This window comes from Streptomyces sp. NPDC007901, from assembly GCF_042959465.1.
Classification (GTDB): Bacteria; Actinomycetota; Actinomycetes; order Streptomycetales; family Streptomycetaceae; genus Streptomyces.
Window position 1 is genome coordinate 342128 of the sequence record NZ_JBIBKW010000006.1, and the last position, 112479, is coordinate 454606.

Consider the following 112479-nt stretch of genomic DNA (forward strand, 5'->3'; position numbering starts at 1 on the left):
TTGGCCTCGGCCATGTAGTTGGCGCTGCGGTTGGCGACGGTCTCCCGCCACAGCCGCACGGCGCCGCCTCCGGCGGCCTCGGTCACCCGCCGGTAGAACTCCGCCTGCTGCCGGGCGAGGAACTCGCCGCGGGTCTGCGGGGCGTCGAGGATGGAGCGTACGGCGTCCCGGTTGAAGTAGTAGTAGTACAGGTACTCGTTGGGGATCAGGCCGAGGTCGCGCAGCCACTCCCTGCCGAAGACGACGCCCTCCTCCAGGCCGCCGAGGCGCTCGTCGTCGGCGAGGAGGCGGGGCAGGACGTCCTCGCCGTCGTGCAGCACCCGGCGCATCCAGCCGAGGTGGTTGAGGCCGACGTAGTCGAACTGGGCCCGGGACGGGTCGAGGCCGAGCGTCGTGGCGATACGGCGGCCGAGGCCGGAGGGGGTGTCGCAGATGCCGAGGACACGGTCGCCGAGGACGCTCTGCATCGCCTCGGTGATCATTCCGGCGGGGTTGGTGAAGTTGATGAGGTACGCGTTCGGCGCGAGCCTGCGTACCCGGTGCGCGATGTCGAGCATCACGGGGATGGTGCGCAGGCCGTAGGCGAGACCGCCCGGGCCGGTGGTCTCCTGCCCGAGGACGTTCAGGTCCAGGGCGACCCGCTCGTCGCACATCCGGCCGGCGAGCCCGCCCACCCGGATCGCCGCGAACACGAAGTCGGCGCCTTCCAGGGCGTCGTCGAGCGAGGTGCTGACGGTCACCCTGGGTGCGTCGGGCCGGCCGTCGGCGAACCGGGCGAGGACCTCGGCCATGGACTTGAGGCGGCCGGGATCGGTGTCGTAGAGCCAGACGTCGTCGATGCGGGGGCTGCCCTGGTCGTGCAGCAGGGCCTGGTAGACGTACGGCACGCGGAATCCGCCGCCGCCGAGGACCGTCAACTTCATGCGAGTATCACCTTTCCACCCGCCTCGCGGCAGAGCTGGAGAGTGTCGGGATCGGCACCGCCGGTGGTGATCAGGACGTCGATGTCCGACAGCGGGCACACGCGCAGCGAGCCGGAGCCCGGGAACTTGGTCTCGGCGGCGACCAGGACGACCTTCCCGGCCGTCTCGATCATGGCCTGTTTCAGCGGTGCCTCGACCGCCATGTTGTCCACCACGTGGCCGCTCGGGCGGACCCCGGTGCAGCTGAGGAAGAGCAGGTCGGCGCTGACCTGGCGCAGCGCCTGTTCGGTCAGGGAACCGACCAGGGACTGGTAGTTGCGGCGCAGCACACCGCCCAGCATCACCAGGCGTACGGCCTCGTCGTGACGGAGTTCGTCGAGCACGGCGAGGCTGCTGGTGATGACCGTGACCGGGCGTCCGCGCAGCTTCCGGGCGATGGCCTGGGGGGTGGTGCCGATGTCGAGGACGACCACGCTGTCGTCCTCGACCAGCTTCACGGCCTCTTCCGCGATGGCCTCCTTCATCGCCTGGTCGCGGGTGGCGACCACGTCGAAGGGGACCTCGGCCTCCTCCGGCTCCTGGGCGGTGCCGTCCAGGACGGCGCGCGGGGACATGGCGGCGCCCCCGTAGGTGCGCACCAGCTCGCCGTTGCGGTCGAGCTCGATCAGGTCCCGGCGGATCGTGGACTCGCTGACCTGGAGCCGCTCGGCGAGTTCGCGCACCGAGGCCACCCCGGTGGTGCGCAGGGATTCCACGATCTTCGCGTGTCGATTGCGTGAAGTCACGCAACGACGCTATCACCGAATGACTGACTTCAGTCATGACGGCAGGGAAACTTCCTCGTAACTGACTGACTCTTGTCATTGCGCGGTAGCGGTGCTCATAGTTGAGCACTTCATGAGGCGGCACCTGACGGAGGCGGTATCCGTGCTCGATGTGCTCTTCGCCGGCGAAGTCTTCTGCGACCTCGTATTCGCCGGTATCCCGCACCTGCCCGTCCCCGGCGGCGAGGTGTACGCGGACCGGTTCGCCGTCGTGCCCGGCGGCACCGCGACCCGGAGCGTGGCCGCCGCCCGGCTGGGTCTGTCGACCGGCCTGTGCGCCGTGATCGGCACCGACGTCCTCGGCGCCCACCTCGTGACCGAACTCGCCCGCGAGCAGAACCTGGACCTCGCCTGGCTGCGCCGCGACCCGGCGGTACAGACCCCCGTCACCGTCGCCGCGACCAACGAGCACGAACGCACCTTCATCACCTACGAGGAAGACGGCGCCCGGCGCCCGGAGACCTGGGACGGTGAGCTGCCCGACACCCGCTTCGTCCAGCTCACCATCGGCAGACCGCTGCCCGGCTGGGTCGCCCGGCTGCGCGCCCGCGGCACCCGGGTGGTGGGCGGCGTCGGCTGGGACCCCACCGGCCGCTGGTCGCCCGAGGTGCTCACCCGCCTCGCCGAGGTCGACGTCTTCGTCTGCAACGCCGTCGAGGCCACCAGCTACACCAGGACCGGCACGGTCGAGGAGGCCGTGAAGGTCCTGGACGACCTGGTGGCCGACGTCGTCGTGACCGACGGCCCGCGGGGCGCGGTCGCGGTGGACGGCACCACCGGTGAACTGATCCGGATCCCCGCCCCCCGGGTGCCCGCCGTCGACCCCACCGGCGCCGGCGACGTGTTCACCGCCGCCCTCATCACCGGCCTGAGACACGGCTGGCCGACCGCCACCCGCCTCCGCTTCGCCGGACTGTGCGCCGCCCTGTCCGTGCGCAGCCTGGGCGGCGCGGGCAGCGCCCCCCACCGGGCGTCGGTCGACGCCGTCCTCACCGAGACCTCCGGAATCCCCGGCGACGACGTCGACCGGTTCCGCGCGGCCCTGCGCTGACGCTCGGCCGGACCGCCCACCGAACCTCTGGCACCGCCCGCTCAGCTCCACCAGCACCAGCACCAGCACCAGGAGGACCACTCCATGACCGAGAGAACCCGAGGCCGTTCCGCCCGGCGCGCCGTCGCCGCGACCGCCCTCGCCACCGGCTTGCTGACGGCCGTCGCGGCCTGCTCACCCGGCCCCAGCGGCAACTCGTCGGCCGGCGACGCGAACAAGACCGCGGGCCCCGTGTCCACCGACGTCGCCAAGGCGGGCAAGGTCACTCTCACCGAGTGGGACCAGAACACCGACCCGGGCACCGAGGCCTCCACCGAAGCGCTCAACAAGGCGTTCATGGCGAAGTACCCGAACGTCACGATCAAGCGCGTCTCGCGGTCCTTCTCCGACCTCAAGACGACCCTCAAGCTGGCCCTGTCCTCCGCCAACCCGCCGGACGTCGTCCAGGCCAACCAGGGCTACCCCGACATGGGCGCCTTCGTGAAGGCCGGCCTCCTCCAGCCCGTGGACAGCTACGCCAAGGTCTACGGCTGGGACAGCTCCTTCCCGTCCCAGCTGCTCGACCTCAACCGCTTCTCCTCCGACGGCAAGACCTGGAAGACCGGCAACCTGTACGGCGTCTCCCAGACCGGCGAGATCGTCGGGATCTACTACAACAAGGCCAAGCTCAAGTCCCTCGGCCTGACCGTCCCCACCACCCTCGCCGGCTTCGAGACCGCCCTCGCCAAGGCCAAGTCGTCCGGCCTGCAGCCCATTTCGTACGGTGACGCGGACAAGAGCCCCGGCATCCACATCTTCGGCGTCGTCCAGGCGGCCACCGCCGGCAAGGCCGAGGTCCGCAAGCTCGTCTTCGACGAGGGCGGCGCCAAGTGGACCGACGCCGGCAGCCTGAAGGCCGCGACCACGCTGCGCGGTTGGGCCGACAAGGGCTACCTCGGCTCCGGCTTCAACGGCGAGAGCAAGGACCAGGCGGTCGCGGACTTCGCCGCCGGCAAGTCGCTCTTCCTCGTCGACGGCACCTGGCAGGCCGCCGTACTCGAACCCAGGATGAAGACGAACGTCGGCTTCACCGCGCTCAGCCCCGCCGCCGGACAGCCCCCGCTCACCCAGGGCGGCGAGGGCCTCGCCTGGGCGATGACCTCCAGGTCCAAGCACCCGGACGTGGCCGCCGCGTACATCGACTTCCTCGTGAACAGCAACGGCATGAAGGTCCTCGCCGACAACGGCAACCTGCCCGCGCTGCCGCAGGCCGACTACAAGCCCGCCGCGGGCACCGTCGACGCCGACATCCTCGACGAGTGGAAGGCGGTCAGCGAGAAGGACGGCCTGCTGCCCTACCTCGACTACACCACCCCGACCTTTTACGACACCCTCACCGCCGCCGTCCAGGAACTGACCGCCGGACAGCTCTCGCCCAAAGCCTTCGGGGCGCAACTCCAGTCCGACTACGCCTCGTTCCAGCAGAGTCAGTAAGGCCGTACCCCCCCATGGCTGTCACCGCACCCCGCCCCACGGCACGCGAACGCCGGGCCGACGCCCCCACCGGGCGTCCGGCCCGGCGCCGCGGCCGCGTCCAGTGGAAGGGCTACCTCTACGCCCTCCCCGCCCTGACCGTCCTCACCGTCTTCCTCCTCGTCCCGCTCGGCCAGCTGGTCCAGATCTCCCTCTTCCACTGGGACGGCCTCTCCGCCTCCACCTGGGCCGGCCTCGACAACTACACCGAGATCGCCCGCGACCCGCAGCTGCGCGCCGGCTTCCTGCACTCCCTGGTCCTCATCCTGTTCTTCTCGGTCCTGCCGATCACGCTCGCCCTGATGCTGGCCGCGATCACCACCCGCGCCTCCCGGCTGCGCGGGGTCTCCGTCTTCCGCGCGCTGATCTTCCTGCCCCAGGTCGTCGCCATGGTCGTCACCGCGACCGCCTGGACCGCGATCTACGCCCCCGACGGCGTCCTCAACACCGCCCTGCGCGCGATCGGCCTCGACGCGGTCGCCCGCCCCTGGCTCGGCGACTTCTCCACCGCCCTGCCGTCCGTCGGTCTCATCGGCACCTGGCTGGAGATCGGCCTGTGCCTGGTGCTGTTCATCGCCGGCATCGGCCAGATCCCGGGCGAGCTGTACGAGGCGGCCAAGCTCGACGGGGCGGGCCTCGTACGGGAGTTCTTCGCCGTGACCCTGCCCGGCCTGCGCGGCCAGATCACCGTGGCGCTCACCCTCACCGTGATCGCCGCCCTGAAGACCTTCGACCTGGTGTACGTCGCCACCCACGGCGGCCCCGGCAACGCGACCAGCCTGCCCGCCTTCGAGGTCTACAACCGGGCCTTCGGCACCGGCCAGGTCGGCTCGGCCTGCGCCATCGCCGTCGTCCTGACCGCGGTGATCCTGCTCATCACCTTCCTGATCACCAAGCTCCAGCCCGAGGAGGACGGCGCATGATCTCCACCCGTGAACGGGCGCTCAACTACGTCGTCCTGACCCTCTTCGCCGCGCTCGCCCTGGTCCCGCTGATCGGCGTGGTGGCCTCGGCCCTGACCCCCGCCGCCCAGGCGTCCCCGTCCTTCACCTGGCCGCACCACCTCGACCTCGGCAACTTCACCACCGCCTGGCACCAGGGGCACTTCGCCACCTACCTGGGCTCCAGCGTGCTGGTGGCGGTCTCGGTCGTCGCCCTCACGGCCGTCCTGGCCATCCTCGCGGGCTTCTCCTTCGCCCTCTTCGACTACCCCGGCCGCTCACTCCTCTTCTACGTCACCCTGATCGGCCTGATGGTGCCTCCCGAGGCGTTCGTCATCCCGCTCTACTTCAACCTGCGCGACGCCGGGCTCACCGACTCCTACTGGGCGCTGATCCTGCCGCAGACCGCCCAGTCCCTCGCCTTCGGCGTCTTCTGGATGCGCAACTTCTTCCGCTCGGTACCGGTCAGCATCATCGAGGCGGCCCGGCTGGACGGTGCCTCGGACTGGCGTCTCCTGTGGCGGATCCTCGTCCCCACCAGCCGCCCCGCCCTGCTGACGATGGCGATGCTGGTGTTCATGTGGACCTGGAACGAGTTCCTGCTCCCGCTGGTCATGATCACCGACGAGAACAAGCGCACCGCCCCCCTGGGCCTGGCCTTCTTCCAGAGCGAACACACCACCCAGTACTCCCTCCTGGCCGCCGCCTCGATCATCGTCGCCCTGCCGGTCGTCGCCCTCTACCTCTTCCTGCAACGCCACTTCATCTCCGGCATGCTCTCGGGCGCCGTCAAGGCGTGAGCGCGCCCCGCCGCCTGCCCCGGCGGGGCGCGCCCATGGCCTACTCCGTGCGCAGCGCCGTCGCCGTACGGGCCCTGGCCGCCCAGCCGGCCGGGAGCAGGGCGCCCAGCACGGCGATCGCGACACCGGCCAGCCCGAGCAGCACCAGCTGGGGGGCGTCGTACACATCGAGGATCGACGGCGGCAGGTTCGTGCCCGCCGCGTGACCCATCACCGGCAGCACGAAGCCGTGCAGCGCGAACCCGAGAGGTACCCCGACCAGTCCGCCGAGCACGCCGATTCCGGCCACGGAGGCGAGCACCAGGCTCACGGTCTGCCGCGGCGACATCCCGAGTGCCTTGCAGACGCCCAGGTCGTGGACGCGTTCGCGGGTGTCGAGGACGACGGAGTTGAGCACACCGAGGCCTGCCACGGAGACCAGCATGAGGGTGAGCAGCGCCGCGATCGCGTCCAGGATCAGGATCATGTTCTCCTGCGGCGAGGAGGAGTTGGCCATGGCGTCGCCGCCCAGCGGCTCCACCGCCGCCTGGAGCTTCTCGGCGTAGGCGGCGGGGGAGACGCCCGGCTTCACCTCGATCTGGAAGACCTGGGGCCTGGCCCCGGCGAAACTGGCGAGGTCCGCGTGGACCGACAGGCCGTCGTCCGAGGTGTCGAAGGCCTCGCCGACGATCTTCAGGGTCTCGGTGTCCTTCCCGAGGGTCACCCGGACCGGGTCGCCGGTCCTGGTGCCGGTCCGTTCCAGGAAACCCGTGGGTACGACGGCCTGCCCCGCGCCGGTGAGCCAGTGCCCGGAGATCATCTCGTAGCTGCCGGGACGTGAATCGCCCTGGTAGAGGGTGGCCCGGACCGAGCCGGAGATCCCCGCCACGGTGACGTCGTCCTGGGACATGCCGTAGTACGAAGCGGTGCCGGCCTGCGCCGCGATGGCGGCGCGGATCTTCGCCGGGTCGGCGGACGGAGCAGTGTCGTTCCCGTTCTCGGGGCGCACATGGCGAACCGCGCCCGGGGCGCCGCCCTGGACAGTCGGCCCGCCGGCGACGGCGGTGACATCGGCGCGGTCCTCGGGATCCGAGGCGCTGCCGACCGCGTTCAGGGACGAGGTCAGTCCCACCGCGAAGGTCGCCGCGACCGTGCCGAAGGCCACCGCGAGCAGCATCGCGGCCGTACGCACCGGATGCGCGAAGGGGCCGGCGAGGCCGTAGGTCACCGCCCGCGGCAACGGCAGCCGCCCGGCCGCCCGGTGCGCCCACTGACCCCGCCCGGTGCGCGGTGCCCGGCCGACCGCGATGGCCTCGGCCGTGCGCAGCCGTCCGGCCCGCAGCGCGGGCACCAGCGCCGCGATCCCGACGACCAGCAGCGCGACGGCCGGCACCACGACGTCCACCCACCAGGCCACCGTCAGCGAGGCGGTGCCGTAGGCCCGCCCGGTGTCCGCCAACAGGGGAGCGGCCAGCACGTTGCCCAGCCCGACCCCGAGCGCGATACCGGTGCCGGCCGGGATCAACGCCTGGGCCACATAGGCCCGTACGATCTCGCGCGGGGTGAAGCCGACGGCCTTGAGGATGCCGATCCTGCGCAGGCTGGTGCCGACCGTGCCGCTGACCACACTGCTGATGATGATCACGGACATCACGATGCCGAGCACGCCGAAGGCCACCATGAACGGGATGGTCGCCGCCGCGCCCGCATCGGCGGCGCGCTTGGTGTCCAGGTAGGACCGGGTGCCCGCCAAGGCCCCGGACGGAACGGCGGCGGTGAGCTTCTCGCGGTCGGCGGCGATCTGCGCCTTGGTCCCCGCGGAGTCGAAGCGGTAGAGCATCTGGCTCGTGACCGGTGTGTCCTCCGAGGCCAGCGCGTCGACCTGTCCCGGGGTCGCCCAGGCGTCGGCGGTCTCGCTGACCGACACCGCGAAGCCGACGACCTTCAGGGTCGGGCTGCCGGCGGCATCCGAAACCCTCAGGGTGTCACCGACCTTGAGCGAGGGGCCTTCGAGCGACCCGGAGAGCACGACCTCGCCCTCCCGCGTGGCCCACCGGCCGGACCGCAGGTCCAGGTCGTCCACGTCACCGTGCGGATCGGACCGCCCGACCAGACTCAGCTTCGGCAGATGCCCGCCGTCCCGGTCCACCGGGCTGATGGTCGTCGTCGGAAACGGCCCCGCGCTCGCGGTGACGCCGTCCAGCCGCCGCGTCGCCTTCAGCCGCGCCGCACTCACCTCGGCCGGATCGAACTGCGCGGTGACATGCGCGCCGTGCTGCTTCGCGAAGGCGTGGTCGAAGGGGGCGTTGGAGGCGACGACGAGCGACCCGGCGATCACGGCCGCGGCGACGGCCATCATGGTGGCCACGGCGATCACCACCGTCTGGACCCGGCGCCGGCCGACCCCGGAGCGTACGACCCGGCCGAGCGCGCCGGTACCGAAGAGTCTCATCGGACGGCCTCCGCACGGGAGTCGAGGGAGAGACGGCCGTCGACCAGCCGGATGGTACGGCTCGCGCACGCCGCGGCCAGCGCCATGTCGTGCGTGACCAGCACGACGGTCTGCCCGCCGCGGTGCAGGTCCACCAGCAGCTCCCGTACGTCGTGGCCCGAGGCGGTGTCGAGCGCGCCGGTCGGTTCGTCGGCGAGCAGCAGCGCCGGCCGGTTGACCAACGCCCGGGCGACCGCGACTCGTTGACGCTCACCGCCGGACAGCCGGCCCGGGTAGGCGCGGGCGTGCTTGGCGATGCCCAGCAGTTCCATGAGCTCGCCGGCGCGGGCCGCCGCCTGGCGCCGCGCGGTCCCGGTCAGCTGGGCGGGGAGCTGGATGTTGTCGGCGACGGTGAGGTCGTCGAGCAGGTTGAAGAACTGGAAGACCATGCCGATCCGCTCGCGGCGGAACCGGGCCAGCGCGTGCTCGCTCAGCCCGTCGATCCGCTGCCCGGCCACGGTCACGGCGCCTTCGGTCGGCTTGTCGAGGCCGGCCACCAGGTTCAGCAGCGTGGACTTGCCGCTGCCGGAAGGGCCGGTCACGGCCAGCGCCTCGCCCTGGGCGACGACGAGGTCCAGCGGTCCGAGCGCGGGCGCGCCGGCGCTGTCGTAGCGCTTCGCCACGCCCGCCAGTTCGATCACGTGAGTCATGGGTGTGGTCCGTCCCTTGCGGTCGAGAGGGAGATGGTCTGTACGAGCTGGTTGCGCCGGCCCAGCGAAGGTAGGGCCGTGGCCCGGTGGGGCGCGTCCGCCTCGGCACCGACATCCGGGCCTCCCCGCGAAGGAGCCACCCGCGGCCTCATCCCTGCGAAGTACGCCTGAGAGACGGTGCGTCGACCGCGCAGGGGGACGCGAAGACGGTTCGGGGACCGCACAATGAGCCGGTGGAGACGGAGGACCGGCGAGGCTGGCATCGGCACCTGCGCGAGGCGCTGCGGTCGGAGGCGCGGGACGCCCCGCGGTCGCGGCGGGCGGTACGCGCCGACGTGGTGCTGGCGGTCCTGCTGACCGCCGTCGCGATGGTCGTGGCGTTCCGCTATCCCGGCGACGGGCCGGTCCGGTTCAGCTCGAAGGTCGAGTCCCGGTACGCCGAGCGGACGGTGCCGGTCCCGCGTCCGACAACGCCCCCGGTACCGGATCCGCGGGTCACGGAGAACAGGCCCACCTCCCCGCCCGCGCCGCTCGTCGTGCTGTCCGCGCTGCCGCTGGCGGTCCGGCGCCGGTATCCGCTGGCCACCTTCGCGGTGGTGATGGGCGCGACGCTGGCCATGGTCGACGGCGCCTCCTGGATCAACGTGCTGACCTGCGTCATCGGTGCCTACAGCGCCGTCATGTACAGCCGTCACCGGGCGCAGGCGACGGCCGGGCTGGTCGTCGCCGCCGTGCTGGCCGGCCTCGCGTTCCGGGACACGGATCCGGTGCTGCCAGGGTGGTCGAGCCCGGCGGTCGTGCTGCTGGTCGCCGGGGTGCTGGCCAGCACCGTCCGCTTCTGGCAGCGGCGGCTGGCGGCCAGCCGGGACCGCTACACGCGCCTGCAGCAGGCCCAGGAGGAGAGCATGCGCCGGGCCGTCGAGGAGGAGCGGGCCCGGATCGCCGCCGAACTGCACGACGTCGTGACCCACAATGTGAGCGTGATGGTCATCCAGGCGGGCGCGGCACGCAAGGTGATGGACGCGGCACCGGAGCGGTCGAAGACGGCCCTGCTCGCGGTCGAGGCCGGCGGCCGGGCCGCGATGGCCGAACTACGGCATGTGATGGGCCTGTTGGCCGCCCCGGACACCGGCCGTCGCCCCGACGGTCCCGTCGACCGCCCGGCCGACGGCCTCGAACCGCAGCCCGGCCTCGGCCAACTCGACGACCTGGTCGAGCGGGTACGTGCCGCCGGGACACCGGTCGACGTCACGACGTCACTGCCGCCCGACCCGCTGCCGCCCGGAGTGGACCTCGCGGCCTACCGCGTCGTACAGGAGGCCCTGACCAACACCATCAAGCATGCGCCCGGCGCCGAGGCCTCCGTCACCGTCGGACACACCGGGGACCTGCTGGAGATCGAGGTCACCGACACCGGAGCCGTCCGCGACGCCCCCCGGGCGGACGGCAACGGGCGCGGGCTGATCGGGCTGCGCGAACGGCTCGCGGTCTACGGCGGCGACCTCACGGCCGGTCCGACCCTCGCCGGCGGCTACCGGATCACGGCCCGAGTCCCGTGGCGGACGGCGTGAACCGGCCGGCGCTGCGCGCCGTCATCGCCGACGACCAGGCCCTCGTACGCACCGGTTTCGGAATGATCCTGGCCGCGGACGGCATCGAGGTGACGGCCGAGGCCGCCGACGGGGCCGAGGCGCTCGCCGCGGTCCGGCGCACCCGGCCCGACGTCGTGCTCATGGACATCCGGATGCCACGGATGGATGGCATCGAGGCGACCCGGCGGATCCTCGCCGACGACGGGCCGGACGGTATCAGGGTCATCATCCTGACCACCTACGACCTCGACCACTACGTCTACGACGCGCTCACCGCCGGTGCCAGCGGCTTCCTGCTCAAGGACGTCAGCCCCGAGCATCTCGTCGCCGCCGTCCGCCTGGTGCAGTCCGGCGACGCCCTGCTCGCCCCCGTGATCACCCGTCGGCTGATCGAACGCTTCGCCCAGCGCGAGGCGGACCGGCCGGCCGGCCTTCACCGCGATCTGTCCAGCCTCACTCCACGCGAACTCGAGGTGCTCCGGCTGCTCGCGACGGGACTGAGCAACGCCGAACTCGCCGACCGCCTGCTTCTCAGCCAGACCACGGTCAAGACCCACATCGGCCGCATCCTGTCCAAGCTGAACCTGCGCGACCGCGTCCAGGCCGTCGTCCTCGCGTACGAGACGGGACTCGTCTCCCCGGCGGGCGGGGGCTCCTAGCCGCGCTCCAGCCCGTTCACGCTCCCCGTGCGTGCGGGGAGCGGAGCACGAGCAGGGTGATCTCGCTGGGGGCGAAGACGCGGAACGGCGGGCCCCAGAAGCCGGTGCCGCGGCTGGTGTAGAGGAGGGTGCGGGCGCCGTGGCGGCTGAGGCCGGCCACGACGGGCTGGTCGATGCGGACCAAGTAGTGGAAGGGCCAGATCTGGCCGCCGTGGGTGTGGCCGGAGAGCTGGAGGTCGACCCCGTCCGCTGCCGCCCGGTCGACGAACTTGGGCTGGTGGGCCAGGAGCAGGACGGGCAGGTCGGGGTCGGCGCCGTCCAGGGCTCCGGCGAGGTGGGCGCGGTGCCCGGCCAGGCCGGAGGACTCGGCGGTGACGTCGTCCACGCCGGCGACCACGAGGGTGTCGCCGCCGCGTTCCAGCAGCAGGTGGCGGTTGCGCAGCGGCTCCCAGCCCAGCTCGTCCATCAGGTCGACCCAGCCCTGGGCCTCGCTGTAGTACTCGTGGTTGCCGGTGACGTAGACCCGGGCCCGGGTGGCCCGCACGGTTCCGAGCGGGGCGGCCTGGGCGCGGCGGCGTTCGGCCGTGCCGTCCGCGATGTCGCCGGTGTGGCAGACCAGGTCGGCTTCCAGGGTGTTCACCGTCTCGCACACCCGTGCCGACCAGCGGGCCCGATCGAGTGGGCCGTAGTGGGTGTCGGTGATCAGGGCGACCCGAAGGCCGTCCAACCCGGCACCCAGACGCGGGAGTTCCACGTCGAGTCGGCGCACACGCGGAACCCGGCGGGCCTCGGCGTATCCCCAGGCGAGCAGTACGGCGGTGGTGCCGAGGACGGCCCACGTGACGATGCGGGCCCGGTCCTGGCTCTCGCCCACGCCGGCCACGGTCAGGGCGAGCCGCAGGAGGACGCCGAGCAGCACGGACCAGGTGAACAGAACCCAGCTCGCACCCAGCAGGGTGTCACCGACGATCGCCGCCCCGTCCTGCTGACGCCGGCCGTGACCGCGCACCATCGCGAGCGGCATACCGACGAGACCCAGGACGAACAGGGCGGTGCCGGCCAGCGTGACGGCCGGCGGCCAGTGCTGGCCGGTGTACAGGAGCACCCCGCACGGCACGGCCCACAGCAGCACGGGGGCGATCAGGGGGATGTAGCGCATCAGGCGGGCCAGTCGGCTCCGCCGCGGCGCCTGCGCCTCGCCTTCGGCGGGCCGTGTGCTGCTGGTGTCGGTCACGCTTTCCCTCCCAGACCGGGCTGCCGTCTCGCGCACTGTATCCGGTCGGCCGACAGCCGCAGCTGAAATGAATGGATGATGTAGCCTCATCCATCTGAGTTCAGATCATCGACTCGGGGGCAGATTCGTGAAACTGGAACGATCCCGCGCCGCGCGGTGGGCGACCGGCGCCTGCGCGGCGCTGTCGGTCGTGATCGCGAGCGGCTGCGGCACGAGCGGCGCGGGGAAGAGCGACGACGAGGGCAAGAGACCGCGAACCAAGTTGGTCACCGCACTGAGCCACGTGCAGGACACCCGACTGACGCGAGACTGGATCGAGTTCGGCGACGTGGCCGGGGTCCGCTCCCGCAGCGGCGACGGGTCCGGCGCGCAGCGGGACCCGCTGCTCGGCTACGGCGAGTCCCGACTGGCGGATGCCGCGGCGCTGCTGCCCGGTCTCGCCGGCATCGATCCGTTCGCGGCCCGGTCCGCCCTGTCGGTCGGTCAGGCGCCCGACCCGGTGGGTGTCCTGTACGGATCCTTCGACACGACGTCGATCGGCGCGAAGCTGCGCAAGCTCGGGTACGCGAAGCACGACCTCGCCGGCGGGGAGACGGCCTGGATCATCCGCGACCACCACAAGATCGACGAGAAGGATCCGCTCGCACAACTGGGCATCCCCACCGCGCTGAACGTCGTACGGGTCTCGCCGCGACGCATCGTCTACGGAGGGGCGAGCGCGGACCTCGACCAGGCGCTCACCGGCACCGAGCCGCTGGCCGACAACGAGGCGGTCGGCCGGATCGCGGACTGTCTCGGCGAGGTCGAGGCAGCACGGATCGGCCTCGACCCGGCGACCGCGGAAACGCCGTTGGGCATCGGTGTCCTGGGATCGTCGGGTGGCGATGCCACGGAGGCCGTCTGCATGACGACGGCGAGCCGGGACGCGGCGGAGGCAATCGCGTCGGCCTGGCCCGGCCGGGTGAGATCGACGACCTCCCGCCTGTCCGACGAACCCTGGTCGAAGCTCCTCACCCAGCCGCGCGCCAAGGTCATCGGCGGCCCCTCCCATGTCGTACGACTGACCGCGCGGCCCACCGGTTCGACGCGCGTGCTGTTCGACGCCTGGACGGCCAAGGACCTCGGCCCGCTGCTCACCGGCGCGGAACCCGACCCCGCGACCTCGGCCCGATAGGTTCCCCTCACTCCTTCAGAAGGAAGAGAAGCTCCGTTGCGCATCCGAACAGGGACCATGTCCACGGCGGCGTTGCTGGCCGTGGCCGCCCTGGCCGCCGTCACCGCGTGTTCGTCCGGCGACGGTCCCGCTGTCACCGGCGGCGACAAGAGCACCCCGACCGCCGTCCCCCCGACGGCCACTGTCGGCAAGGGCGCGGCCACCTCGGCCGACGTCACGATCGGCTCCTGTGCGGTCGACGCCGTCACGAAGATCCCCAAGGCCGAACTCACGGTGACCAACCACGGCAGTGACACCGCGACCTACACCATCCAGCTCGAGTTCGTCGACGGCGGCGGGACGAGGGTGGCGGAGGGCGCCGCGATCGCGAACAGTCTGGAGGCGAACCAGCAGGCGAAGGAGACGGCCGACGGGACGGCCCAGGTCACCTCGGACATCACCTGCGAACTCGGCAAGGTCCAGCGCCTCGCCGGCATGTGACCCCCACGGCTCAGTCCGCCGTGACCTCGGCGCGCACCCGCTCGCGGATGTCGCGCACCACGGGGGAGCGGGTGAACGCCCGAGCGACACGCACCAGCCAGGCCGCCTCGTCCTCGACGGTCTCCAGTCGCGCCGAAGGCGTCGGTCCCGCCTGGTCCGGAGCGCCGTCGTACAGCCGTCCGGCCCGTTTGTCCTCCAGCGCCGCGGCGATGACGGCGGCTTCGAGGACCGCCTCGCGGTCGACGGCCGCGAGGCCGGTACCGTCCAGTGCCCGCACGGTCCGGTCGAGGGCTTCCGCCCGCTGGTCGGGCCGTAGCGCCAGGATGCCGTCCCGGATCTCGATGACCCGGCGGTACCGGGCGAACTCCGCCTGACGCAGGGCGGGGCGGCGGGCGGCATCCGGGTCCAGCGCGATCTCGGGCAGCTCGGTATGGAGCGCCGTCCACAGGGGTTCGAGGGCCCGGTGGGTCCGGCGGGCGCGCAGCCGGCGCAGCGGGGCGGTGATCCGCTCGCCCCAGAGGGTGGCGGTGGCGCCGGCGGTGACCAGGACGGCGGTGAGCATGCCGAGGGTCGTGGAGAGGAGGTCCTCACTCAGCCCCTGCCGGCCCGTGGTGATGTTGGCCGCGGCATCGTCGAGAGTCCACAGGGTCCACACCACCGCGGTGGCCGTGGCCAGCGCGGCGAGCCGCAACCCGGTGCGCAGCGGGCCCGGCGGGGTCTGACGCGCGTGCCGGACCAGGGCACGGGCGAGAACGCACAGACTCCAGCAGAGGTAGGCGACGAAGAGCACGTTGTAGGCGGCCAGCACCCGGCCCCGGCCGGGCGCGGCCACGAAGTACGCACCGTCGGCGGTGACGCCGGAGGCGAGGAACAGGCCCAGCGCGGCCGCCTGGACGACGACGGCGGCGCCGATCCGGCGACGGCGCCTCATCGGCACCGGTCCGGCCACGCGCGGATCGAGGGTCAGCGCGACCAGGGCGAGGAAGGTGCCCGCGGCCGCCTTCAGCTCCCAGGTGAGCAGCAGTTCGGCACAGGGCGCGGAAACGAACCGCTCCAGCACGTGCAGCACCGCGGGGGCGTTGAGCGGCATCGCCATTCCGGCGCACAGCGCGAACCCGGCGACGTCCCGGTGCGCCGGATCCGCTCCGCCGCCACGGGTGAGCGTCAGCCGGTGCCCGGCGAACACCAGGAAGACCAGCGCGGCGAGACACGCGGTCAGGTTCTCCACGAGCGCCGCCGGGCGACCGGCCGGTCGGCGATCCGCCGCTCGGGCGGGGCGAACAGGGAACGCATCCGGGCCTCCGCCGATCCGGCCGGCGCGGTCACGCCGGCCGCCGCGCGGTCCTGCTGCGCGGCGCGGTTCAGGAGGAGCGAGGCCACGAGCTCGGCCTCCTCCTCCTGCGGCTCGGTGTAGACGGTACGGCCCAGGACCCGCTGGACCAGTGACGCCGGGAGGTCGGCAGCAGCACCTGCGCCGCCGAGGACGCGGCGGGGGAGGTCTCGTGGTGACCGCACAGCAGATGCGCGACCTCGTGCAGCTGGATGTGCTGCTGGTGCAGGGGCGTGGTGTCCGCGGGACAGAGGATGCGGTCCGTCCGGTCAGTGGTGACGAGCAGTCCGCACGGGAGGTGAGGCCGGGCGGAGACCGGCACCAGCTCGATCGGCCGGCCCCGGGTCCGCGCCCGCATGTCGACGAACCGGGCCGTGTCGAAGGGGGTCGGCAGATCGAGGCCGTCCACCAGGACCCGACACCGTTGCCACAAACGCTTGTCGCCCCGACCGCTCCGCACGCCCCGTCCCTCTTCCCCGTGACCGCCGCGCCGCCACCGTCTCACCGGGCGGTCAGCCGTCGCTGCGGGCGCCGCCCGCGCCTTCCCGCCGGGCCAGGACGTCGATCATGTCGCTGATCGTGTTCACACCCTCGGGCGAGAGGTTCACCGCCCGCAGCGCCACACTCCGGACCCCGGCGTCCCGCAGGGCCCCCAGCAGCTCCAGCTCCCTGGCGATGGCGGCACCCTGGTCGTCGTCGAAGAAGTAGGCGACGGGGACGTCGAAGAACTGGGCGAGCGCTTCGAGATGGCGCTTCGTCGGGTTGTCCCGGCGGCCGGTGCGCAACTGCCACATGTAGGTGGCGGAGAAGCTCTCCCCGGTGGCCTCCCGGCACGCCCGCGCGACCTCCTCGTGGCTGAACTGCTCACGGTTGGGACGCCGTACGATGCGGAACAGCGCGTCGATCTTGTCCGCGAGGGTGGTCGGCGAAGACGCGTCGGCGGTGCTCACGTGCGGCCCCCCTCTGGTCCTGCATCAGCTTCGGTGGATCGATTCCGGGATGCCCGTTCACCCTAGCTTACGCCCGCGGTGACGGTCCTGGTCCGCCGCGTGTGTGCGCGACGACTCTTGGTCACCGCAGCCCTCGCCGTCACTCTCAAGAGTCTGCGCCGCACCGTGACTGCGCCGAAGGGCGACAGCGCCGGGCCGCGTTGGCGCCCGCGTGAAGACCGCCGTGGTCGACTGGGTGGCCGATGTCCCAAGGGGCGGCATTCCCGGGATGTGAGCACCGACACACCCTGACAAGAACCTCATGAATGGCCGGGATCCTTCAGGTGCTTCTCACTCCAAGATCTTTCCGAGTCCGCGTCGTTCGCCCCACATGTTGAGGTCCCCCATGCTCAACTCCCGCTCCACCGCTCACCGAAGCGGACGCCACCGCAAGCCGAAGCAGGCGAGCCCGTCACTTCGCCGAGCGGTCGTGCTCGCGGTGGCCACCCCTGTCGCCGGGATACTGCTCACCGCCCCGTCGGCCTTCGCCGCCGGCAAGGCCGCTCCCAAGACCGGCTCCGCCGGACTCGACCCCGCCGAGCAGCGGATCGCCGCACATCTCAACACTCGCAGACAGGACCCGCGTCTCGGCAGCACGCTCAGCGGTGTCGTCCTCGACGCCACATCGCGCAAAGTCGTCTGGGGACACGACGCGACGACCGCGCTGATGCCCGCGTCCAACACCAAACTCGCCACCGCCACCGCCGCGTTGACCGTTCTCGGCCCCACCTCCCGGTTCACCACCAAGGTGGTCTACGGCGACGGCACGGTCACCCTCGTCGGCGGTGGAGACCGCACCCTGACCACCGGCGACCTCGACGCACTCGCGCAGACGGCCGTCGCGGGACTGCGGCACGCCGGCCGCACCTCGGTGAAGGTCCGCGTCGACGACAGCCTCTTCCCCGAGCCGACGCTCGCCACCGGATGGAACGACGGCTACTACCCCGACTCGATCGCCCCGGTCCGGGCGTTGGTGGTCGACGGGCACCACGTCACGGACACCTCCCTGGACGCGGGAACCGTCTTCGCCCACCTTCTCGCCGAGCGCGGGGTCACCGTCGTCGGTGACGTCACCCGGGGCGCGGCCGGTTCGGGAGACGTCACGGTGGGCCTGCACCGCTCCGACCAGCTGTCCGTCGTCGTGCAGCACATGCTCAAGGTGAGCGACAACGACATCGCCGAGACCCTGTTGCGGATGACCGCGCTGCACGCCGGCCGTCCGGCGACCTTCGAGGACGGGACGGCGGTCGTGCGCCAGGTACTCGCCGGGTACGGCATCTCCCTGGACCACTTCCTGATCCACGACGGCAGCGGGCTCTCCCGGGCCAACCGGATCCCGGCGCGGACCATCGCGGACATCCTTGACCTGGCCGACAGTCCCGCGCATGCGCGAACCCTGAGGTACATCGTGGACGGACTGCCCGTCGCGGGAGAGGCGGGCAGCACGCTCGGCCCGGAATGGGGCCGCTTCGACACGGCGGACTCGCGGTGCGCCGTCGGAAAGGTCAAGGCCAAGACGGGCACCCTCACCGGCGCGATCGCACTGAGCGGGTTCACCAAGGCCGCGGACGGGCGCTGGAAGGTCTTCTCCTTCATCGAGAACAACTCCACCGCCGCCGCGGCCGACACCAAGGACGCCCTGGACGGTCTCGCCGCCACGGTCAACGGCTGCTGGGCGTAACGGCGTCGCCGAAGACGGGAACGGCGCGCTCACCCGGTGTCGGCGGCCTTCAACGGCCGCCGACGAGTACCCGCGACGCCTCTTACCAAACACCAGGGATTCGGGCCGCCCATCCGGGGCACCCGGCCCGCACCGGCCGAGACACCAGACGCGGTCGGCGTCGGCCGACCCGAGCGAGCTGGGCTGCCCCTTCATCCAGGAACTCCCCGAAGAGGGCCGAAGATGAAATTCCTCTACGACGACGAATCCTTCTCCTTCGAGGCACTGCGGGCCGCCGGATACGCCGCCTACGCCGGCGCCGACCTGGGCGAGGTCTTGGTCACCTGCCGGCAGATCCCGGAGGGCGACGAGGAAGCATCGTCGACCCGGTGGGCGGCGACGGCGGCGCGCATCGAACGCATCGGCCGCGACGCGCTGGCCGCCGGTCACCGGGTCAGCGCCCGGGAAGCCCTGCTGCGCGCCTCCAACTACTTCCGCACCGCCGACTTCTACCGCCGCGAGGACCCCGCCGACGACGCCGAGTCGGCCCGGCTGGCCCAGGCCTCCCAGCAGACCTTCGCCGACGCGGCCGCCCTGCTCGACCCTCCGGCGCGCGCCCTGCGCATCGCCTACGAGGACACCACGCTGCCCGGCTACCTGTTCCTCGCCGACGACTCGGGCACCCCGCGCCCGACCCTGCTCTACCACGGCGGCTACGACTCCACCCTGGAGGAGAACTACTTCGCACTGGCCGCCGGCGCGCTGCGGCGCGGCTACCACGTCATCGCCTTCGACGGCCCCGGCCAGGGCAGCACCGTCCGCGAGCAGGGCCTGCACTTCCGCCCGGACTGGGAGGCCGTCGTCACCCCCGTCGTCGACTTCGCCCGCACCGTGCCCGAGGTGGACACCGCACGCCTCGGACTGGCCGGCACGAGCCTCGGCGGCTACCTCGCCTTCCGGCGACTCGGACGGGCCGCCGGCTCGGGGGCCGTCACGCTCCTTCTCGACTGACCCCGGTCGGCGTACGGGGATCAGCTGCGGCCCGTCGCGTCGATGGGGCCATGGTGGGCGTGGATCGGACGGTGTGCCGTGCACACCAGCACGCGGCCGTGCCCACAAGTCCTAGCCCAGGTTCCGCAGCACCTCGGCGATGGTGGCCCGGTAGGTCCGCAGCGCCTGCAGCCCGGCGGCATAGCGATCGCGGTGCCGTGCGATGTCCACGGCCTGCTGCCGCGCCCGTGCAGCGTGCCAGACCTCGGCCGTGCGGTGCCGGAGCTTGCAGGTGACATCCGCGACGGCGGTGGCCCGCTCCCGCTGCGTGTGCCGGGTGTTGCCGTCACTGCTCCGGTGCCAGGCGGGGTCCGTGTACGCCGCGACGGGGTCGGGATAGCGTGTGAATCCCTGATCCGCCACGCAGCGGGACCACACGTCCCAGGCCGCGCGGAGGCGCGGGTCGCGCTTGACCGCCTTGTTGATCGCGACCGCCCGTGTACTTGCGTAGAGCCAGTCCCGCTCGACGTCGATGCCCCGCAGCAGCCGCCGGCTCGCCTCAGCGTTGCAGTCGGGGAAGTCCGCGTATTCGGCATTGGTCATCCTTCGACCCTTCGGCCGGGAGGCCAGGGACTTGGCCGGGTCCCAGCCGTAACCCCAGCGACGGGCCGCGGCGAGATCCAGGTCGCCGTAGTCGGTGCTGACCGCGGTGGCGACGATGGGGTCGCTCGGGTAGCGGGGGTCGAGCGGGAAGTCCCGGTGGCCGTGCTCCGCCATGCACTGCCGGACCAGCAACGCCGTTGCCCGCTGGGACCGCTGGTGGTCCTGCGGTGTGTAGTCGTAGCGGTCGGCCGGCAGGGGGCCGAGGTCGGACGCTGTGCGGATGGTGTACGGGTGTTCCGGACCGGAGACGCAGATCGCCGCCAGCACCGCCACGACACCCAGCCGCCACACCCGCCCCGTCATGCGAGGGATGCTACTAGCGGGCGTCAGTGCCCCGCTGTCCGCCCCCGAGGCCGTTGGAACGTCAAGCGCGTTCAACGTCCTGGCGTCAGCCACCCCTGCCCGGCAACGCAGGCTGCTGCTCATCTGGCACCCACCGGCACAGCGTTCTTCACCCGCCTGCGCGACGCGCGACGCGTGCTCATCGCCGGTGCCGGCGGCGGATTCGACGTGTACGCCGGGCTGCCGCTCGCGCTCGCGTTGCGGTCGGCGGGCAAGGAGGTGCACCTCGCCAACCTGTCCTTCGCCGACCTGTACGGCCTGGACCTCGATGTGTGGGTGGACCAGGACGTCGCGGCCGTCGGGACCCGACATCCTGATGCGCGGCGACGAACACGGTCTCGGCACCCCGGAGGAGGACATGGCGAGCCTGGCCGCCGTGAGCGGGCTCGACGAGGTCCCGCACCGGCTGGTGGCCTGCCTCGGCTTCGGAGTGGACGCGTACCACGGCGTGAACCACTCGCTCGTCCTGGAGAACCTGGCCGCCCTGGACCGGGACGGCGCCTGTCTGGGCGCGTTCTCGCTGCTCGGGCGGCGCGCGAGGGCGCGCTGTATCTCGACGCGGTGGCGCATGCCCAGCGCCACACCGCGAGCCAACCGAGCATCGTGAACGGATCCGTCGCCGCCGCCGTGCGGGGTGACTTCGGCGACGTCCGGTTCACGGAGCGGACCAAGGGCGGCGAGTTGTTCATCAACCCGCTGATGGCCCTGTACTTCTGCGTGGACCTGCCCGGACTGGCCCGCCGCACCCTCTACCTCGGTCTGCTGGAACGGACCTCGCTGATGCGGCAGGTGAGTTCCGTGATCGAGGAGTTCCGCAGCACGCTGCCCCGCCAGCGACCACCACGGGCATTCCCGCACTGAGCCTTCCTCCGGTTCGGTACCGCGGGCGTCATGTCCCGCGACACCTATCGGGTTTCGTCGAGGGCATCCAGGGCCGAGATGATGTCGGCGGGTTCGGCGCGGGCGGTGTAGTCGGTGTCGACGAAGGCCCAGCGGATCACGCCCTCGCGGTCGATGACGTAGGTGGCGGGCACCGGGAGTGTGCGGGGGTGGCCGTCGTTGACGCGCTGGAGGTCGAAGCCGAGTTTGTCGTAGGCGGCGGCGAGGTCGTCGGGGAGGTCGAAGGCGAGGCCGTACTGCTTGGCGGTGTCGGAGCCGAGGTCGCTGAGCACGTCGAAGGCGAGGCCGTGCTTCTCGGTGAGGGTGAGTGACTCGTCGGGGATCTGCGGGGAGACGGCGACCAGGCGGGCGCCGCGCGCGGTGATGTCGGCGTGATGGTGCTGGAGGGCGCGCAGGGCGAGGTTGCAGTACGGGCACCAGGCGCCGCGGTAGAAGGTGAGGACGACAGGGCCCTCGGCGAGCAGGTCGTCCAGGGCCACCGTGACGCCGGTCGCCGAGGGCAGGGTGAACCGCGGGGCGGGCTCGCCGACGGTGCGGGCGCGGCCGGCCTGCCCGGAGTCGGCGAGGTCGACGGCCGCCCGGTCCATGACCTGGCGCATCTCGGCGGGGATGTGCCGGTCACGGGCTTCGTTGAGCGCGCGCAGTTCGGTGGCGAGGTCGGTCATCGGCGTTGCTCCTCATCCGTGGAACGAGCTACTTGAAACGACCGTTTCAAGATAGCGGCCGGTCCTGCCTCGCACCAGGTATCTTGGAACCATTGTTTCAAGTTCGTGGGGTGGCACATGCCTGACATCAAGCACTTCGATCCGGACACGGCGCTGGACACGGCGGTACGGCTGTTCTGGCGGCAGGGCATGGCCACGACCGGGATCCAGGACATCGTCACCGCGACCGGTCTCAACCGCTCCAGCCTGTACGCCACCTTCGGCGGCAAGCAGGAGCTCTACCTCGCCGCGCTGCACCGCTACCGGGAGCAGTGGTCCCGGCCGGCGTTCCGGATGCTCGCCGAGGACAGCCGGGGGCTGCCCGCCGTCGCCGAGTTCTTCGACGCGCTGATCGGGGTCCGGTGCACGGGTGAGCACGCGCGCTGGGGCTGCATGATCTCCAACGCGCAGGCCGGCGCGGAGAACGGCGACCCCGACGTCCGAGCCTTCCTCGATCAGCACCACGAGGAACTGCGGGCAGCCCTGCACGCGGTGCTCGTCGTCGCCGGTGCCGAAGGCCAGCTGGCCCACGGCACCGACCCGGCCACGGCAGCCGACCTGCTGACCCTGCTCGCCTACGGCGTCAACCTGCGCTCCCGCGCGGGCGCCGACGCCACCTCGCTGCGCACGACGGTGACCGCCGCACTGCGGTCACTCGACAGCCGTGCAGCCGAGTAACCCGGTGCCCTTCAACGGCGTGGAAAACCCTTTGCCGGGATTCGCCGCCCGACCCAAGACTGAGGTCATGCTCGGATTCGTCAGGACCGACAACGAAGCCCTCGTCTCATGCTTGGGCGATCCTCAGCGCACCGTTGCGGCATACCGGGAACTGTTGCGACGCGGGGAGAACGCGGTGAGCGCCATCCGCGCCGGCCTGCGTGACGGGAATCCGGCCGTCCGCGAGGGCTGCTGCCGCCTTCTCGACCACCTGGTCGACACCGACTCGATGGACGAACTCGTCCTCATGGCGGACGACTCCGATGCGCGTGTCAGGATCGCCGCCTTCCACGCTCTGGCCTGCGATCGGTGCAAGGGCGACACCTGCGCACCGGGCCCGGACCGGGTCCTCGAACCCGCGCTGCACCACCTGGCGTCAGACCCCGACCCGCACGTCCGGGCCATGGCCGCCGAACTCGTCGGCAAGTTCGTCCACTCCGACACGCGCGCCGTTGCCGCCTTGAGGGCGTCCCACGCCAACGACCCGAGCCCTGCGGTGCGCAAGAAAGCGGGTTGGTACACACCGGGTGGGACCATCTACGAACGGATCCTTCCGTCCGGGACGGCCGTGCGGTGACCGTGGCAGTCGATGATCACGGCGCCATCACTTCCCGGTCCGCGCCCGCCTTCTGCGGCTGGAAGAACACCGCGTCCCGCGTCTCGCGCAAGCTGACGTACACGATCAGGGAGACCGCCGAGCACGCCGTGACGTACCAGTAGAAGCCGGACTCCATGCCCGCGTCCTTGAACCACAGCGCCACGTACTCGGCGGTGCCGCCGAACAGGGCGTTGGCGATGGCGTAGGGCAGGGCCACGCCGAGAGCGCGCACATGGGCCGGGAACATCTCGGCCTTCACCACGCCGCTGATCGAGGTGTAGCCGGTGATGATGACGAGGCCCGTCAGCATGAGCGCCGGCGCCCCGCCGGCGGTCGTGACCTTGCCCAGCGCCGTCATGAGCGGCACGGTCCCGAGGACCGCACCGAGGGCGAAGGCGATGAGCAACGGGCGGCGGCCCACCCGGTCGGAGAGCGCACCGGCCAGTGGCTGGATCAGCATCATGACCGCGATGGCGACGAAGCTGACGAGGGCCGCGTCGGTCCTGCTCAGGCCCGCCGTGTTGGAGAGGTACTTGGTCATGTACGTCGAGTACGTGTAGTCGCACAGTGTGCCGCCCATGCTGAACGCGATGATCAGCACGAACTCCCGCCTGTACTCCAGCAGTCCGCGCAGTGTGCCGCGCCTGTCCGCTGCCGGGCCGTCCGCGCCGGACTCGTCCAGTTCCCCGTACGCCTCGGTCTCCAGCAGGTTGCGGCGCAGCCAGAAGATGCCCGCCGCGCCGATCGCCCCGACGACGAACGGGACGCGCCAGCCCCAGGAGGAGAGCGTCGCCTCGGACATGGTGTGCTGCAGGACGATCTGGAGGGCGAGGCCCACGAGTTGGCCCAGCTTCATCGACACCATCTGGAAACTGGAGAAGAAGCCGCGCCTGCCGGGCGCCGAGGCCTCGGTCAGGTAGGTGGCGCCGGCCGCGTACTCGCCGCCGACCGACAGGCCCTGGAGCAGCCGGGCGATCAGCAGGACCGCGGCGCCGAAGTGGCCGGCCTGGTCGTAGGTCGGGGCGATCGCGATCAGGATGGCGCTCAGCGACATGAGCGTCACGGTGGTGGTCAGCGCCGACTTGCGGCCCTTGCGGTCACCGATCCGGCCGAGCAGCCGGCCGCCGACCGGCCGCATGAAGAAACCGACCGCGAAGATGCCCGCGGTGCGCAGCAGTTGGGCGGTGGCGTTCCCCTCGGGGAAGAACGCCGAGGCGAAGTAGACGGAGAAGGTGGAGTAGACGAACCAGTCGTACCACTCGATCATGTTGCCGACCGAGCCGCCGATCATCGCCCTCCAGGGGCTGCGGGAGGCGGGGGCGTGTCTGTCGTGGCCACGGGGTGTCCTTCCTCGTAGAGCGCGGGAACAGCGGATGACCTGCGGCGATGTGGTATCGCAGGTCGCTGTAGCGTCGCTGGTCCGGCTCGGCGGGCCGAGACCCCGGGGCGCGGAACTAACCCGTCCTTGACGTTCCCGAACATTCCCGCAGCGAGATTGTTCACAGAATCGTCCACAGAATTGGCTGGATACTGGGGCGGTGCACATTCTGCTGGCCGAGGACGACGACGGGGTGGCGGCCGCCCTCGTCGAGGTGCTGTACGACCACGGGCACATCACCCGGCGCGTGCGGCACGGCCGGGACGTGCTGACCTACCACCGCAGCGCCGACCTGCCGCTCCTCGACCTCGGCCTGCCCGATGCCGACGGCCTGGACGTGCTGCGCACGCTGCGGGCGGTGAGTGGCATGTCCGTGGTGATCCTCACCGCGCGCGGCGACGAGCGTTCGGTCGTCCGGGGGCTGCGGCTCGGGGCGGACGACTATCTGGTCAAGCCGGTACGTCTGGCCGAGCTGCCGGCCCGTATCGATGCCGTCACCCGGCGGGCCGCGGCGGCCCCGGACACGCACTCGGCGCGCACGGTGCGGGTCGGTGACGTGGAGGTGGACCTCGACGCGCGCCGGGTCCGGGTCGGTGGGGCGGAGGTCGAGCTGACCGCCAAGGAGTTCGCCGTCCTCGCCGTACTGGCGGGCCGGGCGGGCACGGCGGTCCATCGGCAGCAACTGCTGGACGAGGTGTGGGGCGACATCACCTGGCGCTGGGCGGTCGTCCTCGCGGGCACCACACTGGTGGCGCTGGCGTGCACGGTCCTCGCGCGCGCCGCCACCGACTGGGTGGTGCCCGCTGCGTCGCCTCGACCACGCGGTCGGCCGACTCGCCGCAGGGCTACCGCCGGAGCAGACCCGGGCCGGCGGACCAGCGGAACTGCGCCAACTGGCGGCCGGGTTCAACCGCATGGCGCGTACGGTCACGGCCGCCCTGGAGCAGCAGCGCCGGCTCGTCGCCGACCCGCGCCGTACGGGCCGGTTCCGTCGAGGCCGTGCTCGTCGTGGGCGGTGTCCCCATCCCCGTCCTCTCGGACCTCGACGACTCGCCAGGCCTGCGTTTTCTTCCACTGGCGGGTCTGCTGCCCCGCCTCGGCGGGCGCGTCGGCCTGGCGGGCTCGGGCCTTGCGGAGGTGCGGCTTCCGGCGGGTGCGTACCGGGCGGCGAGCGGTGTCGCCACCGTCGGGGTGTCCAACCTGCTGGTGTGCCGTCCCGACTTGCCCCGCCATGTGGCCGACGCGCTCACCCGGGTACTGGTCCGCCGCGCCACCGCACTCGTCCCCGCCCATGCCGTAGGCGCCCAGTTCCTCGACGTCGGCAGCCTGATCGGCACGGGCGGTATCGCCCTGCATCCTGGCGCGGCCGCGGCGTACCGCTCCCTGCACGGCTGGGCCCGGGCGCGTCCGGTGCTTCTCGTCGAGGACGGCGCGGGCCCCGGCGCCGGCCGAGGGTGGCTCAACGACGCTGGACCGCCCCCGCGGCCGCAATGGCATGTACCGGAGAAGTGTGATGTCCGGGCCGGAGAGGGAATTCGGGAAGTCCTGTGCCGTTGTCCGAACGCACTGCCGAACGGCTTCGCTCGGGTACCGGGCGCCTGACCGGGACTTGTCGGTCAGGCGCCCGGGCTGTTCGGACGGATGCGGCTACCTCTTCGTGACGGACGCCACCCAGTTGATGAAGTTCGTCGTCGAGTCGCCGGTGCGCTCGGCCTGGGTGTGGCCCTGGGCCCAGACGGTGGCGAAGTCGACGTCGCGGATGCCGTAGTTCTTGAGGGCCAGCGCGATGTTGATCTCGGTGGTGTTGGCGGTGTCGCCCTGCATGATGCCGGTGCGGATGCGCCAGTGGCGCGCCGGCGTCGACCGGCGGTAGCCGCCGAAGGCGGGTGAGAGGAAGTACAGGGGGTTGTACGCGTCGGCCCGCCAGGCCATGTCCTTGCCGACGCTGTCCTTCTTGGCGAAGTCGCTGTCGTACGCCGCGGAGCCGTAGCCGGAGTCCCAGTCGGAGTACGTCGCGTACGTCGACTCGTTCACCTTGATGACGTCACGGGTGAGCGGCGCGAAGTGCGCCGGGGCGTTGAGCCCCATCGCGAAGACACCGTTCTCGGTCTGCCCGCGGGAGTACCCGTCGAACGCGCCGACCGGCTTGCTCGCGGCCTTCTGGCTCTTGGCGAAGCCCGGGAGACCGGACACCGTGGCGGTGTTGGTCGTGGCGTCGTAGGTGACCCAGGTGCTGTCGGTGTTGAGGTAGGCGATGTAGTCGTCGACCGTCTCGTACGTGGTGGAGGACCCCGTCTGGCCCGATCCGGGCGGGCCGCCCATCGTGGTGATGGTGTACGGGAAGGTGTTGTCGGACAGGAAGTTGTTCAGCGAAGTGGTGATCACCTCGATCAGGTGGTCGTAGTAGCTGCCGGCCAGGTGGATGCCGCTGTCGGACTCGGTCAGCTGCAGGCGCCTGCCCCGCTCGTCGCGCAGCCCCAGCCGGTTCACGTACCTGGGCCAGGCCCTCGCGAGGTCCGCGGAGTAGGCACTGGTCCAGGTGCCGGACGCGCGCGTGCCGGTCGAGGCGAACTGGCCCATGTTCCACTCGTAGGACAGGTTGGCCTCGTGCAGGCTGGTGATCGGGCACCAGGCCATGACGCCGGCGACCGCGTCGCTGAGGGGGCGGCCGTTGGCGTCCTCCATCGCCGCGCCGATCGTGCGCAGGTAGGGGTGGTACAGGGGGCTGTCGCCGGACGCGCCCGCCACGGTGTCCTGGGCGCCGCCGCCGCTCATGCCGAACAGGACGATGTCGTCCGTGCTGCCGGGCAGGACGCTCCGGTTGTACCGGAGGAAGCGGACCGCGGCCTTGAGGTCGGTCACGCCCCAGGGGGCCGCGTCGGAGCGGGTGCTGGTCGAGGTGTCCCGGCCGCGCAGGCCCGGCCACACGTAGATGTGCCCGGCCTGCAGATACTGCGACACGCTGCTGTAGTTGTACGACGTGGCCGGCTTCTGCGCGGCGTAGCCGGGGGTGTTGACCGGGATCACGATCGGCGCCGTGCGTCCCGAGTAGTCGCCGACGGTGCCCTTCGGGTCGACCGTCGCGGTGTACGTGGTCCCGTCACTGTTCGCCGTGGCCTTCAGGTACGCGCCCGGCACGTAGATCGACAGGCTCTCGATGTCCGTCGCGGCCGGGTTGGTGACGTACACCTTCCCGATCTGGTAATACACGTCGTTGGTCGAGTCGTACGACCAGGCGGTGGAATCGAAGTCCAGCGAGTACGCCGAGGACGCGCTCGACGAGCTGCCCGACGACGACGTGCCGGCGAAGGCCGCGCCTGCCGCGCCCTCGGCGATTCCGAACGCGGCTACGGCCGCGGCGCCTCGGACAACGGCTCTGCGGTTGATGTCCACCCGTGGACCTCCTTGTGCAGCGGGTTACGTGGGTCACAGCCGTACCTGCGCACCGTCTCGTCGACACCGCGGGCGGGTCCGGCTGTGCGGCTCATCCGAGTCCCCGACTGTAGGCAAGGAGCTAGCTCGATTGTTAACAATTTTGATGATAGTTTTGTTAGAAGTCTCTCCCTGGATGCGCGGCATATTGATCAGCACCTGGAACGAAGTCGACTGGGCGGGCTACTGCCTGACCGGCTACGGCCGCACCGTCGAGACGATGCCCTGCAACTCCGCGAAGAACGCCATCGACGGGCACATGCGGTGGCGCGAGATCAACATGGGCTCCGGGAACGGCTGGAAGCTGCAGAACGTCCTCAGCGGCTACTACCTGGACTGGACTGGAACCAGCCGGCCCCGACGCCGGCACGGTCTACCTTCACGACGGCGACGCGGGGAACCCGAACGAGCGCTGGTACTGAGGTTTCGCCGGGCGGCGGCGCGCGTCGCCGCCCGGCTGGGCACGGTCTGCCGCCAGGGAAGGCCTGCCGACTGCAGGATCGGCTTGAACGTCGCGGGATCGGACGTGAGGGACTTGCCGTCGGTGGCCATTTTTGTACAGCGAATCCGCCAGGGACAGCGGCTTGCCGTCGAGCAGCAGAGTCGGGGTCGCACTCAGCCGCAGGGTATGGAAACCCGCCAAGTTCTCCTGGACCAGGCCCTTGTGATCCGAAACGGTTTGGGTTCTGGGCCATTAGTAGTGTGTGAACGATCTGGTGGGGGACGCGCGGCATCTGTCGCCGTCGGCGCAGGAGGCCCTGCGGTTACGGTCGGTGGCGGCGGTGGCGGCGGGTCGGGACCGTGGTGATGTGGCGGCGGTGTTCGGGGTGTCGCTGAAGGCGGTCGACGGGTGGTGGGCGAAATGGCGGGCGGGCGGACGGGACGCGCTGGTCATGCGTCCGCGGGGCAAGCCCGTCGGGGTGCACCAGGTGCTCGGGGAGGCGGAACAGGCCGCGGTGCGTCAGGCGGTCCTGGAACACCGTCCCTGTGACCTGGGGCTGAGCGGGCAGTTGTGGACACGGCGGCTGGTGGGCGGGCTGATCGCGAAGCTGTGCCGGGCACGGCTGACCGAGCCCGGGGTGGGCAAGTACCTCAAGCGGTGGGGACTGTCCTTCCAGCGCCCGGACAAACGGGCCGTCGAGCAGGATCCCGAGGCCGTCGCGCGCTGGCATGCCGAGACCTGGCCGGCGATCCGGGCCAGGGCAAGGGAGGACGGTGGAGAGGTCCTGTTCGCCGACCAGGTCGGTGTCCGCTCCGACCAGGTCACGGGCCGCACCTGGGGTGAGAAGGGCAGGACACCCGTGGTGCGGCGCAGTGGGATCCGGTTCTCCGTGAACGCGATGTCCGCGATCAGCACCAAGGGCCGGATGCACTTCATGGTCTTCACCGAGAGCTTCACCGCCGAGGTGATGTGCCGCCGCCTCCTGGACCGGCTCGCGGGCCACTTCGACCACAAGGTCCACCTCGTGGTCGACGGCCACTCCGCCCACCGCTCACCCCGACGAGCTCGTCAACGCCGATCTCAAGCACAGCCTGCCCAAGCAGCACCGAGCCCGCAACCAGGATGAACTCGCCACCGAGACCCGCCGGTTCTTCCGCAGACGCCAGCGACAGCCACACATCATCCGCGGCTGTTTCGGCGGCCCGCACGTCCGCTACGTGCTCATGGAGAACCCTTTGAGTTTCTGATCAACAGGCTGTTTCGCCTCTCGTGTTGGCCGCTGCCTGCCAGGACAGTCACCTTGCGGAGACGGGGACACTTTTCAGCCGCCTGCAAATTCTGCAACCCGTGGTGCGGAAAATCCATCTAACGATTGCGGGACGAGCTGATTCCGTGGCGGGTGACGACGAGAGGTGCGAGATGGCTGACGGTTCGATTGCCACGAAGGCCGGTGGCCCGCTCACCGGCCTCCCCGTGTGGACCGTCCGACCTCGCCATCCGCGTGAGGAACCCTGGCTCGCGGCGGTCGCGGCGGTCTTCGCATTGGCCCAACTTGCCCTCGTCCGGCCTGGGCTGGGGCTCGGTTGGGACGAGACGGTCTACGTCAGCCAGGTCAGCGGGCACATACCCGCCGCCTTCTTCAGCGCGCCCCGCGCCAGGGGTATCTCGCTCCTGGTCGCCCCGATCGCGTCGTGGTCCGACTCGACCGCGCTCCTCCGGGTGTACCTCGCGGTCCTGTCCGGCCTGGCCCTCTACTTTTCCCTGCGTGTGTGGCGCACCCACGTCACGCCGGCCGTCCTGGCCCTGGCGGGCGCCGTGTTCGCCTCCTTGTGGGTGACGCTGTTCTACGGCCTCCAGGCCATGCCCAACTACTGGGTCGCCGTCGGCGCCCTGGTCTGCGTGGGATGTTTCCTGCGTGCCCGCGCGAACACCCGGGACCGGGCGGCCTGGTGGGGTGTGTGCGCGGGCGCGGCGCTGATGGCGTGGATGCGCCCGATGGACGCCGTCTACGTGGTGCTGCCCCTGCTCGTCCTCGCCCTGCGCCGCCCGCTTCTCCTCGCCGTGCTGGTTGCTGGACTGCTGGTGGGCGCCGGCGAATGGGTGATCGAGGCGTACGTGAGCTACGGCGGGCTTGCGCAACGCCTTTCCGACGCCTCCGGCATCCAGGGCGGTCTCGGCTGGCATCTGGCCGTGGTCGACCAGTTGCGCAGCCTCGGCGGGCGCACACTGTGCCGGCCCTGCACCGGATCGGTTCCCAACCCGGCAGTGACGCTGTGGTGGTTCGCGTTGCCGCTGTTCGCCGCACTCGGCGCGGTGGCAGCCGTCCGGGCCAGGCGCACGCTGCCCGTCCTGCTGCCGCTCGGCTGCGCCGTCACAGCCGCCGTTCCCTATCTCTTCCTCATCGGCTATGCGGCTCCGCGCTTCCTGCTGCCCGCCTACGCCCTGCTCGCCCTGCCCGTCGCCCATGGCCTCGTGCACCTGGTCACGGCCCCGGTCGGCCGGATCGCACGCACCGCCGCCGTCAGCCTGATGGCAGTCGGTCTGGCAGGCCATCTGGCCGTGCAGTACGTCGTCCTGGAACACACCGTGCACAACTCCGGCGCCTCCCGCGCCGACTGGGCGCGCACCGCCGCCGCACTCCACTCGCTCGGCGTACGGCAACCATGCCTGCTCAGCGGATACGAGGCCGTACCGATCGCCTACTACACCGGCTGCGGCTCCGCCCAGACCACCGGCCACGACGCCAGCGCCACCGTGGCCGAACTGACCCGGGCCGCCCGGCATCAGCCTTTCGCCGTCCTCACCCGGCCGGGCGGCCGTCCACCCGCGTACGCCCGCACCTGGCCCGAGCACCGGGCTGGTGCTCTCCAGGTGTACGTGGCTCCCTTCGTACGTCAGGAGGGATGACCGTGAAGATGCCCGGCAGGCGACCTGCCCAGTAGCCACCCGGCCACCTTCACGCCGCCCGGTGCCGGACGCGCTCGGCCGGTCACGGTCACGCGCCGGGCGGCGCACCTCACCACCGGGGACGCGCACGCTCGCTCATTCACGGCATCGCCCGTGACCGCGTGTGGCGGGCTGGGCGCCGACGCGCTGGAGGGTGTCTGCGTGTTCCTCCAGGTCGAGGGCGATGTCGCCGAGTTCGTTCGAGGCACGGCCCAGGGCGAGCCAGACCTCCGCGGGGAGCGCGCCGCGCTCTGCCTGGTCCTTGGCGAGCACGCTGCCGGTGGCGACGAGATGGGTGACGCCGCCGAGGATTCCGTTGTCCGGGTCGAGCACGCGGGCGATGACCTGCGCGGCCTGGGGCGGGGGAAGCTGCGAGAGGTGGTCGGTGAGCTGGCCGAGCTGCCGGGTGATCTCGTCGGCCAGTCGCACCGGGTAGGGGACGGGGTGGGACATGCTTCTCCGAGTCGGTGGACGGTCAGGGGTGGCGCTGTCCGACGCGCTGTGTCTCGGCGAGGACGGCCTCCGGACGGCCGTCGGCCAGCGGGGAGGTGCGGTCGGGGCCGGTCGGGATGCAGGAGCGCAGATAGCGGCGGAAGAGGGCCGTGGCGAGCCGGGGCTTGAGCCGGGTGCTGATCGGTGGGGGTGTGCGGATTGCTACGGGTTTCTCCGGGTCAGGGGCGGTGAGGTGGGCATTCCCGGCGCGGTGCCGGGCCCGTCCAGGAGCCTTACGAAGTGCGGCGGGCCGACGCTGCAGGCAAGAGGGGGAGCCGATTGGTCGTCAGGGCCTTGATGCAGATCTCGACGTCCGTGCCGTATCCGTCGGCCAGGTTGGCCATGCGGTTCTCCGGGGTCAGCGGCGGAGTGATTCCGCGGGCCGGGCCCGGGCCGCCGCCGGTGGTGAGGCAGTGGCCGGCCGATGCGCAGAGCGTGCGGCGTGGTTGCGGGCGTGGAGGATGGCGCGCGCGGCCTCGCTCATGGAGGTGGCGGTGCTCCCGAGCCGTGAGAGGGGATCGGGCTCCCCGGCGGGCGCGGTCTCCTGGAAGTCGCCGACGGCGATCCAGGCGCGGACGACGACTTCTCTGGCGAGGGGCAGCAGCCCGTGAACGGGGGCAGCGATCTCGGTGAGGACCTCGGCCAGCTCGTTGCCGGTGGTGGCGGTAGCGGCTCGCTCAGCGAGCCCCGCCAGGTACCGCAGGGCGGCCTCACGCTCACCGCCCGGTGCGACCAGCATGTTCAGCGCGGGGTCGAGGTGGACGCTGTGCCCGGCGGCGAGCAGAGCGTGCGAGGCGGCGGTCGCCTTCAGGCGCTGCTGCTCGACGGGCAGGCCGTGCGGTAGCCGGTGATAGTCCCCGCGCGGTCCGGGGGCGGAGAGGAAGTCGCCGGTTCGCTGGAGGATGTTCGCGGCCTGCTCGGTGCCGCCGATGGCCACGACCAGGTCGGTGCGGGGGTCCTTGGTGATGGTGACGTATTCCAGCACCCGGAAGTCGGGCTCCTCGAAGGTCATCGAGTCCGGGCGGCCGACGGACGGGCTGGGCTTGGACGGCGATCCACCGGCAGCCATGTTCCTTGCCGGGGATCTCGATGCCGGCGGCCCGTGCGAGCCGGTGAGCGACCTCGGCCCACTCTGGTCCGGTCAGCTCCCGGTCGTCGGGGTGAAGGCGGACATCGAGGTGCAGGATCGCCCGCCGGTCGTCGTCGGGGCTGGCGGCGAACGGATGCTCCAGGTAGGGGTCTTCGAGGTGCTCGGCCCACTGGGCGGACGTCCAGGTGTTCTGCTCGTCGTCCAGGGTGAAGTAATCCAGGCCGGGCCAGTGGGCGACGATCGTGTGCTCCGTCAGGCCCTCGTTCGGTGAGACTGGGCGACCCAGCGCTTCTTCGAGCGGGTGGTGGGATCGGTGGGTCCGCTTGTGCAGGCGGGGGATCACCGGCCGTTCCGGATGTCGGCGATGTGCACGAGCTGGCCCAGGGCGGTGGTGGTGTACCAGCCGCAGTCGATCAGCTCGTTGCGGTCGGCGAACCGCGACAGGAGCGTCTCCTCCATGGCCCGCAGGTGGATCAGGCAGTCAGGGCAGCGGCGTGAGAGATGCACGAGGTAGCGGGGGTGGGCGGTGACGTAGGACTGGGCGCCGCCGGTCGCATCCCGCAGCCGCCACCCGTTCTCGTCGGTCAGGGTGTGCCAGGACGGGGCGACGATGCGCATGGCGTCGCCCCACAGTTCGCCGCCTGCCACCCCTTTCAGGACGACGACGGTGTCACCGGCCTGGAGGTGGGCGTGGGTGATGTCCCTGTCGGGGGTGAGCGGGTCGGGCGTCGAGGCGAACGCCGAGGTGGGCGGGGGCTGGGACATGAGTTCCTTCCGCGCGATTGCTGGCGGGGTGGGAGCATCAATAGTCCGCAGGAACGCCGGTTTGGCTAACCGGCGCTCTCCGGCTATGTTGCCTGTCGTCAGCGGAACGGGTTCTCCGTCCCGCGGTCCGCCTCACCGGCTGCGTCGAGGAGTTCGAGCAGGTCAGGGCCTTCGGTGTCGCGCTGATCGATCCAACATCCGGCCCGGGTGACGGAACGGGCCTTCTCCTCCAGCTCCGCCCAGTCTGCTCCGTCCCACGTGCCCTCGACGACGAGCGCGGTGTACGCGGCGGTCATCAGCTGGTGGCGGGATCGCTCGCCCCAGGCCAGAGCCTTTTCCGGGCCCTCCACCTGCGGCATGGCGAACTGCTGCGCCCACGCGAGGGCCGCCTCCTGCTCCTCGGCCCGCTTGGTCGCGAGCCACTCCTGCTTGGACTCGGAGTCGGCGTCGCGCGCCGCCTTCCAGCAGTCGGTGCTTATCTGCACTTCACCTGAACGAGTGCGATCCGAGGACGTGATCCGTCGTCGCGGGCTCCGCCGCTGGGTACCGTGTGTACATGTCCATTCGCGCGGAGTTGAGTCGGATGCGCCGTGTCGACCGCTGGATGGAGATCATTCTGCCGAGGGTGGTCCGACGCGTGGTCAACGGCGAGGTTTCGCAACCTGGTTGGCTGCCTCGCCGCTGGCTGACCTTGGTGTCGGGTGACGTCGACCTGGACGCGGGTATCGGTGCAGTCTGGCTCGTCCGGCGTCCCGGGTCCGCGAAAGCGGTGACGCACACCGCACTGATTGAGCGCTGCGGCGAGAAGTGGCAGTACACAGGTGGTGGCAGTGCGTCGGATGGTGACGTGCCTGCGGAGAGGCTGGCGGCGGGCCAGCCGGGGCAGGTCGGCATGATCGAGTTCGGCGGAGGCGCAGGTGCTCTGAGTTGTGCCTACCGTCTGCAGCATCGTCATTCGGACTTCATCGGGACGGCTCCGTGGGTCGGATCCAACGAACTCCAGGTGGCGGCTGAAGTAGATCATCTTCTCCTCGGTGACCGACGGATCGATGTGCCCCGCCACGGCAGGCTCATCGTCGTCTGGAAGTCCCCGTCCACAGGCCACGTGGGGATACGACCGCTCATCGTGGCTGTGGGGCGCGACGGTTCGGAACTCTCCAGGATCGGCCCTCACGACAGTATGGACAGCTACACCTGGGCAAGGTTGCGGCGCGGTCAGGAGGAGCAATAGCTGCGAACCCTGCGTGAACACGTTCGTCCTGCTGCTCAGGGGCCTGCCGGCGGCAGAACCGCTTGCTTCGGCAAACAGGGATATGGACGGGTCGTGGTGTGGTCTCCTGCGGTGTCGTGGTGGTGCGTGGGAGAGGGATACCGAGGTTGACGACTGGCCGATGAAGGCGCCGCCTGGTTTCGTCTCTCTTGGTTCGCAGGAGGGTGAGGGTCAGGTCGATGCCTTCGGTCTCGCCGCGCCAGCCCTCGGTTTCGGCCCCAGTGCCGCATCAGGCAAGGTTCGCCCCGTCGACGTTCTTGTCCAGGCGCGGGTGAAGTCCTTTGTGATACGTTCGCCGCCGCCGTGCATCGCTGCGAACTGGGGAGGTGAGACCGATCAACGCTGTGACAGGTCGGGGCTCCCTCTCTCGCGGTCTAGGGAGTGCCCGCAGAAGGCACCCCGAAAGGCTTGAAACGCTATGCGCTTCATCTCGCAGACGTCGTCCGACGGCGTGTCCGAACGGCTCTTCGCCCTCGGTGAGATTCCCGGCGTGTTGTGGACGCCGGTAGGCGCCGCCGGTACCCGTCCTCTGATCCTGATAGGACATGGCGGCGGCCAGCACAAGAAGGCACCCGACATCGTGGTCCGCGCGCGCCGCTTTGTGGCCGAGTGTGGTTTCGCGGTGACGGCGGTCGACGTGCCCGGCCATGGCGACCGGCCGGAAGATGAGAAGTACAACCGGATCGCGACCGAGAACCAGGCTCGCGTGGAGGCCGGAGAGGAGTTGGCTCCGCTGATCGCTGGTTTCCAGGCGCTCGTAGCTCGCCAGACCGTCCCGGAGTGGCGGGCGGTCCTGGACGCGCTCCAGGAAGTCGAGTACGTCGGTGCTGGTCCGGTGGGCTATTGGGGCGTGTCGTTGGGGTGCGGGCTCGGCGTTCCGTTCGTTGCCGACGAACCCAGGGTCCGCGCGGCGGTGCTGGGCTTGGGAGGGGCGCTGGCATCGGCCGAGGCGGCCGCACGGATCACCATCCCGGTGGAGTTCCTGGTGCAGTGGGACGATGAGCGGGTGCCGCGGGCCCAGAGTTTGGCGCTGTTCGATGCCTTGGCCTCGGCCGAGAAGACGCTGCATGCCAACCCCGGCAAGCACGGGGAGATCCCGGCATTTGAGCTGGACAGCACGCTGCGCTTCTTCGCTCGACACCTCGGCTAATACGGCTGCTTAAGATCCATGACGCGCCGATCGGGATCCGTTCTCGATCGGCGCGTCTTTGCCAGGCTGTCCGGGTGGCAGAACGAGTACGCGTCCGCGAGATCGGTGACGACGAGGGGCAGCGCCTGCTGCGGATCATCCGTAGGGGAACCGGCTCGGTGGTGACCTGGCGGCGGGCCCAGATGGTTCTGCTGTCAGCGCAGGGCATGCCCGTGGCGAAGATCGCCGAGGTGACGTTCACCAGCGCGGACCGGGTCCGGGACGTGATCCACAACTTCAACGCGGACGGGTTCGACTCGCTCTACCCGAAGTACAAGGGCGGCCGGCCCAAGACCTTAACCCTCCGCGAGCGCCGGGAGATCAAGAAGATCGTCAAGTCCAGGCCGGTCGAGCACGGCCTGCCGTTTTCGACCTGGAGTCTGGCCAAGCTGGCCGACTTCCTGGTCGCCGAGGGGGTGGTCGACGACATCAGCCACGAGGGCCTGCGCAGCCTGCTCCGCGAGGAGGGCGTCACCTTTCCACGCATGAAGACCTGGAAGACCTCCCGCGACCCCAACTACGCGACCAAGAAGGCCCGCATCGAGCACCTCTACGCGATCGCCGACGGCGAGGTCATACACGAAGAGGGCGAGCCCGACGTCATCTTCTGCCTGGATGAGTTCGGCCCGCTCAACCTCCAGCCCCACCCCGGCCGGCAATGGGCCGAGTGCGGCGGACGGCACAAGGATCCCGACCGGGAACCGGGGCGCCGCAGGCGGGCGACCTATACGCGCCCGCATGGGGTCCGTCACCTGTTCGCCGCCTACGACCTGGCCAAGGACCAGCTCTACGGGCACATCAAGCCGAAGAAGAACCGGACCAGATTTCTGGAGTTCTGCCGCTACCTGCGCAGCCTCTACCCACCCGAGATCCGGATCGCGATCGTGCTCGACAACTTCTCCCCGCACCTGACCACGAAGAAGGACACCCGGGTCGGCGACTGGGCCACGTCCAACAACGTCGAGTTCGCCTACACACCGACCAACAGCTCCTGGCTCAACCGCATCGAGGCCCAATTCACCGCCCTGCGCTACTTCGCACTGGACGGCACCGACCATGCCAGCCACAAGGAACAAGGCAGCATGATCCGCCGCTACATCATCTGGCGGAACAAGCACGCCGCCGACACACGCCTCCGCGAGGTCGTGAACAGGGCGAACGTTGCCTGATGCGGCACTAGCGTCCAGCGCGCAACTCTCGACGATCGCAGTCCGGCACCCTCCCAGTTGGGGTGCCGGACTTTCTTGCTTCCCGAACGTGCTCTACGTACAGCCCGGTGTTGAGGCTCTTTGAAAACGGCTCTGGCCGCAGTTCCGTGAAAGCGCACCCCACGCGGCGCCGCCTTGGCACGCTGGGTGCCCTGGTACAGCGAGAGGACTCCATGCCAACACTCCCTGACGCCGCAGTCGTGATAGACGAGCGGCGCTGGTACGCCGCGAACGAACTCCTGGCGTTCCTGGTAGAGCTTGCCGCTCTGGCGTGCCTGAGCTGGTGGGGATTCGCCGTCAGCCACGACGAGGCCCTTCGTATCCTGCTCGGCGCGGGAACGCCCCTGCTGGCCATGGTGCTGTGGTCCTTGTTCGCGGCACCCAGGGCACGGCTGCGGCCCAGGCTGTCGCTCGTACTCGTGGTCAAGGCGGTAGTGCTGGGTGGTGGCGCAGCGGCCTTGTACGGTGTCGGGCATCCTGGTGCCGCCGTAGCCATGGCAGTCCTCGTGGTCGCGAATACAGCCGTGGCCGAGATCTTTCGGCGCAGGCCGCCCGCCTCGCACACAGGGCGGGCACCCGCAGATGGCTCACCGGCTTCCGTGGGCCCTGTTCAGAAGGGCCGGTAGATCCCCTCGGGATCATCGTGAGCCCATGCGGCGTACTCCTCGAAGCCCAGGTTGCCGATGCTCAGGTTGGCGTGGACGTCGTGGACTCCTGCGGGGACGGTGCGGAACTCACGACCGAACTCGGTCAGCTGCTCGTAGTCCTGGTCGTCGACGCACTCCTCCCGCGTCAGCGTGGTGACCGCCAGCAACGCGTGGCTCTCGGCCTGCACGGCCCTCCGGTCGGCGAGGAAGACAACGGCCAGGTTCTCGTCGGCGCGGACCGCATTCAGCGCCTCGTCAACGGTCGCTCCCGTCCAGGCCGGGTCGTCTATGAAGTGGACGTGTGCCTCGTACTGCCTGTCGCCCCAGGGCTCCAGCAGCGCCGCCGTCACGTCCCGCCACGCCTGGTCATCGTCGTAGTCGGTCCTGATGACAAGGACGTCGAACTCAGCACGGCCGGTGACGGCGGGCAACGCTCTCATGGATCCTTCTCCTCGGTGACGATCGGTGAGCTGTGCCCGACTGTCTCACGGGCCGTTTTCGAGGATGCGGGCCCGTAGCAGTTCGAACGAGGCTCGGCCGTACATTGCTCTCTTGAGTGTTTTAAAAGTTACGTGGAATCTGCTGGGGCGATCATGTCTCCCCGGTGCAACCACGGACTTGGGAGATGGCTTGAGCCGCACGACGGTGCTTACGGAGAAGTGGCCGGTGCTCGGCCGGCACGAGCAGGCGGCGTCCTGGCTGACGGTCTGGACGGATCTGGGACGGGCACCGCGCACGATCGATGCCTACGGCCGGGGACTGGCCGAGTATCTGCTGATGTGCGAGCGGGACAGCGTCGACCCGATCGCCGCGAACCGCGCCCATATCGCCGTCTACGTAAGGGAGTTGAGCTCGCGACCGCATCGCCGGGGTGCGAACGTGATCTCGATCGACTCGGGTGCGGGACTGGCGAACGCGACGATCCAGCAGCGGCTGGTGCCGGTCCGTCTGTTCTACGACTTCCTCATGGAAGAAGGGCTGCGGGAGTCCAACCCCGTCGGCCGCGGTCGGTACACCCCGGCCGACGCGGCGGCGGTCAGCAGCGCGGCCTGGTGCCCCGACTGACGAAGCTGCCGTGGATTCCCGGAGAACAGCAGTGGCTGAGTGTCCTGGAGGTCGCCAAGCACGAGCCGGTACGCAACCGCGTGATGCTCGCCCTGGCCTACGATGCGGCACTGCGCCGTGAGGAACTGTGCTCACTGCGGACCGACGACGTCGATCCGGCCCACCGCACGCTGCGGATACGGGCGGAAACGACGAAGAACCGGCTGGAGCGGGTGGTGCCCTACTCGGCACCGACGGGGGTGCTGCTGTCGGACTACCTCGCCCACCGCGCCCGGATCAGCCGGGCCCGCGGGCCGCTGTTCCTGTCGGAATCGCGCCGCAATCACGCCCAGCCGCTGAGCCTGTGGACCTGGTCAAAGGTGGTCCGCAAGATCGCCCTGGCCTCCGGTGCCGAGCGGTTCTCCACGCATACCACCCGGCACCTGTGTCTGACCGATCTGGCCCGCATGGGCTGGGAGTTGCACGCGATCGCGTCCTTTGCCGGACACCGTCACACCGACTCCACCCTTCAGTACATCCACCTCTCCGGCCGGGACCTGGCCGACAAACTGGCCCGCGGCATGGACCACATTCATGCCTGGCGAATACAGATGCTCACCGCCCCGGCCGGCGCGATGGCTGAGGTGTCGCGGTGAGGGCACCGTCGCTGGTCATCGTCGCCGAGGACACCGGGGGCCGCTGGTCCTGGCCCATCGTCCCCGACCGCTACGACACGGCCGTCGCGCTCCGACCTGCTGAGGCACGAGCCGTCCTCGAACTCGGTGTCCGTAATCTGCGCCGGCTTCAGTACCACGACCCGGCCGCGCCGGGCTGGCGCGTGATCACACGGCTGTTGGATCCGCTGGAAGCGGTCAACGCCGCACTCGACTCACCGCCCACTGCGCACCGCCGACGGGCCATGCTCGACGTGATCGCCCTTCGGCTGACGCACAGCACGCAGACCGGCCGGACCTACTGGGGCTGGACCACGCAGGAGTGGACCCGTCTACTCGGCCGCACCCAGGCCGAGTTCCGCCGGCACGCACCCGCCTGGGCCGGGGACGAAGTCCGCCCCTACCTCGCGGCACACGCCTACCTGCTCGGCTCCTTCAACGAGTTCGACCAGCTCGGCAGCTTCCAACGCCTCACACTGTCCTGGCGGATCTTCGGACGCGACCGCGTCACCAGCGAGATCGCCCGCATCCGCACGGTCCTTGGCGCCTGGGGCTATCAGCTGGGCCAGGCGGACGACACGCTGCTGGCGTCGGTCGCCTGCCAGCTGTTCCTGCTCAACCACAGCCCGCATCTGGAAGACATGGACACCGCGCTCTTCGACCGGGTCCGCCGCGAACAGCTGCTGGAGGGCTCTCAGCTCAACACCCTGCACGCTCTGCAGCGGGCGATCGCCGCGCTCGGCCTCTGTGATCCACCACTACAGAGCACCGGCCGCCACTCGGCACGGGCCACCGGCGGCGCCAAGATCTGGGAACAGTGGGCCGACCGCCGGCACAACACCTCCACCTTGACCCCGCGCGTCCGCGGCAGCGTTCGCTCCACGCTCCTGCGGGTCGGCCGGTGGATCGCCGCCGAACAGCCCGACGCCGCCGACCCCACCGACTGGACCCGGCAGAGCCGGGGGGCGCCCGCCGATCGCACCCACCCAGGGCGGCCTGACGACTCCGCCGTCCACCTCTGTCGTCGCAGCCGGTCTGTCAGCGGGACTCCCCGGGCTGCCACACGACAGACGGCCAACGGTGTGGCTGGCGTCGGAGTCACGTCGTCGTCCTGGGGCCTGTAGCGGCCATGCATATTCGGGGTGGCCCGCTCATTCCCGTCCCGTCGGAGTCCGTATTTCACCGCACCACTTCCGATGTGCCGGAACGGCTGTCCCGAGCAGGAGTAGGCTGCAAACGTCGAGGGCACGTCGTACGCCGGTGTCCGGACCGGTCTCGTCCTCGTCGCAAGAGAGATGTGGGCCGCTCAGGTCCGGGCCAGGTTCCGCCCTATGACATCCGAAGCCCCGCACCGCCCACCCCGTCCCGAGGCCGAGCACGCGCCGAGCGGGCAGGGCCGGGTGGAGGTCCGCCTGGTCTCCGCGGACCCCGAAGCGGCCCGACGCGTCGCGGACGCGCTCCGGCTGCTGTTCGCCGGCGATGAACAGCGCAGCTATCCCGGCCCCTCGGGAACCGGGACGCGGCTGCACCTCACACTGGACGCCTCGCGTGCCGCCGGTCCGCTCGGCTCCTGGCTCGACTCCAGCAGACCGCCCGCCGATCGCACCCACCACGGCGAGACCGCCTGACGGCCCCGCCGCCCACTCTCCACGTCCTCACCAGCCCAAGCCCTACAGCTCCCATATCCACCGTCCGTGCGACTCGCATCCGCTCTCAGCGATGCCGTTGCGCACCCACGTCGAAGAGGCGCAGCCCAAGACCCCGGCCGCACTGTCGTCACCGAGGTCAAGGACCGCGCATGTCTCTCCATATCCTCCGCTCCCCGTCCGCCGTCCCGCCGGAAGGCGCCCCGCCGACCCCGGAGTACGACGGGAGGGCAGCCTTCCCGCGCGAGGGAACGGCTGCCGGGCGCACCGGCAGCGAGCGGCTGTCGCTGGCGATCACGGCGTTGATCGTCCTTCTCCCGTTCCTGGCACTCGGTCTGGCCGTCTGGCTGCTGTGGGGGCGCCTGATCCATCCCGCCGATGTCCTGCTCGCCGCGGCGCTCTACACCGTCACGGGCCTCGGCGTCACGGTCGGCTTCCACCGTGGGCTGACCCACGGCAGCTACCGGGCCGTACGGCCGCTGCGCACCGCGCTCGCGGTGGCCGGGTCCATGAGCTTCCAGGGAGACGTGATCGGCTGGGTCGCCATCCATCGCCGCCATCACGCCTTCACCGACCGGCCGGGCGATCCTCACTCTCCGTATCGCTACGGCACGTCTGTATACGGCCAGTTGCGCGGACTGATGGATGCCCACGTCGGCTGGTTGTTCCGCAACGACCCCACGTCCGCCACGCGTTACGCTCCCGATCTGCTGGCCGACCGTGACATCCGGGCCGTGTCCCGGGCCTTCCCGGCTCTGTGTGTGCTCACCCTCGCCCTGCCCTTCGCCGTGGGGTGGCTGATCGGCGGCAGCTGGGTGTCCGCCCTGACCGCCCTGCTGTGGGCGGGACTTGTCCGCATCGCCCTGCTCCACCACGTCACGTGGAGCGTGAACTCCCTCTGCCATGTGATCGGTGAGCGCCCGTTCCGTACCCGGCGCCACGACCGCGCCACCAACCTGTGGCCCCTGTCCCTGCTCTCGTTCGGCGAGAGCTGGCACAACCTGCACCACGCCGACCCCACCAGCGCCCGGCACGGCGTCGACCACGGCCAGCTCGACCCGTCCGCCGCCGTGATCCGCCTCTTCGAACGCCTCGGCTGGGTCAGAGACGTGCGCTGGCCCACCCCGGAGCGTATCGCCGCCCGCCGCGTGTGAACCCGAGCGACCGCATCCCCTTCAGGAGTTCCCATGACACTCGCCCCACCGCCCCCGCTCTCCTCGACGTCCGCCGTTCGCCTGCGCCTGGTGTCCCGGCCGGCACAGGGCCACATGGCCCGGCGCATCGACGGCGCCTGGTGGCCCCACTCGCCCGATCTGGCGTCCGAACTGCCCAGGCTGCTGGGCGTCCTGCCGCACGCCTGGGGACAGGTCACCAGCGCCCTCGTGGATGAGGCCGTATGGTCCCCGTTCCCGGGTCGGCTGCTCGTCGCCAACCAGGTCGTACGCCTGCGCCGGACGACCACCCAGCGCTCCCCGTCCACCGTCTGCCTGCTGGCGCCCGGCCGCGGCCGGTGGGACCTGCTGGTGGTGCCGCCCGCCGCCACGGACGCGGAGGCCGGGCGGCTCATGGAGAGTGTGGCCACCGTTGTGAAGGACAGCGTGGGCTTGGGAGTCGCAGTCCGTTGACGGTGGTCGTCGGACCACCCCGGGTCGGCACTCCGGGTGCGGGCCTGGGGATGTTGTCACCGGACCCGGCTGGGAGACTCCACGTGCCCGGTCCTGGACCGGCCGCGCTGTCCGACGGGGAGTCCGCTCGGACCGTCGACGGACTACGCTGGTGTTACCGAGGGTATTTCGTGCACCGGCTTCCATGTCGTTGTCACTTTCGGCGATTTGGTCACGCCGGGCCTGCTGCGGTCGGCCCGGAGCAGGGTTCGCGTCATGACTGCGACCGTTTCCCCCACGCCGATCCCCGGAAGTACGCCCTGCTCTACGTCACTCCGGATCTCTTGCGCTCCTCCCGGTTCCTCGCCGACGGCCGTGCTCGATCCGCTGTCGGGGCTGATCACCGGGGGCCTGACGAACCGCGCGAACTGGCCGGCCGCGCCGGGGCCCTTCGGTGGGCAGGTGCAGCCGACGCCCGTCTCGGCCCTCTGGCTGATGGCCGCCGGCCGAGACTGCCTGCGCACCTCGCACGTGCACCGGCTGATGGTGGACGCGGCGCGCCTGCGCACGATGTCGGAGACCGACTCGGCCGTTCAGGCGGCCTGGGACTCCGAAGAAGACCACGAAGTCCCCTATCCGGCTGCATGCCCGCAGATCCCGGCCGTTTCCGCTCCGCCGACGGCGAGGTGAGGGCCGTGCGCACTCCAGCGGCCACCGGGGCCACAGTCGGCGGAGCCCGGACCGGCGTACCGCAGAGTGCTCCCGGCTGAGCCGGGCCGACACACCAGAGCCTCAAAAGCAGCCCGAGACCCCGGCCGCACCGCAGACGACGGGCCGGGGTCCTCCGGCGCCGTGTGCTTCCCGGACCGCTCGGGTCCGGGACCGTCATCGACGTAAGGAAAGTGAGAACCATGGGTGTTCTGATCACCGTGCTGGCGGTGTGCGCCGTGGCGGGGCTGGTCCTGCTCGCCCTGAGCGTGCGCAACGTCCAGCAGTACGAGAAGGGCGTGGTGTTCCGTTTCGGGCGGCTGCTGCCGGCCATCCGCGGGCCGGGCCTGCGTGTCATCCGGCCGATCGGGGACCGGATGCGGAAGGTGTCCGTCCAGACCGAGGTCCTCGGCATCCCGCCACAGGGGTCCATCACCGCCGACAACGTGACGCTCACCGTCGACGCGGTCGTCTACTTCAAGGTCATCGACCCCGTCAAGGCCCTGGTGAACGTGCGCAACTATCCTGCCGCCGTCTCCCAGATCGCCCAGACATCGCTCCGCTCGGTCATCGGCAGGGCCGACCTGGACACGCTGCTCTCCGACCGCGACCACATCAACGCGGAACTCAAGAAGGTGATGGACGCCCCCACCGAGGAGCCCTGGGGGCTGCGCATCGAACGCGTCGAGATCAAGGACATCGCCCTTCCGGAGTCCATGATGCGCTCCATGTCCAAGCAGGCCGAAGCCGAGCGGGAACGCCGCGCGCGGGTCATCGCCGCCGACGGAGAGTTCCAGGCGTCCCAGCGGCTGACCGACGCCGCCGCGACCATGGCCGACACCCCCGGAGCACTCCAACTGCGGCTGCTGCAGACCGTGGTGGACGTCTCCGCCGAGAAGAACAGCACCCTCGTGATGCCGTTCCCCGTGGAGATGCTCCGCTTCTTCGACCACCAGAGCAGGGAAACCGACGGCGAGTCCGCCGGACGGCTCGTGCACCGGACCGCCAGGCGCCCCGCGCTGTCCACCAGTGCCGTGATCCCCGAGCCCGCCACCGCCACACCGGCCCTCACACCGTCGGTCTCCCTGCCCGGAGAGCGGGCCGGCAGCCGCGCGGAGGTGGCTCGGGAGCGGCGGGACAACTGGCCGACGCGCCGGGACGCCGAGGAATCCCTGAGCGGTTGACCGTTCCCGGCCGCCCGGGGTGACGTGATCGTCTCGGTGCAAGGTGGTGCAGCTGCTGGCCCCGGTGACAGCGTGTCACCGGGGTCGCAGCGGTCCGGGGTGGCTGAAGCGGCCGGCCCGCCGTTGGATGCGATGCCGGAGGGTGCGGTGGCGGACCGGTGGAAGCGCGGCCCGCGCGTCGGCCCGGGTGTAGAAGACATGCTTGGCGCCCTCGATCAGTACCAGGTAGACCACGACCATCAGGGCCAGAGCGAGGACGAGTCCGAGCGGCAGGGACCGGAAGCCGAGTGGTCCCGCGAGCGGGGACATCGGCAGCGCGACACCGACGGCGACGACACCCAGGGCGCTGACCAGCAGGGGGCGGCTGGGCCGGCTGCGGTAGAACGGCACCCGGCGCGTGCGGATGGCGAAGACGACCAGCGCCTGCGTGGCGAGGGATTCCACGAACCAACCGGAGCGGAACAGGTCGGCGCCGGCGTGAAAGACCTCGATCATGACCGCGAAGGTGAGGAAGTCGAAGAGGGAGCTGACGGGCCCGAAGAAGAGCATGAAGCGACGGATGAAGGCGATGTCCCAGTGCGAGGGCGCCCGCAGCTGCTCCGGGTCGACGTGATCGGTGGGGATGGTCAACTGCCCTGCGTCGTAAAGGAGGTTGTTGAGCAGGATCTGCGGGGGCAGCATCGGCAGGAACGGCAGCACCAGGGAGGCTCCGGCCGCGCTGAACATGTTGCCGAAGTTGCTGGAGGTGCCCATCAGGACGTACTTGATGGTGTTGGCGAAGATCCGGCGGCCCTCGGTGACCCCGTCGGCGAGAACCCCGAGGTCCTTCTCCAGGAGCAGGACGTCGGCCGCGTCCTTGGCCACGTCGGTCGCGGTGTCCACGGACAGCCCCACGTCGGCGGCGTGCAGGGCCAGCGCGTCGTTCACGCCGTCGCCCAGGAACCCGATGTCCCGGCCCCGGCGCCGCAGCGCCCGTACGACTCGGGCCTTGTCCTGGGGCGAGACGCGGGCGAAGACAGTGGTGGACTCGGCCGCCCTCGTCAGCTGGTCGTCGTCCAGCTCCCCGATGTCCTGGCCGGTGAGGGCGCGGCCGGGCGGCAGGCCCAGGTCGGCGCAGACCTTCTGGGCGACGAGCGCGTTGTCGCCGGTACAGATCTTGACGGTGATGCCGAGGTCGGCGAGGCGGCGCAGTGAGGCGGCGGCGCCGGTCTTGGGCGGATCGAGGAAGACCAGGAAGCCGGCCAGACGCAGCCGGTACTCGTCGGCGGCGGTGAGGGACGTCTGCCCGTCCGTGTCCCGGGTGGCCACGGCGACCACCCGGCTGCCCGCCGCGAAGTGCTCTTGGAGCACTGCCGCGGCCGCCTCCGGTACGTCACCGCAGCGGGCCAGGACCGCCTCGGGCGCGCCCTTGGCGACGAGCAGGCGGCTGCCGTCCGGACGCTCGACGAGGGCGGAGCCCAGCTGCCGGTCGTGGTCGAAGGGCAGCAGCGCGAGCCGGTGGTGTCCGGCCGGGGGTGTGTCCGTGGCCTGCCACAGCGCGACGTCCAGTGCGTTCCCGCCCACCTGGTCGAGGTCGCCCTCGGTGGCCAGCAGGCCCAGCTTCAGCACCGTGTCGGAGGGTGTGCCGGCCGGGTCGAGGGCCGCCTCGAAACGGATGCGGCCCTCGGTGAGCGTGCCGGTCTTGTCGGTGACCAGGACGTCCATGTCGCCCAGGTCCTCGATGCACACCAGCCGTTTGACGAGGACCTTGCGCCGCGCCAGCTGTCGTGAGCCGGTGGCCAGGCTCGTGCTCACCACGGCGGGCAGCAGCTGCGGGGTGATGCCCACCGCGATGGCCAGCGAGAAGAGCAGAGCGTCGAGCAGCGGGCGGTGGAGCAGGAGGTTGATGACGAAGATCCCGGTGGTGAGGGCGGCGGCGACTTTGAGGAGCAGCATGGAGAAGCGGCGCAGCCCCGCCTGGAAGTCGGTCTCCGGCTGCCGTTCTCCCAGCCCCAGCGCGATCCGCCCGAACTCGGCACGGCCCCCGGTGGCTACGACCACCGCGGTGGCGCTGCCCCCGTGCACCACGGTCCCCATCAGCGCGCAGGAGGTCAGCTCGGCCAGTGCCGCCCCCGCGGCGACCGGCTCCGGGTCCTTGTCGGCGGGGGCGGACTCCCCGGTGAGGACGCTCTCGTCGCAGGCGAACGCGGTGCATTCCAGCAGGCGCAGGTCCGCGGGCACCACCTGCCCCAGGGTCAGACGTACGACATCGCCCGGCACCAGCTCGGTCACGTCGACCTCGCCGGCCGCGCCGTCCCGGACCACGACGGCCGTGTGCCGCACCCGCGAGTGCAGGGCCTGTGCCGCCTTCTCCGCCCGGTACTCGTTGAGGAATCCCAGTGTCACGCTCAGCACCAGAATCCCCCCGATGATGATCGCGCCGGTCCGCTCGCCGAAGAAGTACGAGACCCCGGCCGTCACCGCCAGCAGGATCAGCAGGGCGCTGCGCAGCTGCCGCCCGAGGACCGCCAGGACGCGGACGTGGTGCGTGCGTACGGCGTTCGGCCCGAAGGCCGCCAGCCGCTCGGCCGCCTCGCCCCCCGACAGGCCGTCGGGGCTGCTCGCGAGCGCGGCCAGCACGGCCTTTGCGTCCTCGGCGGCGGCGTCCCCCACCCGCAGCTCTGCCGTACGGGTGGTCACTGACTCCGTGGTCACTGACTCCAGGTCCATTCGGCGACCTCGGGCAGGTCCGCCCCATGGGCGCGGATCCAGTCGTGATGGCGGTAGCGGACGTCGGCCATCCGCTGCCGCAGCGCCGCCGCGCGGACCGCGAGACCGGGCACCCGGTCGATGACGTCCATGACCAGCCGGTACCGGTCGAGGTCGTTGCGTACGACCATGTCGAACGGGGTCGTGGTGGTGCCCTCCTCCTTGTAGCCGCGTACGTGCAGGTGCGGGTGGTTGGCGCGGCGGTAGGCGAGCCGGTGGATGAGCCACGGATAGCCGTGGTAGGCGAAGAGGACGGGTTTGTCGGGGGTGAACAGCGCGTCGTACTCGCTGTCGGGCATGCCGTGCGGGTGTTCCTCCGCGGGCAGCAGCCGGGCGATGTCGACGACGTTGACCACCCGTACCGCGAGCTCGGGCAGGTGGTGACGGAGCAGCGAGGCCGCGGCGAGTACTTCGAGGGTGGGTACGTCGCCCGCGCAGGCGAGCACCACGTCGGGCTCGCCGGGCTCGGACTCGGTGCCGGCCCAGGCCCAGATGCCGGCGCCGCGGGCGCAGTGCGCGCGGGCGGCGTCGAGGTCGAGCCAGTCGAAACAGGGCTGCTTGCCCGCGACGACGACGTTGACGTAGTCGCGGCTGCGCAGCACGTGATCCGCCACGGACAGCAGGGTGTTGGCGTCCGGGGGGTAGTAGACCCGCACGACCTCCGGCGACTTGTTCAGTACGTGGTCGACGAAACCGGGGTCCTGGTGCGAGAAGCCGTTGCTGTCCTGGCGCCACACGTGCGAGGTGAGCAGGTAGTTGAGGGAGGCGATCGGGCGGCGCCAGGGGAGTCGGCGGGCGACGCGCAGCCACTTGATGTGCTGGTTCGCCATGGAGTCGACGATGTGAACGAAAGCCTCGTAACAGGAGAACAGGCCATGCCGGCCGGTGAGGAGATAGCCCTCCAGCCAGCCCTGACAGGTGTGTTCGGACAGGATCTCCACCACCCGGCCACCGCGCTCCAGGTGTTCGTCCGTGGGCAGCACCTGGGCCTCCCACGCCTTGCCGCTCGCCTCGTAGACGGCCTGCAGGCGGTTGGAGGCCGTCTCGTCCGGCCCGACCAGCCGGAAGTCGCGCCGCTCGCTGGTGTCGGCCATCACCTGCGCCAGCAGGTCGCCGAGGACGCGGGTCGGCTCATGCGCTGTCGTGCCGGGCTTGTCGACCGGGACGGCGAACCGCTCCAGGGGCGGCACGGGCAGGTCGTGCAGAAGCAGGCCGCCGTTGGTGTGCGGGCTGGCGCCCAGGCGGTGTGCGCCGTCGGGGACACAGGCGAGGACCTGTTCCCGGGGGCGCCCATGCTCGTCGAAGAGTTCATCGGGCCGGTACGAGCGGAGCCATCGCTCCAACTGCCGCAGATGGTCCGGGTTCTCGCGTACGGCCGGCAGCGGCACCTGGTGCGCTCGCCAGGTGCCCTCCACCGGGAGGCCGTCGACCTCGGCGGGCCCGGTCCAGCCCTTGGGCGTGCGCAGCACGATCACCGGCCAGCGCGGGCGTTCGGTGATGACGGAACCGGTGCGGGCGGCGTGCTGGAAGGCGGCGATACGGTCCAGGGCCTCGTCCATGGCACGAGCCATCGTCTGGTGGACGGCGCGGGGATCGTCGCCGGTCACGTGGAGGGGCTCGTGGCCGTATCCCCTGAGCAGGGAGTCGAGTTCGGGCTCCGGTATCCGGGCCAGGACCGTCGGGTTGGCGATCTTGTAGCCGTTGAGGTGCAGGATCGGCAGGACGGCACCGTCCCGTACCGGGTCGAGGAACTTGTTCGAGTGCCAGGAGGCGGCCAGTGGGCCCGTCTCGGCCTCACCGTCGCCGATCACGCAGGCCACCAGGAGCCCCGGATTGTCGAAGGCGGCCCCGTAGGCATGAGAGAGGGAGTAGCCCAGCTCGCCGCCCTCGTGGATCGATCCGGGGGTCTCGGGTGCGACATGACTGGGGATGCCGCCCGGGAAGGAGAACTGCCGGAAGAGGCGGGTCATGCCGGCCGCGTCCCGCGTGATGTCCGGGTACGTCTCGGTGTAGCTGCCCTCCAGCCAGGAGTTCGCCACCACGGCCGGCCCGCCGTGCCCGGGCCCCCAGACACAGATCGCGTCCAAGCGCCTGGCTTTCACGACCCTGTTGAGGTGGGTGTGGACCAGGTTCAGGCCCGGTGAGGTGCCCCAGTGCCCCAGCAGTCGCGGCTTGACGTGCTCCGGCGCCAACGGCTCGGTCAGCAGAGGGTTGGACATGAGGTAGATCTGCCCGACGGCCAGGTAGTTCGCCGCCCGCCAATGGGCATCCAGAGCGCTCAGCTCCTCCTCGTCGAGGCGGTCGGGGGTGCCCGGAGTGTCGAGGGAGCTCCCGGTAGTGGGGCCGAGTGGCATGACGAACCCTTCTCGCAGAGGCTGATCAGGAACTTCCCGGACTGAGACCGGGGAGGTACTCGGTTTCTTCGATGAAGGCGCGGGCGACGTCCGCCAAGCGGCGGTTGTGGGCGCGGGCGTAGGCGCGCAGCGTCGTGAAGGCCCGCTCCATGTCCGTGTGGCGGCGTTCGGCGAGCTTTCCCTTGGCCTGTTCGATCAGGACGCGGCTGTTGAGGGCGGACTGCAGCTGTTCGTTCAGGAGGGTGCTGCGCTCGGTGGTGCGTTGCTGCAGCAGGCTGATGGTGGCGACGTCGGCAAGGGCCTGTGCGAAGGGGGTCGCGGCGGGGCTGATGGGTCCCGGGGTGGTGTGGAAGAGGTTGAGGGCGCCGACGACCTCGTCGCGCAGGCGCATGGGCAGCGCCTGGACGGCAGTGAAGCCGATGCGCCGGGCCTGGGCGGTGAACAGGGGCCAGCGCGCGGCTTCGTCGCGCAGGTCGGGAACGGAGACGGTGATCCCGGTGTGGAAGCAGTCCAGGCAGGCGCCTTCGTGGTTTTGGAGCTGGAAGAGTTCGAGGAGGCGCACCCGTTCGTCGGAGGCGGCCATGACACGCAGCACGCCGTCACGGTCGGCGAGCAGGACGCCCGCCGCACTCGCGTCGAGCAGATCGACGCAGCGGTCGGTGAGCAGACGCAGGAAGTCCATGAGGTCGAAGTCGGCGACGAGACTGTCCGCCAGCTCCACGAACGTCCGGGCCATCAGCTGTTCCTTCATCGTGCACACCTCTGTTTGTGCGGCGTGAGCATCAGGGCTCCTCGTCGGGCGGTCGTGCATCCGGCGGTTGCGTATCGGCGGGACGCGCATCCGGCGGTCTCACGTCGGGCGGTGTCGTCTCCCGGGGAAAGCGGAGCCGGTGGGCGACCACGTCGGCGGCGACCACCGAGATCCGTATCCCCCGGGCGTACGCGTGGGCGCGCAGCCGGATGAATGCCTCCTCGACGCCGACGCCGAGCTGGACCATGAGGATGCCGGTGGCCTGGTCGATCTCGGCCCGGTAGCCGCCCAGGTCGTCGAAGGGCGCGGCGTCCGGCCGGTCCGTGCCGGCCACGCCGGTGCCGGACGGGACACCCGTCTCGCTGATCCCGGCGTCGAGCAGAAGCAACGTGGCAGTGTCGGCGAAGGCCATCGCGTCGGCCACCTCGTCCGCGTCCAGCTCGACCGAGGTGCTGGAGTACAGATCGAGTACGCCGGGGCTGATGGCCCCGATCTGCAGGGGGAAGGCGAAGACCGCCCTGGCTCCGGCTTCCAGGGCCGCGTCGGCGAACACCGCCCAATGCCGCTGGAGTTCACCGGCCAACAAGTCGGTGCAAAGGACCGAGGAGCCGAGGACAAAGGCATCCACGCACGGCCCTTCGCCCAGGGTGAGCTGGAGTTCTTCCAGCTGCCGACTGACGGAGTCGGTGCTGCACAGCGGATGACTCGCCCGCCCGCGGGACATCGCCGACACCCCGGCCCCGCCGACCGGCAGCGCTGTCACCGCCGCCGTGCACACGTCGAGGAGGCCGACCCGGGCGCCGCGCAGGGCCGCCTGCTCGGCCACGAGAGCCTGGATCCGCGCCGACCGGCTGCCGGGGATCACGGTGACCACCGGATCAAAGGGGGAGCCGGCGCCAGGAACACGGCACCGTCGGCCGGCCGGCGGACGTTTCCGACGTCCTTCCTGCACCAGGAGCGGAGGGAGGCCACGATCGGCTCGTCGGCCCGGTCCGCCAGGGCGACACCGAGTGACGCCTGGCGCTCGGAGAGGAGCGGTTCCTGCAACCGGCGGGCCACATCCCGGTGCCGCACGTGCGGGTGAACCAGGAGCCCCGCGAAGCCGGCGTCGGCGCCGGTGATCCGGCCGACGGCGGGCGGGAGCGCTCCGTCGAATCCCGGCCACCCGAAGTCGTCATCGCCTACGACACGGGAGGCTGGGGCCGCGTGGGGGAGCCGCCGGTGCCGCCACCCCGGGGAAGATCCGAACCCGCAGCCCTCCAGGGCCGCGGCCTCCGAGATCACCATGGAGAATCCGGGCCGCCGTACGGCGACGGCGAGACGTCCTGGACGGACTTCCGGGCTCGGCTCGCGAGCATCTTCGCCGGACGCCGCTGCGCGGGACTCCGCGACGGACCCGCGAGATCCCCGCGGGAACAGGCGGCCTGTCGGCGGCTGAGCCGGTGCGGGCACATCGCTTCCGCGGCGGGCTGCTCGCAACCTCCTCCGCTCCACGGCTGACCGTGGGCCGGAGGGGTGATCATGGCGCGCCCGCACGCTGGAAGGGACGAGAGCGGCGCGAGCGGGCGCGAGCCCTGCCGGCGGACGGACAGCCGCAGAGTAAGGCATGACACCTCTGTTCCAGCCGTTCAGGTGTTCTCGGGACCGCCACCGGGCACTGGACGCGAGGCGCCGGGCTTCGTACCCGGCGGGGTGCGACCGAGGTCGGGGCGTACGAGGACGCGGGTGGGTCACCAGGTCGGGGTTCCGCGCTCCGAGGCTCGGCGCCCGACAGGGATCTCCTCGAAGATGCGACGGGTCCGGACGAGAATCCGCTCCCGTGGCATCGTGGTCAGCAGGCCGTGCGTCCACCGGGGTCCTGGGCGTCCGCTCACCAGCATAGTCCCCGGCCCTTCGCCGCGGTGGGTCCGAACAGGCCGGAATCTGGCAACCGGGCGGCTGCGGAAAGGCATCGGAGAAATCCGGGGCGAGCCGAATTGAGTGAGCAGGTAGACCAGCACCAGGAAGTCGACAGCAGGGCGATGGCCAGGCCGGCGAAGAACAGCAGTGCCCGTCCCGCCCCACCCTCGATCCTGACCTTGTCGGCGGTCCAGCAGACCGCACTGTTCGCGAACACGGAACTGCCCATGGCGACCAGCCCGACCACGCCGAGACCGACCAGCACACCGGCATCCTTCAGCTTGAGCAGGGTCGGGTTTCCCGGTCCTCCTCCTTCTGCCACACCGCGCGCGGACACCCGCGCGGTGCGCCGACCCAGTTGATGCCGATCACGAGCAGCAGGGCGCCCGCGATGAGTCCGACGCTTCCGGCATGCGCGACGAGGCCATTCACGTTCAGCAGGTCGGAAAGGCCGGCGCCTGGGCGGCGATCTTGTCCTGGAGCCTCCCGAACTGGTCTTTGCTCAGCAGCGCAGCACCGATCGCCGCTCCGGCGGTGATCAGTGGAAAGAGGGCGACGAACTGGTGAAGGTGATGGCGGCGGCGAGCCGGGCCCGGTGGACCGCACCCAGCCGCGCGAACGCCCGCCACACGTGCGTACCCGCCAGCCGTGCGATGAGAGGAAGCCTCGTCAGCGGTTCCATGAAAAGCACCCAGCCTCAGCGTATCCAGGGGGACGAGAACTGACAGCAGCGGCGAAGCCCCGACTGCTCCGCCGGTCCACATACTGTGCGCCTGGAAGCTGGCGATCGCGTCCACTCTGCTGCGACTCCGGCACGCGCCAGCGGCGTCCTGGCGGCCGGCGACAGGACGGCCCATACGGGACCGCACGTGGAACACTCCGCAGCCTGCGTCCCGGTCCCCGTGGCCTTGTGGACGGTGTGGTTCTAGTGTTGGAGCAGGCAGATCCTCGCGACACGGCCTCCACCAGGACGGACCGCCGCGAACGCGCGGGGGGAACTCACCCAACGGTGATCCACCTCCGGCCCCGGATGGCGGTCGTCGGAGCGGAGCGCACGCTTTTGAGCACCGGCCCGCCCCCGGAAGGCTGCCACTGCACGCACAGAGAGCTGACGTCAGCGCCACGGGACAGTCCTCCTGCCACACCCCGCATGACAACTCACCCAGGGTGGCCACTCATGAGTATCGCGAAGAAGATCGCGCACAGAGCCGAAGCGATGAAGGGCGGTGCCAAGAAGACAACCGGCCGTGCCACCGGCAGTCGGCGCCTGCAGGCGGAAGGCCGTGGAGACCAGGTCAAGGGCAACCTCAAGCAGGCCGGGGCAAAGATCAGGGACGCCTTCAAACACTGACGACCCCGTAAACCCGGCCACGACAACGCTGAGGGGCGTTGCGGAACCGCGGCCATGAAAAGGGGTGAGAGGTCGGTGGAAAGCGAGGCGTGGGCGCAGGCAGTGCGGCGCCAGCTCGACCTGGGTCGGCTGCTTCCGCTCGGCGGGCCCGACGACGGGACGTGGATCACCGAGCAAGCGGCCGTCGGGGCTCTTCGGCGCGCGGCCGCCGGGATTCGCGGTGTCTTCGCAGCGCCGTTCAACTCCCGAGCCGGCCCTGATCGAAGACGTGTCCGCGGCTTGTCCGTCCGCGGCCCCATCGCAGGCCGGAAGCCATGGCGGCTGCCACGGTGAACCTGCGCTGTCCGCGGCCTGCCCTGTCAATTCGGAGAGTGAGGAAGTGCCTTCGGATGCCGCCTTGCAGGCAGCGGTCGTTTCTTGGGAGGCCATGTTCACCGCCGGGATCGGACGGTAGTGCCCCTCCACCTGAAGCTGTTGGGTTCCCACAACCGCCCGAGTGGTCGGCCTACGACGACTGGCCCCGAAGGCCCATCGGCTCCGGGGGCAGCATCAGCCGAGCGCGACGCAGATGATCTCTCCCTCATGCCGAGCTCCAAGGAGCGATCACACCGCTTCACCATGTGCTGATGACTCGTCAGTAAAGTCAGCATTGGGTCAGCATTCGTTCGGCCAAAGCTGCCCTCATATGACCAGACCTTGGAAACGCGGGCAGCCTCGGAGGCGTCCGGAGCCAGCATTCAAGGGCCCACGCCACCCGAGATCGTCGTGGGAGGATGGGCGAAGAGACGGTCTCGAATGCCCTGGACCGCAAGTCGGAGTTTCCCCAGGTCAGCGCGCCCTTCCGCGTGGTTTCAACGGCACCGGCGGCAGCTCGGGTGCTGGCAGCGGAGCCCCGTCGTAGCCCTTCACCTCGCCGAAACGGGCCCCCTTCTCCCAGTCCTCCCGGGCCTGCACGATCTCGTCTTGGGAACGGGCGATGAAGTTCCACCACATGATCAACTCCTCCTCGAACGGCTCGCCGCCGAGGAGCATGATCGCGGCGTCGGACTCGGCGCGCAGGGGGAGTTCGGAGCGGCCGCAGCCCAGGTAGAGCATGGAGCCGGGGAGTACCGGTACCCCGTCGACGTGGACCTCGCCGGACATGGCCAGGACGCCGTACTCGAAGTCGGGCTCCAGGGGCAGGCGCAGGTCGGTGCCCCGGGTGAGGGCGAGGTCGGCGCCGGCGATGGGGGTGAAGGTCGTACCGGGGGACGTCGCGCCGTCGAGGGTGCCGAGGATGACCGTGGCGGTCAGGCCGGGCGCGGTGACCGTGGGCAGGTCGCCGTGGTGCTCGAACCGCGGGTCCGTGTGGCGGTGGGAGTCCGGGAGGGCCACCCAGAGCTGCGCCCCGTGCAGGTACCGGGCGTGCGACTTGGGGCTCTCCTCGGAGTGGCTGATCGCCCGGCCCGAGGTCATCAGCCCCAGTTCGCGGGGGCGGATCGTCTGGAGGCTGCCGGTCGAGTCGCGGTGCAGGACCTCGCCCTGGTGCAGCCAGCTGACCGTCTGCAGTCCGATGTGCGGGTGCGGCGGCACCTGCATCCCGGGCTCGTCGGCGATGTCGTCGGGGCCGTAGTGGTCGACGAACGCCCAGGCGCCGATCATGCGACGGCCGAGGTTCGGCAGCAGCCGGCGCACCTCGGTCGACTCGCCGAGTTGCACATGGCGGGGGCTCAGCAGCTCGCGGACGGGTTCGGCGACGACGAATCCGCGGCCACCGCACACGCTCGGAACGGGCGCGCGGTCAAGGTTGCTCATGCCGCCAAACTTAGCGGGCGGCGGTCCGTGTTGCCGAGCGGTCAGGCGGTCGTACGGAATCCGTCCCTCACGTTGTCGAAGACCGGACGGTGGGTGTCCCAGTCGGCGTCCGGCGCGGAGAGGTAGATGTCGTACTCCCGGCCGCCCTCCCGTCCGTAGCCCAGGTCGATGGCGCGGAAGGCGCGGGCCCGGCCCCGGAAGGTGAACTCCCAGATCGCGGCCGGTTGTCCCCGGAAGGCGGTGCGCTGCAGCCGCAGCCTGCGGTAGGTCGGGTAGTTGACCTTGGTGTTGGTCTCGATGTCGGTGAAGTGCGCGATCGGGTTCGCGCCGGCCGGTTCCACCATGCCGATGGTGACACCGGCCAGGCCGGTCGGGTCCTTGTAGGTGACCTCGTCGGTGGCGCGGGTGCCGGCCGTCCAGCCGTCGGGGACCGGGAAGGAGACACCGAGGGCGGTGTCGGTGACGCGGTGGTAGCCCCGGGGGAGAGCAGGAGCGGGGGTGGTGCTCGCCTTCGCCGTGGCCGGGTGCTCCTTCGCGGGGGTGTGCGGAAGGGTGAGGGCCGTGACCGTGGCGGCCGCCGCGACGGCGACGGCTCCGGTGGCCAGGGCGAGCCGGCCACGCCGGGCGCGCCGCCGGCGTCTGCCGCCGCTGCCGGGCGTCGGCAGCGGCGCGGACTCCGGCCCGTGCGGCTGCGGCGATACCGTCGGAGCCTCCGTCACCGCCCCCGACCAGGTCGCCAGCAGCGCCCGTTCCGTCTGTTCGGCCGACGGCCGGTCCGCCGGGTCCTTGGCCAGCAGCAGCTGGACGAGCGGCTCCAGCGGGCCCGCCCCCAGCATCGGCTCGACGGGGTCGGTGACGATGGCGTACGCCGTCTCCATCGCCGTGTCGCGCCGGAACGGCGGCCGGCCCTCCAGCGCCTGGTAGAGCGTGGCCCCCAGCGACCACAGGTCCGAGGCCGGTCCCGGGGTCAACCCGCGCAGCCGTTCGGGCGCCATGTAGGGGATCGAGCCGACCATCTGGCCGGTCTGGGTGAGCGTGGAGGACCCGGCGGTCAGCGCGATGCCGAAGTCGGTGAGCACCACCCGGTCGCCCGGGCCGAGGAGCACGTTGCCGGGTTTCACGTCCCGGTGCAGGACGCCGGCGGTGTGCGCGGCGCGCAGGGCGGCGATCATGCCGAGGCCGATCCGGGCGGCCTCCTCGGGCGGCAGCGTCCGGCCGCCGTCGAGCAGGTCCGCGAGGGTGGTCGCCGGGACGTACTCCATGACGATGCACGGGCGGCCGTCGTCCTCGACGACGTCGTGCACCACGACCACGTTGGGGTGCACGACCCGGGCGGCGCTGCGGGCCTCGCGGCGGGTGCGTTCGTAGAGGGTGGCCAGCTCGTCGTCGGAGAGCTGGGGGCGGGCGTGGATCTGCTTCAGCGCGACCTGCCGGGCCAGCACCTCGTCGTCGGCCCGCCACACCGTGCCCATGCCGCCGCGCCCGATCCGCTCGGTCAGCCGGTAACGGCCGGCGACCAGCCGCCCTTCGTCCGACACCGCCCCGTCCTCCGCCAGCTCTGTCTCTGTTCGATCATCCCCGTCACGATAGCCGCCCGTTCCTGATCACCTGCGGTGGTCTGACGGTGGCCGGTCCGGCCGTCCTGGGAAGGCGGGGTCGGCCGGTCGTGCTCGGCTGCGAATCAACAGGGAAGGCCGCCGCCAGGCAATGAATGCAGGCGGCGGCCGTGTTCGGATGTGCTCGGGTTCACTGTCGTGTACGTCAGCGGGCAGTCAGTTTCCACAAGTGGTCGGCCGTGCCGTTGTCGTCCCACTGCAGGACCTGGGCGCCGGACGCGGTGCTCATGTTGGTCACCCCGAGCAGCAGTCCGCTGTTGTAGTTGGCGATCTTGTAGTAGCCGTCGCCGGACGGGATCAGCTGCCAGAGGTGGTCGGCGGTGCCGTTGTCGCCCCAGATCAGGGCCGTGCCGCCGTCACTGGTGCTCATGCTCGTGATGCCGAGGAGCAGCCCGCTCGCCTGCTGCTGGATCTTGTAGAGGCCGCTGCCGGCCGCCACCAGGGTCCAGTTCTGGTCGGTGCCCGCGGTGGAGGCGGCCTGGACGACGGCGGTGCCCTGGGCGGTGCCGGCGCCGCTGGTGTCCAGGGCCAGGCCGCTGTTCTTGTTGGTGATCTGGTAGCGCCCGGCCAGCGAGGTGGCGGTGCCGCTCGGGGTGATCGTCAGGTGGTAGCCGTCGGAGGCGTTCATCGCGACGGGGACGGTGATCGAGCCGCCGCTGACCGTGTAGTCGGCGTCGGAGACGGTGACCGGGCCGGAGACGGCGGTGGTACGGCCCTTCGACGGGGTGTACTCCAGCTTGACGTGCACGGTGCTGCCGAAGGCCGACAGTGACGACAGGCCGTTGACGGTGACGGCACATGAACCGGTGCAGCCGCCGGTGACGACGCTGATCTGGTTGGCCGAGCTGTTGAGTGATGCGAAGCCGTCGATGCCCGTCTGTGCCGGGGGCGTGGTGACCAGCATGTTCCCGGACATGTCGCCGTACCACTTGTAGAGCCAGTACGCGCCGTTCGGCGAGCCGCCGGTGTCGGTGAGGGTGTCGCCGAGGGTGCCGTAGTGGTTCCAGAAGGCCAGTTCGGCGTCATGGACACCGGTCCGCTCGAACTTGGCGACATAGCCGGCCAGCGGTCCGGGGACGCCGACCTCGCTCGTCGTGCCGTACTCCTCGATGGCGATGGGGCGGGGGCTGATCCCGAGGCTGGTCTCCAGAGCGCGGTAGGCGGCGACGTGCGCGGCGATGTTCTGCGAGCCCTGCAACTCGTGCCAGGAGACGATGTCCGGGACCGTGCCGCTCGCCTTGGCGTCGGTGAGGAACGTGCTCATCCAGCTCTGGTTCCACGCCGAGTAGCTCGGGCCCTGGATCGGCGTGCCGGAGTCCTTGGCGCGGACCTCCTTGTACGTCGTCGCCCACCCGGAGTCGAAGCTGCCGGCCGCCGAGGTGTCCCAGGTCCAGTCCGGCTCGTTCCACAGCTCGTACGCGGCGATGTTCGTGGCACCGGAGGACTTCACCGACGCGACCTGCTTGTCCACGGCGGCCAGCCAGTCGCTCCAACTCACCCACTTGTAGGGAAAGTTCGGGTACCAGTCCGGCATCCGTACGACCACCTTGGCCCCGGCCTTCGCCGCCTCGGGGGCGACGACCAGGGCGTCCCCGCCGGGGGTGGACTCGCCGTTGGGCAGCTGGCTGCCGCCGGGCGCCATCTGGACGAAGGTGTTCGGCTTGAGCGGCTCGACCAAGTTGTCGGCCGGGACGCTCGCGGTGTCCAGGCCGTAGAGGCTGCCCGTGGCCACGTGGGTGACCGGGCGGAGTGTCTGGTTCGCGCTCACCACGAGGGTGGTGGCGGAGGTGGGCGCCGCGTGGGCGGGCGCCGCGGTGCCGAGGGCGGCGGTGAGTACCACGGCACCGAGGGTGGCTCCGAGAGTGGCTCTGAAGGATGTGCGGCTCATGGCGTGGGTCTCCTTGAGGAGTTGGCGGGTGTCAGTCCTTCACCGCGCCCGCGGTCACGCCCGCGGCGACAAAGCGCTGGGCGAGGACCAGGAGGACGGCCGCGGGGATCGACGCGACGACGGCGGTGGCCATGATCGCGTTCCACTCCTGGTTGTTGTTGCCGATGTACTGGTAGATGCCGAGGGTGATCGGCTTCCAACTGCCGCCGCCGTCGAGGGTGGTGGCGAAGACGAAGTCGGACCAGGCCCACAGGAAGCCGAACAGCGAGACGGTGACGATCGCGTTGCGGCTCAGCGGGAGGACGACCGAGCGGAAGGTGCGCCAGGTGCCGGCGCCGTCGATCCGGGCGGCCGAGACCAGTTCGCCGGGGATGCCCGACATGAACGCGGTGAAGATCATGACGCCGAAGGGGACGGCGAGGGTGGAGTCCGCGACGATCAGGCCCCACCAGGAGTTGAGCAGACCGAGGTCCAGGAAGACGCCGTAGAAGCCCATCGCCATGACGATCCCGGGGATCATCTGCGCGATGAGGAGGGCGAGTCCGAGCGCGCCGCCGCCGCGCGGGCGGAGCTTGGCCAGGGCGTAGCCGGCCGGGGCGGCGATGACGAGGGTGAGGGCGACCGTGCCCAGGCCGATGAGCAGGCTGGTGCCCAGATAGGGGAGTTGGTCGTCGAGGACGGCCCGGTAGCCCTCGAAGGTGGGGTGCAGCGGGAGCAGGTCCGGCGGGTCCTTGCGCATGTCCTGCTGCGGGGTGAGGGACACGTTCAGCATCCAGTACACCGGGAACAGCATCAGCGCGGTGAGGAGGAGGCCGATCAGGGTGTAGGCGCGTGACTTCACGCTTCCTGCCTCCTCTGGACGCGGACGTACAGCAGGCCGAAGACCAGGGCGATGAGGATCAGGATGTTGCCGACGGCGGCACCGGGGCCGAACTTGGGCAGCAGCGTGCCGAAGCCCAGCTGGTACGACCAGGTGGCCAGGGTGGTGGAGGAGTCGCCAGGACCGCCCTTGGTCATGATCCAGATCAGGTCGAAGACCTTGAGCGTGTAGACCAGCCCGAGCAGCAGGGTGATCGCCGACACCGGGCGTAGCAGCGGGAAGGTGATCCGGCGGAACTGCTGCCACGCGCCCGCCCCGTCCAGGGCCGCCGCCTCGTACAGCTCGCCGGGGATGTTCTGCAGCCCGCTGTAGAGGATGACCAGGTTGAAGGGGATGCCGATCCAGATGTTGGCGACGATCACCGCGGTCAGCGCCCAGCTGGGCGAGGTCAGCCAGCCGACCGGATCGACGCCGAGGAAGTGCAGGAAGTAGTTCAGCACCCCCGACTCGCTGTTGAACATCCACGACCAGGTCGACGCCGACACGATCAGCGGCAGCAGCCAGGGGATCAGGAACAGCGCCCGCAGCACGGTCGACAGCCGGAAGTGCCGGTTGAAGAAGACGGCGAGGGCGAGACCGATCACGTACTGGAAGGCGATCGACACGAAGGTGAAGACCATCGTGTGCCGCATCGCAGGACCGAACGTCGGATCGTCCAGCACCGTGCGGAAGTTGTGCCAGCCGGAGAAGGGCGCGTCGCCCGCCACGAACGACCGCACGGTGTAGTCGCGCAGGCTCAGGTCGAGATTGCGGTAGAGGGGGTAGGCGTAGAAGGCGGCGAGGTAGGCGAGGAGGGGGAGGACGAAGGCAAGCGCGGTCAGTCGACGCCGAAGCGCGGGGGACATGCGAACTCCCAGGTGTGTATCGCCCCGGTAGGGGCGCGGGGCCGCATCGACATGCGGCTCCGCCGCGGGGCGCGACAAGCCCCCACTGACCCGCAGATGACCAGCCACCGGTCAGCCCCTGCTCGCCGCAGCCTGTGCGGCATTCAGCGCGTCCTGCGGACTCTTGCTCCCCGACAGCGCTGCCTGGACGGCCGTCCACATCGGCTGCGAGATGGTCGGGTACTTGGTGCCGAGCCCGCCGCTGGTCCGGCCCCGGGCCGCCGCGACCGCCGCCACCCAGGGCTTCAACTCCGGGTTCTTCGTGACCTGTTCGGCCTGTACGGCGGCGGTGGGTGCCACGTACATGAGCGTGGTGTCGGTGGGCAGCAGGTTGGCGTCGCTGGTCAGACAGCCGACGATCTTCTTGCTGACCTCGTAGCGCGAGGTGTCCTTCTGCACGGGCACGGTCACGAACTCGCCGCCCGTCGGCACCGGCGCCGAACCGCCGTTCTGGCCGGGGATGTTGACGACCCCGTACGGGAAACCGGCCTTGTCGGCGTTGCCCAGCTGCCAGGTGCCGTTCTCGCTGAACGCGTAGTCTCCGGTGGCGAACTCCTGCCAGCTGGTGGTCTGGGTGTTCTGGAGGACGTCCTTGGGCGCGTACCCCGCGTCCACCCACTGCTTCCACAGCGTCAGCGCGGCGACCCCCTTGGCGGAGTCGAGCTGGGTGAGGTCACCGCCCGCGCCCCAGAACCAGGGCAGGAACTGGAAGCTGCCCTCCTCGGTGTTGATCGCCGAGAAGGTGATCCCCTTCTTCCCGGCCGCCTTGACCTTCTTCAACGCCGCCGTGAGGGAGGCCCAGTCGGTGATCGAGGCCGGGTCGACACCGGCGGCGGAGAGAACCTTCTTGTTGTAGTAGAGCGCGAGGGTGTTGGCGCCGATCGGGACACCGTAGGCGGCGCCGTCGATCGTGCCGGCCCCGATGATGTTCTTCTGGATCGACGCGGTGTCCAGGCCCAGGTCACTGGTCTTGTTGAGGATCCCGGCCTCCACCAGCGTGGAGACGACCGGGTTGTCGACCAGCATCACGTCCGGCGCGTTGCCCTGCTGGGCGGCCAGCAGCGCCTTGTTGCCGAGGTCGGTGGTGTCGTACGCGGCCCGCTTGAGCTTCACCCCGGCCGCGGTGCCGCACGCGGCGACCCGCTTGCCCCAGTCGGAGGAGGCGTCGAACTGAGGGTACGGGTCCCAGAAGGTGTACGTCCCGCCGGCCGAGGACGACGATCCCGAGGAGCCGGAACCGCCACCACAGGCGGTGAGGGGGAGAAGGGTCGCCAGGGCGACGACCAGGAGGGTACGGCGGGTGGGTATCACGGGTGACCTCGTTGTCGTAGGACGGGGTGTGTCAGGTGGTGGGGAGCCAGACGCGCATGCTGCCGTCCTCGCGGTTGGCCCAGACGTGGTACGGGATCGCGGTCAACTCGACCGGCTCGCCCTCGGGTTCGGCATCGGCGCCGGAGGCCGGGGCGTACGGCCACCAGCCCCGGTCGGGGATGCGGCGCCGCCGGCCGGCGGCCACCACGGTGGTGACGCCGCCGAGCAGGTCCGGACGGTGCTTCACGGCGAGCGGCCGGGACGGGTCGAGGACGACGTCGTCCAGCCCGCCGCCCGGATGGTCCACCTGCTCCAGGCAGTGGACGAGCGGCCCGCGCTCGATCGCCACACAGCCGCGTACGGCGTCCACCCGTGGGTCGGCGGCGGTGAGCCGGGGTTCCAGGCCCAGTTCCAGGAGCACCCGGTCGCCCGGCTCCCAGGTTCGGGTCAGCCGCAGCCAGCCCTCGTCGACGGGGGCGTCGGACCGGTCGTACGACTCCGTGCCGCACCGCACCCGGAACTCCCGGCACCACTGCGGGATGCGCAGCGACAGCGTCCAGGGCCCGTCGGCCGGGGTCTCCTCGACGGTGAGCGCGATCGTGCCGTGCCAGGGGTAGTCCGTCTCGGCGCGCACCCGGACCCGGTCGGTCTCGTACACGCCCGTGACGAACTGGTGGATCTGCAGGCCCTGTTCGTCGCTCGACGCCAGGTAGTGCTGCAGGCTCGCCAGCAGCCGCATCACGTTCGGCGGGCAGCAGGCGCAGCGGAACCAGCGGGTGCGGCGGGCCGACTGGTCGCCGCCGGTGTCGGTGTGGCCGTCGCGGACCTGGAGCGGGTTGACGTAGAGCCACCGCTCGCCGTCCAGCGAGACCCCGGCCAGGAACCCGTTGAAGAGGGTGCGTTCGACCAGGTCGGAGTAGCGGGCCTCGCCGGTGAGCAGGGCCAGCCGCCAGCTCCACTGCACCGAGGCGATCGCGGCACAGGTCTCGCAGTAGGCCCGCTCGTTGGGGAGTTCGTACGGGTCGCCGAAGTCCTCCTTGTCGTGGTGCGCGCCGAGACCGCCGGTGAGATGGGTCTTGGTGGTGGTCATGGCCTGCCACACCCGTGTGCCGGCGGCGAGGAGTTCGGCGTCGCCGGACTCGGCCGCCAGGTCCGCGGCGGCGGCGAGCAGGTACAACTGCCGTACGGCATGGCCCTCGACGTTCGTCGCCGCGCGCAGCGGGACGCGGTCCTGGCAGTAGGCCTCGCCGCCGAGCAGGCCGTGGCCGTGCCGGTCGACGAAGTAGCCGGCCAGGTCCAGGTAGCGGCGCTCGCCGGTCTCCCGGTACAGCTCCACCAGGGCGGTCTCGACCTCCGGGTGACCGTCGATGCCGTCGATGGGGCGGCCGCTGCCGGGGAGACCGAACACCGAGTCGATGTGGTCGGCGAACTTCAGGGCCACGTCGAGGAGTTCGGGGCGGCCGGTGGAGCGGTGGTGGGCCACAGCGGCCTGGATCAGATGGCCCGCGCAGTACAGCTCGTGGCCCCAGCGCAGGTCCTGGTAGCGCTCACCGCCCTTGACCAGCTGGAACCAGGTGTTGAGATAGCCGTCGGGCTGCTGGGCCGCGGCCACCAGGGCGACGATCCGCGCCACGTCGGCGGCCAGCGCCTCGTCCTCCCCCTGGGCGAGGTGCCAGGAGGCCGCCTCCAGCCACTTGTAGACGTCCGTGTCGACGAACGGGTACGCCCCCTGGAACTCGCCCTCGGCGCTGCCGGCCGCCAGCCGCAGGTTGTGCAGGTTTCCGGCGGACTCCAGCAGGTCCGGGCCCTGGGGGAGGGAGACGCGGGCGTTGGTCGCGCGGCGTTCGTGCCAGAAACCGCCGTCGATGGCGACGGCCGCCGGGCGCAGCGCGGTGTGTGCGGCGGGGGTGAGACGGACCGGACCGGCGGGGGAGGGCAGGGCGGAGCGACTGCGGGGCATGGCTCTCCGGGGAGGGGGGAGGGTGGGCTGGGGCCTCGACGTGGTGGCTCGAGCCTGGGGCTCGGGGTCTTTCGAAATGCCGAACGCTGTCTGGGACTTGGGACGCGAGGAGATGAGGAACCATCTTGCGCAACCGTTTTCTCGCCGAGAAGTACAGGGCAGTCGGGGAGACGGGTCAAGACGCCCGGCGCGGTTTTTTCAACTTGCCCGCAAGGGCTGGCACTTCCCGTGGGCGGCTGCGACGATGTGGGGCGACTGTGCCGCCGGGAGTCCGGCGGCCCGGCCGAGAAGCCGTCCAGGAAAAGGTTTGCCCGTGACCTCTGCCCCAGACTCCCCGCCCGCCGGGCGGGCCAGGCTCACCGATGTCGCCGCGCTCGCCGGCGTCAGCGTGGGCACCGCGTCCAAGGCGCTCAACGGCGCCGGCCGGATGCGCCCGGAGACCCGGCAACGGGTGCTGGACGCGGTGACGGCGCTCGGGTTCCGGCCCAACCAGCACGCGCAGAGTCTGCACAGCGGCCGCAGCTGGACGGTCGGCCTGGTGACCACGGACGGCATCGGCCGCTTCAGCACCCCGGTCCTGCTCGGCGCCGAGGACGCGCTCGGCGCCGGGAAGATCTCCGTCCTGCTCTGCGACACCCGCGGCGACGCCATCCGCGAACAGCACCATCTGCGCACCCTCACCGACCGGCGGGTGGACGGCATCATTGTCACCGGCCGCCGTACCGACCCCCGCCCGCCCCTGACCGGCATCGACCCCGCGATCCCGGTCGTCTACGCGCTCTCCCCGTCGACCGACCCCGCCGACACCTCCGTGGTCACCGACGACCGGGGCGGCGCCCACCTCGCCCTGGAGCACCTGCTGGCCACCGGCCGGACCCGGATCGCCCACGTCACCGGGCCCGAGCACCACCAGGCCGCCCGCGACCGCGCCCGGCACGCCGTCGAGCACCTGGCCGGTGCCGGTCTCCCGCTCGCCACCGGGCGGGTGCATCACGGCGAGTGGAGCGAGGCCTGGGGGCGGCGCGCCGCCGACGCGCTGCTGCGGACGGCGCCCGGCACGGACGCCGTCTTCTGCGGCAACGACCAGATCGCCCGCGGGGTCGCGGACGCGCTGCGCGAGCGCGGCAAGGACGTGCCGGGGGACATCGCCGTGGTCGGCTACGACAACTGGGACACGATGGCCCTCGCCTGCCGCCCGCCGCTCACCACCGTCGACATGAACCTGGCCGAGATCGGGCGGATCGCCGCGCTACGGCTGCTCCAGGCCATCGACGCCGAGCCGGAGCCCGGGGTGCACACCGTGCCGTGTCGGCTGGTGGTGCGCGAGTCGAGCTGACCGCCCTGCCCGAGACCTGGTTCTGCTTGAGTAAGTCAATCAATTGACTTACATTCGGGAGGGTCGTGCAGACCCGAGTGGCCTTATGGAGGCTCGCCCATGTCCCATGCACAGCCTCGGCCGACAGCGCCAGGGGAGTCCGCCGCACCACGGGTGAACGTCGTCGTGGCGGTGCTGGCCTTCGGCGGGATCGTGGTCTCGCTGATGCAGACCCTGGTGATCCCGATCGTGCCCGAGCTGCCGAAGCTGCTCGACGCCTCCGCCTCCAACGCGGCCTGGGCCGTCACCGCCACCCTGCTCGCGGCCGCCGTCGCCACCCCCGTCATGGGACGGCTCGGCGACATGTACGGCAAGCGCCTGATGCTGCTGACCAGCCTGGTCATGCTGGTCGTCGGCTCGGTCACCGCCGCGCTGAGCGACAGCCTCGTGCCGATGATCGTCGGCCGTGCGCTGCAGGGCCTGGCCTCGGGTGTGATCCCGCTCGGCATCAGCATCATGCGCGACGAACTCCCCGCCGAACGGCTCGGCTCCGCCACCGCGTTGATGAGCGCCTCCCTCGGCGTCGGCGGCGCGCTCGGGCTGCCCGCCGCCGCGCTGATCGCCGACCACTTCGACTGGCACGTCCTGTTCTGGACCTCGGCCGCGCTCGGCGTCGTCGCCGCACTCTTCGTGTTGCTGCTCGTGCCCGAGTCGAAGGTGCGCACCGGCGGCCGTTTCGACCTACCCGGCGCGCTCGGCATGGCGGCGGGCCTGGTCTGCCTGCTGCTCGGCATCTCCAAGGGCGCCGACTGGGGCTGGGGGAGCGGCACCACGCTCGGCCTGTTCGGGGCCGCCGTGGTGATCCTGCTCGGCTGGGGCTTCTACGAACTGCGCACCAGGGAACCGCTGGTCGACCTGCGCACCACGGCCCGCCGCCAGGTCCTGGTGACCAACCTCGCCTCGGTCGCCTTCGGGTTCTCGATGTTCGCGATGTCCCTGGTGCTTCCGCAGCTCCTGCAGTTGCCTCAGGCGACCGGCTATGGCCTGGGCAAGTCACTGCTCGACGCGGGCCTGGTGATGGCCCCGACCGGACTGGTGATGATGGCGACGGCCCCCCTGTCGGCCCTCGTCTCCCGGAACTTCGGCCCCAAGATCACTCTGATGTGCGGCGCGGTGATCGTGGCCACGGGCTACGGGATCAACATCGTGCTGATGGACGCCGTCTGGCAGCTCGTCCTCGCCTCCTGCGTCATCGGCGCCGGCATCGGCTTCGCCTACGGCGCGATGCCCGCGCTCATCATGGGCGCCGTCGACCCGCACGAGACGGCCGCCGCGAACAGCCTCAACACCCTGATGCGGTCCATCGGAACGTCGACCGCGAGTGCCGTCGCCGGGGTGATCCTGGCCCAGATGACCACCACCTTCGGCACGGCGACCGTGCCCTCCGAGAACGGCTTCAAGGTGGTCATGGCGATCGGCTCCGGCGCGGCGATCCTCGCGCTGCTGGTGGCCGCGTTCATTCCGCGAAGGAGGCCGGTGGTGGCGGGAGCGGCGCCTGTGGAGGCCGTGCCGGCGGGGGCCGAGGAAGCCCCGGTGGCCGCCGAGGGTTCGGTGCACGCCGGCGCCGTCCCCGGTACCGGCGACGGTATCCCGGTGCACGGCCGGGTGCGGGGCGCCGACGGGACCGGCGTCGGCCGGGCCGCGGTCACGCTGATCTCCCTCGGTGGACGCCAGCTCGGCCGCGCGGTCGCGGACAGCGAGGGTGACTACGCCGTGGAGGCGCCCGGCGAGGGGACGTACGTCCTGGTCGCCGCCGCCGACGGCTGCCGGCCGCAGGCCACCACCCTCGTCGTGAGCACCGCTCCGGTCGCCTACGACCTGCTGCTCACCGGCAGCGGCGGCCTCGCCGGACTGGTGCGGGCCGCCGACAGCGGGGCACCGGTCGCCGGGGCCGTGGTGCTCGTGACCGATGTGCGCGGGGAGGTGCTGGCCACCCGACAGACCGACGGGCTCGGCGAGTTCGCTGTCGGCGACCTGGTGCCGGGCACCGTGACCCTCGCGGTCAGCTCGCCCAAGCACCGGCCGCTGGCGCTGCCCGTCGAGATGACCGGGACCGGGACCACCCGGATCGAGGTCGAACTGCGGCCCGGCGCCCATGTGCGCGGCACGGTGCGCGGCGCCGGGGGCCCGCTGGGCGACGCCCGGGTCACGCTGGTGGACGGCGTCGGCAACGTCGTCGCCACGACCACCACCGGCGAGGACGGCGCGTACGCCTTCTCCGACCTGGACACCGGCCCGTACACGGTCATCGCCACCGGCTACCCGCCGCAGGCCGCCGGAGTGCTGGTCTCCGGCGCCGACATCCACGACCACGACATCGAACTCGCCCATCCCACGGCGTAGTTCTCAGTGTGCGGTGGACCGGGCGGGGTCAGTCGTTCGTGGGCTGCCCGGCCGCCCACAGGCCGCGGACGTGGCCCAGGTGGCGGGTCATGATCTCGTGGACGCCCTGTTCGTCGCGGGCGAGCAGGGCGTCGAGGAGTTCCAGGTGCTCCTCGGCGGAGGCCTTCAGCCGGCCGGCCGCCACCAGCGCCGTCAGCCCGTACAGCCGCGAGCGGCGCCGCAGGTCCCGTACCACCTCGACGAGACGGTCGTTGCCCGCCAGCGCCAGCAGCCCCAGATGGAAGGTGAGATCGGCCTCGACATACGCGATCAAGTCCCCCTTCACGGCCGAGGTGACGATCTCCAGGGCCACCGGGCGCAGCGCCTCCAGGTCGTCCGGGTCGGCGGTGGCCGCGAGGCCCACGGTCGTCGGGATCTCGATCAGGGACCGGACGTGGGTGTACTCGTCGAGCTCCTTCTCGGAGACGACGGTGACCCGGAACCCCTTGTTCGGGACGATCTCGACCATGCCCTCCTTCACCAGTTCGAGCATGGCCTCGCGCACCGGGGTCGCGGAGACGCCCAGCCGGGGGGCGAGCCCCGGCGCCGAGTACACCTCGCCGGGGCGGAGTTCGCCGGCGATCAGCGCGGCGCGCAGCACATCCACGACCCGCTCCCGGAAGTTGGGCTTGCGGCCGCCCAGCGCGGGGATGGCGGGGGCGGGCGAACTGCTGGGCCGGTCGGCCATGGTGGAACTCCTGGGAGAGGTACGGGGGCGGTCAGAGGACGAAGCCGGCCGGGAACGGGTCGGTGGGGTCCAGTAGATACTGGGCGGTACCGGTGATCCAGGCGCGGCCCGTGAAGCTTGGCAGGACCGCGGGGACGCCCGCGACCTCGGTGGTGCCGAGCAGCCGGCCGGTGAAGTGGGTGCCGATGAAGGACTCGTTCACGAACTCGGTGTCCAGGGGGAGTTCGCCGCGCGCGTGCAGCTGGGCCATCCGCGCGCTGGTGCCGGTGCCGCAGGGGGAGCGGTCGAACCAGCCGGGGTGGATGGCCATCGCGTGCCGAGAGCGGCGGGCCGTGGAGCCCGGCGCGACCAGGTGGACGTGGTGGCAGCCGCGGATGGACGGATCCTCCGGATGCACCGGCTCCCCCTCCGCGTTGATCGCCTCCATGAGGGACAGCCCGGCGGCGAGGATGTCGTCCTTGCGGGTGCGGTCGAAGGGGAGACCGAACTCTTCCAGGGGGAGGATGGCGTAGAAGTTACCGCCATATGCCATGTCATATGTCACACTCCGCCCATCGGCGAGGGTGATCTTGCGGTCCAGCCCCACCACGAACGACGGCACGTTCTTCAGGGTGACGTGCCGCGCCGCCCCGTCCGCCACGGCGACCTCGGCGACGACAAGACCGGCCGGGGTGTCGAGCCGAATGGTGGTGACCGGCTCGACGACCTCCACCATCCCGGTCTCGACCAGCACGGTCGCCACCCCGATCGTGCCGTGCCCGCACATCGGCAGATAGCCGGACACCTCGATGTAGACCACCCCCCAGTCGCAGTCCGGCCGGGTCGGCGGCTGCAGGATCGCCCCGCTCATCGCGGAGTGCCCGCGCGGCTCGTTCATCAGCAACTGCTTGATGTCGTCGCGGTGTTCACGGAAGTACAGCCGCCGCTCGTTCATCGTCGCGCCGGGGACGGTGCCGACCCCGCCGGTGATCACCCGGGTGGGCATGCCCTCGGTGTGCGAGTCGACGGCGTGCAGGACGAGTTTGCTGCGCATGACGCTCCTCGTGAGTGGGGGGCCGGGCCGCTTACGCCAGTCCGGCCGCGACGGCCTTCTCGGTGGCCGCGCGGACCACGGCCTCCTGCTCGGGCAGCAGCGGCACGCGCGGCGGCCGGCAGGTACCGCCGTGGCGCCCGACGATGTCCATCGACAACTTGATGGCCTGCACGAACTCCACCTTGGAGTCCCAGCGCAGCAGCGGGTGCAGCAGCTCGTACAGCCGCTTGGCGGTGTCCAGGTCGCCGCGCACCGCCGCGTGGTACAGCTCGACGGTCGCCGACGGCAGCGCGTTCGGGTAGCCGGCCACCCAGCCCTTGGCACCCGCGACCGCGAGCTCCAGCAGGACGTCGTCGGCGCCGATCAACAGGTCCAGCTCCGGGGCAAGTTCGGCCAGCTGGTAGGCCCGGCGGACATCGCCGGAGAACTCCTTCACGGCGTGGATGTACCCCTCGCCGTGCAGCTTGGCGAGCAGGTCCGGGACGAGGTCGACCTTGGTGTCGATGGGGTTGTTGTACGCCACGACCGGCACCCCCGCCTTCGCGACCTCCGCGTAGTGCGCAAGGACCGACCGCTCGTCGGCGCGGTAGGCGTTGGGCGGCAGCAGCATCACGGCCCCGCAGCCGGCGTCCCGGGCCTGCTCGGCCCAGCGGCGGGCCTCGGCCGAGCCGTAGGCGGCGACACCGGGCATCACCCGCGCGCCGCCGATCGCGGCCACGGCGGTCTCCACGACCCGGGCGCGCTCCTCGGGGGTGAGCACCTGGTACTCGCCGAGCGAGCCGTTCGGTACGACGCCGTCGCAGCCGTTCTCGACCAGCCAGACGCAGTGCTCGGCGTACTTGTCGTAGTCGACGGAGTGGTCGTCGGCGAGGGGGAGTGCGGTGGCTACCAGGACGCCGCGCCAAGGGCGAGGGTGGGTTGTGGTGGTCATGCGGTTCCCTCCGGTGGAATGTGACATATCACTGTTGCTCGCACTGCTGCTCTCACTGCCGTTGCGACTGCGGCTCGTCGTCATCACCGGCCCGCGCCAGCACACCCAGCGGTACCGGTCGCGCGAATGGTCTCGTCCCCGCCGTCTCCGGGCACCCGGTGAGCCCCGCCACGGCGGGCCCGCACATCCGGCCCTGGCACCAGCCCATCCCGGCCCGGGTGAGGAGCTTGACGGTCCGGACGTCGCCCGCGCCCAGTTCGGTCACGGCCCGGCGGACCGCCCCGGCCGTCACCTCCTCGCAGCGGCAGACCACCGTGTCGTCGGTGACCTGCTCGGCCCAGTGGGCGGGCGGCGCACAGGCCGCGTCCACCGCCGCGAAGAACCGGCGCAGTCCCGCACGGGCTCCGGCGGCCTGCGCCCAGTCGCGCGGGTCCGGTTCCGAGCCCGACAGCCGGGCGGCGGCCGACCGTCCCGCGATGTGCCCCTCGGCGAGGGCGAGGTCCGCGCCGCCGACACCGGTGGCCTCGCCCGCCGCCCACACCCCCGGTACGTCGGTGCGCTGCTCGTCGTCCACGTGCACCGCGACGCCGTCGACACGGCAGCCCAGCCCCTGGGCGAGATCGGTGTGCGGCAGCATGCCGTGCCCCACGGCCAGGGTGTCGCAGTCGACGCGCCGCCGGGTGTCCGGCCGTACCCGGCCCTCGGCATCCAGCGCGGCGACGGTGACTGCTTCGAGGCGCTGGTCGCCGTGCGCTTCGACGACCGTGTGGTGGACCAGGGTGCGCACCCGGTGCCGTACCAACTGGCCCGCGTACCGGGCGCCTTCGGCGAGCTTGGCGGGCCGCGCGGCCAGGGCCCGGGACCGTCGTACGAAGGCCCGGGGGTCGGCGGACTCGACCAGCGCCGCCACCCGGGCGCCGGCCGCCGCGAGGCCGGTGGCGACGGGCAGCAGCAGCGGTCCGGTGCCGGCGACGACGGCCGTGCGTCCGGGGAGCACCAGTCCGCCCTTGAGCATGGCCTGGGCGCCGCCCGCGGTGACGACACCGGGGAGCGTCCAGCCGGGGAAGGGCAGTACCTTCTCGTAGCCGCCGGTGGCGAGCAGGACCGCGTTCGCGCGGACCTCCTCCGGCCGCTCCTGCTCCGGACCGAGCAGGGCGTGCACGGTGAAGCCCTCCGGCCGTCGCTCCACGAACCACACATGACGGTCCCGGAGATGTGTGACGTGCCCGGCCTCCAGCTGCCGGTCGAGCCCGTCGCGCAGGCGCACCCAGCTGGGCCGGTGGTGGTGCAGTGCCTGCGGCCGGAGGGCGCCGAGCCCCGCGGCGGGCTGCCGGTAGAACTGACCGCCCGCCTCGGGCGCGGCGTCGATCAGGGTGACGCGCACCCCGTGCCGGGCGGCGGCCAGGGTGGCCGCGAGACCGGCCGGGCCCGCGCCGATGACGGCGAGGTGGGGGCGGGGCCGCTCAGTCATCGTGACCCGTGCCCTCCTGCGTGCGGATCGCGTCGCCCGGGCGCAGGGGCACCAGACAAGCCCGTTGGTTGGGGCGGTCGTTGACGGTGACCAGGCAGTCGAAGCAGACGCCGATCCCGCAGAAGACCCCGCGGGGACGGCCCTCGCCCCGGGTGGTCCGCCAGGATGTGACACCGGCCGCCCACAGCGCGGCGGCGACCGTCTGGCCCGGCCACGCCTCGATCTCCCGGCCGTCGAAGGTGACGGTGAAGGCGGTGCCCGGGCGGGCCCGGGCCTGGTCCAGCGGATTCACGCGGCCTCCTCGGCGAAACGCTCGGGACGGAACGGCGTCAGATCCAGCTCCGGGGTCCTGCCGGTGAGCACCTGGGCGATCAACTGCCCGGTGCCGGTGGCGAGTCCGATGCCCGCGCCCTCGTGCCCGCAGGCGTGCAGGAGACCGGGGGCGCGGGGGTCGGGACCGATCGCGGGCAGATGGTCCGGCAGGTACGGGCGGAAACCCAGGTAGCCGCGGATCGCCCGGACGTCCGACAGGAACGGGAACAGCCGGGTCGCGCTCGCCGCCAGCGCCCGTACGACGGGCAGCGAGAACGACCGGTCGAAGCCGACGCGTTCCCGGCTCGCGCCGATCAGGATCGGCCCGGCCGCGGTGCCCTCGACGACCGGCGAGGTCTGCAGCGCGGCCGAGTCGCTGGCCACGTCGGCGACGTAGTCGGCGGCGTACACCTTGTGCCGGACCCGGCGCGGCAGCGGCTCGGTGACCAGGACGAAGCCGCGCCGGGGCAGGACGGGCAGGTGCACCCCGGCGAGGGCGGCCAGCTCGCCGCCCCAGGTCCCGGCCGCGTTCACCACGGCCGGGGCGTGGATCTCGCCGTGGTCGGTGCGGACTCCGCGTACGGCACCGTCGGCGCCGCGCAGCACGCCCGTCACCGTGCGGCCTGTCGACAGACGGGCGCCCGCGGCCCGTAGCAGGTGTGCGGCGGCCAGCGTCGGCATGACCTGGGCGTCCTGGGGGTAGCGCACCGCGCCGGCCAGGCCGGGTGCCAGGTGCGGTTCCAGCTCGCGGAGTTGCTGCGTGTCGACGCTCTCCGCCGTCACCCCGGCGGCCCGTTGCCCGGCCGCGAACTCCTCCAGGGCGGTGAGCCCCTCGGGGCCGGCGGCGACGACGATCCCGCCCTTCGGCTCGTACTCGATCCGGGCACCCAGCTCCCCGGCCAGGTCGGCCCACAACCGGCCGGACAGCAGGGCGAGTTCGAGCTCGGGCCCGGGCTCCTTGTCGGAGACCAGCAGGTTCCCCTCGCCCGCCCCCGTGGTACCGCCGGCCACCGGACCACGGTCCACCACGACGACGTCCAGGCCCTCCCGAGCGGCGTACAGGGCACACGCGGCGCCCATCATGCCCGCCCCGATGACCACGACATCGCAGGTCAGTCGCATGCTCACGGCAGTAATATGTCACATGGCACACAGCCCGGGGAAGACCGCGACGACCGCTTCGGCCCCCCTCGCCGCCCCGCCCGGCACAGCCGCCCGAATGGCGCTCCCGACTTGACAGGCAGACGATGGAGTGATGGACGGGAGTTCGAAGGGAGGACACCGTCATGCTGGAGATAAAGACGGTCGACAAGCCGGACGAGCGGCGTGATTTCCCCCGTGGCCACCTGGAGGCCGTGCACATGACCGGCCTCGACTTCGCGGTCGCCACCTTCGAGCCGGGCTGGCGCTGGACGGAGTCGGTGGGGCCGATCGCGGGCACCGAGACCTGCATGGTCCACCACAACGGCTATGTGGTGCAGGGCCGGATGCACCTGGTCATGGACGACGGCGGCGAGGGCGAGATCGGCCCCGGAGACGTCTTCGTCTGCCCGCCGGGCCACGACGCCTGGGTCGTGGGCGACGAGCAGGTGATCCTGTACGACTTCGCCGGCGGCATGGCGACGGACTACGCGAAGGCCAAGGAGGGCTGAGGGCGGTCGTCGGGTGCCGTCACCGTACGTGGGCGACCGCACCCTCCTCTGTCACCCCGCCGGAGTGCCGCCCCGCCCGGGGGTCACACCGGCAGCAGCCGCGCGACCAGTCCGCTGAGCTGGCGGACCGTGCGGCACTCGTGCATCTCCACCAGCTCCGCGTACTCGGGCGCGGCGGAGTCGCCGGTGCCCCACAGGGAGTGTCCCTCGGGGTTCAACCAGTAGACGCGGCGCGCCTGCTGGGCGATCCGGCGGACGGCGGCGAGGTTCGGGTCGAGGTTGTTGGTGCGGGCGTCGCCGAGCACGAACACCGTGGTGCGCGGGCCCACCGCGGCGCCGTACCGCTCCGCGAACTCGCCCAGCGCCATGCCGTAGTCGCTGCTGCCGTGCCAGCCGGTGAGGGTCGCCTCGGCGCGGATCCGGGTGCCGAGTCCCTCCGGGTCGGCCCGGCCGTGCTCCAGCAGGCCGGTCACCTCGTCGATGCGGTTGACGAAGGCGAACACCCGGACCTTGCTGAACTGGTCGTGCAGCGCCTGCACCAGCAGCATCGTGAAGTCCGAGAACCCCGCCACCGAGCCCGAGACATCGCAGAGCAGCACCAGTTCGGGGCGGACGGGCCGGCGCCGGCGCAGCACCGGCCGCATCGGCACCCCGCCGGTCGACAGCGAGCCGCGCAGGGTGCGCCGCAGGTCGATGGTGCCCCGCGCGGCCCGGCGGCGGCGTGCGGCCAACCGGGTCGCCAGCTTCCGGGCCAGCGGCTGGACCGCCCTGCGCAGCTCGGTGAGTTGGTCCCGCCCGGCGGACAGGAAGTCCACCCGGTCCGCGCTCGGCGCCACCGCCCGCCGGGCGATCTCGTCCCGTCCGCGCCGCTCCGCCACCCGCCGCCGGGCCTCCGCCGCGACCATGCCCCGGAACGTCTCGATCCGCCGCCGGATCTCGTCGTCGAGCAGCCGGTCCGCGAACTGCGCGCCGGATCCGCCTCGCATACGCACATCCGTGCGCACCCGTGCCAGCAGCGTCTGCGGCCGCAGCCGGTCCAGGGTCTGGTACGACGACCAGCCGTCCGAACCCGGCGAACTCCCGTATCCGCCCAGGCCGTCCACGGCCTCGGCCGCCAACCGGCGCAGCAGCGCTGAGTCGTCGTCGGCGAGCGCGGCCGCGATCCGGTCCCGCAGCTCCTCCCGGTCGGCGGAGCCGGTGCCCGGTCCGCCCACCCCGCGCGGGAAGTAGAGGTCGAAGACCTGGTCGAACACGCCCCGTTGGCCCGGGCCGTGCAGCAGGGTCGCGGCCAGCCCCTCGCGCAGCAGCTCCCGGTCGGCGAGGCCCAGCGCCTCGACCGCCCGGGCCGCGTCCACGCTCTCCCCGGTGCCGACCCGCACCCCGTGCCCGCGCAGCGCGCCGACCAGGGAGGTGATCCGCTCGGCGACATCGGCCCCGGAACTCACAGCGCGTCCAGGTCCAGCTTGGCCGCCGCCTTCTGGATGTCCTCCTGGTGCTTGAGGATGACGCCCAGGGAGTCCCGTACGACCTGCTCGTCCAGGGTGTCGGCGCCCAGCGCCAGCAGGGTGCGGGCCCAGTCGATGGTCTCGGCCACCGACGGTGCCTTGCGCAGGTCCATCGCGCGCAGCGCCCCGACCACCCGGACCACCGAACCGGCCAGCGCCTCGGTGAGGCCGGGCACCTTCAGCCGTACGATCCGGCGCTCCAGCTCCTCCTCCGGGAACCCGATGTGCAGGAAGAGGCAGCGGCGGCGCAGCGCCTCGGACAGCTCGCGGCTGGCGTTGGAGGTGAGCACCACGAAGGGGCGGCGGGTCGCGGTGACCGTGCCCAGCTCGGGGACGGTCACCTGGAAGTCGCTGAGCACCTCCAGGAGCAGGCCCTCCACCTCGACGTCGGCCTTGTCGGTCTCGTCGATCAGCAGCACCTTCGGGTCGTCGCCCCGGATCGCGGTGAGCAGCGGGCGGGGGAGCAGGAACTCCTCGCTGAAGATGTCGGTACGGGTCTCGTCCCAGGTCTCGTCCCGGCCGGCGCTGATGCGCAGCAGCTGCTTGGCGTGGTTCCACTCGTACAGGGCCCGGGACTCGTCCACGCCCTCGTAGCACTGCAGGCGCACCAGCCGGGCCCCGGCGACCTCGGCCACGGCCTTGGCCAGCTCGGTCTTGCCGACCCCGGCGGGGCCCTCGACGAGCAGCGGCTTGCCCAGCCGGTCGGCCAGGAAGACGGTGGTGGCGACGGCGGGGGAGGCGAGATAGCCGGTCTCCGCGAGGCGCGCGGAGACGTCGTCGACGGAAGTGAACAACGGGGGCCTCCGGCTGGGGGTCGTGGGACAAGCCCGTGCAACAGGGTCAGAGCTCCTATCTAAGCGCTTGTTCACCCTGCTTGCCACCCTGTATACCGATCGGTTTCCTCGCCGGTCTCCGCGCGGAAACCTCGGCGGCATCGCCACCACGGACAAGGCGTCCCGCGCGACCGGCTGCTCGACGCTGCCATGACCAGGTGCTGGCCGCCAGCCTGGAGCGCCGCAGGCCCTGGTGCGAGGCCCGGCTCAGGTCACCGGACGCCCAGTCGGCCACCCCGCGCGAACGGATCCAGTACGTGTTCCGGCGGGCGGCGGAGAACGCGGCGGCCCCCGGCTGCTGCGGCTGCCCGTACCTCGCCGTCCTGGTCGAGCTGAAGGACGGCGAGCATCCCGCGAGCGTGGTGGCCCGAGCGGCCAAGGAACTGTTGAGGGGCTGCTTCGAGGAGCAGGCCGGACAGGGCGGCGCGGGGGATCCCGCCCTCCTCGCCCGCCAGCTCGTGCTGATCTTCGACGGGGCCAGTGCCCGGGCCGGCGCCCGGATCGAGCACCTCGACGACGGCCTGCTCACGGCGACGGCGACCACGCTGCTGGACGCGGCCGGCGTGAAGTAGCCGCCCGGACGGGTCACCACAACGCGCCGAGCCGGTCCCCCGTCCGCTGCAATGGACGCGTGACCGCGCCCCCGGACGACTGCCTCGCGCGCAACGAGTGGATCTGCGGCGCCTATCTGACCAGCCGCCGCCAGATCCTCCTCGACGCGGTCGGACAGCACCTCCGGCTCACCGCGCTCTCGGTGCTCATCGGACTCGTCCTCGCCGTCCCGCTGGCCGTGCTGGCCCGCCGCTGGCGGTGGTCGGCCGGACCGGTCCTCGGCGTCACGACCGTCCTCTACACCATCCCGTCCCTGGCGATGTTCTCCCTGCTCCTGCCCGTGTACGGCCTCTCCGCCACCCTGGTCGTGGCCGGTCTGGTGCTCTACTCGCTCACCCTGCTCGTCCGGAACATCCTCGCGGGACTGCGCGCCGTCCCCGAGGAGACCCGGCAGGCCGCCCGGGGCCTCGGCTACGGCCCGATCCGACTCCTGCTCACCGTCGAACTGCCCCTCGCCCTGCCCGCCGCGATGGCCGGCCTGCGCATCGCCACCGTCTCCGCGGTCTCCCTGGTCACCGTCGGCGCGATCGTCGGCTTCGGCGGGCTCGGCAACCTCATCTACGCCGGCATGAACACCTACTTCAAGGCGCAGGTGCTCACCGCCTCCGTGCTGTGCGTGCTGATCGCCGTCGCCGCCGACCTGCTGCTGCTCGGCGTCCAGTGGCTGATCACGCCGTGGACCCGGGCGGCCCGCGCGTGAACACGCTCGGCGAGGCCTGGGCCTGGCTCACCGACGCCGCGCACTGGGCGGGCGACGACGGCATCGGGCACCGGCTGCTCCAGCACCTCGTGCTCACCGTCGTGTGCCTCGTGATCAGCTGCCTCATCGCGCTGCCGGTCGCACTGGTCCTCGGCCACCTCGGCAAGGGCGGCGCGCTGGCGGTGAACATCTCCAACGTGGGCCGGGCCGTGCCCACCTTCGCCGTCCTGGTCCTGCTGCTGCTCACCCCCGTCGGCCGATGGGGCGAGGGCCCCACGGTCGTGGCCCTGGTCCTGTTCGCCGTACCGCCGCTGCTCACCAACGCCTACGTCGGGATGCGCGAGGTCGACCGGAACATCGTGCGGGCCGCGCGGGGCATGGGGATGACCGGGCGACAGATGTTGTTTCACGTGGAACTGCCCCTTTCGCTCCCTCTGGTCCTCACCGGGGTGCGGATCGCCGCCGTGCAGCTCGTCGCCACGGCCACCATCGCCGCGCTCGCCGGCGGCGGCGGACTCGGCCGGATCATCACCGCCGGATTCAACCTGGCCAGCACACCCATGGTGGTCGCCGGGGCGATCCTGGTCGCCGCCTTCGCCCTGCTCGTCGAGGGCGTCTTCGCCCTCGTGGAACGGCTCGCCCCGATGTGGGTGCGGGGCTCGCGATGAGACTCCGTGCGGCGGCCGTCGCCGTACTCCTCACCCTCACCGCCTGCACCACCGGCCCCTCCCTGGAGAACCGCGGCGAGGTCACCGCGCCCCCGGGCGACAGCAGGCACCTGACCATCGGCTCCGCCGGCTTCACCGAGAGCGACCTGCTCGCCCAGCTGTACGCGCAGCTGCTGCACCAGGCCGGCTACCGGACCTCGCTCCTCACGGTCGCCAACCGCGAACTCTACGAACCCGCCCTGCAGTCCGGGCAGATCGACGTCGTCCCCGAATACGCGGCCACCTTCGCCGACTGGCTCAACGCCAGGACCAACGGCCCCGACGCGCCGCCCGTGGGCTCGCCCGACCTCGCCGCCACGATGACGGCCCTGCGCCGCCTCGCCACACCGCGCGGTCTCACCGTCCTCGCCCCGGGCCGGGCCGTGGACCAGAACGCCTTCGCGGTGACCGCCGCCTACGCCCGCGAGCACCACCTCAGGACGCTCAGCGACCTCGGCGCCTCGGGATTGAAGGTACGGCTCGCGGCGGGCGACGAATGCGTGCAACGGCCGTACTGCGAACCCGGGTTGAAGAAGGTCTACGGCATCGACATCACCGGCATCGACCCCAAGGGCGTCGGAACCACCCAGGCCAAGCTGGCCGTCCAGCACGGCCAGGACCAGATGGTGCTGACCACCACCACGGACGCGACCCTGGACCAGTTCGGCCTGGTCCTGCTCGCCGACGACCGGCATCTGCAGAACGCCGACTACGTCGTCCCGGTCGTCAACCGCTCGCGGGCGGGCGGCGAGCGGGTGACGAAGGCGCTCGGCCGGCTCAACGACGTCCTCACCACCGCCGACCTGGCCTCGATGAACCAGCAGGTGGACAGCTGGCGGCGACTGGCCCAGGACGTGGCCCGGACGTATCTGCGGGACAAGGGCCTGCTGAAGTGACGGCCGGGGCCCGTTGTCAGTGGCGGGCGGTACGTTCCTGGCATGGGGATCTATCTGGTGAGTGTCGGTGCGCAGGAGTGGTGCGACGGCGACGAGGACGAGGGCGGCAAGGGAGCCGTCGCCTCGGCGTTCGACGCGGAACTGCGGCGGCGCGGTCTCGCGCCCTACGAGTCGGTGCCCGAGGCGGCCGCCTTCGTCCGGGGCTCGGGGCTGTCGTTCGAGGAGAAGCTCGTGCCCACCATGGCCGGGTTCGCCGCGCTGTGCCGCGAGCATCTCGCACCGCGCGAGACGGAGCTGCTGCTGGGCTGGTCGGTGCTGGTGCCGATCTCCCTCGACGAGGAGATCCGGCTGCCGCTGCACTCCTCCTACGACGACGAGACGGTGGTCGCCGGCGCCCCCGAGGTGCTGGCCCTGGCGCAGCGCCTGGCGACCGCGATCTCGCTGCCCGTCGACGTGATACCCGAGGCGTGCGACAACCTCGATCTGACGATGTGGTTCCTGGACGGCCCGGCGAAGGAGGTGGCCGCCGCCCGGCCCGGTCCCTGGGGCGAGGACCTGGACGCCGCCTTCTATGTCGCGCTGTTCCTGCGGGCCGCCCAGCACTCGCTGCGGCGCGGCTGCCCGATGACGTACTGCTGACGGACACCGGCCGTCGCAGGTCAGGCGTCCGACACCGAGTCGAACGGCACCTGACCGCGTGACACCCCGCGCGCTTCCGCGTCCACCGAGCGGCGCAGCGCCTCGTGCAGCTTGGCCGGGGTGAGCACCCCGAGGAAACGCGAGCCGTCCAGCACCGCCACCCACCCGGCGTCGTACTGCAGCATCACACCGAACGCCTGCTTCAGCGGGGCGCCCACCGGCACCCAGGCGGTCATCCGGTGGGCGAGCCCGCCCACCGTGCCGCCCGTCGCCAGCTCGTCGAGGCCGACCCAGCCGTGCAGATCGCCGTCCCCGTCCAGGACCACGGCCCACCGCGCCCCCTCGGCCCGCAGCCGTGCCGCGGCGCTCCCGGCGGACTCCTGCGGGCGGGCGACCGGCGGCTGCTCCAGGTCGTCCGGCTCGATGTCGGTCACCGACAGCCGCTTCAGCCCCCGGTCGGCGCCGACGAACCCGGCGACGTACGGCGTGGCCGGGGTGCCCAGCACCGCCCCGGGCGTGTCGAACTGCTCGATGCGCCCCTGCCCGTACACCGCGATCCGGTCCCCGAGCCGTACCGCCTCCTCGATGTCGTGCGTGACCAGCAGGACCGTCTTGCGCACGGCGGCCTGCATCCGCAGGAACTCCTCCTGCAACTGCTCCCGCACCACCGGGTCCACCGCACCGAACGGCTCGTCCATCAGCAGCACCGGGGGATCGGCGGCCAGCGCCCGCGCCACGCCGACCCGCTGCCGCTGGCCGCCGGAGAGCTGGTCCGGGTAGCGCGGCCCGTACGTCGCCGGATCCAGGCCCACCAGGTCGAGCAACTCGGCGGCGCGCTCGCGGGCCTTCGCCCGCTTCCAGCCGAGCAGGGTCGGGACGGTCGCCGTGTTGTCGAGGATCGTCCGGTGCGGGAACAGCCCCACCTGCTGGATGACATAGCCGATCCGGCGGCGCAGCCGGACCGGGTCGACCCGCGCGATGTCCTCGTCGTCGACGAGGATCCGGCCCGAGGTCGGTTCGATGAGCCGGTTGACCATCATCATCGTGGTGGTCTTGCCGCACCCGGAGGGGCCGACGAGCGTGACCAGTTCGCCCTCGGCCACCTCGAAGGAGAGGCCGTCCACGGCGGTCGTACCGTCCGGATACCGCTTGGTCACCTGCTCGAACCGGATCATCCCCTCACGCTAGCCCCGGCCCCTCCGGGGTGCCTGGCTCCGATTTTGAAAAGTTTCAAACAGATCTTGCTTCGCCTGGACGGATCCCGAGGCTGTTGGAAACTGTGGGAAATTCTTGCTGTTCGAGCCGTCGACACGTGTCACTGGCGCCACTATCTTCAACCGTCGATCGATCTGAATCGATACAACTCCGCCTCAACTCCGACTGGCCGAAGGGATGACGGCATGACTGACGGAGGACACCGGAACGATCACGAAGGGGTCCGGCGCCGGACCGTGCTGACCACCGCGCTGGGAGCCGTACCGCTGGTGATGGCGGGCGGTGCCGGCATCGCGTCCGCCGCCACGCCCGCCGGAACCGGCACGCTGGTGACCGGTCTGACGGTCGAGCACCGCACCGACCCGCTCGGCGTCGACGCCGAGCGCCCGCGCTTCGGCTGGCGCACCGCCTCCCCGGTCCGCGGCCGCCGCCAGACGGCCTACCGCGTCCGGGTCACCCGGCACGGCGCACGCGTCTGGGACACCGGCCGGGTGCCGTCGTCCGACGCGGTGGCCGTGCGCTACGACGGCCCCGCCCTGACCGCCTCCACCCGCTACGACTGGACCGTGACCGTCTGGCACGAGGACGGCCGCGCCACCACCTCCCACCCCGCCCGCTTCGAGACCGGCCTGCTGAGCACCGACGGCGTCATCGGCTGGGACGGCGCCCAGTGGATCGGCATGGCCGGCAAGCAGCCCAACAGCGCCGGCGCCCCGCTGCTGCGCCGCCAGACCACCCTCACCGGCCGCGCGGTGCGCGAGGCCCGGCTCTACATCTCGGCACTCGGCGTGTACGAGGCCCACGTCAACGGGCACCGGGTCACCGTGCCCCAGGACCAGGGCAGCACACCGGAGTTGCCGGCCCCGGGCCGGACGAACTACGACAGCCGGATCAGCTACCTGACCTACGACGTCACCGCCGCCCTGGTGGCGGGGGAGCGGCAGGTCACCCTGGCCGCCGTGCTGGGCAACGGCTGGTACAACGGCCGGGTCTCGGACGGCAGCACCTACTAGGCAGCGGATGGCAACGCCCTCGCCCTGAAGGCCAAGCTGCTGATCGGCTACGCCGACGGCAGTACCCAGTCGGTCGTCACCGAACCCGGCGCGGCCGGGCGCGCCACCGACACCGGCCCCCACCGCGCCGACGACATCTACGACGGCCAGACCTACGACGCCCGCCGAGAACACCCTCTCCGTCGGCTTCCTCGGCGTGAACGTCCTCGCCCCCGTCCTCACCGACGAGGGCCACGCCGACCTCGCCTACCGGCTCCTCCACCAGGGCGCCATGCCGTCCTGGCTGTTCTCCGTGAAGAACGGAGCCACCACGGTCTGGGAGCGCTGGAACTCCTACTCGAAGGCAGACGGCTTCGGCCCGGTCGAGATGAACTCCTTCAACCACTACTCCTACGGCGCGATCATGGAGTGGATGTACACGTCCATGGCCGGCATCGCCGGGGACCCGGACCACCCCGGCTTCAAGCACTTCCTGCTGCGACCGCACCTCGACCCGACCGGAAAAATCACCCGGGTCTCCGGCTCGCATCTCTCCCCGTACGGCGAGATCGTCAGCGCATGGCAGGTGACGGGCCGTCAACTCGCCTCCCGGGCCCAGGTCCCCGCCAACAGCACGGCGACCCTGCGCATCCCCACGACCGACCCCGGCACCGTCCGCGAGGGCCGCACCCCGCTCTCCCGGATCCAGGGCGTGCGGTACCGGGCTTCACGGACGGCATCGCCTCGTACGAACTGCCCTCCGGCACCTACGAGGTGACCTCGTCGCTCGGCTGAGCACCGCTGACGAGGAGCACCTCCAGGGTGCGCGGGCCGTGCACCCCCTCGACCCGGTCCAGCTCGATGTCGCTGGTGGCCGAAGGGCCGGAGATCCAGGTCGACGGCCGGGTCGGGTCGAGGCGTTCGAGGGCCTGGGGCACCGAGGAGACGACCTGGTCGGGGACCCGTACGACGCAGATGTGGTGATCCGGGATCAGCGTGATCCGGCGGCGGCCCTGCTCCGGGCCGCCGTCCAGCACGATGGTCCCGGTCTCGGCGATCGCCACCGCACAGCCGGTGACCACACTCTCCACCGTGTCCAGTTCGTCGGGTGTGCTCTCGGCACGGTCGTGGACCCGGGTGGCGTCGGCGGCCGACATCCACTCCGGCGGCAGCCCCGGGGGCACCAGCACGTGCTGCGACCCGCGCTGGGCGAGCAACCGCATGATGGCGTGGGGGAGTTCGTCCTCGGTGGTGCGGTGCACGACCGCCCGGTAGTCCGCCAGGTTCTCGGCGAGCAGCTCCACCGTCTCCGCGACGCTCCGCCCGCCGTGCTCGCGCAGATACGCCCGCTCGACCGGCGGGTCCTCGTCCCGCACGTCGGCCAGCGCGCGCCGCACCCGGCCCAGGATCCGTTCCCTGCTGCTCACTTCGCACCGCTCCTTCCGCCGCCGGTCCGCTGCCACCAGTCCCGGAACGGCTCCGCCGGTACGGCCGGCAGGTCCCGTGTGCCGCTCCACGCCCGGCCCGGCCCGGGGAGCGTCCTCGGGTGCAGGCGGCGGCTGCGGGAGGCGAGCCGCTGGCCGGTGCGCAGGGCCGCCGGGTGGGAGAACGCCCAGCGGGCCGCGCGCATCGCCGCCCGCTCGGCCGCGTGCCCCTTGGCCGGCTTGAGCACCACCTTGTTGCCGCCCCGGATCGTCTCGCCGCCCTCGACGACCCGCTCGCGCAGGTGCACCAGCACCTCGGGGATGTCGATGGCGACCGGACAGACCTCGTAGCAGGCCCCGCACAGGGAGGAGGCGTACGGCAGGGAGGCGTCGATCTCGCTCTGCGTGCCCCGGAGCTGGGGGCTGAGGATGGCACCGATCGGGCCCGGGTAGACCGAGCCGTAGGCGTGGCCGCCCGCCCGCTCGTACACCGGGCAGACGTTGAGACAGGCCGAGCAGCGGATGCAGCGCAGGGCCTGGCGGCCGACCTCGTCGGCGAGGGTGTCGGTGCGGCCGTTGTCGAGCAGGACCAGGTGGAAGGTGCTGGGGCCGTCGCCGTCCGTGGTGCCGGTCCACATCGAGGTGTACGGGTTCATGCGCTCGGCCGTCGACGAGCGGGGGAGTGTCTGCAGGAAGACCTCCAAGTCCCGCCAGGACGGCACGATCTTCTCGATGCCCACGACCGAGATCAGCGTCTCGGGGAGGGTCAGGCACATCCGCCCGTTGCCCTCGGACTCGACGACGACCAGGGTGCCGGTCTCGGCGACCATGAAGTTGGCGCCGGAGATGCCGACCTTGGCGCGCAGGAACTTCTCCCGGAGATGGAGCCGGGCCGCCTCGGCGAGTTCGGCGGGTGTGTCGGTCAGCCCCTCGGGCGCCGGGCGCCCCCACTCGCCCATCTCACGCCGGAAGATGTCCCTGATCTCCCCCCGGTTGCGATGGATCGCGGGGACCAGGATGTGCGAGGGCCGGTCATGGCCCAACTGCACGATCAGCTCGGCGAGATCGGTCTCGTAGGCCCGGATACCCTCGGCCTCCAGCGCCTCGTTGAGCCCGATCTCCTGCGTGGCCATCGACTTGACCTTGACGACCTCCGACTCACCGGTCGCCTTGACCAGGTCGGCGACGATCCGGTTGGCCTCGTCGGCGTCCGCCGCCCAGTGGACCGTGCCGCCGGCCGCCGTCACCGACTCCTCCAACCGGACCAGATACCGGTCGAGATGACGGAGCGTGTGGTCCTTGATCCGCTTGCCCGCCTCGCGCAGCGCCGCCCAGTCGGACACCTCGGCGACCGCCTTGGCCCGCTTGGCCCGGATGGTGTGCGTGGCATGGCGCAGGTTCCCGCGCAGGGTGGGATTGTTGACCGCCTCGTGCGCGGCCTTCGGAAAGGCCGGCATCCCCAGATACGTTCCGCTCATACGGCCGGCTCCTCCTCGGTGCTCGCCAGGATCTCCGCGATGTGCACCGGCCGCATCGCGGTGCCGAGCCGGGTCATGGTGCCGCCGAGGTGCATCAGACAGGAGTTGTCGGCCGCGCAGAGCACCTCGGCGCCCGTCGACTCGGCGTTGCGCACCTTGTCGGCGCCCATCGCCGCCGAGACGTCGGGGTTCTTCACCGCGAACGTGCCGCCGAACCCACAGCACTCCTCCGCGCCCGGCAACTCCACCAACTCCAGCCCCTTGACGGCCTGGAGCAGCCGGCGCGGCCGCTCCCCGAGCCCGAGGCTCCGCAGCCCGTGACAGGTCGGGTGGTATGTCACATGGTGCGGATAATAGGCCCCGACATCGGTCACCCCCAGCACATCCACCAGGAACTCCGTCAGCTCGTACGTCTTCGGCACCACCGGCGCCAGCGCACTCGCGAGCCCGCCCCCGCGCCCCTCCGCCCGGGCTCGCTCGCCCATCCTCGGATACAGCTCCCGCACCATCGCCCCGCACGACCCGGACGGGGTCACGATCGCCTCGTACTCCCCGAAGACATCGGAGAAATGCCGGGCCAGCGGCTCCGCCTCGTGACGGTAGCCGGTGTTGTAGTGGGCCTGCCCGCAGCAGGTCTGCGCCATCGGGAAATCGACCTCGACGCCCAGCCTGGTCAGGAGTTTCACCACGGCACGGCCGGTGTCCGGATAGAGCGTGTCGTTGACGCAGGTCAGGAAGAGAGCGACACGCATCGCGGCTCCTAGGGGTCGATCATCGGATGAGTGCAGAGTAGTAGGCCGACGCGGACAAGGGGAGACCGGCTCACCGCGCGGCGAGCCGGGCCTCGGCCGCAGCCCAGCGGGCGGTGTCGCCGCGCGGCGCGTACCGGGTCAGCGGCTGGGTGCGGACGAGCAGCCGCCGCAGGTCCGCGAGGTCGCCGCCCAGACCCTGGGCGCGGGCCTGGACCAGCACGTTCCCGAGGGCCGCCGCCTCGGTCGGACCCGCCACCACCGGCAGTCCGCAGGCGTCGGCGGTGAGCTGGCACAGCAGCGCGTTGCGGGTGCCCCCGCCGACCACGTACACCGTGTCCACCGGATGGTCGGCGAGCCGCTGCGCCTCGGCGACCGCCCGCCGATGGGCCAGCGCCAGCGAGTCGAGAATGCACCGGGTGGTCTCGCCGGGCGTCCGTGGCACCGGCTGCCCGGACGCCCGGCAGGCCTCGGCGATCCGCTCCGGCATCCGCCCGGGCGCCAGGAACCCGGCGTCCCCCGCGTCCACCACGGACCGCAGCGCCGGCACGGTGGCCGCATCCCGCAGCAGTCCGCCCAGATCCGGGTCGCCCCAGGACCGCACGCACTCCTGCAGCAGCCACAGCCCCATGATGTTGCGCAGATAGCGGACCGTGCCGTCGAGCCCCAGCTCGTTGGTGAAGTTGGCGGCCCGGCTCTCCTCGGTCAGGACGGGCGCGGCCAGTTCGAGCCCGGCCAGCGACCAGGTGCCGGTGCAGATGTAGGCGAACCGCTCGCCCGTCGCCGGGACGGCGGCGACCGCCGACGCGGTGTCGTGCGAGCCGACCGCGGTCACCGGCACCGGCCCGGTCAGCCCCGTCTCCTCCAGGACCTCCGGCCGCAGCACCCCGGCCGGGTCCCCGGGCCGCCGCAGCGGCGCGAACAGCCCCAGGTCGATGCCCACCCGGTCCGCGACCTCGTAGGACCAGTCGCGGGTCCGGGGATCGATCAGCTGGGTGGTGGAGGCGTTGGTCAGCTCGGTGCCCTGCTCGCCGGTCAGCCAGTACGACAGCAGGTCGGGGATGAGCAGCAGCCGCTCGGCCCGCGCGAACTGGGCACTCGAACGGGCCGCCGCCAGCTGGTACAGGGTGTTGAAGGGCGCGTACTGCAGCCCCGTGTGGCTGTACAGCTCCGCCGCAGGCAGGGTCGCCCACACCTTCTCGGCGACGCCCTCCGTCCGGGCGTCCCGGTAGTGCACCGGGTTGCCGAGCAGCGCCCCGTCGGCGTCCAGCAGCCCGTAGTCCACGGCCCAGCTGTCGAGCCCGACGGAGTCCACCTGGCCGGCCGCCCGCAGCCCCTCCAACACCCCCGCGTACAGGGCGAGCACGTCCCACCGCAGCCCTTCCGGCACCCGCACCGGCCGGTTCACGAACCGGTGCGCCTCGGTCAGCTCCAGCGAGTCCGGACCCACCCGGCCGACCATGACCCGCCCACTGGACGCGCCCAGGTCGACCGCGGCACAGGACCTGACGGCGGTCATCGCAGGAACGCGGCCGCCACACCCGCGTCGACGGGGACATGCAGCCCGGTGGTGTGGGTGAGCTCCCCGCCCGTCAGCGCGAACACGGCGTTCGCCACATGTTCGGGCAGCACCTCGCGCTTGAGGATGGTCCGCTGCGCGTAGAACTCGCCGAGCTTCGACTCCTCCACCCCGTACACGGCGGCCCGCTGGGCACCCCACCCCCCGGCGAAGATCCCCGACCCGCGCACCACACCGTCCGGGTTGACGCCGTTGACGCGAATGCCGTGCTCACCCAGCTCGGCGGCCAGCAGCCGCACCTGATGAGCCTGGTCCGCCTTGGTGGCGGAGTAGGCGATGTTGTTGGGCCCGGCGAACACCGCGTTCTTCGAGGCGATGTAGACGATGTCCCCGCCCAGCCCCTGCCCGATCATCACCCGGGCCGCCTCCCGTGACACCAGGAACGAGCCTCGGGCCATGATGTCGTGCTGGAGGTCCCAGTCCTTCGCCGACGTCTCCAGCAGCGGCTTGGAGATGGAGATCCCCGCGTTGTTGACGACGAGGTCGACCCCGCCGAAGGCGAGTGCGGCGGCCCGGAAGGCGGCGGCGATCTGCTCCTCGTCCGTCACGTCGACGGCGACCGCGACGGCCCTGTCCGGCCCGCCGAGCTCCTCGGCCACCGCGGCCGCGCCCTCCGCGTTCAGATCGGCGACGAGCACACAGGCCCCCTCCGCCACCAGCCGCCGCGCGATCGCCTTCCCGATCCCGCTGCCGGCCCCCGTCACCAGCGCCACCCGGGTCGCCAGGGCCTTCGGCTTCGGCATCCGCCGCAGCTTGGCCTCCTCCAGCGCCCAGTACTCGATCCGGAACTTCTCCGACTCCTCGATGGGCGCGTACGTCGACACGGCCTCCGCCCCGCGCATCACGTTGATGGCGTTGACGTAGAACTCACCGGCCACCCGCGCGGTCTGCTTGTCCTTCCCGAAGCTGAACATGCCGACCCCGGGCACCAGCACGATCGCCGGGTCGGCCCCGCGCATCGCGGGGGAGTCGGGCAGGGCGTGCCGCTCGTAGTAGGCGGCGTACTCCTCCCGGTACACGGCGTGCAGCTCCTTCAGCCGCGCGATCGCCTCGTCGAGGGGCGCGGCCGGCGGCAGGTCGAGGACGAGCGGCCGTACCTTCGTCCGCAGGAAGTGATCCGGGCAGGAGGTGCCCAGCGCGGCGAGCCGCGGATGCTCCGCCCGAGCCAGGAAGTCCAGTACCACCTCGGCGTCGGTGAAGTGCCCGACCTGCGCCCGGTCCTGGGAGGCGACCGCCCGGACGTACGGCGCGAGCGCCGCCGCCCGCTCCCGCCGCTCGGCCTCCGGCAGCGCGCCGTACCCCTCGACGACGGGCCCGAAGGGCTCCGCCCTGCCCCGCTCGGCCAGAAAGGCCTCGGCGGCGCGGATGATGTGCAGCGAGTTCCGCTCGCACTCCTCGGAGCTGTCGCCCCACGCGGTGATCCCGTGCCCGCCGAGGACGCACCCGACGGCCTGCGGGTTGGCGGCCTTGACCGCCGCGATGTCCAGCCCCAGCTGGAACCCCGGCCTTCGCCACGGCACCCACACCACGCTGTCCCCGAAACACTCGGCGGTCAGCTTCTCCCCGTCCGCGGCACAGGCCAGCGCGATCCCGGAGTCCGGGTGCAGATGATCGACGTGCGGCGCGTCCACCAGCCCGTGCATCGCGGTGTCGATCGACGGAGCCGCCCCGCCCTTGCCGTGCAGGCAGAAGTCGAAGGCGGCGACCATCTCGTCCTCCCGGTCGACCCCCGGGTAGACATCGGCGAGCGCACGGAGCCGGTCGAGCCGCAGCACGGCGAGCCCGCCCTCGGTGAGCGTGCCCAGGTCACCACCGGACCCCTTCACCCACATCAGCTCGACATCACCCCCGGTGACGGGGTCGGTGGCGGTGCCCTTGGCGGATGCGTTTCCGCCGGCGTAGTTCGTATGACGAGGATCGGCACCGAGCCGATGAGAACGGGAGAGGAGGGCGGCGGCTTCGGGATGGGTGGTCATGAAGGTCCTTGACTTCTTGAACGTACGGGGGAATGGTGCGCCCCGTCAGGGGCGCGGGGCTGCATTACATATGCGGCTACCGCCGCGCGGGCGCGACCAGCCACATCCGGCCCGCACTCCGCGACGAAACAGATCAAGGCAGATGCTTACGCCCCCCACCCCGCCTGCTGCCCTCCGACCCGCTCCGCGACAATCTTCTCGGCCCACCCCGACCGGCGGTACGCCGCGATGGGGTCGGCCTCCAAGCCCATCTCGGCCCTGACCTCCCGCAGCAACGGCCGCACATCCGTGTCGTACGCATCCATCAAGACGGCGTTGGCGGCGAGCACATCCCCCGCGACCTGCGCCGCACCCAGAGCCACCCGGTCCACCAGCAACGCCTTCGCCGTCGCCTCCTGCACGTTCATCACCGACCGGATGATCGCCGGGATCTTCGCCTCGATGTTGTGGCACTGGTCGAGCATGAAGGCCACCTCGGAGGTGAACCCGCCCCCGCGCACCACCTCGCACATGATCCGGAACAGCTGGAACGGATCCGCGGCCCCGACCATGAGGTCGTCGTCCGCGTAGAACCGCGAGTTGAAGTCGAACCCGCCGAGCTTCCCCTCCCGCAGCAGCGTGGCGACGATGAACTCGATGTTGGTGCCCGGCGCGTGGTGGCCCGTGTCGACCACGACCTGCGCCTTCGGCCCCAGCTTCAGACAGTGGGCGTAGGCCGTCCCCCAGTCCGGCACGTCCGTCGTATAGAAGGACGGCTCGAAGAGCTTGTACTCCAGCAGCATCCGCTGCCCCTCGCCCAGCCGCTCGTACACCTCGGCCAGCCCCTCGGCCAGCCGGTCCTGCCGCCCCCGGATGTCGTCCTGCCCGGGATAGTTGGTGCCGTCCGCGAACCACAGCTTCAGGTCGCCCGACCCCGTCGCGTCCATGATGTCGACGCACTCCAGGAGATGGTCGACGGCCTTGCGGCGCACCGCCGCGTCCGGGTGGCAGATGCTGCCCAGCTTGTAGTCGTCGTCCTGGAAGGTGTTGGAGTTGATCGCCCCCAGCTTCAGCCCGCGGTCCTCGGCGTGCTTGGCCAGGTCCGCATAGTCGTCCACCTTGTCCCAGGGGATGTGCAGCGCCACCGTCGGCGCGACCCCGGTCACCGCGTGGACCTGCGCCGCGTCGTCGAGCTTCTCCTTCGGCGTGCGCGGCACGCCCTGCTGGGCGAACACCTTGAAACGGGTCCCCGAGTTTCCGTACGCCCACGACGGCGTCTCGACGGCCTGGGTCTTCAGCGCGGCCTTCACCGCGGCGAGGTCGGTCACTTAGGGGCTCCTGGGGTGAATGATGAAACGATTCAGAACGGCAAAGTATGAGTACCTCGCAGGGGTGTCAAGCACTCCGACCAACCCCGTTTTCCGTGACTCCGCCGTGACCTTCGGCTATCGAAATTTTTTCGACACGGACCCATTGACGTGACATGCCCGTGGTGCCTACGGTCCCGGCAATCCAGTTGAAACCTTTCACGACGCCGTGGGGCCGGGTGCGTACCGTCTCGCCGGAGTCGTCGAGGAGCCCTCATGACCCACCCGTCCGACACGGGACCGGCCCCGGTGCTGGCGCTGAAGGACGTCTCCAAGTCCTTCGGAGCCGTCCGCGCCCTGCGGGACGTCTCCCTGGAGCTGTTCCCCGGCGAGGTGCACGCCCTCGCCGGGGAGAACGGCGCGGGCAAGTCGACGCTGATCAAGACCCTCGCCGGAGTGCACCGGCCGGACGCCGGCCGGGTGCTGCTCGACGGCGAACCCGTCGTCTTCCACGGCCCCGGCGACGCCCGCGACGCCGGAATCGCCGTGATCTACCAGGAGCCCACGCTCTTCCCCGACCTCTCGATCGCCGAGAACATCTTCATGGGCCGCCAGCCCCGGCGCGCCCTCGGCCGGATCGACCACAAGGCCACCCATGCGGCCACCGCCGCCCTGATGAAGCGGCTCGGCGTCGCCCTCGACCCCGACCGCCCCGCCCGCGGCCTGTCCATCGCCGACCAGCAGATCGTCGAGATCGCCAAGGCGCTCTCCTTCGACGCCCGGGTCCTGATCATGGACGAGCCCACGGCGGCCCTCACCGGCAGCGAGGTCGCCCGCCTCTTCGGCGTCGTGCGCACCCTGCGCGACCAGGGCGCCGCCGTGCTGTTCATCTCCCACCGGCTGGAGGAGATCTTCCAGATCTGCCGGCGGGTCACCACCCTCCGGGACGGCGCCTGGATCGCCAGCGAGCTCGTCGACGGCATGACCGAGGACGACCTGGTACGCCGGATGGTCGGCCGGGACCTCGACGAGCTGTACCCCAAGCAGGACCTGCGGCCCGGCGAAGTCGCCCTGAGCGTACGGCGGTTGACCCGGGAGGGCGTCTTCACCGACGTCTCCTTCGAGGTGCGCTCCGGCGAGATCGTCGGCCTCGCCGGACTGGTCGGCGCCGGCCGCACCGAGGTCGCCCGGGCCGTGTTCGGCGTCGACCGCTGGGACGCGGGCGAAGTCGAGGTCAGGGGACGGAAGCTGACCAACGGCGCGCCCTCCGTCGCGATGAACGCGGGCCTCGCCCTCGTCCCCGAGGACCGGCGCGCGCAGGGCCTGGTGATGGACATGTCCATCGAGCGGAACATCGGCCTGACCGGACTGCGTACGACCGTGAAGGCCGGCCTCGTCGACCGGGGCGCCGAACGCAGCCGCTCCCTCGACTGGGCCGTCCGGCTCCAGGTGAAGTACGCCCGGATCGCCGACGCCGTCTCCACCCTCTCCGGGGGCAACCAGCAGAAGGTCGTCCTCGCCAAATGGCTGGCGACCGGACCGAAGGTGCTGATCGTCGACGAGCCGACCCGGGGCATCGACGTCGGCACCAAGGCCGAAGTGCACCGCCTGCTCGGTGAGTTGGCCGCCGACGGGGTCGCGGTCCTGATGATCTCCTCCGACCTGCCCGAGATCCTCGGCATGGCCGACCGCGTGCTGGTGATGCACGAGGGCCGGATCACCGCCGAGATCCCGCGCTCCGACGCCACCGAGGAAACCGTGATGGCCGCAGCCACGGGGAGGGCCGCCGCATGACGGTGACCACCTCCGAACCGACCCCCGTCGCCGAGGTGCCCGAGTCCAGCGGGACCCGGCTCGTCGACCGCGTCTTCAAGATGCGCGAACTCGCCATCCTGGTCGTCTTCCTGGTGATGATCGCCGTCACCCAGGCCGGCAACAGCGAGTTCCTCTCCGAGCAGGGCATCAAGGACCTGCTGCTCAACGCGACCATCCTGGTGCTGGTCGCCACCGGCCAGTCCCTGGTGGTGATCACCAGGAACGTCGACCTGTCCGTCGGCTCCACCCTCGGCATCACCGCCTTCGCCGCCGGCGACTATCTGCACGGCGGCGGCAACCCGGTCGTCGCGATCGTGCTGGCCGTCCTCCTCGGCATCGGCTGCGGGCTGCTCAACGGCCTGCTGGTCAGCCTCGGCCAGGTGCCCGCGCTGGTCGTCACCCTCGGCACGCTGTACATCATCCGGGGCGTCGACTCCATCTGGGTCGGCTCCCGGCAGATCACGGCGGCCGATCTCCCCGGCTCCTTCGTCGACTTCGGCTCCGGCGGACTGGCGGCCGTCCCCTGGCTGGCACTGATCGCCCTCGCGGTCCTGGTCGCCACCGCCTACTACCTCAAACACTTCGGCAGCGGACGGGAGTTGTACGCGCTTGGCTCCAACCCCGAGGCCGCCCGGCTGGCCGGCATCCCGGTCCGCAAGCGGATCCTCACCGCGTACACCTTCTGCGGCGCCCTCGCGGGGCTCGCCGGGGCCATGTACCTCGCCCGGTTCGGGAACGTCGACTCGGGCACCGGCAACGGCTACGAACTCACCGTCGTGAGCGCCGTGGTGGTCGGCGGCGTGGTCTTCACCGGCGGCTCCGGCAGTGTGTACGGTGCCGCGCTGGGCGCGCTGCTGCTGACCTCCGTCAACAGCGTGCTGCCCGCCCTCGGGGTCAGCTCCGTGTGGGTCCTCGCCATCAACGGCTTCCTGCTGCTGCTCGCCATCGCCGTCGACCGGATCGTCGCGCTGCGGGTGGCGGCCGCGCTGAAGAAGAAGTCGGCCCTCAAGAGGACTGCCGTCAGCAAGGAGAACGCGAACCATGCCTGAGTCCTTGACCCGTGCGGTCCGCTGGGACACCGTCGTCGGTGCCCTGCTGGTGATCCTGCTGCTGGTGTCGTTCGGCTCCGTGGACGGCTTCGGGAACTCCCTCAACCTGTCCTTCCTCATCGGCAACACCCTTCCGATCGCGTTGATCGCGCTGCCGATGACCCTGCTGGTCGTCGCGGGGGAGATCGACCTGTCGGTCGCCTCGACCGCAGGCCTCTCGGGCGCGGTCATGGGCAAGCTCTGGAACGAGGGCATGGCCATCGAGACGATCATCCCGCTGTGCCTGCTCCTCGGGGTCGTCTGCGGGCTGGTCAACGGCCTGCTGGTGACCCGGCTGGGGCTGCCGTCGCTCGCCGTCACCATCGGCACACTGGCGGCCTACCGGGGCATCGCGCAGATCGTGCTCGGCTCGGACGCGGTGACCGACTTCCCGGCGCAGTACCTGAACTTCGCCGCCGGGCGGCTCGGCGACACGTTTCTGCCGCGGGCCTTCCTGCCGTTCCTGGTGCTGCTGGCGATCGCCGTGGTGGTGCTGCACGCCACGCCGTTCGGGCGGTCGCTGTTCGCGGTGGGGGCGAGCGAGGAGGCGGCGCGGTTCGCGGGGATCCGCGTCAAGCGCAACAAACTGATCCTGTTCGTCGCCACGGGGTTCATGGCTTCGCTGACCGGAGTCTTCTGGGCCCTGCACTACGCGAGTGCGCGGTACGACAATGCGACGGGGCTCGAACTGAGCGTTGTGGCGGCCGTGTTGCTCGGCGGGATCGACTTCGACGGGGGCAAGGGGACGCTCGGTGGGGCGATCGCGGGGGTGTTCCTGCTGGGGGCGCTGCAGAACGTGATGAGTCTGCTGAACGTGTCCGCGCAGTCTCAAATTGTGGTGACCGGTGTGTTGCTTGTCGTCTCGGTGCTGGGGCCTCGGGTTGCCCGTCAGGTCTCGTTGGCCCGGCACAGGGGTGTGAAGGCCGTCTGACTGCTGCGGGCCGTTTGTGGCTGGTCGCGCCCGCGCGGCGGAGCCGCAAATTCAACGCAGTCCCGCGCCCCTGAAGGGCGCGTTCCACGACCCTTTCTCTCAAAGGAACCGTCATGCGTAAGTCGTCCCTCCGGCGTGTCTGTGTGGCCGTCGCCGCCGTCTCCTCTCTCGCCCTTGCCGCCACCGCCTGTGGTGGCACGACCAAGAACAACTCCGGCAGTGACGAGTCGTCGGCGGCCACCTCGACCGCCAAGGCCGATCCGAACGCGGCCCTGAAGAAGGGGCTCACCGTCGGGTTCCTGCCCAAGCAGGTCAACAACCCCTACTTCACCTCCGCCGACAAGGGTGGCGAGAAGGCGCTCACCGAGCTGGGCAGCAAGTACAAGGAGGTCGGGCCGTCCAGCGCGACCGACACCTCCGGCCAGGTCAGCTACGTCAACACCCTCGTCCAGCAGCAGGTCGACGCCATGGCCGTGTCCGCCCAGGACCCCGGCGCCCTGTGCACCGGGCTCAAGCAGGCCATGAGCAACGGAATCAAGGTCGTCACCTACGACTCCGACACCAACGCCGGCTGCCGCAACGCCTTCGTGTCGCAGGCCAGCGCCGAGGACCTCGGCCGTACCGAGGTGCAGCTGCTCGCCGAGCAGATCGGGTACAAGGGCGAGATCGCGATCCTGAGCGCCGCGCAGACCGCGACGAACCAGAACACCTGGATCGGCTTCATGAAGGACGAGCTGAAGGACCCGAAGTACAAGAACGTCAAGCTGGTCAAGATCGCCTACGGCAACGACGACGCCCAGCAGTCCTTCCAGCAGACCCAGGGCCTGCTCCAGCAGTACCCGAACCTGAAGGGGATCATCTCCCCGACCACGGTGGGCATCAAGGCCGCGGCCCAGTACCTGTCGGGGTCGAAGTACAAGGGCAAGGTCAAGCTGACCGGCCTGGGCACGCCGAACGACATGCGCCAGTACGTGAAGAACGGCACCGTCGACGCCTTCGAGCTGTGGGACCCGGCCAAGCTCGGCGACCTCGCGGCCCGCACCGCCGTCGCCCTGGTCTCCGGGCAGATCACCGGCAAGGAGGGCGAGACCTTCAAGGCCGGCGACACCACGTACACCATCGGCAAGGACGGCGTGATCAACCTCGGCAAGCCGACCGTGTTCGACGCGAAGAACATCGACCAGTTCAACTTCTAGAGCGGGAGCGGTACTTATGCAGCGCGTCTGTTTCCTCCTCAAGGTCCGGCAGGACCGCCTCGCCGAGTACCGCGAACGACACGCCGCCGTGTGGCCGGAGATGCTCGAGGCGCTCTCCGCCACCGGCTGGCACAACTACTCGCTCTTCCTGCGCGACGACGGCCTGCTGGTCGGCTACCTGGAGACCGAGGACTTCGATGCCGCCCTCGCCGGCATGGAGGCCACCGACGTCAACGCCCGCTGGCAGGCCGAGATGGGCCCCTTCTTCGAATCCCTCGACGGCGCCCGTCCCGACGAGGCGATGAAACCGCTCACCGAAGTGTTCCACCTCGCCTGACCCGTGCCCCTCAGGAGCCGCTCGTGAAAAGACGTACCGTGCTCGGAGCCGCGCTCGTCGGAGCCGTGGCCACCCCCGCCCTCGCCGCCGGCACCGCCCGCGCGGCCGACCCCGGACCGTCGGTGAACCAGCAGCAGAGCACGCGACTCGATGCCCAGGCGATCTTCTTCGTCTCCTACGACGGCCTGGTCAACAACAACTCGTTCCAGAAGAACGGCCTGTTCACGTACAAGGGCTACCAGTACGCCGGCTGGTACACCTCCACCGGCTACGCGGTGATCGGGCGCCGGGTGCTCGGCGGGTCGACGTGGTCCACCGTCACCCTCTCCCACCAGCTCAAGTCCAGCGACTCGCACAACGTCATCTCGATGGGCGTCTCGAAGGTCGACGGGCGGCTCCACCTCACCATGGACTCCCACAGCGACGGGTTCTTCTACGTCAAGTCGGTCGCCGGGCTGCTGGACAACCCCGCTTCCACCGCCTGGACCTCGGCCGTCTTCGGCGCCGTACAGACCTCTCTCGACGGGGTGTCGCTCACCTCGCAGTTCACCTACCCGCAGTTCGTCTCCACGCCCGAGGGCAAGCTCCAGCTGAGCTACCGGGTGGGGATCTCCGGGAACGGCCGCAACGCCCTCGCGGAGTACGACGGTTCGAGCTGGACCGCGCTGGGGGAGTGGACGAGTTCGACGGGGACGTACACCAGCTCGCACGGCTCCAGTACCGCCCGGAACATGTATCTGCACGGCATCGACTACGACGTCAACGGGCGGCTGCACGCCTTCTTCACCTGGCGCGAGCAGTCGGCGTCCGTCATGTGCAACAGCGGGGGCATCACCAACCACGACACCGGCTACGTCTACTCCACCGACCGCGGCCGTACCTGGCGCAACGACGCCGGCGCCCTGGTCGCCACCACCGGCACCTCGGACACCGTCGCCGTCACCGACTCCGGGCTGGTCGTGGACTCGCTCAACCCCGACCACTCCCTGATGAACCAGGAGAGCCAGTGGACCGACTCCACCGGCCTGCCGCACGCGATCATCAGCTACGTCCCCGGCCGTTTCGGCCAGTGCACCACGGACTACGTCGCCGACCGCACCGCCAACGGCCGTGCCTTCCACGTCCGCAAGAACTCCTCCGGCACCTGGCAGAAGACCGAGATCCCCGTCGTACTGAACTCAAGCCAGCGCACCAAGCTGGTCCTGGACAAGTACGACAACGCCTACGCGGTCTTCCCCTACGGCCGGATCGCCGGCGCGTCGAAGTCCTCCGGGTACACCGACTGGGCGCTGCTCCACGACGGCGGTGACCTGAACGCCTTCGGCGAGGTCGTGATCGACGAGCTGCGGGTCAAGGCGGACAACGTGCTGTCGTTCCTGTACCAGGAGGCGTCGAGCGGTACGACACCCTCGGCGCTCCATGTCGTGGACTTCGCGCTGCCCGGCTGAGCCGCCCTGGTGTGCGAGTCATGTCGTAATGTGAAGCCCTTCCCGGTGTGCCCTTCCGTGCGGTGAAGGTGCCGCCCATGTTCCCTGGAGGTCTCGCCCGATGGCCCAGTCGGTGGGTATCAAGGACGTCGCCCGCGCCGCCGGAGTCTCGGTCGGCACGGTCTCCAACGTCATCAACCGCCCGGACACCGTCGCGGGCGAGACCCGGGCGCGGGTGCAGTCGGCGATCGACCGGCTCGGCTATGTCCGCAGCGAGTCCGCGCGTCAGCTGCGCGCGGGCCGCAGCCGGATCATGGGCCTGCTCGTCCTCGACATGGGCAACCCCTTCTTCGTGGACGTGGCCCGGGGCGCCGAGCGGGCGGCGCGGGACGCCGGACTCGGCGTCATGGTCTGCAACAGCGCGCAGAACGCCGGGGAGGAGGCCGAGTACCTCTCGCTCTTCGCCGAGCAGCGGGTGCGCGGCGTGCTGCTCACCCCGGCCGACGCCACCGGCCGCAACATCGAGACGTTCCGCCGGCACGGCATCCCCTTCGTGCTGGTCGACCGGGTCGCGGAGGGCACCACCGAGTGCTCGGTGAGCGTCGACGACGTGGCGGGCGGGGCGCTGGCCGTGCGCCATCTCGTCGACGCGGGCCACCGGTCGATCGCGTACGTCAGCGGGCCGCCGGGACTCAACCAGGTCCGGGACCGCCGGACCGGCGCGCTGAACGCGCTCGCCGAGGCGGGCCTCGGCCCCGACGCGCTGCGGGAGCTGCCCACCGAGCGGCTCGACGTGGCCGCGGGCCGGGACGCGGGCGCCCGCCTGCTCGGCCTCGCCGACCGGCCCACCGCCGTCTTCTGCGCCAACGACCTCCTCGCCCTCGGCGTCCTGCAGGCCATGTACGCGGCCGGGGTGGTCGTCCCGGACGACCTCGCGATCGTCGGCTACGACGACATCGAGTTCGCCGCCGCGGCCGCCGTCCCTCTCACCTCCGTACGCCAGCCCGCCGTCACCATGGGCGCCATGGCCGCCGACCTCCTGCTTGAGGAGACCGAGGACCGCGAGGGGAAGACCGCGCACGAGCACCGCCGGGTGGTGCTGCAGCCGGAACTGGTGGTGCGCCGCTCCAGCCTCGCCGCCCGCTGATCGGAGATTCAGTAACGATTTCTTGATCCCGGGCGGGACCGGGCCCCTGACGTGTGCTGAACTGGGTCGCGACCGTCCGTCCGTACCGGGAGAACCGTTGAGCCTCAGCTACCGCCAGCCCGGCGTCGTCCTCACCGACCGCCACTTCACCGTCCCCCTGGACCACGCCGACCCCGGCGGCGAGACCATCGAGCTGTACGCCCGGGAGGCGGTCGCGAGCGACAAGGCGGACGAGGAGCTGCCCTGGCTGCTGTATCTGCAGGGCGGGCCCGGCTTCGGGGCGAATCGTTTCGTCGGACGGCAGGCCTGGCTCGACCGGGCTCTGCAGGAGTACCGCGTCCTCCTCCTCGACCAGCGCGGCACCGGCCGCTCGGCCCCGGTCAACCGGCAGACCCTCCCGCTGCGCGGCGGCCCGGCCGCCCAGGCCGCGTACCTGGCCCTCTTCCGCGCCGACTCGATCGTCCGGGACTGCGAGGCGATCCGCCCGCAGCTCACCGGCGGCGCCCCCTGGACCACCCTCGGCCAGAGCTTCGGCGGCTTCTGCACGGTGACGTACCTGTCCTTCTTCCCCGAGGGCCTGAAGACCTCCGTGATCACCGGCGGCCTGCCCTCCCTGGACGCCCACGCCGACGACGTCTACCGCGCCGCCTATCCGCGCATCGAGCGCAAGGTCGCCGCGCACTACGACCGCTATCCCATGGACGTCGAACGGGTCCGCCGGATCGCCGAGCACCTCCTCGACCGCGAGGTGCTCCTCCCGGGCGGCTACCGGCTCACCGTCGAGGCCTTCCAGTCCCTCGGCCTGATGCTGGGCACGGCCGACGGCAGCCACCGCCTGCACTTCCTCCTGGAGGACGCCTTCGTCCGCACCCCCGCCGGGCACGAACTCTCCGACGCCTTCCAGGAACAGGTCCAGGGCCTGCTGTCGTACGCGAGCAACCCGCTCTACGCCCTGGTCCACGAGCCCATCTACGGCCAGGACACCCGCCCCACCGCCTGGGCGGCCGAGCGGGTGCGCGCCGAGTTCCCGCAGTTCGACGCGGCCAAGGCGCTCGCGGGCGACACCCCGGTGCTGTTCACCGGCGAGACGGTCCACCCCTGGGTCTTCGACACCGACCCCGCCCTGCGGCCCCTGCGCGAGGCCGCCGACCTGCTCGCCGCCCGCACCGACTGGCAGCCGCTGTACGACCCGGCCCGCCTCGCCGCCAACGAGGTCCCCGTCGCCGCCGCCGTCTACCACGACGACATGTACGTCGACACCGCGCACTCCCTGCGCACCGCCCGGGCCATCCGGGGCCTGCGCACCTGGGTCACCGACGAGTTCGAGCACGACGGACTGCGCGTCGGCGCGCCGAGGGTCCTCGACCGGCTGCTGGCGCTCGCCCGCGACGAGGCGTGACCGGCCGCCACGCACGATGAAAGGGTAGGCAGTAGACGCGGGGTACACGGGGAAACGGGGACGCGATGAACGACACGGAACTGCTCGCCGAGCGCTTCGAGGAACACCGCGGCCAACTGCGCGCGGTGGCCTACCGGATGCTCGGCTCGCTCGCCGAGGCCGAGGACGCCGTCCAGGAGGCGTGGTTCAAGCTCGGGCGTGCCGACGCGGACGGGATCAGGAACCTCGGCGGCTGGCTGACCACGGTCGTCGGCCGGGTCTGCCTCGACATGCTGCGCTCCCGTACGGCGCGGCGCGAGCAGCCGATGGACGAGACGTTCGTCCCCGACCCGGTGATCCGGCCGCTGTCGGTCGTCGACCCCGAACAGGAGGTGCTGGAGGCCGACTCCGTCGGTCTCGCCCTGCTGATCGTCCTGGAGACGCTGGAGCCCGCCGAGCGGCTGGCGTTCGTCCTGCACGACATGTTCGCGGTGCCCTTCGACGACATCGCGCCGATCGTGGAACGCGGTACGGCGGCGACCCGCCAGCTGGCCAGCCGGGCCCGCCGCCGGGTACAGGGCGCCACCCCGTCGGCCGACCCGGACCTGGGCCGGCAGCGCCAGGTCCTCGGCGCCTTCCTGGCCGCGTCCCGGAGCGGCGACTTCGAGGCGCTGGTCGCCCTCCTCGACCCCGACGTGGTGCTGCGCGTCGACGCGGGCGCCCTGGTGCGCGGCGCCGCCGCCTCCAAGGTGGTGCGCGGGGCCAAGGCGGTCGCCGAGCAGGCGCTCACGTTCCGGCAGTTCGCCGACCTGGCCCGGCTCGCGCTGGTCAACGGCACCGTCGGCATGGTCACCGCGCCCGAGGGACGCCCGCTGTCGGTCATGGCGGTCACCGTCGCCGGGGGCCGGATCACCGAGATGTACATCCTCGCCGACCCCGAGCGCCTCGACCGCCTGGACGTTCCCGGCGCGGAGGACTGACGGGCGGTCAGACGGCGGCGGCCGAGGGCCGGTGCGGGCTCACGGTCCGGCCGTCGGGCAGGAGTTCACCGGTGTCGTCGAACACGATCGTGCCGTCGCACAGCAGGCTCCACCCCTGTTCGGGATGGGCCGAGACGATGACGGCTGTGTGGTTGTCGGGGCGGTCGGGGCGGTCGGCGCCGGGGCACGGGGGCTGATGCCTGCACATGGTCCGTCTCCTGTCCTGCGGGCTCCTGCCTCTGTGGTAGCCGAACTTGTTTTCCGTTGGATGAGGGGACCCCCACAAGGCCGGAAACTCGTCGGTGAGTTTCCGGTCGGGGGTCCTGCGAACCCGATGTCACATCCGGCGCCGACGTTCCCTCTCATCCGATGCGGGGTCGCCCGCAGGAGCAGGAGCAGGAGCAGGAGCAGGAGCAGGAGAGGGGAAGCACATGAAGCTCGTGGTGTTCGGAGCGAACGGGCCGACCGGGCGTCGGGTCGTAGCGCAGGCGGTCGGCGAAGGGCACGCGGTGGTCGCCGTGACCCGGCGTCCCGAGGAATTCCCGCTGCGCGACGCGCGGTTGCGGGTGGTCGGCGCGGACGTGTCCGACCCCGCCGCCGTGGCGCGTGCCGTGGCCGGACAGGAGGCGGTGATCTCGGTGCTGGGGGTGCCGTACGGCCGCAACCCCGTCACCGTGTACTCCGAGGGCATCACCCACATCACCCAGGCCATGACCAAGCACGGGGTCCGGCGCCTGGTCTGTGTGTCCTCGACCGTGCTCTTCGGGGTGCCGGCTCCCGGCGAGACCTTCTTCTTCCGGAAGGTGCTCGAACCGCTCATCGCGCGCACGATGGGGCGGACCGTGTACGAGGACATGCGGCGGATGGAGGAGATCGTGCGGGACAGCGAGCACGACTGGACGGTCCTGCGGCCCGCGGGTCTCTTCGACACGGACGCCGTCAGCGACTACCGGACGGCCACCGCGCGGCTGCCCGGCCGGTTCACCTCGCGCGCGGACCTGGGCGACGCGCTGCTGCGCACGGCGGCCGACGGCCGTCATGTGCGTGCCTTCGTCGATGTCCGCACGACGCACGGCGTGCCGAGTCTCCTTCAGGTCATCCGGAAAGAGGCGTTCGGGGGCGGGAAGTGAGCCCGGCGGCGGCCGAACCCGAGGATGTGCCGGCGCCCGCCGTGACGCGGCACTTCGTCGACCACCGCGAGCTGCTGTTCTCCGTCGTCTACAACATGCTCGGCAGCGTCGCCGACACCGAGGACGTCCTCCAGGAGACCTGGCTGTCCTGGTCCGGCAGGAACCGCCGGGCGCCGCTGGCGGAGATCGACAACCCGCGCGCCTATCTCGTGCGCATCGCGGTGAACCACGCGCTCGCCCGGCAGGCGGTGATCGCCTCCCGCCGGGAGACGTACGTCGGTCCCTGGCTGCCCGAACCCCTGGTCACCGAGGCCACCACCGGCCTCGCGCCGGACAGCGCCGACCACACGGTGCGGGGCGACGCGGTCTCGCTGGCGATGCTGGTGGTCCTGGAGACCCTCACCCCGCTGGAGCGGGCGGTGTTCGTCCTGCACGAGGTGTTCGGCTATCCGCACACCGAGATCGCCGGCATGCTCGACCGGACCCCCGCCTCCGTACGGCAGCTCGCCCACCGGGCCCGCGCCCATGTGCACGCCCGCCGCCCCCGCTACCGCGCCCACCCCCGGGTCCGCCGGGAAGCCACCGAGCGGTTCGTGGAGGCGGCCCTCGGCGGTGACATCGGGGCGCTGATGGAGATCCTCGCCCCGGACGTGACGGTCTGGATCGACGGCGGGGGCGCCCGGCAGGCGGCCGGGCTGCGTCCGGTCCACGGCCGGGAGAAGGCCGCCCGCATGCTGGCCGGCTACGCCACCGGGCGCACCGGGGACATGGACGTCCGCTACCGCCGGGTCAACGGGGACGACGCGGCCGTGCTGTTCACGGGTGACGCCCCGTACGCGGTGATGGTCATGGACCTCACTTCGGACGGCGACCGGGTCTGCGGCGTCTACGTCGTCACCAACCCCGCCAAGCTCACCCGTGTACGGGCCGACGACGAGGACCCCGAGCAGGCCTCGGCTCAGTAGCGGGCCGTGCTCGCCAGCAGCGGCGGGTAGACCGCGCTCGGCACCCCGTCGACGGTGGCCCCCGCGTACTTCAGCATCGCGCCGACCCGGCGGTTCAGGTCGTACGGGAAGTTGAGGGCGGGGGCCGACACCTCGTCCAGCAGGGCCGTCTGTTCGGGCGTCAGGCGCACGTCGAGGGCGGCCACGTTGGCCTCCAGGTGGGCGAGGGTGCGCGGGCCGATGAGGGTGGAGGTGACGCCGGGCCGGTTCTGGACCCAGGACAGGGCCACGGCGGCCGGGCTCGCGCCGAGCTCCTCGGCGACGCCGGCGAGCGCCTCGATCACGGTGAACTGCTCGGCCGTGGGCTGTCCGAGGACGGCCGACCGCTTCGCGTCCGCCGGCGCGGTCCGCCCCTGGCGGTACTTCCCGGACAGGAAGCCGCTCTTGAGCGGGCTCCAGGGCAGCAGGCCCATCCCCGCGTCCTCGGCGAGCGGGATCAGCTCGCCCTCGATGGTCCGCTCCAGCAGCGAGTACTCCATCTGCAGCGCGGTCACCGGCGTCCAGCCGCGCAGCAGGGCCGTGGTGTGCGCCTTGGCGGTGAACCAGGCTGGGGTGTCGGAGAAGCCGACGTACCGGATCTTGCCGGCCGTCACCAGGTCGTCCAGGGTGCGCAGGGTCTCCTCGACGGGCGTGGCCCAGTCGTGGTTGTGCAGCCAGTACAGGTCGATGTGGTCGGTGCGCAGCCGGCGCAGCGAGTCCTCCAGCTGGCCGAGGATCGCCTTGCGGCCCGCGCCGCCGCCGTTGGGGTCGCCGGGGTGGAGGTTGCCGAAGAACTTGGTGGCCAGCACCAGCCGGTCGCGCTGCCCCGGCCGGGCGGCGAGGAAGTCGCCGAGGATCGCCTCCGAGTGGCCGTTGGTGTAGAAGTTCGCGGTGTCGACGAAGTTGCCGCCGAGGTCGAGATAGGTCTGGAGGATCTTCTCCGACTCCTCGACCGAGCAGCCGAAGCCGCCGTCCTCGCCGAAGTTCATCGCGCCGAGGCAGAAGGGGCTGACCTTGAGTCCGGACCGGCCGAGACCGACGTACGAGTCGAGTGCCATGAAATGCTCCGTGGAAGCTGCGTGGGGAATCCGACTCTTCGAGCAAACCAGCCTGAGCTGCGGGAACGTTAGGGCGATCGCGTCGCACGCTTGCACGATCCTGTCGATGTGCGCGGAGAGGGTGTTGCGGCCGGTCCCTGGCCGGCGTTTGAATCGAACGTGTCCCTCGACGAACTGCGCACCCTGATCGACCGGCACGCCCCGCGCGGCGCCGACGTCGTCCCCGCGATCGACGGCCTCATGCTGACCCGCGCCGAGCGGCCCACCGGACCCCGCTCCGGCATCACCGACCCCGTGTTCGCGCTGCCCGCCCAGGGCGCGAAACGGCTCACGCTCGGCGGCCGGATCTACGACTACGAAGCCGGCCAGTACCTCGTCGTCTCGGTCGATCTGCCGGTCTCGGGGCACTGCACCCGGGCCACCCCCGAGGAGCCCTTCCTGGGGTTCGGGCTGCGCCTGCGGCCCGCCCGGCTGGCCGCGCTGCTCCTGGAGTCCGGCATCGACCCGCACGCCGGCGCCGCCCGCCGCCGTACGGACGACCTGCCCGCGCTAGCGGTCGGCGAGGCCGACGCCGACCTGGTGGACGCCGTGGTCCGGATGGTCCGGCTGCTCGACCGGCCCGCCGACATCCCGGTCCTCGCCCCGATGATCGAGCGGGAGATCCTGTGGCGGCTGGTCACCGGCGCGCAGGGGCCGCTGGTGCGGCAGATCGGGCTCGCCGACAGCCGCCTCACCCAGATCAGCCGGGCGATCCGCTTCATCCGCGACCACTACACCGAGCCGCTGCGCGTCGAGGACCTGGCCCGGCTCTCGGGCATGAGCGCGTCCCCGTTCCACCGGCACTTCCGGGCGGTCACCGCGCTGACCCCGATCCAGTACCAGAAGCACATCCGCCTCCAGGAGGCCCGGCTGCGCCTGATGAGCAGCACCGACGACGTGGCCGACGTCGGCTACGCGGTCGGCTACGACAGCGCCTCCCAGTTCAGCCGTGAGTACCGGCGGCAGTTCGGCCGGCCGCCGGGGGCGGACGCGGTCCGGCTCAGAAATGCGGACGAGGAAGTCCTCGCAGGTCAGTAGGGTGGACGGATGCCAGAACAGATATCCGGACGCGCTCGGCTGCGCGGGGACTGTGCCCGCTGCTTCGGCCTCTGCTGTGTCGCCCTGCCGTTCACCGCGTCGGCCGACTTCGCGGTCGGCAAGCCCGCCGGACAGCCCTGCCGGAACCTCGGCGGCGACCACCGCTGCGGCATCCACACCGAGCTGCGGCAGCGGGGGTTCACCGGCTGCACGGTCTACGACTGCTTCGGCGCCGGGCAGCAGGTCTCCCAGGTGACCTTCGGCGGCCGGGACTGGCGGGCCGGGTCCGGGGAGGACGCCCGCCGGATGTTCGACGTCTTCCCGGTCGTACGGCAGCTGCACGAACTGCTCTGGTACCTGACGGAGGCCCTGGGCCTGCCCGCCGCCCGCCCCGTCCACGCCGAGTTGAAAGCGCTGCTGGAGACGACGGAGGAGCTCACCCGGCGGACGCCCGGGGAACTCGTCGCCCTGGACGTGGCCGCCCACCGGCAGACGGTCGACGTGCTGCTGCTGCGGACCAGCGAGCTGGCCCGGGCGGGGGTGCGAGGCCGGAAGAAGGACCGCCGGGGCGCGGATCTGATGGGCGCCCGGCTGCGGGGCGCCGACCTGCGGGGTGCGAGCCTGCGCGGGGCCTACCTGATCGCCGCCGACCTCACCGGAGCCGACCTGCGGGACGCGGACCTGATCGGCGCCGACCTGCGCGACGCCGACCTCACCGACGCGGACCTCACGGGCGCCTTCTTCCTGACCCAGCCGCAGGTCGACGCGGCCCGGGGCAGCGCCGCCACCCAGCTGCCGGAGTCAGTCACCCACCCCGTGCACTGGACAGCCGCCGCCCTCTGAGACGGGCGTGTCCGGCACGGTCACCGGCGCCGGGGCGGGGCTGCGCCGGTCCAGCCGCAACCGCAGGTTCTCCGGCATGATCGTCAGCCGCTCGGTGACCCGAAGGCGGTAGTCCGGGTCGGCCTTGAAGTCGTAGCGGCGGAGCAGCAGGCCCAGCACCAAGGCGGCCTCGTGCAGGGCGAACTGGCGGCCGATGCAGGCCCGGGCGCCCGTGCCGAACGGCTTGAAGGTGTGCGGGGCCCGGCCGCGCGCGGCCTTCGCCTCGAACCGGTCCGGGTCGAAGCTCTCGGCGTCCGGGCCCCACACCTCGGGGTCCCGGTGCAGCATCGGCGTCAGGACCAGCGCCCAGCCGCCCCGGCGCATCGGATGCTCCCCGCCCAGCACGGTGTCCTCGACGGCCTCGCGGGCGAAGGCCGGGGCGGTGGGCCACAGCCGGAGCGACTCGTCGAGGACCCGGCGTACATAACGCAGTTTGGCCACCTGCTCGTAGCCCGGCGCGGGTATGTCGCCCCAGACGCGGTCCACCTCGGCGGCGGCCCGGGCGGCGATCTCCGGGTGCCGGGAGAGGAAGTGCAGGGCGAAGGAGAGCGCGCCCGAGGTGGTCTCGTGGCCGGCCACCAGGAAGGTGATCACCTGCCGCCGTACGTTCTCCGCGGAGAGCCGCTCCCCGGTCTCCGGGTGGGCCGTCTCCAGCATCCGGTCGAGCAGGTCGCCCTCCCCGCGGCCGGTCCGGCGCCGCTCGGCGACCAGGTCGTCGACCGTGCGGTTGATGTAGTCGATGTCGGCCGTGTTGCGCCGGGACGCCTGCCGCAGCATCAGCGGCGCCAGCGGCGAGGGCACGCTGTTGAGGCGCTGCGCGTAGGTGAGGGTGCCGATCATCGCGGTCACGAAGGGGTGCGGCCGGTCCCGCTCGAACGACCCGAAGTCGTGCCCGAAGCCGGTGCGGGCGATCGTCTCCAGGGTCAGCTTGGTCATGTCCCCGGGCACGTCCACCCAGCGGCCGGCCGCCTGCTCCCGGTCCCAGTGGTCGGTCAGCCGCCCGGCCACCGACAACATCATCGCGTGGTAGCCCTCCATGGCCTCCCGGCTGAAACCGGGGGCCAGGACGTCGTGCGCCAGTTGCCAGTTCGGCTCGTGGTTGTACGCGGTGAACAGGCCGTCCCCGGCGATCGGGCGGAGGTTGGCGACCCCGAGGCCCACGTGCTTGGCGAACCGCGACTCGTCGGCCATGTCGGCGGCCAGCGCGGCGCCGCACACGAACACGAACTCGTTGCCGAACGCCTTGCGCCGGAAGATCGGGCCCAGCTCCCCGGCGAGGCGCATCGAGTCCTGCAGCGGGGTGCGCGGGTTCACGCCCAGGATGTCGCCGAGCAGCGGCAGCCGGCGCGGCGGGTGCGGGATGCGGCGCAGGTCCGGCCAGCCCTGTTCGGCGCCCCGGAACCCCTTCGGCAGCGGGCCCTGCGGCCCCGTCCCCGGCTGCGTGACCGTCTCCGCCATGACGCGATCTCCCTCGATGCTGCGGCAGGTTGAGCTAGTTGTACGTGGGTTCAATAAGCGGCTTCAGTCTCGACCTGTTGTTGAACCCACGTCAAGTAAAGTGCGGACATGGTCGCGAACCAGGGTGAGCGCAGCCGCCGCAGACTCAGCACGGCGGAACGCCGCGAGCAGCTCCTCTCGGTCGGGGCCAGGCTCTTCTCCGAGAGCCCGTACGACGACGTGTGGATCGAGCAGGTCGCCGAGATCGCCGGTGTCTCCCGGGGCCTGCTGTACCACTATTTTCCGACCAAACGGGATTTCTTCGCGGCGGTCGTGGCGCGGGAGAGTGAGCGGATGCTGCGGATGACGGCGTCCGGGCCCGGTGTGCCCGCCCGTGAGCAGCTCACCGCGGGGCTCGACGTCTACCTCGACTACGTCCACGCCCATGCCCACGGCTTCCGGGCCTTCCATCGCGCCGAGGCCTCCGGTGACCAGGCCGTGCGCCGCGTCTACCGGCAGGCCCAGACGGCCCAGGAGCGCCAGATCCTCGCCTCCCTGGCCGCCGACCCCGAGTTCGGGCCGGCTCTCGAAGGGCGTCCCGACGCCCGGCTCGCGGTGCGCGGCTGGCTGGCCTTCACCACGCAGGTCTGCCTGGAGTGGCTGCGCACCGAGGAGCTGACGCGGGAGCAGGTGCGGGACCTGTGCGCGCGGGCACTGCTGGGCGTCATCTCCTGACGTCGCGGCGGTTCTTCGCCTGAAGTCACAGCGGTTCTTCACGCGCGTGGCGCGGTCCGTGCTTGGCGTACTCCCCGATCTTCGCTAAGTTAGGTGAGGCTTACCTAAGGAGGATTCGGGATGGGTGACGAACAGGCGGCCTGGGCGGCCGGACCCGGCGCGGCCGAACAGGCCCGGTCGCTGCTGGCCACCGCGTGGTCGTGCTTGGTGACCGCGGACGGCGGACGCGAGGAGTTCGTCGGCGCGCACTCCGTCGCCGACGACGGCCGGGTGCTGGTGCATGTGCCCAAGGACAGCGCACTGCTCGCGGCCGCGATCTGCGCCCCGCGCGGCGAGCCGTCCGCGGTGCTTGAGTTCGCCGACGTCGCGCCCGTCCCGGTACGGGGCCGGATCCGGGCCCGGCTCTGGATGGCCGGCTGGTTCGTCCTCGCCGACGGGCATCTCGTCTTCCACCCCACCCGCGTGGTGCTGCGCCGGCCCTCCGGGGCGGTCGTCGTCGACCTGGACGAGTTCACCGCCGCGCACCCCGACCCGCTGGCCGGCGCCGAGGCCAAACTGCTCACCCACCTCGCCGACGCCCACCCGGACGCCGTCGAGCGCCTCACCCGGCTCGTCGACCCCGAGAGCCTGCACGCCGCGACCCGCGTCCAGCCCCTCGCCGTCGACCGGCACGGACTGACCCTGCGGATCGAACGCACCCGGGCCCACGGCGACGTACGGCTCGCCTTCCACGCGCCCGCCGACGACGTCGCCGAACTCACCGAGCGCATGCACGTCCTGCTGGCCCAGGCCGGCGCCGCCGCCTCCTGCCCGCGGACGCTACAGCGGCAGCGCGCAGACGGCGACCGGTGACGCGAACGGCTCGCCCGCGAGCCGGAGTTCGCCGGTGCGCGCGTCGACGGTGAAGACACTCACGGTGCCGGACCGCTGGTTGGCGGCGAAGAGCAGCCCGCCGTCGGGCGAGAACGCGATCTGCCGGGGGAAGTCCCCGTGCACCGGCACCGTGTCCAGCAGCCGCAGCCGCGCCCCGTCGGCCTCGACCGCGTACCTGGCGAGCGTGTTGTCGCCCCGGTTGGCCAGATAGGCGTAGGCACCGTTCGCGGTGACCAGGATCTGCGCGGGGTAGTTGGTGGTGCCCGGCTCGCTGCCGGTGGACTGCGGCGCGCCGATCGTGAGACGGCCGGAGTCCGGGTCGTATCCGCACACCGCGACCGTGTCGTCCACCTCGTCGGCCAGGTACGCGTACCGCCCGCCCGGATGGAAGGTCAGATGGCGCGGGCCCGCCCCCGGCTTCGTGTGCGCCTGGGAGACCTCGGTGAGCGTGCCCTTGGTGAGGTCGAGGCGGTAGCTGTAGACCGTGTCGGTGCCCAGGTCGACGGCGAGGACATGGCCGCCGTCCGGGCTGGTGACGAACTGGTGGGCGTGCGGGCCCTGCTGGCCGGGCCCGGGGGCCGGGCTGGAGTGCGTGACCAGGGCAGTGCGCTCCCCGAGGGCACCCGTGGCGTCGATGGGATGGACGGCCACGCTGCCCGAGGTGTAGTTGGCGCTCAGCAGCCAGCTACCGGTGGGGTGCACCGAGAGATGGCAGGGGCCCGCCCCGCCGGTGCTCCGGCTGCCGAGGATCCTCCGGTCCGCCAGGCGTACGGCGGTCACGCTCCCGTCGGTGTGCTCGTTCACCGCGTAGAGCGTTCGGCCGTTCGGGTGGACGGCGAGATACGACGGGTCGGAGACGCCGGTGAGCGTGCCGGTCCCGGTGATCGCCCCGGTCGCCGGGTCGTAGGCGGCCAGGCCGATGCCGGTGCCGCCGCCGTCCACGGAGGTGTAGGTGCCGAGGTAGAGCGGACGGGGGCGGGCGGGTGACTTCGCCGGGGTGCTGGTGGTCGCCCGCGGCGCGGCGCGGGCCTCCTCGGGCGGTGCCGCCGGCGCCGGGACGGCCACCACCGCGGCGGCGCCGGCCATCACGCCGACGAACCGGCGCCTGCTCCAGCCGCCGCCCGTCACTTCCGTACCGCTGTCCATGCCCGCACCTCAGGTCGTCCGTCACCTCGGTCGTGACAGCAACCTTGGCGTGGACCCGTGGTGGATGGCAAGACGGGCAACGGTCGTTGCGTTCCCTGCAACGGCGATCACCAGTCGCCGTCCTCCACCGCCTTGCCCGGCGCGTCCTTGAGGGGGAGGACCTGCCCCTGGGACGGCTGCTGCCAGGGCTCCAGGTCGTCGCCCAGCCAATCGCCGACCGGCTTGACCGCCTCCAGGGCGTCCGTGGGGGCCAGATCCCGGGCGTCCTCGTCGTAGTAGTCGTACCAGGGCAGACCCGCGCGGGTGTACGCCGCCCGGTCCACCGGCGACGGCGGGGGCGCCTCGCCCGTGATGCGCCGCCACTCCGGGGGCGTGACCAGGTGCACGAAGACGCGTCCGGCCGGGGTCTCGGCCCAGTCCCGCGGCGGCCGGTCGTCCTGGTAGACCTCCTGGCGCATCGAACCGCCGACCCCGAGACCCATCCCGGCCGACCGGGACCGCGGGGCCGCGCCGGGTGCGGCGGGTGCCGCGGCCATCATCGGCAGTGCCGCACCGTAGCCGCCCAGCGGTCCCGGCGCGGGCGTCCGCTCCCGCCGCAGCCGCTCCTGGCGCCGCCACTCGGCCAGCGGCTCGTCCCTGAGCGCGAACGACTGCAGCTGTACCCCGCCCCACACCTCCGCGCCGGTGACCTGACCCTCCACGGTCGCACCCAGCCCGAGCGGGACCGCCACGAACTGGCGGACCGTGCCCTTCCCGGAGTTGATGCCGTCCAGCCAGGGCTGCCGGGGCAGGACCAGGTAGTTCTGCGGTTTCCGGGACAGCCGGTCGCTCCACGGCTCGCCGGACACCGCGCACACCTTTCCGACGCCGACCTGGAGCGCGGCCGGTTCCGCCGTGCCCGCGAAGCTCAGCCACATGGCCTCGCGCAGATACACGGGCAGCATCACCCCGCCCCGCGCCAGCCACTCGGCCGGGGCGGTGTCGGGGTAGTCGCCCACCCGCCGGACCGGGAACTCCCCGAGCCCCGGCGGCAGCGGATGCGTGCCCGTCTCCGGCAGCCGCAGCGTGCGCACGAACCGCACCGCCACCCCGCCCGGCAGCCGCAGTGTGTTCCCGTCGATCCGTACCGCCGTGTCGGTCATCGGCGTGCCCCCTTCGTCCTTCACAGAGAACGCCCCGGGCCGCCGCCCCGGTTCCGCCGCAGCCGCTCCGCTACGCCCACCCGCTCCCGCAGCCAGGTCAGCCACGGCGGGCGCTTGGCGCGCTGCTCGGCGGAGACCCGGTCCAGCTCCTCCAGCAGCCGGCGGGTCCGGTGCTCGGTGTCCAGCTCGTCCAGCAGCCGGTTGACCTCGGTCAGTACGGCGCCGAGCAGCTGCCAGTTCCGGTCGTCCCTGCGGACGTCGTCCCGGAGCAGCTCGGCGAGCTTGTCGCGGGTGCCGGCGGCGCTGTGCAGCTCGGCGGTGAGCCGGGCCTCGGCCGACTCGGCGCTCTCGCTGATGCTGGTGGTCACCAGCACCGCGAAGCTGACCACGGCGTCGGCGATCTGGGACAGCAGCCGTTCCACGGCCGCACCCGCGTCCGAGGCGAACAGGGGTTCGGGTTCGCGGGCCTTGGCCAGGTCGGTGAAGGTGCGGGCCAGCACCCGCAGTACGACCGTGCAGATCTCCAGCGTGTCCAGGCCGGTGCGCAGCACCACCCGGTGCAGCAGGCCCTCCCTGACCCGCGGATTGAGCCGCAGGCTGTCCTCGGCCTGCCGCAGCGCCGCGTCCACCTCCACGATGGCGTGGTCCAGACGGCGGGCCTCGTGCAGCCGCTCGGCCGCCCGCTGCCACGGCGTGAGCCCCGCCGCCTCCTCGCCCATCCGCAGCATCAACTGCCGCAGCCGGCGCGCCAGGCCCTCGATCGACTCCCCGGCCTCGTCCACCCACACCGGCGGCGGGAGCAGCAGGTTGCAGCCCATCCCGACGACCGCGCCGATCAGGGTCTCCACGATCCGCGCCCACGCCGTACTGCTGATCGTGGTGACCCCGAGCACCAGCATGGCGCTGATCGCCACCTCGGGAATG

103 protein-coding genes and 6 pseudogenes (2 of these 109 only partly in view) are annotated in these 112479 nt (G+C 71.4%); 56 read left to right on the forward strand and 53 right to left on the reverse strand.

The annotated features are described in order from the left end of the window. Both ACFZDK_RS21925 and ACFZDK_RS21930 read right to left on the reverse strand, forming a co-directional pair. A protein-coding gene (locus tag ACFZDK_RS21925; protein WP_390974710.1) for a 6-phospho-beta-glucosidase crosses the window boundary here: on the reverse strand, positions 1–923 show its 5' portion. The gene continues 448 nt to the left of window position 1, outside the view; only the first 923 of its 1371 coding nucleotides appear in the window; its start codon is at positions 921–923; its stop codon lies off the left edge, out of view. Continuing rightward, entirely contained in the window at positions 920–1708 is a 789-nt protein-coding gene (locus ACFZDK_RS21930) for a DeoR family transcriptional regulator (RefSeq protein WP_390974711.1), read from the reverse strand. Before ACFZDK_RS21930 ends, ACFZDK_RS21925 begins: the two co-directional genes overlap by 4 nt. Positions 1709–1820: 112 nt before the next feature. Here ACFZDK_RS21930 and ACFZDK_RS21935 point away from each other — a divergent pair, with 112 nt between their 5' ends. From ACFZDK_RS21935 to ACFZDK_RS21950, 4 genes are all read left to right on the forward strand, one after another. Then, a complete protein-coding gene (locus tag ACFZDK_RS21935; RefSeq protein ID WP_390974713.1) occupies positions 1821–2798 on the forward strand; it encodes a PfkB family carbohydrate kinase in 978 nt (325 codons plus the stop codon). 84 nt (positions 2799–2882) lie between these two features. Further along, a complete protein-coding gene (locus ACFZDK_RS21940) occupies positions 2883–4271 on the forward strand; it encodes an extracellular solute-binding protein (protein ID WP_390974715.1) in 1389 nt (462 codons plus the stop codon). Between the two features lie 14 nt (positions 4272–4285). Continuing rightward, entirely contained in the window at positions 4286–5233 is a 948-nt protein-coding gene (locus tag ACFZDK_RS21945) for an ABC transporter permease subunit (RefSeq protein ID WP_390974716.1), read from the forward strand. Next, complete coding sequence (locus ACFZDK_RS21950; RefSeq protein ID WP_390974718.1) at positions 5230–6051, forward strand: ABC transporter permease subunit; 822 nt, start codon at positions 5230–5232, stop codon at positions 6049–6051. Before ACFZDK_RS21945 ends, ACFZDK_RS21950 begins: the two co-directional genes overlap by 4 nt. Before the next feature lie 40 nt (positions 6052–6091). Here ACFZDK_RS21950 and ACFZDK_RS21955 read toward each other — a convergent pair whose 3' ends face one another. Beyond that, positions 6092–8482 carry an FtsX-like permease family protein gene (locus ACFZDK_RS21955; RefSeq protein WP_390974720.1) on the reverse strand — a complete coding sequence of 797 codons (2391 nt, stop codon included), beginning with the start codon at positions 8480–8482 and terminating at the stop codon, positions 6092–6094. Further along, positions 8479–9171 (reverse strand): ATP-binding cassette domain-containing protein, encoded by a 693-nt coding sequence (locus ACFZDK_RS21960; RefSeq protein WP_390974721.1) that lies wholly within the window; start codon positions 9169–9171, stop codon positions 8479–8481. The genes ACFZDK_RS21955 and ACFZDK_RS21960 overlap by 4 nt, the downstream gene beginning before the upstream one ends. 233 nt (positions 9172–9404) lie before the next feature. On the opposite strand from ACFZDK_RS21960, the gene ACFZDK_RS21965 reads away from it, so the two are divergent. Then, positions 9405–10742: a histidine kinase gene (locus tag ACFZDK_RS21965; protein WP_390974723.1), complete on the forward strand. Its 1338-nt coding sequence runs from the start codon at positions 9405–9407 to the stop codon at positions 10740–10742. Beyond that, positions 10727–11422: a response regulator gene (locus ACFZDK_RS21970; RefSeq protein WP_390974725.1), complete on the forward strand. Its 696-nt coding sequence runs from the start codon at positions 10727–10729 to the stop codon at positions 11420–11422. Before ACFZDK_RS21965 ends, ACFZDK_RS21970 begins: the two co-directional genes overlap by 16 nt. A 16-nt stretch (positions 11423–11438) precedes the next feature. Here the strand turns inward: ACFZDK_RS21970 and ACFZDK_RS21975 are convergent, their stop codons facing one another. Then, on the reverse strand, positions 11439–12656 hold the full coding sequence (locus ACFZDK_RS21975; RefSeq protein WP_390974727.1) for a metallophosphoesterase: 1218 nt from the start codon (positions 12654–12656) through the stop codon (positions 11439–11441). A gap of 127 nt (positions 12657–12783) precedes the next feature. On the opposite strand from ACFZDK_RS21975, the gene ACFZDK_RS21980 reads away from it, so the two are divergent. Both ACFZDK_RS21980 and ACFZDK_RS21985 read left to right on the forward strand, forming a co-directional pair. Next, positions 12784–13830: a hypothetical protein gene (locus ACFZDK_RS21980; protein ID WP_390974729.1), complete on the forward strand. Its 1047-nt coding sequence runs from the start codon at positions 12784–12786 to the stop codon at positions 13828–13830. A 36-nt stretch (positions 13831–13866) separates the two neighbouring features. Then, on the forward strand, positions 13867–14310 hold the full coding sequence (locus tag ACFZDK_RS21985) for a hypothetical protein (protein ID WP_390974730.1): 444 nt from the start codon (positions 13867–13869) through the stop codon (positions 14308–14310). A 10-nt stretch (positions 14311–14320) separates the two neighbouring features. Here the strand turns inward: ACFZDK_RS21985 and ACFZDK_RS21990 are convergent, their stop codons facing one another. From ACFZDK_RS21990 to ACFZDK_RS22005, 4 genes are all read right to left on the reverse strand, one after another. Beyond that, positions 14321–15538: an MAB_1171c family putative transporter gene (locus ACFZDK_RS21990; RefSeq protein WP_390974732.1), complete on the reverse strand. Its 1218-nt coding sequence runs from the start codon at positions 15536–15538 to the stop codon at positions 14321–14323. Next, positions 15526–15690: a hypothetical protein gene (locus ACFZDK_RS21995; protein ID WP_390974734.1), complete on the reverse strand. Its 165-nt coding sequence runs from the start codon at positions 15688–15690 to the stop codon at positions 15526–15528. The genes ACFZDK_RS21990 and ACFZDK_RS21995 overlap by 13 nt, the downstream gene beginning before the upstream one ends. Beyond that, positions 15672–16049, reverse strand: a complete 378-nt coding sequence (locus tag ACFZDK_RS22000; RefSeq protein ID WP_390974736.1) for a hypothetical protein — start codon at positions 16047–16049, stop codon at positions 15672–15674. The genes ACFZDK_RS21995 and ACFZDK_RS22000 overlap by 19 nt, the downstream gene beginning before the upstream one ends. Positions 16050–16152: 103 nt before the next feature. Further along, positions 16153–16590, reverse strand: a complete 438-nt coding sequence (locus ACFZDK_RS22005) for an XRE family transcriptional regulator (RefSeq protein ID WP_390974738.1) — start codon at positions 16588–16590, stop codon at positions 16153–16155. A gap of 385 nt (positions 16591–16975) precedes the next feature. Here ACFZDK_RS22005 and dacB point away from each other — a divergent pair, with 385 nt between their 5' ends. Further along, entirely contained in the window at positions 16976–18310 is a 1335-nt protein-coding gene (gene dacB, locus ACFZDK_RS22010; protein WP_390974740.1) for a D-alanyl-D-alanine carboxypeptidase/D-alanyl-D-alanine-endopeptidase, read from the forward strand. A gap of 222 nt (positions 18311–18532) precedes the next feature. Next, complete coding sequence (locus ACFZDK_RS22015) at positions 18533–19300, forward strand: alpha/beta fold hydrolase (RefSeq protein WP_390974742.1); 768 nt, start codon at positions 18533–18535, stop codon at positions 19298–19300. Positions 19301–19411: 111 nt separating this feature from the next. Here ACFZDK_RS22015 and ACFZDK_RS22020 read toward each other — a convergent pair whose 3' ends face one another. Next, positions 19412–20245, reverse strand: coding sequence for a hypothetical protein (locus tag ACFZDK_RS22020; RefSeq protein ID WP_390974744.1), 834 nt, complete (start codon positions 20243–20245; stop codon positions 19412–19414). 174 nt (positions 20246–20419) lie between these two features. On the opposite strand from ACFZDK_RS22020, the pseudogene ACFZDK_RS22025 reads away from it, so the two are divergent. Further along, a pseudogene (locus ACFZDK_RS22025) lies at positions 20420–21145 on the forward strand (DUF1152 domain-containing protein). Between the two features lie 44 nt (positions 21146–21189). On the opposite strand, the gene ACFZDK_RS22030 reads toward ACFZDK_RS22025, so the two are convergent. Beyond that, on the reverse strand, positions 21190–21849 hold the full coding sequence (locus ACFZDK_RS22030) for a redoxin domain-containing protein (protein ID WP_390974745.1): 660 nt from the start codon (positions 21847–21849) through the stop codon (positions 21190–21192). Between the two features lie 117 nt (positions 21850–21966). Here ACFZDK_RS22030 and ACFZDK_RS22035 point away from each other — a divergent pair, with 117 nt between their 5' ends. Then, a complete protein-coding gene (locus tag ACFZDK_RS22035; protein WP_390974747.1) occupies positions 21967–22566 on the forward strand; it encodes a TetR family transcriptional regulator in 600 nt (199 codons plus the stop codon). Between the two features lie 67 nt (positions 22567–22633). Continuing rightward, a complete protein-coding gene (locus ACFZDK_RS22040; protein ID WP_390975047.1) occupies positions 22634–23182 on the forward strand; it encodes a HEAT repeat domain-containing protein in 549 nt (182 codons plus the stop codon). A gap of 16 nt (positions 23183–23198) precedes the next feature. On the opposite strand, the gene ACFZDK_RS22045 is transcribed toward ACFZDK_RS22040, so the two are convergent. After that, the gene (locus ACFZDK_RS22045) at positions 23199–24494 is read right to left on the reverse strand and encodes an MFS transporter (RefSeq protein ID WP_390974749.1); all 1296 of its coding nucleotides are present in this window, start codon (positions 24492–24494) and stop codon (positions 23199–23201) included. A gap of 301 nt (positions 24495–24795) precedes the next feature. Here ACFZDK_RS22045 and ACFZDK_RS22050 point away from each other — a divergent pair. The 3 pseudogenes from ACFZDK_RS22050 to ACFZDK_RS22060 form a co-directional block, all read left to right on the forward strand. After that, positions 24796–25008: pseudogene (locus tag ACFZDK_RS22050) on the forward strand (response regulator); the annotation flags it as partial. A 198-nt stretch (positions 25009–25206) separates the two neighbouring features. Further along, positions 25207–25549, forward strand: a pseudogene (locus ACFZDK_RS22055) (HAMP domain-containing protein); the annotation flags it as partial. 13 nt (positions 25550–25562) lie between these two features. Then, positions 25563–26183: pseudogene (locus ACFZDK_RS22060) on the forward strand (TAXI family TRAP transporter solute-binding subunit); the annotation flags it as partial. A 45-nt stretch (positions 26184–26228) separates the two neighbouring features. Here the strand turns inward: ACFZDK_RS22060 and ACFZDK_RS22065 are convergent. After that, positions 26229–27974, reverse strand: coding sequence for an esterase (locus tag ACFZDK_RS22065; RefSeq protein WP_390974751.1), 1746 nt, complete (start codon positions 27972–27974; stop codon positions 26229–26231). A gap of 743 nt (positions 27975–28717) precedes the next feature. Between ACFZDK_RS22065 and ACFZDK_RS22070 the strand changes: the two genes are divergently transcribed. Together ACFZDK_RS22070 and ACFZDK_RS22075 are read left to right on the forward strand one after the other, a co-directional pair. Further along, positions 28718–29581: an IS630 family transposase gene (locus ACFZDK_RS22070; protein WP_390974752.1), complete on the forward strand. Its 864-nt coding sequence runs from the start codon at positions 28718–28720 to the stop codon at positions 29579–29581. A gap of 293 nt (positions 29582–29874) precedes the next feature. Further along, complete coding sequence (locus ACFZDK_RS22075; protein WP_390974754.1) at positions 29875–31362, forward strand: hypothetical protein; 1488 nt, start codon at positions 29875–29877, stop codon at positions 31360–31362. A 135-nt stretch (positions 31363–31497) separates the two neighbouring features. Here the strand turns inward: ACFZDK_RS22075 and ACFZDK_RS22080 are convergent, their stop codons facing one another. The 5 genes and pseudogenes from ACFZDK_RS22080 to ACFZDK_RS22100 all read right to left on the reverse strand — a co-directional run bounded on the left by ACFZDK_RS22080 (position 31498) and on the right by ACFZDK_RS22100 (position 34233). Further along, positions 31498–31854: a hypothetical protein gene (locus ACFZDK_RS22080; RefSeq protein ID WP_390974755.1), complete on the reverse strand. Its 357-nt coding sequence runs from the start codon at positions 31852–31854 to the stop codon at positions 31498–31500. Positions 31855–32251: 397 nt separating this feature from the next. Further along, the gene (locus tag ACFZDK_RS22085) at positions 32252–32962 is read right to left on the reverse strand and encodes a hypothetical protein (protein ID WP_390974756.1); all 711 of its coding nucleotides are present in this window, start codon (positions 32960–32962) and stop codon (positions 32252–32254) included. Continuing rightward, positions 32922–33326: pseudogene (locus tag ACFZDK_RS22090) on the reverse strand (relaxase/mobilization nuclease); the annotation flags it as partial. The gene ACFZDK_RS22085 and the pseudogene ACFZDK_RS22090, both read right to left, overlap by 41 nt. Beyond that, positions 33323–33748, reverse strand: a complete 426-nt coding sequence (locus ACFZDK_RS22095; RefSeq protein WP_390974757.1) for a hypothetical protein — start codon at positions 33746–33748, stop codon at positions 33323–33325. The gene ACFZDK_RS22095 and the pseudogene ACFZDK_RS22090, both read right to left, overlap by 4 nt. Before the next feature lie 98 nt (positions 33749–33846). Further along, the gene (locus tag ACFZDK_RS22100) at positions 33847–34233 is read right to left on the reverse strand and encodes a hypothetical protein (protein ID WP_390974759.1); all 387 of its coding nucleotides are present in this window, start codon (positions 34231–34233) and stop codon (positions 33847–33849) included. Positions 34234–34304: 71 nt separating this feature from the next. Between ACFZDK_RS22100 and ACFZDK_RS22105 the strand changes: the two genes are divergently transcribed. From ACFZDK_RS22105 to ACFZDK_RS22120, 4 genes are all read left to right on the forward strand, one after another. Then, positions 34305–34979, forward strand: a complete 675-nt coding sequence (locus tag ACFZDK_RS22105) for a hypothetical protein (RefSeq protein ID WP_390974760.1) — start codon at positions 34305–34307, stop codon at positions 34977–34979. Positions 34980–35436: 457 nt separating this feature from the next. Further along, entirely contained in the window at positions 35437–36168 is a 732-nt protein-coding gene (locus ACFZDK_RS22110) for a dienelactone hydrolase family protein (protein ID WP_390974762.1), read from the forward strand. A gap of 74 nt (positions 36169–36242) precedes the next feature. Beyond that, positions 36243–37376, forward strand: coding sequence for an IS630 family transposase (locus ACFZDK_RS22115; RefSeq protein WP_390974763.1), 1134 nt, complete (start codon positions 36243–36245; stop codon positions 37374–37376). Between the two features lie 212 nt (positions 37377–37588). Then, complete coding sequence (locus ACFZDK_RS22120; RefSeq protein ID WP_390974764.1) at positions 37589–38041, forward strand: DUF2568 domain-containing protein; 453 nt, start codon at positions 37589–37591, stop codon at positions 38039–38041. Here the strand turns inward: ACFZDK_RS22120 and ACFZDK_RS22125 are convergent. Further along, entirely contained in the window at positions 38026–38502 is a 477-nt protein-coding gene (locus tag ACFZDK_RS22125; RefSeq protein WP_390974766.1) for a DUF6924 domain-containing protein, read from the reverse strand. The genes ACFZDK_RS22120 and ACFZDK_RS22125 overlap by 16 nt on opposite strands. Positions 38503–38692: 190 nt before the next feature. Between ACFZDK_RS22125 and ACFZDK_RS22130 the strand changes: the two genes are divergently transcribed. From ACFZDK_RS22130 to ACFZDK_RS22165, 8 genes are all read left to right on the forward strand, one after another. Further along, the gene (locus ACFZDK_RS22130) at positions 38693–39127 is read left to right on the forward strand and encodes a hypothetical protein (RefSeq protein ID WP_390974767.1); all 435 of its coding nucleotides are present in this window, start codon (positions 38693–38695) and stop codon (positions 39125–39127) included. Further along, complete coding sequence (locus ACFZDK_RS22135; RefSeq protein ID WP_390974770.1) at positions 39115–39762, forward strand: tyrosine-type recombinase/integrase; 648 nt, start codon at positions 39115–39117, stop codon at positions 39760–39762. Before ACFZDK_RS22130 ends, ACFZDK_RS22135 begins: the two co-directional genes overlap by 13 nt. Further along, complete coding sequence (locus ACFZDK_RS22140) at positions 39759–40904, forward strand: hypothetical protein (RefSeq protein ID WP_390974772.1); 1146 nt, start codon at positions 39759–39761, stop codon at positions 40902–40904. Before ACFZDK_RS22135 ends, ACFZDK_RS22140 begins: the two co-directional genes overlap by 4 nt. 207 nt (positions 40905–41111) lie before the next feature. After that, entirely contained in the window at positions 41112–41408 is a 297-nt protein-coding gene (locus ACFZDK_RS22145) for a hypothetical protein (RefSeq protein WP_390974774.1), read from the forward strand. A gap of 170 nt (positions 41409–41578) precedes the next feature. Beyond that, the gene (locus ACFZDK_RS22150) at positions 41579–42580 is read left to right on the forward strand and encodes a fatty acid desaturase (protein WP_390974775.1); all 1002 of its coding nucleotides are present in this window, start codon (positions 41579–41581) and stop codon (positions 42578–42580) included. 33 nt (positions 42581–42613) lie between these two features. Next, complete coding sequence (locus ACFZDK_RS22155; RefSeq protein WP_390974778.1) at positions 42614–43051, forward strand: DUF5994 family protein; 438 nt, start codon at positions 42614–42616, stop codon at positions 43049–43051. A gap of 354 nt (positions 43052–43405) precedes the next feature. Then, positions 43406–43720: a hypothetical protein gene (locus tag ACFZDK_RS22160; RefSeq protein ID WP_390974780.1), complete on the forward strand. Its 315-nt coding sequence runs from the start codon at positions 43406–43408 to the stop codon at positions 43718–43720. Positions 43721–43941: 221 nt separating this feature from the next. Beyond that, on the forward strand, positions 43942–44922 hold the full coding sequence (locus ACFZDK_RS22165) for an SPFH domain-containing protein (protein WP_390974782.1): 981 nt from the start codon (positions 43942–43944) through the stop codon (positions 44920–44922). Between the two features lie 75 nt (positions 44923–44997). On the opposite strand, the gene mgtA is transcribed toward ACFZDK_RS22165, so the two are convergent. From mgtA to ACFZDK_RS22195, 6 genes are all read right to left on the reverse strand, one after another. Further along, entirely contained in the window at positions 44998–47616 is a 2619-nt protein-coding gene (mgtA, locus tag ACFZDK_RS22170) for a magnesium-translocating P-type ATPase (RefSeq protein ID WP_390974784.1), read from the reverse strand. Continuing rightward, complete coding sequence (locus ACFZDK_RS22175; protein ID WP_390974785.1) at positions 47613–50024, reverse strand: phosphoketolase; 2412 nt, start codon at positions 50022–50024, stop codon at positions 47613–47615. The genes mgtA and ACFZDK_RS22175 overlap by 4 nt, the downstream gene beginning before the upstream one ends. A gap of 25 nt (positions 50025–50049) precedes the next feature. After that, complete coding sequence (locus ACFZDK_RS22180; protein ID WP_390974788.1) at positions 50050–50775, reverse strand: ANTAR domain-containing protein; 726 nt, start codon at positions 50773–50775, stop codon at positions 50050–50052. A 31-nt stretch (positions 50776–50806) separates the two neighbouring features. Beyond that, positions 50807–51640 (reverse strand): ANTAR domain-containing protein, encoded by an 834-nt coding sequence (locus ACFZDK_RS22185; RefSeq protein ID WP_390974790.1) that lies wholly within the window; start codon positions 51638–51640, stop codon positions 50807–50809. Then, a complete protein-coding gene (locus tag ACFZDK_RS22190) occupies positions 51637–52062 on the reverse strand; it encodes a hypothetical protein (RefSeq protein WP_390974791.1) in 426 nt (141 codons plus the stop codon). Before ACFZDK_RS22190 ends, ACFZDK_RS22185 begins: the two co-directional genes overlap by 4 nt. Positions 52063–52645: 583 nt before the next feature. Then, positions 52646–52939 (reverse strand): hypothetical protein, encoded by a 294-nt coding sequence (locus ACFZDK_RS22195; RefSeq protein WP_390974793.1) that lies wholly within the window; start codon positions 52937–52939, stop codon positions 52646–52648. A 146-nt stretch (positions 52940–53085) separates the two neighbouring features. Between ACFZDK_RS22195 and ACFZDK_RS22200 the strand changes: the two genes are divergently transcribed. Together ACFZDK_RS22200 and ACFZDK_RS22205 are read left to right on the forward strand one after the other, a co-directional pair. Then, positions 53086–53241, forward strand: coding sequence for a hypothetical protein (locus tag ACFZDK_RS22200; RefSeq protein ID WP_390974795.1), 156 nt, complete (start codon positions 53086–53088; stop codon positions 53239–53241). Between the two features lie 610 nt (positions 53242–53851). Then, positions 53852–54025 (forward strand): CsbD family protein, encoded by a 174-nt coding sequence (locus ACFZDK_RS22205; protein ID WP_390974797.1) that lies wholly within the window; start codon positions 53852–53854, stop codon positions 54023–54025. 828 nt (positions 54026–54853) lie between these two features. On the opposite strand, the gene ACFZDK_RS22210 is transcribed toward ACFZDK_RS22205, so the two are convergent. The 7 genes from ACFZDK_RS22210 to ACFZDK_RS22240 all read right to left on the reverse strand — a co-directional run bounded on the left by ACFZDK_RS22210 (position 54854) and on the right by ACFZDK_RS22240 (position 64358). Continuing rightward, positions 54854–55819: a pirin family protein gene (locus ACFZDK_RS22210; RefSeq protein ID WP_390974799.1), complete on the reverse strand. Its 966-nt coding sequence runs from the start codon at positions 55817–55819 to the stop codon at positions 54854–54856. 41 nt (positions 55820–55860) lie between these two features. Next, a complete protein-coding gene (locus ACFZDK_RS22215) occupies positions 55861–57357 on the reverse strand; it encodes a protein kinase (RefSeq protein ID WP_390974801.1) in 1497 nt (498 codons plus the stop codon). A 223-nt stretch (positions 57358–57580) separates the two neighbouring features. Continuing rightward, complete coding sequence (locus ACFZDK_RS22220) at positions 57581–59323, reverse strand: RICIN domain-containing protein (protein ID WP_390974803.1); 1743 nt, start codon at positions 59321–59323, stop codon at positions 57581–57583. A 31-nt stretch (positions 59324–59354) separates the two neighbouring features. After that, positions 59355–60116 (reverse strand): ABC transporter permease subunit, encoded by a 762-nt coding sequence (locus ACFZDK_RS22225; RefSeq protein WP_390975049.1) that lies wholly within the window; start codon positions 60114–60116, stop codon positions 59355–59357. A 44-nt stretch (positions 60117–60160) separates the two neighbouring features. Beyond that, the gene (locus ACFZDK_RS22230) at positions 60161–61048 is read right to left on the reverse strand and encodes an ABC transporter permease subunit (RefSeq protein WP_390974805.1); all 888 of its coding nucleotides are present in this window, start codon (positions 61046–61048) and stop codon (positions 60161–60163) included. Between the two features lie 111 nt (positions 61049–61159). Further along, positions 61160–62398 carry an extracellular solute-binding protein gene (locus ACFZDK_RS22235; RefSeq protein WP_390974807.1) on the reverse strand — a complete coding sequence of 413 codons (1239 nt, stop codon included), beginning with the start codon at positions 62396–62398 and terminating at the stop codon, positions 61160–61162. Positions 62399–62429: 31 nt separating this feature from the next. Then, on the reverse strand, positions 62430–64358 hold the full coding sequence (locus tag ACFZDK_RS22240) for a beta-L-arabinofuranosidase domain-containing protein (RefSeq protein WP_390974809.1): 1929 nt from the start codon (positions 64356–64358) through the stop codon (positions 62430–62432). 313 nt (positions 64359–64671) lie between these two features. On the opposite strand from ACFZDK_RS22240, the gene ACFZDK_RS22245 reads away from it, so the two are divergent. Further along, complete coding sequence (locus tag ACFZDK_RS22245) at positions 64672–65694, forward strand: substrate-binding domain-containing protein (RefSeq protein WP_390974811.1); 1023 nt, start codon at positions 64672–64674, stop codon at positions 65692–65694. Between the two features lie 99 nt (positions 65695–65793). After that, positions 65794–68076 (forward strand): MFS transporter, encoded by a 2283-nt coding sequence (locus ACFZDK_RS22250; RefSeq protein WP_390974812.1) that lies wholly within the window; start codon positions 65794–65796, stop codon positions 68074–68076. A 28-nt stretch (positions 68077–68104) separates the two neighbouring features. Here the strand turns inward: ACFZDK_RS22250 and ACFZDK_RS22255 are convergent, their stop codons facing one another. Genes ACFZDK_RS22255 through ACFZDK_RS22280 form a run of 6 tightly spaced genes read right to left on the reverse strand, consistent with a single transcriptional unit; the run spans position 68105 to position 73678 of the window. Beyond that, positions 68105–68803: an FCD domain-containing protein gene (locus ACFZDK_RS22255; RefSeq protein WP_390974814.1), complete on the reverse strand. Its 699-nt coding sequence runs from the start codon at positions 68801–68803 to the stop codon at positions 68105–68107. Positions 68804–68834: 31 nt separating this feature from the next. Continuing rightward, positions 68835–69836, reverse strand: coding sequence for a proline racemase family protein (locus ACFZDK_RS22260; protein ID WP_390974816.1), 1002 nt, complete (start codon positions 69834–69836; stop codon positions 68835–68837). 31 nt (positions 69837–69867) lie between these two features. Further along, on the reverse strand, positions 69868–70767 hold the full coding sequence (locus ACFZDK_RS22265) for a dihydrodipicolinate synthase family protein (RefSeq protein WP_390974818.1): 900 nt from the start codon (positions 70765–70767) through the stop codon (positions 69868–69870). Positions 70768–70819: 52 nt separating this feature from the next. Next, complete coding sequence (locus ACFZDK_RS22270) at positions 70820–72238, reverse strand: FAD-dependent oxidoreductase (protein ID WP_390974819.1); 1419 nt, start codon at positions 72236–72238, stop codon at positions 70820–70822. Beyond that, on the reverse strand, positions 72231–72530 hold the full coding sequence (locus ACFZDK_RS22275) for a 2Fe-2S iron-sulfur cluster-binding protein (protein ID WP_390974821.1): 300 nt from the start codon (positions 72528–72530) through the stop codon (positions 72231–72233). The genes ACFZDK_RS22270 and ACFZDK_RS22275 overlap by 8 nt, the downstream gene beginning before the upstream one ends. Continuing rightward, a complete protein-coding gene (locus ACFZDK_RS22280; protein WP_390974822.1) occupies positions 72527–73678 on the reverse strand; it encodes an FAD-dependent oxidoreductase in 1152 nt (383 codons plus the stop codon). The genes ACFZDK_RS22275 and ACFZDK_RS22280 overlap by 4 nt, the downstream gene beginning before the upstream one ends. A gap of 158 nt (positions 73679–73836) precedes the next feature. On the opposite strand from ACFZDK_RS22280, the gene ACFZDK_RS22285 reads away from it, so the two are divergent. Continuing rightward, the gene (locus ACFZDK_RS22285; RefSeq protein WP_390974823.1) at positions 73837–74202 is read left to right on the forward strand and encodes a cupin domain-containing protein; all 366 of its coding nucleotides are present in this window, start codon (positions 73837–73839) and stop codon (positions 74200–74202) included. An 83-nt stretch (positions 74203–74285) separates the two neighbouring features. Here the strand turns inward: ACFZDK_RS22285 and ACFZDK_RS22290 are convergent, their stop codons facing one another. Continuing rightward, positions 74286–75647, reverse strand: a complete 1362-nt coding sequence (locus ACFZDK_RS22290; RefSeq protein WP_390974825.1) for a VWA domain-containing protein — start codon at positions 75645–75647, stop codon at positions 74286–74288. Beyond that, entirely contained in the window at positions 75644–76501 is an 858-nt protein-coding gene (locus ACFZDK_RS22295) for an AAA family ATPase (protein ID WP_390974827.1), read from the reverse strand. Before ACFZDK_RS22295 ends, ACFZDK_RS22290 begins: the two co-directional genes overlap by 4 nt. Positions 76502–76698: 197 nt before the next feature. Between ACFZDK_RS22295 and ACFZDK_RS22300 the strand changes: the two genes are divergently transcribed. The 5 genes from ACFZDK_RS22300 to ACFZDK_RS22320 are packed head-to-tail and all read left to right on the forward strand — an operon-like array spanning position 76699 to position 80094. Further along, positions 76699–77112: a TetR/AcrR family transcriptional regulator gene (locus tag ACFZDK_RS22300; protein ID WP_390974829.1), complete on the forward strand. Its 414-nt coding sequence runs from the start codon at positions 76699–76701 to the stop codon at positions 77110–77112. Positions 77113–77171: 59 nt separating this feature from the next. Continuing rightward, entirely contained in the window at positions 77172–77852 is a 681-nt protein-coding gene (locus tag ACFZDK_RS22305) for an ABC transporter permease subunit (protein WP_390974831.1), read from the forward strand. Next, positions 77849–78520 (forward strand): ABC transporter permease subunit, encoded by a 672-nt coding sequence (locus ACFZDK_RS22310; protein ID WP_390974833.1) that lies wholly within the window; start codon positions 77849–77851, stop codon positions 78518–78520. Before ACFZDK_RS22305 ends, ACFZDK_RS22310 begins: the two co-directional genes overlap by 4 nt. Further along, complete coding sequence (locus ACFZDK_RS22315; RefSeq protein WP_390974835.1) at positions 78517–79455, forward strand: glycine betaine ABC transporter substrate-binding protein; 939 nt, start codon at positions 78517–78519, stop codon at positions 79453–79455. Before ACFZDK_RS22310 ends, ACFZDK_RS22315 begins: the two co-directional genes overlap by 4 nt. Positions 79456–79497: 42 nt before the next feature. Beyond that, positions 79498–80094: a hypothetical protein gene (locus ACFZDK_RS22320; RefSeq protein ID WP_390974837.1), complete on the forward strand. Its 597-nt coding sequence runs from the start codon at positions 79498–79500 to the stop codon at positions 80092–80094. A 20-nt stretch (positions 80095–80114) separates the two neighbouring features. On the opposite strand, the gene ACFZDK_RS22325 is transcribed toward ACFZDK_RS22320, so the two are convergent. Further along, the gene (locus tag ACFZDK_RS22325; protein WP_390974839.1) at positions 80115–81269 is read right to left on the reverse strand and encodes a betaine/proline/choline family ABC transporter ATP-binding protein; all 1155 of its coding nucleotides are present in this window, start codon (positions 81267–81269) and stop codon (positions 80115–80117) included. Positions 81270–81494: 225 nt separating this feature from the next. Between ACFZDK_RS22325 and ACFZDK_RS22330 the strand changes: the two are divergent. Further along, positions 81495–83096, forward strand: a pseudogene (locus ACFZDK_RS22330) (alpha-L-rhamnosidase N-terminal domain-containing protein). On the opposite strand, the gene ACFZDK_RS22335 reads toward ACFZDK_RS22330, so the two are convergent. The 6 genes from ACFZDK_RS22335 to rhaI form a co-directional block, all read right to left on the reverse strand. Beyond that, positions 83069–83728 (reverse strand): LUD domain-containing protein, encoded by a 660-nt coding sequence (locus ACFZDK_RS22335; protein WP_390974841.1) that lies wholly within the window; start codon positions 83726–83728, stop codon positions 83069–83071. The pseudogene ACFZDK_RS22330 and the gene ACFZDK_RS22335 overlap by 28 nt on opposite strands. Continuing rightward, positions 83725–85203, reverse strand: a complete 1479-nt coding sequence (locus ACFZDK_RS22340) for a LutB/LldF family L-lactate oxidation iron-sulfur protein (protein ID WP_390974843.1) — start codon at positions 85201–85203, stop codon at positions 83725–83727. The genes ACFZDK_RS22335 and ACFZDK_RS22340 overlap by 4 nt, the downstream gene beginning before the upstream one ends. Beyond that, positions 85200–85955, reverse strand: coding sequence for a heterodisulfide reductase-related iron-sulfur binding cluster (locus ACFZDK_RS22345; RefSeq protein ID WP_390974845.1), 756 nt, complete (start codon positions 85953–85955; stop codon positions 85200–85202). Before ACFZDK_RS22345 ends, ACFZDK_RS22340 begins: the two co-directional genes overlap by 4 nt. A gap of 70 nt (positions 85956–86025) precedes the next feature. Then, positions 86026–87471, reverse strand: a complete 1446-nt coding sequence (locus ACFZDK_RS22350; protein WP_390974847.1) for an FGGY-family carbohydrate kinase — start codon at positions 87469–87471, stop codon at positions 86026–86028. Beyond that, on the reverse strand, positions 87468–89507 hold the full coding sequence (locus tag ACFZDK_RS22355) for a bifunctional aldolase/short-chain dehydrogenase (RefSeq protein WP_390974848.1): 2040 nt from the start codon (positions 89505–89507) through the stop codon (positions 87468–87470). The genes ACFZDK_RS22350 and ACFZDK_RS22355 overlap by 4 nt, the downstream gene beginning before the upstream one ends. Before the next feature lie 146 nt (positions 89508–89653). Next, positions 89654–90814: an L-rhamnose isomerase gene (rhaI, locus tag ACFZDK_RS22360; protein ID WP_390974849.1), complete on the reverse strand. Its 1161-nt coding sequence runs from the start codon at positions 90812–90814 to the stop codon at positions 89654–89656. A gap of 255 nt (positions 90815–91069) precedes the next feature. On the opposite strand from rhaI, the gene ACFZDK_RS22365 reads away from it, so the two are divergent. The 9 genes from ACFZDK_RS22365 to sigJ (ACFZDK_RS22405) all read left to right on the forward strand — a co-directional run bounded on the left by ACFZDK_RS22365 (position 91070) and on the right by sigJ (ACFZDK_RS22405) (position 101092). Next, complete coding sequence (locus tag ACFZDK_RS22365) at positions 91070–92587, forward strand: ATP-binding cassette domain-containing protein (RefSeq protein WP_390974851.1); 1518 nt, start codon at positions 91070–91072, stop codon at positions 92585–92587. Beyond that, entirely contained in the window at positions 92584–93657 is a 1074-nt protein-coding gene (locus ACFZDK_RS22370; RefSeq protein ID WP_390974853.1) for an ABC transporter permease, read from the forward strand. The genes ACFZDK_RS22365 and ACFZDK_RS22370 overlap by 4 nt, the downstream gene beginning before the upstream one ends. Next, on the forward strand, positions 93650–94627 hold the full coding sequence (locus tag ACFZDK_RS22375) for an ABC transporter permease (RefSeq protein ID WP_390974855.1): 978 nt from the start codon (positions 93650–93652) through the stop codon (positions 94625–94627). Before ACFZDK_RS22370 ends, ACFZDK_RS22375 begins: the two co-directional genes overlap by 8 nt. Positions 94628–94740: 113 nt before the next feature. Continuing rightward, the gene (gene rhaS / locus ACFZDK_RS22380) at positions 94741–95823 is read left to right on the forward strand and encodes a rhamnose ABC transporter substrate-binding protein (protein WP_390974857.1); all 1083 of its coding nucleotides are present in this window, start codon (positions 94741–94743) and stop codon (positions 95821–95823) included. Positions 95824–95839: 16 nt separating this feature from the next. After that, complete coding sequence (locus ACFZDK_RS22385; protein ID WP_390974859.1) at positions 95840–96160, forward strand: L-rhamnose mutarotase; 321 nt, start codon at positions 95840–95842, stop codon at positions 96158–96160. A 23-nt stretch (positions 96161–96183) separates the two neighbouring features. Continuing rightward, positions 96184–97608 carry a BNR-4 repeat-containing protein gene (locus ACFZDK_RS22390; protein WP_390974861.1) on the forward strand — a complete coding sequence of 475 codons (1425 nt, stop codon included), beginning with the start codon at positions 96184–96186 and terminating at the stop codon, positions 97606–97608. 100 nt (positions 97609–97708) lie between these two features. Further along, complete coding sequence (locus ACFZDK_RS22395) at positions 97709–98734, forward strand: LacI family DNA-binding transcriptional regulator (RefSeq protein WP_359222591.1); 1026 nt, start codon at positions 97709–97711, stop codon at positions 98732–98734. A 97-nt stretch (positions 98735–98831) separates the two neighbouring features. Continuing rightward, on the forward strand, positions 98832–100133 hold the full coding sequence (locus ACFZDK_RS22400; protein WP_390974863.1) for an alpha/beta fold hydrolase: 1302 nt from the start codon (positions 98832–98834) through the stop codon (positions 100131–100133). Positions 100134–100198: 65 nt separating this feature from the next. Then, the gene (sigJ, locus tag ACFZDK_RS22405; protein WP_390974865.1) at positions 100199–101092 is read left to right on the forward strand and encodes an RNA polymerase sigma factor SigJ; all 894 of its coding nucleotides are present in this window, start codon (positions 100199–100201) and stop codon (positions 101090–101092) included. Between the two features lie 7 nt (positions 101093–101099). Here sigJ (ACFZDK_RS22405) and ACFZDK_RS22410 read toward each other — a convergent pair whose 3' ends face one another. Then, on the reverse strand, positions 101100–101300 hold the full coding sequence (locus ACFZDK_RS22410; protein ID WP_390974867.1) for a DUF5999 family protein: 201 nt from the start codon (positions 101298–101300) through the stop codon (positions 101100–101102). Positions 101301–101523: 223 nt separating this feature from the next. Here ACFZDK_RS22410 and ACFZDK_RS22415 point away from each other — a divergent pair, with 223 nt between their 5' ends. Together ACFZDK_RS22415 and sigJ (ACFZDK_RS22420) are read left to right on the forward strand one after the other, a co-directional pair. After that, positions 101524–102222, forward strand: coding sequence for an NAD(P)H-binding protein (locus tag ACFZDK_RS22415; RefSeq protein WP_390974869.1), 699 nt, complete (start codon positions 101524–101526; stop codon positions 102220–102222). Continuing rightward, on the forward strand, positions 102219–103187 hold the full coding sequence (gene sigJ, locus ACFZDK_RS22420; RefSeq protein ID WP_390974871.1) for an RNA polymerase sigma factor SigJ: 969 nt from the start codon (positions 102219–102221) through the stop codon (positions 103185–103187). Before ACFZDK_RS22415 ends, sigJ (ACFZDK_RS22420) begins: the two co-directional genes overlap by 4 nt. Here the strand turns inward: sigJ (ACFZDK_RS22420) and ACFZDK_RS22425 are convergent. After that, complete coding sequence (locus ACFZDK_RS22425) at positions 103181–104263, reverse strand: aldo/keto reductase (RefSeq protein ID WP_390974873.1); 1083 nt, start codon at positions 104261–104263, stop codon at positions 103181–103183. The genes sigJ (ACFZDK_RS22420) and ACFZDK_RS22425 overlap by 7 nt on opposite strands. Before the next feature lie 159 nt (positions 104264–104422). On the opposite strand from ACFZDK_RS22425, the gene ACFZDK_RS22430 reads away from it, so the two are divergent. Continuing rightward, entirely contained in the window at positions 104423–105340 is a 918-nt protein-coding gene (locus tag ACFZDK_RS22430) for an AraC family transcriptional regulator N-terminal domain-containing protein (RefSeq protein ID WP_390974875.1), read from the forward strand. A 9-nt stretch (positions 105341–105349) separates the two neighbouring features. Further along, positions 105350–106183, forward strand: coding sequence for a pentapeptide repeat-containing protein (locus ACFZDK_RS22435; RefSeq protein WP_390974877.1), 834 nt, complete (start codon positions 105350–105352; stop codon positions 106181–106183). Here the strand turns inward: ACFZDK_RS22435 and ACFZDK_RS22440 are convergent. Beyond that, entirely contained in the window at positions 106142–107680 is a 1539-nt protein-coding gene (locus tag ACFZDK_RS22440; protein WP_390974878.1) for a cytochrome P450, read from the reverse strand. The two genes, ACFZDK_RS22435 and ACFZDK_RS22440, sit on opposite strands and share 42 nt — an antisense overlap. A gap of 108 nt (positions 107681–107788) precedes the next feature. Between ACFZDK_RS22440 and ACFZDK_RS22445 the strand changes: the two genes are divergently transcribed. Next, positions 107789–108394: a TetR family transcriptional regulator gene (locus ACFZDK_RS22445; protein WP_390974879.1), complete on the forward strand. Its 606-nt coding sequence runs from the start codon at positions 107789–107791 to the stop codon at positions 108392–108394. 120 nt (positions 108395–108514) lie between these two features. After that, the gene (locus ACFZDK_RS22450) at positions 108515–109246 is read left to right on the forward strand and encodes a DUF2470 domain-containing protein (protein WP_390974881.1); all 732 of its coding nucleotides are present in this window, start codon (positions 108515–108517) and stop codon (positions 109244–109246) included. On the opposite strand, the gene ACFZDK_RS22455 is transcribed toward ACFZDK_RS22450, so the two are convergent. From ACFZDK_RS22455 to ACFZDK_RS22465, 3 genes are all read right to left on the reverse strand, one after another. Continuing rightward, positions 109214–110413 carry a beta-propeller fold lactonase family protein gene (locus ACFZDK_RS22455; protein ID WP_390974882.1) on the reverse strand — a complete coding sequence of 400 codons (1200 nt, stop codon included), beginning with the start codon at positions 110411–110413 and terminating at the stop codon, positions 109214–109216. The genes ACFZDK_RS22450 and ACFZDK_RS22455 overlap by 33 nt on opposite strands. A gap of 107 nt (positions 110414–110520) precedes the next feature. Next, entirely contained in the window at positions 110521–111555 is a 1035-nt protein-coding gene (locus tag ACFZDK_RS22460; protein ID WP_390974884.1) for a hypothetical protein, read from the reverse strand. Between the two features lie 20 nt (positions 111556–111575). Next, positions 111576–112479 carry the 3' portion of an FUSC family protein gene (locus ACFZDK_RS22465; RefSeq protein WP_390974885.1) on the reverse strand. The gene runs 353 nt beyond the window's last position, so 904 of the gene's 1257 nt are visible here — the last part of the coding sequence; its start codon lies off the right edge, out of view — the gene reads right to left on this strand; it ends in the stop codon at positions 111576–111578.

Excerpts from the sequence above, each read along its gene's own strand:
- ACFZDK_RS21935 (WP_390974713.1), top strand. The coding sequence starts at position 1,821 with ATGAGGCGGCACCTGACGGAGGCGGTATCCGTGCTCGATGTGCTCTTC.
- ACFZDK_RS21940 (WP_390974715.1), top strand. The coding sequence starts at position 2,883 with ATGACCGAGAGAACCCGAGGCCGTTCCGCCCGGCGCGCCGTCGCCGCG.
- ACFZDK_RS21945 (WP_390974716.1), top strand. The coding sequence starts at position 4,286 with ATGGCTGTCACCGCACCCCGCCCCACGGCACGCGAACGCCGGGCCGAC.
- ACFZDK_RS21950 (WP_390974718.1), top strand. The coding sequence starts at position 5,230 with ATGATCTCCACCCGTGAACGGGCGCTCAACTACGTCGTCCTGACCCTC.
- ACFZDK_RS21955 (WP_390974720.1), bottom strand. The coding sequence starts at position 8,482 with ATGAGACTCTTCGGTACCGGCGCGCTCGGCCGGGTCGTACGCTCCGGG.
- ACFZDK_RS21960 (WP_390974721.1), bottom strand. The coding sequence starts at position 9,171 with ATGACTCACGTGATCGAACTGGCGGGCGTGGCGAAGCGCTACGACAGC.
- dacB (WP_390974740.1), top strand. The coding sequence starts at position 16,976 with ATGCTCAACTCCCGCTCCACCGCTCACCGAAGCGGACGCCACCGCAAG.
- ACFZDK_RS22015 (WP_390974742.1), top strand. The coding sequence starts at position 18,533 with ATGAAATTCCTCTACGACGACGAATCCTTCTCCTTCGAGGCACTGCGG.
- ACFZDK_RS22020 (WP_390974744.1), bottom strand. The coding sequence starts at position 20,245 with ATGACGGGGCGGGTGTGGCGGCTGGGTGTCGTGGCGGTGCTGGCGGCG.
- ACFZDK_RS22030 (WP_390974745.1), bottom strand. The coding sequence starts at position 21,849 with ATGACCGACCTCGCCACCGAACTGCGCGCGCTCAACGAAGCCCGTGAC.
- ACFZDK_RS22035 (WP_390974747.1), top strand. The coding sequence starts at position 21,967 with ATGCCTGACATCAAGCACTTCGATCCGGACACGGCGCTGGACACGGCG.
- ACFZDK_RS22040 (WP_390975047.1), top strand. The coding sequence starts at position 22,634 with ATGCTCGGATTCGTCAGGACCGACAACGAAGCCCTCGTCTCATGCTTG.
- ACFZDK_RS22045 (WP_390974749.1), bottom strand. The coding sequence starts at position 24,494 with ATGATCGGCGGCTCGGTCGGCAACATGATCGAGTGGTACGACTGGTTC.
- ACFZDK_RS22075 (WP_390974754.1), top strand. The coding sequence starts at position 29,875 with ATGGCTGACGGTTCGATTGCCACGAAGGCCGGTGGCCCGCTCACCGGC.
- ACFZDK_RS22080 (WP_390974755.1), bottom strand. The coding sequence starts at position 31,854 with ATGTCCCACCCCGTCCCCTACCCGGTGCGACTGGCCGACGAGATCACC.
- ACFZDK_RS22085 (WP_390974756.1), bottom strand. The coding sequence starts at position 32,962 with ATGGCTGCCGGTGGATCGCCGTCCAAGCCCAGCCCGTCCGTCGGCCGC.
- ACFZDK_RS22095 (WP_390974757.1), bottom strand. The coding sequence starts at position 33,748 with ATGTCCCAGCCCCCGCCCACCTCGGCGTTCGCCTCGACGCCCGACCCG.
- ACFZDK_RS22105 (WP_390974760.1), top strand. The coding sequence starts at position 34,305 with ATGTCCATTCGCGCGGAGTTGAGTCGGATGCGCCGTGTCGACCGCTGG.
- ACFZDK_RS22110 (WP_390974762.1), top strand. The coding sequence starts at position 35,437 with ATGCGCTTCATCTCGCAGACGTCGTCCGACGGCGTGTCCGAACGGCTC.
- ACFZDK_RS22120 (WP_390974764.1), top strand. The coding sequence starts at position 37,589 with ATGCCAACACTCCCTGACGCCGCAGTCGTGATAGACGAGCGGCGCTGG.
- ACFZDK_RS22125 (WP_390974766.1), bottom strand. The coding sequence starts at position 38,502 with ATGAGAGCGTTGCCCGCCGTCACCGGCCGTGCTGAGTTCGACGTCCTT.
- ACFZDK_RS22145 (WP_390974774.1), top strand. The coding sequence starts at position 41,112 with ATGACATCCGAAGCCCCGCACCGCCCACCCCGTCCCGAGGCCGAGCAC.
- ACFZDK_RS22150 (WP_390974775.1), top strand. The coding sequence starts at position 41,579 with ATGTCTCTCCATATCCTCCGCTCCCCGTCCGCCGTCCCGCCGGAAGGC.
- ACFZDK_RS22155 (WP_390974778.1), top strand. The coding sequence starts at position 42,614 with ATGACACTCGCCCCACCGCCCCCGCTCTCCTCGACGTCCGCCGTTCGC.
- ACFZDK_RS22165 (WP_390974782.1), top strand. The coding sequence starts at position 43,942 with ATGGGTGTTCTGATCACCGTGCTGGCGGTGTGCGCCGTGGCGGGGCTG.
- ACFZDK_RS22175 (WP_390974785.1), bottom strand. The coding sequence starts at position 50,024 with ATGCCACTCGGCCCCACTACCGGGAGCTCCCTCGACACTCCGGGCACC.
- ACFZDK_RS22180 (WP_390974788.1), bottom strand. The coding sequence starts at position 50,775 with ATGAAGGAACAGCTGATGGCCCGGACGTTCGTGGAGCTGGCGGACAGT.
- ACFZDK_RS22190 (WP_390974791.1), bottom strand. The coding sequence starts at position 52,062 with ATGGTGATCTCGGAGGCCGCGGCCCTGGAGGGCTGCGGGTTCGGATCT.
- ACFZDK_RS22200 (WP_390974795.1), top strand. The coding sequence starts at position 53,086 with ATGCGCGACGAGGCCATTCACGTTCAGCAGGTCGGAAAGGCCGGCGCC.
- ACFZDK_RS22205 (WP_390974797.1), top strand. The coding sequence starts at position 53,852 with ATGAGTATCGCGAAGAAGATCGCGCACAGAGCCGAAGCGATGAAGGGC.
- ACFZDK_RS22210 (WP_390974799.1), bottom strand. The coding sequence starts at position 55,819 with ATGAGCAACCTTGACCGCGCGCCCGTTCCGAGCGTGTGCGGTGGCCGC.
- ACFZDK_RS22220 (WP_390974803.1), bottom strand. The coding sequence starts at position 59,323 with ATGAGCCGCACATCCTTCAGAGCCACTCTCGGAGCCACCCTCGGTGCC.
- ACFZDK_RS22225 (WP_390975049.1), bottom strand. The coding sequence starts at position 60,116 with ATGCTGTTCCCGGTGTACTGGATGCTGAACGTGTCCCTCACCCCGCAG.
- ACFZDK_RS22230 (WP_390974805.1), bottom strand. The coding sequence starts at position 61,048 with ATGTCCCCCGCGCTTCGGCGTCGACTGACCGCGCTTGCCTTCGTCCTC.
- ACFZDK_RS22240 (WP_390974809.1), bottom strand. The coding sequence starts at position 64,358 with ATGCCCCGCAGTCGCTCCGCCCTGCCCTCCCCCGCCGGTCCGGTCCGT.
- ACFZDK_RS22250 (WP_390974812.1), top strand. The coding sequence starts at position 65,794 with ATGTCCCATGCACAGCCTCGGCCGACAGCGCCAGGGGAGTCCGCCGCA.
- ACFZDK_RS22255 (WP_390974814.1), bottom strand. The coding sequence starts at position 68,803 with ATGGCCGACCGGCCCAGCAGTTCGCCCGCCCCCGCCATCCCCGCGCTG.
- ACFZDK_RS22260 (WP_390974816.1), bottom strand. The coding sequence starts at position 69,836 with ATGCGCAGCAAACTCGTCCTGCACGCCGTCGACTCGCACACCGAGGGC.
- ACFZDK_RS22265 (WP_390974818.1), bottom strand. The coding sequence starts at position 70,767 with ATGACCACCACAACCCACCCTCGCCCTTGGCGCGGCGTCCTGGTAGCC.
- ACFZDK_RS22270 (WP_390974819.1), bottom strand. The coding sequence starts at position 72,238 with ATGACTGAGCGGCCCCGCCCCCACCTCGCCGTCATCGGCGCGGGCCCG.
- ACFZDK_RS22285 (WP_390974823.1), top strand. The coding sequence starts at position 73,837 with ATGCTGGAGATAAAGACGGTCGACAAGCCGGACGAGCGGCGTGATTTC.
- ACFZDK_RS22315 (WP_390974835.1), top strand. The coding sequence starts at position 78,517 with ATGAGACTCCGTGCGGCGGCCGTCGCCGTACTCCTCACCCTCACCGCC.
- ACFZDK_RS22320 (WP_390974837.1), top strand. The coding sequence starts at position 79,498 with ATGGGGATCTATCTGGTGAGTGTCGGTGCGCAGGAGTGGTGCGACGGC.
- ACFZDK_RS22325 (WP_390974839.1), bottom strand. The coding sequence starts at position 81,269 with ATGATCCGGTTCGAGCAGGTGACCAAGCGGTATCCGGACGGTACGACC.
- ACFZDK_RS22340 (WP_390974843.1), bottom strand. The coding sequence starts at position 85,203 with ATGAGCGGAACGTATCTGGGGATGCCGGCCTTTCCGAAGGCCGCGCAC.
- ACFZDK_RS22345 (WP_390974845.1), bottom strand. The coding sequence starts at position 85,955 with ATGCGTGTCGCTCTCTTCCTGACCTGCGTCAACGACACGCTCTATCCG.
- ACFZDK_RS22350 (WP_390974847.1), bottom strand. The coding sequence starts at position 87,471 with ATGACCGCCGTCAGGTCCTGTGCCGCGGTCGACCTGGGCGCGTCCAGT.
- ACFZDK_RS22355 (WP_390974848.1), bottom strand. The coding sequence starts at position 89,507 with ATGACCACCCATCCCGAAGCCGCCGCCCTCCTCTCCCGTTCTCATCGG.
- ACFZDK_RS22365 (WP_390974851.1), top strand. The coding sequence starts at position 91,070 with ATGACCCACCCGTCCGACACGGGACCGGCCCCGGTGCTGGCGCTGAAG.
- ACFZDK_RS22370 (WP_390974853.1), top strand. The coding sequence starts at position 92,584 with ATGACGGTGACCACCTCCGAACCGACCCCCGTCGCCGAGGTGCCCGAG.
- ACFZDK_RS22375 (WP_390974855.1), top strand. The coding sequence starts at position 93,650 with ATGCCTGAGTCCTTGACCCGTGCGGTCCGCTGGGACACCGTCGTCGGT.
- rhaS (WP_390974857.1), top strand. The coding sequence starts at position 94,741 with ATGCGTAAGTCGTCCCTCCGGCGTGTCTGTGTGGCCGTCGCCGCCGTC.
- ACFZDK_RS22385 (WP_390974859.1), top strand. The coding sequence starts at position 95,840 with ATGCAGCGCGTCTGTTTCCTCCTCAAGGTCCGGCAGGACCGCCTCGCC.
- ACFZDK_RS22395 (WP_359222591.1), top strand. The coding sequence starts at position 97,709 with ATGGCCCAGTCGGTGGGTATCAAGGACGTCGCCCGCGCCGCCGGAGTC.
- sigJ (WP_390974865.1), top strand. The coding sequence starts at position 100,199 with ATGAACGACACGGAACTGCTCGCCGAGCGCTTCGAGGAACACCGCGGC.
- ACFZDK_RS22410 (WP_390974867.1), bottom strand. The coding sequence starts at position 101,300 with ATGTGCAGGCATCAGCCCCCGTGCCCCGGCGCCGACCGCCCCGACCGC.
- ACFZDK_RS22415 (WP_390974869.1), top strand. The coding sequence starts at position 101,524 with ATGAAGCTCGTGGTGTTCGGAGCGAACGGGCCGACCGGGCGTCGGGTC.
- ACFZDK_RS22425 (WP_390974873.1), bottom strand. The coding sequence starts at position 104,263 with ATGGCACTCGACTCGTACGTCGGTCTCGGCCGGTCCGGACTCAAGGTC.
- ACFZDK_RS22435 (WP_390974877.1), top strand. The coding sequence starts at position 105,350 with ATGCCAGAACAGATATCCGGACGCGCTCGGCTGCGCGGGGACTGTGCC.
- ACFZDK_RS22440 (WP_390974878.1), bottom strand. The coding sequence starts at position 107,680 with ATGGCGGAGACGGTCACGCAGCCGGGGACGGGGCCGCAGGGCCCGCTG.
- ACFZDK_RS22445 (WP_390974879.1), top strand. The coding sequence starts at position 107,789 with ATGGTCGCGAACCAGGGTGAGCGCAGCCGCCGCAGACTCAGCACGGCG.
- ACFZDK_RS22450 (WP_390974881.1), top strand. The coding sequence starts at position 108,515 with ATGGGTGACGAACAGGCGGCCTGGGCGGCCGGACCCGGCGCGGCCGAA.
- ACFZDK_RS22455 (WP_390974882.1), bottom strand. The coding sequence starts at position 110,413 with ATGGACAGCGGTACGGAAGTGACGGGCGGCGGCTGGAGCAGGCGCCGG.
- ACFZDK_RS22460 (WP_390974884.1), bottom strand. The coding sequence starts at position 111,555 with ATGACCGACACGGCGGTACGGATCGACGGGAACACACTGCGGCTGCCG.